At 42.0% G+C, this 115,343-nt stretch carries 103 protein-coding genes and 2 pseudogenes (1 of these 105 only partly in view); 16 read left to right on the top strand and 89 right to left on the bottom strand.

The features are described from left to right. The 4 genes from DH10bf12_RS00270 to DH10bf12_RS00285 all read right to left on the bottom strand — a co-directional run. Positions 1-187, bottom strand: partial view of a polysaccharide biosynthesis protein gene (locus DH10bf12_RS00270; protein WP_471736632.1) — the 5' end (the start) only. It extends 1,655 nt beyond the left edge of the window; 187 of the gene's 1,842 nt are visible here — the first part of the coding sequence; its start codon is at positions 185-187; its stop codon lies off the left edge, out of view. Positions 188-457: 270 nt separating this feature from the next. Next, positions 458-1,231 carry a tyrosine-protein phosphatase gene (locus DH10bf12_RS00275; protein WP_471736633.1) on the bottom strand — a complete coding sequence of 258 codons (774 nt, stop codon included), beginning with the start codon at positions 1,229-1,231 and terminating at the stop codon, positions 458-460. Positions 1,232-1,247: 16 nt separating this feature from the next. Further along, the gene (locus tag DH10bf12_RS00280; protein ID WP_471736634.1) at positions 1,248-1,946 is read right to left on the bottom strand and encodes a CpsD/CapB family tyrosine-protein kinase; all 699 of its coding nucleotides are present in this window, start codon (positions 1,944-1,946) and stop codon (positions 1,248-1,250) included. After that, positions 1,936-2,688 (bottom strand): YveK family protein, encoded by a 753-nt coding sequence (locus tag DH10bf12_RS00285; RefSeq protein ID WP_471736635.1) that lies wholly within the window; start codon positions 2,686-2,688, stop codon positions 1,936-1,938. Before DH10bf12_RS00285 ends, DH10bf12_RS00280 begins: the two co-directional genes overlap by 11 nt. 180 nt (positions 2,689-2,868) lie before the next feature. Here DH10bf12_RS00285 and DH10bf12_RS00290 point away from each other — a divergent pair, with 180 nt between their 5' ends. After that, complete coding sequence (locus DH10bf12_RS00290) at positions 2,869-3,663, top strand: hypothetical protein (RefSeq protein WP_471736636.1); 795 nt, start codon at positions 2,869-2,871, stop codon at positions 3,661-3,663. A gap of 22 nt (positions 3,664-3,685) precedes the next feature. Next, positions 3,686-4,624 carry an LCP family glycopolymer transferase gene (locus DH10bf12_RS00295; RefSeq protein ID WP_471736637.1) on the top strand — a complete coding sequence of 313 codons (939 nt, stop codon included), beginning with the start codon at positions 3,686-3,688 and terminating at the stop codon, positions 4,622-4,624. Positions 4,625-4,892: 268 nt separating this feature from the next. On the opposite strand, the pseudogene DH10bf12_RS00300 reads toward DH10bf12_RS00295, so the two are convergent. The 10 genes and pseudogenes from DH10bf12_RS00300 to DH10bf12_RS00345 form a co-directional block, all read right to left on the bottom strand. Next, positions 4,893-6,460: pseudogene (locus tag DH10bf12_RS00300) on the bottom strand (IS3 family transposase). Between the two features lie 97 nt (positions 6,461-6,557). Then, entirely contained in the window at positions 6,558-7,601 is a 1,044-nt protein-coding gene (locus DH10bf12_RS00305; protein ID WP_471736638.1) for a glycosyltransferase family 4 protein, read from the bottom strand. 229 nt (positions 7,602-7,830) lie between these two features. After that, positions 7,831-9,720 (bottom strand): LTA synthase family protein, encoded by a 1,890-nt coding sequence (locus DH10bf12_RS00310; protein ID WP_471736639.1) that lies wholly within the window; start codon positions 9,718-9,720, stop codon positions 7,831-7,833. Positions 9,721-9,793: 73 nt separating this feature from the next. Then, positions 9,794-11,704: an FAD-dependent oxidoreductase gene (locus tag DH10bf12_RS00315; RefSeq protein WP_471736640.1), complete on the bottom strand. Its 1,911-nt coding sequence runs from the start codon at positions 11,702-11,704 to the stop codon at positions 9,794-9,796. A gap of 210 nt (positions 11,705-11,914) precedes the next feature. Further along, a complete protein-coding gene (csaB, locus tag DH10bf12_RS00320) occupies positions 11,915-13,000 on the bottom strand; it encodes a polysaccharide pyruvyl transferase CsaB (RefSeq protein ID WP_471736641.1) in 1,086 nt (361 codons plus the stop codon). Beyond that, positions 12,997-14,874 (bottom strand): DUF5693 family protein, encoded by a 1,878-nt coding sequence (locus DH10bf12_RS00325; protein ID WP_471736642.1) that lies wholly within the window; start codon positions 14,872-14,874, stop codon positions 12,997-12,999. The genes csaB and DH10bf12_RS00325 overlap by 4 nt, the downstream gene beginning before the upstream one ends. 42 nt (positions 14,875-14,916) lie before the next feature. Continuing rightward, positions 14,917-16,473 carry a putative polysaccharide biosynthesis protein gene (locus DH10bf12_RS00330; protein ID WP_471736643.1) on the bottom strand — a complete coding sequence of 519 codons (1,557 nt, stop codon included), beginning with the start codon at positions 16,471-16,473 and terminating at the stop codon, positions 14,917-14,919. Next, on the bottom strand, positions 16,463-17,206 hold the full coding sequence (locus DH10bf12_RS00335) for a WecB/TagA/CpsF family glycosyltransferase (RefSeq protein WP_471736644.1): 744 nt from the start codon (positions 17,204-17,206) through the stop codon (positions 16,463-16,465). The genes DH10bf12_RS00330 and DH10bf12_RS00335 overlap by 11 nt, the downstream gene beginning before the upstream one ends. A gap of 123 nt (positions 17,207-17,329) precedes the next feature. After that, positions 17,330-19,315, bottom strand: coding sequence for an S-layer homology domain-containing protein (locus DH10bf12_RS00340; RefSeq protein WP_471736645.1), 1,986 nt, complete (start codon positions 19,313-19,315; stop codon positions 17,330-17,332). A 295-nt stretch (positions 19,316-19,610) separates the two neighbouring features. Next, entirely contained in the window at positions 19,611-24,383 is a 4,773-nt protein-coding gene (locus DH10bf12_RS00345; RefSeq protein ID WP_471736646.1) for a S8 family serine peptidase, read from the bottom strand. Positions 24,384-24,716: 333 nt separating this feature from the next. Here DH10bf12_RS00345 and DH10bf12_RS00350 point away from each other — a divergent pair, with 333 nt between their 5' ends. Next, positions 24,717-25,778, top strand: coding sequence for a C40 family peptidase (locus tag DH10bf12_RS00350; RefSeq protein ID WP_471736647.1), 1,062 nt, complete (start codon positions 24,717-24,719; stop codon positions 25,776-25,778). A 122-nt stretch (positions 25,779-25,900) separates the two neighbouring features. Here DH10bf12_RS00350 and DH10bf12_RS00355 read toward each other — a convergent pair whose 3' ends face one another. The 14 genes and pseudogenes from DH10bf12_RS00355 to DH10bf12_RS00420 form a co-directional block, all read right to left on the bottom strand. Beyond that, complete coding sequence (locus DH10bf12_RS00355; RefSeq protein WP_471736648.1) at positions 25,901-27,559, bottom strand: S8 family peptidase; 1,659 nt, start codon at positions 27,557-27,559, stop codon at positions 25,901-25,903. 96 nt (positions 27,560-27,655) lie between these two features. Further along, the gene (locus tag DH10bf12_RS00360; RefSeq protein WP_471736649.1) at positions 27,656-29,038 is read right to left on the bottom strand and encodes an N-acetylmuramoyl-L-alanine amidase; all 1,383 of its coding nucleotides are present in this window, start codon (positions 29,036-29,038) and stop codon (positions 27,656-27,658) included. 226 nt (positions 29,039-29,264) lie between these two features. Beyond that, positions 29,265-29,387 carry a hypothetical protein gene (locus DH10bf12_RS00365; protein ID WP_471736650.1) on the bottom strand — a complete coding sequence of 41 codons (123 nt, stop codon included), beginning with the start codon at positions 29,385-29,387 and terminating at the stop codon, positions 29,265-29,267. Between the two features lie 93 nt (positions 29,388-29,480). Beyond that, a complete protein-coding gene (locus tag DH10bf12_RS00370; protein WP_471736651.1) occupies positions 29,481-29,681 on the bottom strand; it encodes a hypothetical protein in 201 nt (66 codons plus the stop codon). Continuing rightward, positions 29,678-30,426 (bottom strand): annotated as a pseudogene (gene istB, locus DH10bf12_RS00375) (IS21-like element helper ATPase IstB). The gene DH10bf12_RS00370 and the pseudogene istB overlap by 4 nt, the downstream one beginning before the upstream one ends. After that, the gene (istA, locus tag DH10bf12_RS00380) at positions 30,426-31,979 is read right to left on the bottom strand and encodes an IS21 family transposase (protein ID WP_471736652.1); all 1,554 of its coding nucleotides are present in this window, start codon (positions 31,977-31,979) and stop codon (positions 30,426-30,428) included. Before istA ends, istB begins: the two are co-directional and overlap by 1 nt. A 365-nt stretch (positions 31,980-32,344) precedes the next feature. Then, complete coding sequence (tagH, locus tag DH10bf12_RS00385; RefSeq protein ID WP_471736653.1) at positions 32,345-33,151, bottom strand: teichoic acids export ABC transporter ATP-binding subunit TagH; 807 nt, start codon at positions 33,149-33,151, stop codon at positions 32,345-32,347. A 17-nt stretch (positions 33,152-33,168) separates the two neighbouring features. Next, positions 33,169-33,975: an ABC transporter permease gene (locus DH10bf12_RS00390; protein WP_471736654.1), complete on the bottom strand. Its 807-nt coding sequence runs from the start codon at positions 33,973-33,975 to the stop codon at positions 33,169-33,171. Between the two features lie 56 nt (positions 33,976-34,031). Beyond that, positions 34,032-35,198 (bottom strand): CDP-glycerol glycerophosphotransferase family protein, encoded by a 1,167-nt coding sequence (locus DH10bf12_RS00395; protein ID WP_471736655.1) that lies wholly within the window; start codon positions 35,196-35,198, stop codon positions 34,032-34,034. Between the two features lie 428 nt (positions 35,199-35,626). Continuing rightward, the gene (locus DH10bf12_RS00400; RefSeq protein ID WP_471736656.1) at positions 35,627-37,744 is read right to left on the bottom strand and encodes a CDP-glycerol glycerophosphotransferase family protein; all 2,118 of its coding nucleotides are present in this window, start codon (positions 37,742-37,744) and stop codon (positions 35,627-35,629) included. A gap of 165 nt (positions 37,745-37,909) precedes the next feature. Beyond that, positions 37,910-38,308, bottom strand: a complete 399-nt coding sequence (gene tagD / locus DH10bf12_RS00405) for a glycerol-3-phosphate cytidylyltransferase (RefSeq protein ID WP_471736657.1) — start codon at positions 38,306-38,308, stop codon at positions 37,910-37,912. A gap of 193 nt (positions 38,309-38,501) precedes the next feature. Then, on the bottom strand, positions 38,502-40,067 hold the full coding sequence (locus DH10bf12_RS00410; protein WP_471736658.1) for a glycosyltransferase: 1,566 nt from the start codon (positions 40,065-40,067) through the stop codon (positions 38,502-38,504). A gap of 208 nt (positions 40,068-40,275) precedes the next feature. After that, positions 40,276-40,875, bottom strand: a complete 600-nt coding sequence (locus DH10bf12_RS00415) for a hypothetical protein (RefSeq protein ID WP_471736659.1) — start codon at positions 40,873-40,875, stop codon at positions 40,276-40,278. A gap of 56 nt (positions 40,876-40,931) precedes the next feature. After that, positions 40,932-42,206 carry a C40 family peptidase gene (locus tag DH10bf12_RS00420; protein ID WP_471736660.1) on the bottom strand — a complete coding sequence of 425 codons (1,275 nt, stop codon included), beginning with the start codon at positions 42,204-42,206 and terminating at the stop codon, positions 40,932-40,934. Between the two features lie 237 nt (positions 42,207-42,443). On the opposite strand from DH10bf12_RS00420, the gene DH10bf12_RS00425 reads away from it, so the two are divergent. Together DH10bf12_RS00425 and DH10bf12_RS00430 are read left to right on the top strand one after the other, a co-directional pair. Next, complete coding sequence (locus DH10bf12_RS00425) at positions 42,444-43,703, top strand: helix-turn-helix domain-containing protein (protein ID WP_471736661.1); 1,260 nt, start codon at positions 42,444-42,446, stop codon at positions 43,701-43,703. Beyond that, a complete protein-coding gene (locus DH10bf12_RS00430) occupies positions 43,696-43,860 on the top strand; it encodes a hypothetical protein (RefSeq protein WP_471736662.1) in 165 nt (54 codons plus the stop codon). Before DH10bf12_RS00425 ends, DH10bf12_RS00430 begins: the two co-directional genes overlap by 8 nt. Positions 43,861-44,193: 333 nt before the next feature. Here the strand turns inward: DH10bf12_RS00430 and DH10bf12_RS00435 are convergent, their stop codons facing one another. The 4 genes from DH10bf12_RS00435 to serC form a co-directional block, all read right to left on the bottom strand. Further along, positions 44,194-44,652, bottom strand: a complete 459-nt coding sequence (locus DH10bf12_RS00435; RefSeq protein WP_471736663.1) for an IDEAL domain-containing protein — start codon at positions 44,650-44,652, stop codon at positions 44,194-44,196. A gap of 167 nt (positions 44,653-44,819) precedes the next feature. Next, positions 44,820-45,707 (bottom strand): hypothetical protein, encoded by an 888-nt coding sequence (locus DH10bf12_RS00440; RefSeq protein WP_471736664.1) that lies wholly within the window; start codon positions 45,705-45,707, stop codon positions 44,820-44,822. Positions 45,708-45,943: 236 nt separating this feature from the next. Beyond that, entirely contained in the window at positions 45,944-47,128 is a 1,185-nt protein-coding gene (locus DH10bf12_RS00445) for a phosphoglycerate dehydrogenase (RefSeq protein WP_471736665.1), read from the bottom strand. Positions 47,129-47,393: 265 nt separating this feature from the next. Then, positions 47,394-48,473, bottom strand: coding sequence for a 3-phosphoserine/phosphohydroxythreonine transaminase (serC, locus tag DH10bf12_RS00450; RefSeq protein WP_471736666.1), 1,080 nt, complete (start codon positions 48,471-48,473; stop codon positions 47,394-47,396). A 211-nt stretch (positions 48,474-48,684) separates the two neighbouring features. Here serC and DH10bf12_RS00455 point away from each other — a divergent pair, with 211 nt between their 5' ends. Then, on the top strand, positions 48,685-49,482 hold the full coding sequence (locus tag DH10bf12_RS00455) for a 3D domain-containing protein (RefSeq protein ID WP_471736667.1): 798 nt from the start codon (positions 48,685-48,687) through the stop codon (positions 49,480-49,482). Positions 49,483-49,533: 51 nt separating this feature from the next. Here the strand turns inward: DH10bf12_RS00455 and DH10bf12_RS00460 are convergent, their stop codons facing one another. The 3 genes from DH10bf12_RS00460 to DH10bf12_RS00470 form a co-directional block, all read right to left on the bottom strand. Continuing rightward, on the bottom strand, positions 49,534-50,763 hold the full coding sequence (locus DH10bf12_RS00460; RefSeq protein ID WP_471736668.1) for an S-layer homology domain-containing protein: 1,230 nt from the start codon (positions 50,761-50,763) through the stop codon (positions 49,534-49,536). Positions 50,764-50,986: 223 nt separating this feature from the next. Next, the gene (locus DH10bf12_RS00465) at positions 50,987-52,039 is read right to left on the bottom strand and encodes an S-layer homology domain-containing protein (protein WP_471736669.1); all 1,053 of its coding nucleotides are present in this window, start codon (positions 52,037-52,039) and stop codon (positions 50,987-50,989) included. 179 nt (positions 52,040-52,218) lie between these two features. Continuing rightward, on the bottom strand, positions 52,219-53,073 hold the full coding sequence (locus DH10bf12_RS00470; protein WP_471736670.1) for an STAS domain-containing protein: 855 nt from the start codon (positions 53,071-53,073) through the stop codon (positions 52,219-52,221). Positions 53,074-53,322: 249 nt separating this feature from the next. On the opposite strand from DH10bf12_RS00470, the gene DH10bf12_RS00475 reads away from it, so the two are divergent. Both DH10bf12_RS00475 and DH10bf12_RS00480 read left to right on the top strand, forming a co-directional pair. Continuing rightward, positions 53,323-53,478, top strand: coding sequence for a hypothetical protein (locus DH10bf12_RS00475; RefSeq protein ID WP_471736671.1), 156 nt, complete (start codon positions 53,323-53,325; stop codon positions 53,476-53,478). Between the two features lie 38 nt (positions 53,479-53,516). Further along, entirely contained in the window at positions 53,517-53,708 is a 192-nt protein-coding gene (locus DH10bf12_RS00480; protein ID WP_471736672.1) for a hypothetical protein, read from the top strand. A 43-nt stretch (positions 53,709-53,751) separates the two neighbouring features. Here the strand turns inward: DH10bf12_RS00480 and DH10bf12_RS00485 are convergent, their stop codons facing one another. Further along, positions 53,752-54,264 (bottom strand): hypothetical protein, encoded by a 513-nt coding sequence (locus DH10bf12_RS00485; protein WP_471736673.1) that lies wholly within the window; start codon positions 54,262-54,264, stop codon positions 53,752-53,754. Between the two features lie 227 nt (positions 54,265-54,491). Here DH10bf12_RS00485 and DH10bf12_RS00490 point away from each other — a divergent pair, with 227 nt between their 5' ends. Continuing rightward, the gene (locus DH10bf12_RS00490) at positions 54,492-55,370 is read left to right on the top strand and encodes a hypothetical protein (protein WP_471736674.1); all 879 of its coding nucleotides are present in this window, start codon (positions 54,492-54,494) and stop codon (positions 55,368-55,370) included. 135 nt (positions 55,371-55,505) lie between these two features. On the opposite strand, the gene DH10bf12_RS00495 is transcribed toward DH10bf12_RS00490, so the two are convergent. From DH10bf12_RS00495 to DH10bf12_RS00505, 3 genes are all read right to left on the bottom strand, one after another. Beyond that, complete coding sequence (locus DH10bf12_RS00495) at positions 55,506-55,646, bottom strand: hypothetical protein (protein ID WP_471736675.1); 141 nt, start codon at positions 55,644-55,646, stop codon at positions 55,506-55,508. Between the two features lie 32 nt (positions 55,647-55,678). Continuing rightward, positions 55,679-56,128 carry a hypothetical protein gene (locus DH10bf12_RS00500; RefSeq protein WP_471736676.1) on the bottom strand — a complete coding sequence of 150 codons (450 nt, stop codon included), beginning with the start codon at positions 56,126-56,128 and terminating at the stop codon, positions 55,679-55,681. An 89-nt stretch (positions 56,129-56,217) separates the two neighbouring features. Further along, positions 56,218-56,355, bottom strand: a complete 138-nt coding sequence (locus tag DH10bf12_RS00505; protein WP_471736677.1) for a hypothetical protein — start codon at positions 56,353-56,355, stop codon at positions 56,218-56,220. 176 nt (positions 56,356-56,531) lie between these two features. On the opposite strand from DH10bf12_RS00505, the gene DH10bf12_RS00510 reads away from it, so the two are divergent. The 3 genes from DH10bf12_RS00510 to DH10bf12_RS00520 all read left to right on the top strand — a co-directional run bounded on the left by DH10bf12_RS00510 (position 56,532) and on the right by DH10bf12_RS00520 (position 59,068). After that, positions 56,532-56,951: a helix-turn-helix domain-containing protein gene (locus tag DH10bf12_RS00510; protein WP_471736678.1), complete on the top strand. Its 420-nt coding sequence runs from the start codon at positions 56,532-56,534 to the stop codon at positions 56,949-56,951. A gap of 158 nt (positions 56,952-57,109) precedes the next feature. Then, a complete protein-coding gene (locus DH10bf12_RS00515) occupies positions 57,110-57,775 on the top strand; it encodes a hypothetical protein (RefSeq protein ID WP_471736679.1) in 666 nt (221 codons plus the stop codon). A gap of 15 nt (positions 57,776-57,790) precedes the next feature. Continuing rightward, positions 57,791-59,068, top strand: a complete 1,278-nt coding sequence (locus DH10bf12_RS00520) for a permuted SH3 domain-containing protein (RefSeq protein WP_471736680.1) — start codon at positions 57,791-57,793, stop codon at positions 59,066-59,068. Positions 59,069-59,385: 317 nt separating this feature from the next. Here the strand turns inward: DH10bf12_RS00520 and DH10bf12_RS00525 are convergent, their stop codons facing one another. Then, entirely contained in the window at positions 59,386-60,369 is a 984-nt protein-coding gene (locus DH10bf12_RS00525) for a nuclease-related domain-containing protein (protein ID WP_471736681.1), read from the bottom strand. A 362-nt stretch (positions 60,370-60,731) separates the two neighbouring features. Between DH10bf12_RS00525 and DH10bf12_RS00530 the strand changes: the two genes are divergently transcribed. Then, positions 60,732-62,267, top strand: coding sequence for an SWIM zinc finger family protein (locus tag DH10bf12_RS00530; RefSeq protein ID WP_471736682.1), 1,536 nt, complete (start codon positions 60,732-60,734; stop codon positions 62,265-62,267). Continuing rightward, positions 62,254-65,049, top strand: coding sequence for a DEAD/DEAH box helicase (locus DH10bf12_RS00535; RefSeq protein WP_471736683.1), 2,796 nt, complete (start codon positions 62,254-62,256; stop codon positions 65,047-65,049). Before DH10bf12_RS00530 ends, DH10bf12_RS00535 begins: the two co-directional genes overlap by 14 nt. 290 nt (positions 65,050-65,339) lie before the next feature. On the opposite strand, the gene DH10bf12_RS00540 is transcribed toward DH10bf12_RS00535, so the two are convergent. Both DH10bf12_RS00540 and DH10bf12_RS00545 read right to left on the bottom strand, forming a co-directional pair. Next, positions 65,340-66,584: an IS256 family transposase gene (locus DH10bf12_RS00540; RefSeq protein ID WP_471736684.1), complete on the bottom strand. Its 1,245-nt coding sequence runs from the start codon at positions 66,582-66,584 to the stop codon at positions 65,340-65,342. Between the two features lie 39 nt (positions 66,585-66,623). Further along, a complete protein-coding gene (locus DH10bf12_RS00545) occupies positions 66,624-67,025 on the bottom strand; it encodes a single-stranded DNA-binding protein (protein ID WP_471736685.1) in 402 nt (133 codons plus the stop codon). A 242-nt stretch (positions 67,026-67,267) separates the two neighbouring features. Between DH10bf12_RS00545 and DH10bf12_RS00550 the strand changes: the two genes are divergently transcribed. Then, positions 67,268-67,693 (top strand): YwpF family protein, encoded by a 426-nt coding sequence (locus tag DH10bf12_RS00550; RefSeq protein WP_471736686.1) that lies wholly within the window; start codon positions 67,268-67,270, stop codon positions 67,691-67,693. 81 nt (positions 67,694-67,774) lie between these two features. Here DH10bf12_RS00550 and DH10bf12_RS00555 read toward each other — a convergent pair whose 3' ends face one another. The 8 genes from DH10bf12_RS00555 to DH10bf12_RS00590 all read right to left on the bottom strand — a co-directional run bounded on the left by DH10bf12_RS00555 (position 67,775) and on the right by DH10bf12_RS00590 (position 73,593). Then, positions 67,775-68,065 (bottom strand): hypothetical protein, encoded by a 291-nt coding sequence (locus DH10bf12_RS00555; protein ID WP_471736687.1) that lies wholly within the window; start codon positions 68,063-68,065, stop codon positions 67,775-67,777. Between the two features lie 655 nt (positions 68,066-68,720). Further along, on the bottom strand, positions 68,721-69,143 hold the full coding sequence (fabZ, locus tag DH10bf12_RS00560) for a 3-hydroxyacyl-ACP dehydratase FabZ (RefSeq protein ID WP_471736689.1): 423 nt from the start codon (positions 69,141-69,143) through the stop codon (positions 68,721-68,723). A 14-nt stretch (positions 69,144-69,157) separates the two neighbouring features. Next, positions 69,158-69,412 (bottom strand): DNA-directed RNA polymerase subunit beta, encoded by a 255-nt coding sequence (locus tag DH10bf12_RS00565; RefSeq protein ID WP_471736690.1) that lies wholly within the window; start codon positions 69,410-69,412, stop codon positions 69,158-69,160. A gap of 15 nt (positions 69,413-69,427) precedes the next feature. After that, a complete protein-coding gene (locus DH10bf12_RS00570; RefSeq protein WP_471736691.1) occupies positions 69,428-70,264 on the bottom strand; it encodes a flagellar hook-basal body protein in 837 nt (278 codons plus the stop codon). 12 nt (positions 70,265-70,276) lie between these two features. Beyond that, a complete protein-coding gene (locus DH10bf12_RS00575) occupies positions 70,277-71,116 on the bottom strand; it encodes a flagellar hook-basal body protein (RefSeq protein WP_471736692.1) in 840 nt (279 codons plus the stop codon). Positions 71,117-71,234: 118 nt separating this feature from the next. Then, the gene (gene mreB / locus DH10bf12_RS00580; protein WP_471736693.1) at positions 71,235-72,236 is read right to left on the bottom strand and encodes a rod shape-determining protein MreB; all 1,002 of its coding nucleotides are present in this window, start codon (positions 72,234-72,236) and stop codon (positions 71,235-71,237) included. A gap of 343 nt (positions 72,237-72,579) precedes the next feature. After that, positions 72,580-72,843 (bottom strand): sporulation transcriptional regulator SpoIIID, encoded by a 264-nt coding sequence (gene spoIIID, locus DH10bf12_RS00585; protein ID WP_404405327.1) that lies wholly within the window; start codon positions 72,841-72,843, stop codon positions 72,580-72,582. A gap of 63 nt (positions 72,844-72,906) precedes the next feature. Next, on the bottom strand, positions 72,907-73,593 hold the full coding sequence (locus DH10bf12_RS00590) for a peptidoglycan DD-metalloendopeptidase family protein (RefSeq protein WP_471736694.1): 687 nt from the start codon (positions 73,591-73,593) through the stop codon (positions 72,907-72,909). Positions 73,594-73,717: 124 nt separating this feature from the next. Here DH10bf12_RS00590 and DH10bf12_RS00595 point away from each other — a divergent pair, with 124 nt between their 5' ends. After that, positions 73,718-74,152, top strand: coding sequence for a VanZ family protein (locus tag DH10bf12_RS00595; protein WP_471736695.1), 435 nt, complete (start codon positions 73,718-73,720; stop codon positions 74,150-74,152). Between the two features lie 206 nt (positions 74,153-74,358). On the opposite strand, the gene spoIID is transcribed toward DH10bf12_RS00595, so the two are convergent. From spoIID to DH10bf12_RS00790, 39 genes are all read right to left on the bottom strand, one after another. Continuing rightward, positions 74,359-75,351 (bottom strand): stage II sporulation protein D, encoded by a 993-nt coding sequence (spoIID, locus tag DH10bf12_RS00600; protein ID WP_471736696.1) that lies wholly within the window; start codon positions 75,349-75,351, stop codon positions 74,359-74,361. A gap of 424 nt (positions 75,352-75,775) precedes the next feature. Further along, positions 75,776-77,086 carry a UDP-N-acetylglucosamine 1-carboxyvinyltransferase gene (gene murA, locus DH10bf12_RS00605; RefSeq protein ID WP_471736697.1) on the bottom strand — a complete coding sequence of 437 codons (1,311 nt, stop codon included), beginning with the start codon at positions 77,084-77,086 and terminating at the stop codon, positions 75,776-75,778. A gap of 452 nt (positions 77,087-77,538) precedes the next feature. Beyond that, the gene (locus DH10bf12_RS00610; protein ID WP_471736698.1) at positions 77,539-77,769 is read right to left on the bottom strand and encodes a DUF1146 family protein; all 231 of its coding nucleotides are present in this window, start codon (positions 77,767-77,769) and stop codon (positions 77,539-77,541) included. Between the two features lie 270 nt (positions 77,770-78,039). After that, a complete protein-coding gene (locus DH10bf12_RS00615; protein ID WP_471736699.1) occupies positions 78,040-78,444 on the bottom strand; it encodes a F0F1 ATP synthase subunit epsilon in 405 nt (134 codons plus the stop codon). A 22-nt stretch (positions 78,445-78,466) separates the two neighbouring features. Beyond that, positions 78,467-79,876: a F0F1 ATP synthase subunit beta gene (gene atpD, locus DH10bf12_RS00620; RefSeq protein WP_404405340.1), complete on the bottom strand. Its 1,410-nt coding sequence runs from the start codon at positions 79,874-79,876 to the stop codon at positions 78,467-78,469. 265 nt (positions 79,877-80,141) lie between these two features. Further along, positions 80,142-81,005: a F0F1 ATP synthase subunit gamma gene (locus DH10bf12_RS00625; RefSeq protein WP_471736700.1), complete on the bottom strand. Its 864-nt coding sequence runs from the start codon at positions 81,003-81,005 to the stop codon at positions 80,142-80,144. A 39-nt stretch (positions 81,006-81,044) separates the two neighbouring features. Next, a complete protein-coding gene (gene atpA / locus DH10bf12_RS00630) occupies positions 81,045-82,553 on the bottom strand; it encodes a F0F1 ATP synthase subunit alpha (protein WP_471736701.1) in 1,509 nt (502 codons plus the stop codon). 26 nt (positions 82,554-82,579) lie between these two features. Then, on the bottom strand, positions 82,580-83,116 hold the full coding sequence (locus DH10bf12_RS00635) for a F0F1 ATP synthase subunit delta (RefSeq protein WP_471736702.1): 537 nt from the start codon (positions 83,114-83,116) through the stop codon (positions 82,580-82,582). Continuing rightward, the gene (gene atpF / locus DH10bf12_RS00640) at positions 83,113-83,631 is read right to left on the bottom strand and encodes a F0F1 ATP synthase subunit B (RefSeq protein WP_471736703.1); all 519 of its coding nucleotides are present in this window, start codon (positions 83,629-83,631) and stop codon (positions 83,113-83,115) included. Before atpF ends, DH10bf12_RS00635 begins: the two co-directional genes overlap by 4 nt. A gap of 181 nt (positions 83,632-83,812) precedes the next feature. Then, entirely contained in the window at positions 83,813-84,025 is a 213-nt protein-coding gene (atpE, locus tag DH10bf12_RS00645) for a F0F1 ATP synthase subunit C (protein ID WP_039813889.1), read from the bottom strand. A 90-nt stretch (positions 84,026-84,115) separates the two neighbouring features. Next, a complete protein-coding gene (gene atpB / locus DH10bf12_RS00650) occupies positions 84,116-84,826 on the bottom strand; it encodes a F0F1 ATP synthase subunit A (RefSeq protein WP_134379076.1) in 711 nt (236 codons plus the stop codon). 5 nt (positions 84,827-84,831) lie between these two features. Continuing rightward, on the bottom strand, positions 84,832-85,218 hold the full coding sequence (locus tag DH10bf12_RS00655; protein WP_039811530.1) for an ATP synthase subunit I: 387 nt from the start codon (positions 85,216-85,218) through the stop codon (positions 84,832-84,834). Between the two features lie 4 nt (positions 85,219-85,222). After that, on the bottom strand, positions 85,223-85,441 hold the full coding sequence (locus DH10bf12_RS00660; protein ID WP_471736704.1) for an AtpZ/AtpI family protein: 219 nt from the start codon (positions 85,439-85,441) through the stop codon (positions 85,223-85,225). 574 nt (positions 85,442-86,015) lie between these two features. Then, the gene (gene wecB, locus DH10bf12_RS00665; RefSeq protein WP_471736705.1) at positions 86,016-87,161 is read right to left on the bottom strand and encodes a non-hydrolyzing UDP-N-acetylglucosamine 2-epimerase; all 1,146 of its coding nucleotides are present in this window, start codon (positions 87,159-87,161) and stop codon (positions 86,016-86,018) included. 24 nt (positions 87,162-87,185) lie between these two features. Continuing rightward, positions 87,186-87,815, bottom strand: coding sequence for a uracil phosphoribosyltransferase (gene upp, locus DH10bf12_RS00670; protein WP_039811537.1), 630 nt, complete (start codon positions 87,813-87,815; stop codon positions 87,186-87,188). Positions 87,816-88,090: 275 nt separating this feature from the next. Continuing rightward, the gene (locus tag DH10bf12_RS00675; RefSeq protein ID WP_471736706.1) at positions 88,091-88,303 is read right to left on the bottom strand and encodes a hypothetical protein; all 213 of its coding nucleotides are present in this window, start codon (positions 88,301-88,303) and stop codon (positions 88,091-88,093) included. Positions 88,304-88,379: 76 nt separating this feature from the next. Next, on the bottom strand, positions 88,380-89,615 hold the full coding sequence (gene glyA / locus DH10bf12_RS00680; protein WP_471736707.1) for a serine hydroxymethyltransferase: 1,236 nt from the start codon (positions 89,613-89,615) through the stop codon (positions 88,380-88,382). A gap of 452 nt (positions 89,616-90,067) precedes the next feature. After that, a complete protein-coding gene (locus DH10bf12_RS00685) occupies positions 90,068-90,601 on the bottom strand; it encodes a TIGR01440 family protein (protein WP_471736708.1) in 534 nt (177 codons plus the stop codon). 204 nt (positions 90,602-90,805) lie between these two features. Further along, positions 90,806-91,246, bottom strand: coding sequence for a ribose 5-phosphate isomerase B (gene rpiB / locus DH10bf12_RS00690; RefSeq protein WP_471736709.1), 441 nt, complete (start codon positions 91,244-91,246; stop codon positions 90,806-90,808). Position 91,247: 1 nt separating this feature from the next. Beyond that, positions 91,248-91,700, bottom strand: coding sequence for a low molecular weight protein arginine phosphatase (locus tag DH10bf12_RS00695; protein ID WP_471736710.1), 453 nt, complete (start codon positions 91,698-91,700; stop codon positions 91,248-91,250). Between the two features lie 216 nt (positions 91,701-91,916). Beyond that, complete coding sequence (locus DH10bf12_RS00700; RefSeq protein ID WP_471736711.1) at positions 91,917-92,921, bottom strand: LacI family DNA-binding transcriptional regulator; 1,005 nt, start codon at positions 92,919-92,921, stop codon at positions 91,917-91,919. Between the two features lie 19 nt (positions 92,922-92,940). Next, a complete protein-coding gene (locus DH10bf12_RS00705) occupies positions 92,941-94,890 on the bottom strand; it encodes a beta-galactosidase (protein WP_471736712.1) in 1,950 nt (649 codons plus the stop codon). A 14-nt stretch (positions 94,891-94,904) separates the two neighbouring features. Beyond that, entirely contained in the window at positions 94,905-96,089 is a 1,185-nt protein-coding gene (locus tag DH10bf12_RS00710) for a galactokinase (RefSeq protein ID WP_471738272.1), read from the bottom strand. A 5-nt stretch (positions 96,090-96,094) separates the two neighbouring features. Further along, the gene (locus DH10bf12_RS00715) at positions 96,095-98,341 is read right to left on the bottom strand and encodes an alpha-galactosidase (RefSeq protein WP_471736713.1); all 2,247 of its coding nucleotides are present in this window, start codon (positions 98,339-98,341) and stop codon (positions 96,095-96,097) included. A 12-nt stretch (positions 98,342-98,353) separates the two neighbouring features. Then, positions 98,354-99,178, bottom strand: a complete 825-nt coding sequence (locus DH10bf12_RS00720) for a carbohydrate ABC transporter permease (RefSeq protein ID WP_471736714.1) — start codon at positions 99,176-99,178, stop codon at positions 98,354-98,356. Then, positions 99,175-100,029 (bottom strand): carbohydrate ABC transporter permease, encoded by an 855-nt coding sequence (locus tag DH10bf12_RS00725; RefSeq protein ID WP_471736715.1) that lies wholly within the window; start codon positions 100,027-100,029, stop codon positions 99,175-99,177. The genes DH10bf12_RS00720 and DH10bf12_RS00725 overlap by 4 nt, the downstream gene beginning before the upstream one ends. 272 nt (positions 100,030-100,301) lie before the next feature. Then, the gene (locus DH10bf12_RS00730; protein WP_471736716.1) at positions 100,302-101,597 is read right to left on the bottom strand and encodes an ABC transporter substrate-binding protein; all 1,296 of its coding nucleotides are present in this window, start codon (positions 101,595-101,597) and stop codon (positions 100,302-100,304) included. 586 nt (positions 101,598-102,183) lie between these two features. After that, positions 102,184-103,188 (bottom strand): LacI family DNA-binding transcriptional regulator, encoded by a 1,005-nt coding sequence (locus tag DH10bf12_RS00735; RefSeq protein ID WP_471736717.1) that lies wholly within the window; start codon positions 103,186-103,188, stop codon positions 102,184-102,186. Positions 103,189-103,229: 41 nt separating this feature from the next. Next, complete coding sequence (gene galT / locus DH10bf12_RS00740; protein WP_471736718.1) at positions 103,230-104,729, bottom strand: UDP-glucose--hexose-1-phosphate uridylyltransferase; 1,500 nt, start codon at positions 104,727-104,729, stop codon at positions 103,230-103,232. 6 nt (positions 104,730-104,735) lie between these two features. Further along, the gene (gene galE, locus DH10bf12_RS00745; protein ID WP_471736719.1) at positions 104,736-105,743 is read right to left on the bottom strand and encodes a UDP-glucose 4-epimerase GalE; all 1,008 of its coding nucleotides are present in this window, start codon (positions 105,741-105,743) and stop codon (positions 104,736-104,738) included. 295 nt (positions 105,744-106,038) lie between these two features. Next, positions 106,039-107,058, bottom strand: a complete 1,020-nt coding sequence (locus DH10bf12_RS00750) for an aldose epimerase family protein (protein WP_471736720.1) — start codon at positions 107,056-107,058, stop codon at positions 106,039-106,041. Positions 107,059-107,063: 5 nt separating this feature from the next. Next, on the bottom strand, positions 107,064-108,245 hold the full coding sequence (locus DH10bf12_RS00755; RefSeq protein WP_471736721.1) for a galactokinase: 1,182 nt from the start codon (positions 108,243-108,245) through the stop codon (positions 107,064-107,066). Positions 108,246-108,378: 133 nt separating this feature from the next. Beyond that, positions 108,379-109,317 carry an aldose epimerase family protein gene (locus DH10bf12_RS00760; protein WP_471736722.1) on the bottom strand — a complete coding sequence of 313 codons (939 nt, stop codon included), beginning with the start codon at positions 109,315-109,317 and terminating at the stop codon, positions 108,379-108,381. Between the two features lie 69 nt (positions 109,318-109,386). Then, complete coding sequence (locus tag DH10bf12_RS00765; RefSeq protein WP_471736723.1) at positions 109,387-109,899, bottom strand: manganese efflux pump MntP; 513 nt, start codon at positions 109,897-109,899, stop codon at positions 109,387-109,389. 365 nt (positions 109,900-110,264) lie between these two features. Further along, the gene (locus DH10bf12_RS00770) at positions 110,265-111,317 is read right to left on the bottom strand and encodes an L-threonylcarbamoyladenylate synthase (RefSeq protein ID WP_471736724.1); all 1,053 of its coding nucleotides are present in this window, start codon (positions 111,315-111,317) and stop codon (positions 110,265-110,267) included. Between the two features lie 183 nt (positions 111,318-111,500). Further along, positions 111,501-112,061 carry a stage II sporulation protein R gene (locus DH10bf12_RS00775; protein WP_471736725.1) on the bottom strand — a complete coding sequence of 187 codons (561 nt, stop codon included), beginning with the start codon at positions 112,059-112,061 and terminating at the stop codon, positions 111,501-111,503. A 377-nt stretch (positions 112,062-112,438) separates the two neighbouring features. Next, a complete protein-coding gene (gene prmC, locus DH10bf12_RS00780; RefSeq protein WP_471736726.1) occupies positions 112,439-113,311 on the bottom strand; it encodes a peptide chain release factor N(5)-glutamine methyltransferase in 873 nt (290 codons plus the stop codon). Further along, positions 113,298-114,377: a peptide chain release factor 1 gene (prfA, locus tag DH10bf12_RS00785; protein ID WP_471736727.1), complete on the bottom strand. Its 1,080-nt coding sequence runs from the start codon at positions 114,375-114,377 to the stop codon at positions 113,298-113,300. Before prfA ends, prmC begins: the two co-directional genes overlap by 14 nt. Positions 114,378-114,588: 211 nt before the next feature. Then, positions 114,589-115,191, bottom strand: a complete 603-nt coding sequence (locus tag DH10bf12_RS00790) for a thymidine kinase (protein WP_471736728.1) — start codon at positions 115,189-115,191, stop codon at positions 114,589-114,591. Positions 115,192-115,343 lie beyond the last annotated feature (152 nt).

Consider the following 115,343-nt stretch of genomic DNA (forward strand, 5'->3'; position numbering starts at 1 on the left):
GAGCGAAGATATGATGAGTCACAAGCAATAGCATTGAACTGATTACCAGCACATTCATATTCTGGTCATTACTCATCTCGTATAAATCGCCAAAAGGAAGGAAGAAATAATAGCTGATAAAGATCGACAAAATTACAATAGATGAATCAATTGACATTAACCCTGCAAGTCTCTTCTGATAGCTCATTGTCTGCACCTCCGTAAAAGATCTGTTACATGACTGCAACAGATCAGGAATTTTCCCAACTCAAATCATTCTATTTTCCTGTTTTATTTTAATGAATTGTGACATTTTCAATCTTTTTTCGTGTTTTTAATTTCGAATCTTGTAACATAATATCACAATCTATGGAAGTTGAATAGACAATTCGAAGAGAATTATGTATTTTTTGGTTTATATTTATGTAAATATGGGAAAATAGCAAGATAAAAACGCATGGACTCTTGTCTCATGCGTTCAAATGGTCAGTAATTTCTTTATAAAGCTTTTCTTTTTAATTTCAGATGGGGGGTGTACGCTGACCATTCCCCCCTTTAGCACTGCTTCAGCATTTAATTTAAATACATCAGTCGCTCCGAGTGACTTATCTGCGATTTCATAAGCCTTCTGCATCGCAAAGCCTCTCTCAGCCGTATTATGCGCATCAGACGCAATAAAATGCGCAAGATTCGCCTCAATCAGTTCAAAAGAGAACTTTTGCACCTTTTTATTGAATGCCCCTGCCACACTTGTTGCTGTCAGCTGGCTGAGCGCGCCCTGATTAATCAGCTGATAAAGCTTATCAGGATTTTCAATGATGGCACTGTTTCGCTCCGGATGGGCAATGATTGGCCGGTACCCTGCGACAAGCAGATCGTAAATCGTTCGTTCAGCGAACACGGGCACCTGGCTGGATGGAAATTCGATCAGTACATAGGGATTTGTTTTTGATTGAAGCGGTAGATTCAGCCCTTCCTTAAAATCCTGTATGATCTCACCGTACAACCTGATCTCCTGACCTGGATGGATCTTCAACTTCCGCCCATGACTCTGCAGATATTCATTCAATTCACTGACTGCACGCTCCACCTGTGACGCCTCGTTATAAAACCTTCTCGTCTGGTGATGGGGGGTTGCGATGATATCTGTGATCCCGTTCCCGATTGCCTGATCAGCCATCTTCAGTGCATCTTCATATTCCTGCGCGCCATCATCCACACCGGGCAGGATATGGCAGTGTATATCAATCATACTCTGACCTCACTTCTTAGTTACCGTAGTAATAATAGTAGTCGTCCCCTGTATCCATTTTCTTATCGTTTAACACCGCACCGAGAATTCTTGCATTCGCAGATTGCAGCAGTTCTTTTGCTTTAAGTGCCTTCTCTTTATCCGCAACCTGAGACCTGATGACAAGGATTGCTCCGTCACATCGGTTGGCAAGAATCTGTGCATCTGTTACAGCCAGTACCGGCGGCGTATCAAAAATCACAATGTCATATTCTTCTTTAACACTTTCAAGAAAAGCGTCCATCCCTCTTGAGCCGAGCAGCTCAGATGGATTCGGCGGAACCGGACCTGATGTGAGAATGTCCAGCTTATTGACATCTGTTCCCTGGATCGCTTCATCCAGTGAGTTCTGCTTTGTCAGAAGATTCGTCAGACCATGTGTATTTAACACATTAAACGTATAGTGCGCTGTCGGCTTTCTCATATCTGCATCAACGAGCAGTGTGCGCTTACCGGATTGCGCGAATACAATCGCCATATTAGAAGCGGTTGTTGACTTCCCTTCCCCTGGTCCGCTTGAAGTGACAATCATCGTCTGGATCGCACTGTCAACTGCTGAGAATTGAATATTCGTTCTGATCGTGCGGTACTGCTCTGATGACACAGACTTTGGATTCAGCTTGGTGATCAGGTTTCTGCTGTGACTGTTCGTCTGATTCTTTTTCTTAGCTGCCATATCGCTCACTCCTTGCTCTTGTCTGCGGCTGCTGTGCATTTGTATTGATCGCTTTCACCATTTCTTTATTATCCATTGAACCGATCACACCAAGTAAAGGAAGTTCAAGCTGCTGTTCGATATCCTGTTCACTTTTGATCGTGTTATCAAGATATTCAAGTAAAAAGGCAATGCCGACACCAACCATTAAACCGACAACAAGTGCAATGGCCATATTCAGAAATGGCTGCGGGCTGACCGGAGACTGGTTATCAGATACAACTGCAGGTGAAAGAATATTCACGTTATTGACATTCATCAGGTCAACAATTTCCGCCTGGAACACTTCAGCAGTTACATTGGCAATCTCTGCTGCAAGATAAGGATCCGCATCCTCAACTGTCAGATTCACAAGCTGTGAATTCTGCTCATTGCCTACTGTGATTTTACTGTTCAGCTGAGAAGCTGTCAGGTCGTTATCTAACTGAGAAGATACTTGTTCTAAAATAGCCGGACTTTTGATAATGCCGCTATATGTATTAATTAACTGCAGATTCGCCTGGATATCAGATACCTGCACATTCGCAGCCTCTGTCTGTTCCTGGTTCACAAGCAGCTGTGTCGTGGATTGGTACATTGGGGTAATCACAAAGAAAGAGAGTATACCTGCTGCAACTACAGCAAGCAGGGCAATTGAAATGATCATCATTAAACGTTTTTTAAGCGTGTTAAATAATTCTTTCAGACTAATGGTTTCTTCCATTTCTTTTGGTGCCTCCTATCAGATAGTAAAAATAACTACTCGATTATAGCATATGTTTCTCATAAATCGGTAAAGTGTGACAATTTTTTTGCAATTATTTCAATGAATAGTGTTTTTCATGTCATTTCTTTTATATAATAGGCAATAAGTGTGATAAAAGCCGCTAAAGGAGTTTTTGATGTGCAGAAGATTTTATTTATCGTTTCGATTATTTTAACAGCAGCATTTTTATTCCTCGGTTACCAGAGCTGGCAGGGAAAGCTTGAGGAAGTTCATGAAGTCAGACCGGCTGCTGTAGCCGATGTAACTGAAGAAGAGCCGGCTGAAGAAACAGATCTTGAAATGGTTGAAGAAGATTCAGCTTTACCAGCCGCTAACCTGCCGGAAGATACGCAGGAGATGCTGAACAGCCACCTCGCGTCCGGTAAACCGGTCAAGGTTGTACTTGCTGCAACTGAATCAGCAGCCATTGCTGAACCTAACTGGGCAACAGCGCTTGAAGCCGCCATGACAGAACAATACGCTCCGTTGACTTTAGAGTTTGAAACCTTCAGCTATAATGAAACGTCAGATTACTGGGCAGATAACCTTTCAGAGGATGATAGATTCACAGATGCTGATCTGATCGTATTTGAAGCTTCGACAATCTATGACAACGGCCTGTGGTCAATTGATGATCAATTATTCTTTTTAAATCAGATGGTAGATGCTTTTAATACGTCATATCCTGAAGCAGATGTTTTTGTTCTTCCATCACAGCCACTTGCCGATGCAGCCATTTACACTGAACAGGCTGAAGCAGTGAAAGCAGCCATCGAAGGATCAGAGATTGAATATATTGATCACTGGAGTGAATGGCCGGCCGGCGCTGAACTCTCAGCACTGCTTGATGAGGAAAATGATCCGACTGAAGAAGGCCGCACGTTATGGGGAGAACAGATCGTCAATTACTTTGTCAGCTCAGACCAACAATAATGAATGAAAAGAGGAAGTTTTAATGGAACGCAGAAAACGTAAGAAAAAGAAAAAACGCGTATTGAAGTGGTCACTTGGCATTCTGGGATTTGTGATTTTAGCAGCAGGAGCTTACGTCTTTTTTGTGTACCAGTCACTGACGAGTGCGACGAATGAAATGCATGAACCGATTGAACGTGAAGTATCTGAAAAACGGATGGAGGAAGTCAGATTTGATGAACGCGATCCTTTTTCTGTCCTGCTGCTTGGTGTAGATGAACGCGAAGGAGATTCCGGACGATCGGACACAATGATTGTGATGACAGTTAACCCGCAGACTGAAGAAACAAAGCTGCTCAGTATTCCACGTGATACTTACACAAACATTGAAGGGCGCGGTATGGACAAGATCAATCATGCATATGCCTTTGGCGGCACTGAGCTTGCAATGGATACAGTTGAGAATATGCTCGATATTCCAATTGATTATTTTGTCCGTGTGAATATGGAAGGCTTTAAGGATATTGTTGATGCAGTAGATGGTGTAACTGTGAATAATGGACTTGAATTCAGTCAGAATGGATATAGTTATCCGCTTGGTGAAATTACATTGGATGGTGATCAGGCACTGGCTTATGCAAGAATGCGCTATGAAGATCCAAACGGAGACTTTGGCCGTCAGGAACGACAGCGCCAGGTGATTCAGGGCATTATCCGTGAAGGCGCAAGTGTGAATTCACTGGTGAACTTCAGAGATATTTTTAACGCATTAGGCTCTAACGTAAAGACGAATCTTTCTTTTGATCAGCTGATGGATATCCAGTCGAAGTACCGCTCTGCTGCAGGAAGCGTCCAGCAGACGACACTTGATGGCGGCAGCGGTCAGTACATTAACGATATTTATTATTATGTTGTACCGGATGAGAAGATTAATGAAGTGCAGGATCAGCTGAAACAGGAACTGGCACTGACGACTTCTTGATTCTGTTCCTAAGCTCCATCTAACAGAGCAATGTTATAGTTGTATACGAAAAAATTGAGGTAAGCGCAGCGTAAGGCGGCGACTCCAGCGGCGGAAAAGGGACAGGTGAGACCCTGTAATGCGAAGCATGTAAGGGGCTCACTGCCCGGCCGCGGAAAGCGTCCGCCTGTAGCGTAGCGAACCGGTTATCCAAACAAAAAAGCTGGAGCCATTACACATCATGAACTGCGCCCTGTCAAGTAGACAGTAAAAAAGAAAAAGGTTAGCACTACGCTGCGGCCTGGTACCGATACTCCATTGGTGCCAGGTTGTTTAATTTCTCTTGATAACGTCCCTCGTTGTAAAACCGCATATATTGATCAATGTCGTTGACCAATTCTTCATAACTCTTGTACTGTTTCAATTCATACCTTTCACATTTGAAGTGCCCGAAGAAGCTCTCTATCGGCGCGTTGTCGATGCACTTCCCAACGCGAGACATACTGCGCGTGATCCCTGCTTCTGTCGTGATGTAGCGGTATTCCTTCGAGGTATACTGTGACCCACGGTCGCTATGGAGTAGGGGAGTCGCGTCTGGGTTCGCTTCGATGGCTGCCTTCAGGGTGTCCATTACCAAGGCGTTGTTGTTGAAGTGACCGATCTGATAGGCTACGACGGACCCGTCGTACAGGTCCTGATCACACTCAAATAAGCCTTATTCCCAAGACCATAATGGAGGTGCGTGATGTCCGTCACCCATTTCTGGTTGGGCTGACTCGCTGTGAACGCGCGATTCAAGATGTTATCTTCGATATTGACATAGCTGGTCTTCGTACAGTAGCCGTTTGACTGGCGAATGAAAGACTTCAGTCTGAGCTTGATCATCAGGCGACGGATCCGTTTGCGATTGTACTGCTTTTTGAACTGGCGGTTGATGAACATTGTGATCCGCCGGTAGCCCAGAATCCCCTGATGCTTGTTGAATATCTTTTTGATTTCTCCGAGTAGCCATTCATTTTCTTCCTCTTGGTCAGTCGGCGTATGGTTCAGCCATTTGTAGTAACCGGATCGCGAGACACCGACCAGTTGGCAGAGTAGTTGGATCGGCGCCTTCGTTTCCTCATGGTACTCATGGATCGCCTGGAACCGATGTAGATGACTGCCTATTCGCGCATTCTGTCCCTCCTTTCGATCTCCTTCAGCTTTTTAAGAGGCCGTTTTCCGTTTCAAGATATTGATTACGATGGTCCAGTTCTTTGATGCGGAGCTTCAGTTTCTCTACTTCTGTCAGGTCCGGCTTAGACTCCAGGGATTTCCCGCGGCGATCGTGAAGTGCCGTCTCTCCGTCAGCCTGATATTTCCGTACCCATCCATAGACCTGTTGATACGAGACCTGATATTTCTCTGCAGCCCTGTGATAGTCAAGGTCGTGGGCGATTGCGAATTGGACGATCTCTATCCGTTCCTGTAGTGTTGTCTTACGTCCTGTACTCATCTTTTATTCCCCTCACTAGTGGATTTCAAGTCTCTCCCACTAGTGTAACGCTTTATCCACCTTCGTAAGACAGAGGAGGTTGAGATGTTGAAACGAGCACAGGTCTCACTGAGGCTCCCTTGACCCGCCAGATAATAGTCCACTGCCTGTCGTTTCAATTCTTGGGAGTACGCTTTCCAGGTCTTCGATTCCTTCAATCCGTCGATGCCATCTGATTGATATTTACGAATCCAATCTCTGAAGGTCTTTTCAGTGATCTGATAATCTCTTGAGACCACACCCACCGACTTCTTCTCCTCTAAGATAGATAACACTGCTTTTAATTTTTCATCTAATGTATGACCAGTCGTCCTTTTAGACACAAAAATGCCCCCTTCAAAGTAGTAGAGAATTTTTATTATTTCTCTGTCTACTTCGAAGGGAGCATATCATCAAGTGTAATGGCTCCAGCTTTTTATTTTATTTACTAATACTCCTCACAAACCTCAAAATCGGCTTATAATCCTTACCAAGCAATCCAATACTCTCTACAACAAACTCAATAAAGAGCAGTGTCAGCATAATGACGATAATCGCACCCCACAGCGTTGACTGTGAGAACACAAATGCTGATAAGCTGAACATAATCGCAATGCCGTAAATGATCAGGACCGTTTCTTTATGAGAAAACCCTGAGTTCAGCAGACAGTGGTGTAAATGCGACTTATCAGGCGCTGAGATCGGCTGCTTGTTCAGTAAGCGCCTTACGATTGCAAAGAATGTATCTGAGATCGGTACACCAAGAATTAAGATTGGAATAACCAGCGAAATCACTGTTACGTTCTTGAATCCTAAGAGCGCAAAAACTGAAATCATAAAGCCGAGAAAGAGCGATCCAGTATCTCCCATGAATATTTTTGCCGGATGGAAATTATAATAAAGAAAACCAATTGCACTTGCTGCAAGAATTGACGCCATTAGCGTGACATATAAATCACCCATAATTGCGGCCATTCCGGCGATTGTTAATAATGCGATAGTTGATACACCCGCTGCAAGACCATCTAGTCCATCAATCAGGTTAACAGCGTTTGTAATACCGATAATCCAGAGTACAGTCAGCGGAATCGCAAAGATACCAAATTCGATTGTACCGCCAAATGGAAGGTTAATGTAGTTAACCTGAATATCTCCTGCAATGATGACTGCAAGTGCAGCTGCAAATTGACCGAGAAGCTTAAGCTTTGGTGAGATCTGAAACAGATCATCCACCATACCTGTAATAATAATAATCGTCCCACCAAGGAAAATCGCCCAGTCATACACGCCTTCAGGGCGGATGATCAAAACACTGATTACAAATCCGAGATATATGGCGAGTCCGCCAAGACGCGGCATGATTTTAGTATGAACTTTCCTGTAGTCAGGCTTGTCTGTGGCTCCGATTGCGATTGCAAATTTCTTTACAAATGGTGTCAACACAAACGAGGCTACAAACGCAATCAATAATCCTAAAAAAGCCATTGAAACAAACCTCCTTCACTTCTAATAAAATTTGCTCTATATATTGATAACACAGCTTCAAGATTGTGGCAATGTATTTTTTCAACTTGTCCTCAAAATAGACGATTAATGATCATTAAAAGTTTCGCTTTAGTGAAACATTCTTTTTGCTTTCCATTAGTATAGCCTGTCTGACTGACAAAGCACATGGTAATCTATACCCATATAGGCGTTAATTGAATCTTAAGTCTTACTCTTCATCTGCTAAAAAATCATGGGTGATAATGTCATCTGAAAATCTGAGCTGTTCTCTGGTCTGAGCCGCTCCTTCCCTGCACTGTTCAAGGTCTAACTCTTTTTGACCTGAGATATCATAACAGGATCCATTCTCAAATACACCATCGAGTGATGCCTGATAGTACATATCACCTTTTTTAAAGGAGCCATATCTGAACGGTACAAGTTGATCTTCCATCGTAAAAACAGGTGTACCGAGATGATTCGTATCATCTTCAATCCCCAGCAGATGGAGAATCGTCGGCGCAACGTCAATCATTCCTGTACTGTGTGTGAACGTCTCACCTTCATCTGTACCAGGTACTCTGATCACCAGAGGCACCTGATCTTTCATCGCCATTCTTGAGATTTCATCAGACTCAACACCAAGTGCAGCTGCCTGTTCCTCAGTGAACTCCAGTCCACTGTCGTGGTCCCCATAAAGGATCAATACCGTATTGTCCCATAAACCTTCAGTTTTCAATTTATCTATCATCTGCCCTACAGCATAATCTACATAATGAGTGGAATGCAGATAATTCCCAAATATTGTCCCCTCAAACGACCCGACATCTAACGTACGATGTTCAGATGGCAGCATCGTATATGGATGATGACTTGTCAGGGCGACAGCGAATTTGTAAAACGGCTGCTGATCTTTATTGTCCTCGATCATTTGGAGGAATAATTCCTCATCTCCAAGAGAATCAAAAGGACCTGCTTTCTGTCCTTCTTCAAAATCCCCCTGACCCATGAATGTATCGAACCCATAGTTGTCATAAACCAGAGAACGATTCCAGAAATTTTTATCATATGAATGATAGACCCCTGTATAATAATTATGGTTGTTTAAAATCCCGGGAATTGAATCAAAGGAATTTGTTGGATTTCTTACATACACCGAGCCGGTTGGTAACGGGTATAATGAATTATTTGTCAGGAACTCTGCATCAGATGTTCTGCCCTGTGCAACCTGATGATAAAAGTTGGAAAAATAATAGGATTCATCAATCAATGCATTTAAGTGAGGTGTAATCTCCTGCCCGTTCACCTCATTTTGAATGACATAGTTTTGATAAGATTCCAGCTGAATCATCATTACATTCATTCCTTCAGCTGCACCAAAGAATTCCGTATCAATCAGATGCGGTGATTGATGTTCCTCAAGAAATCTTTCGAGTTCATCATCCCTGCCTTCAGCCAGAACCGGTTTATTGATCACCTGTTCACGGATATACTTTTGCGTTTCGAACAGATGAAATCCTAAGTGACCAGTCACGTTATAGACCGATACATTCGACCACGTATTAATAAAAATATTTGTTCCGTATTTATCAATATAGTCCTGAATTGGAGTAGCAACCAGATACGTACCAACTGCAGCAGCTACAACAAATAATGCAAACCGTTCTTTCCAGGCGATCCGCTGCTCAGCCTTTTTGAATTTCAGCACTACTGCAATGATGAGCAGCAGGATCACATCAAGAAAATATAGAATATCTATTGGATTCATTAATTCTGTAATACTGCTTGTAATTCCGCCAACCTGATTAGACTGACTGAGAACCGGCGTGGTAATAAAATCCCCGAAATACCTGAAATAAATCAGATCAGCATACACAACAAAAGATCCGATTAAACTGATGACACCAATAGCGACCAGTCTGTTTATTCTCTTAAATAACAGGCTGATACAATATAATAGAATAATTGAACCGACTGACAACATCAGCATCTTTTGGGAAAGAAAATGAATGCCGACTTCCTTTGCAAAATAAAACATTTTAAATAGAAGAAAAGAAGTCAAAATGGGCAGTTCAATGTGTCTGAATAGAAAGCGGAAGATGCCCTTAACAAAATTCATGTGAAACTCCTTTCAAGTCATGCCTCATTTAAGCGAAAGTGATTTGCTGACGGACCAGCAAATCGCTTTTGAGTTATTCTTGTATTTGGGTTCTAATCAGATAAGAACTCCAGTAATATCCTTCAGCTCTCGACAGTGTTTCTTTATCCCCAAGCTTTTCTAAGAGTACTTCATCAATCAAACCGCGCTGCTGAACTGCCTCAAAGCTTGCCTCTTCCGATACTTCCTCACCGGCAAATGCCAACACAATGTATTTAGCGGCTTTATCTTTTGATAGCACTTCTTCAGCATCATAGTCTTCAAGCGATTGTACTTTTGTCAGGAGATCGAGCGTTGTCTGATCGACACCGTCTCCTGCTCTTTCAGCCCCATTGGAAAGCAGTCTGATAAAATGCTGAGCCGATAAGTCATCATCCACCTTCAGGTCATTATCATATCCGCCAGCTACAATCGCATAATCAATCAGGTGCTGAACTGCTTCATCAAACCATTCACCTTCATAAGGATAGGATAAATCAAATGAATCAACTAGTGCCCCCTGAGACTGCAGTGTTTCTCTTAATTGCGAGATCTGCTCCTGATTTCCAGACAGCTCTCTAAAGGTCATATCATTATCAATTGACTGGATCGCTGCTGCACCACCGGCTTCCCCGACAGCCATGCCTGTTGGAATAATACGGGCACTGCCTGCTGCGATAGAAGAATACCCTGCTGAACGGCTCACGACAAGCATGTTTTCAATATCTAATGGAACTGTCGAACGGAATGGGATCGCAAATTGATCCGGACTCGATACAACTGTGCCATAATCGTTCAGTGAAGTTGCCTGAATATCGACAGGGTAGCCGCCCATACCTATGCCGTCCCAATGATCACGATTCGTCCAGATATCAGACATTGGCAGTATATATTCTGTTTTAACATGTCTTGTCTCTCTTACGTATAACTCTTCCGGATAACTTGCTACCTTTGCGTTTTCAAACCCTGGAAGTTCTTTTCGCAGATATTCTACAATGTGATCCGTTTCACGCTTTCCTTTTTCAATCGCGTCTTCCAGCTCCTGATCATTCAGGCCGTCAACACCGAAGAGCTGAAGTGCATTAATATAGAATTCTTCTCGTTCTTCTCCTATTACCCTCGCAAGGTTTAATCCTCTTAGACGTGTATTTTCTTCTTTCGTTTCATATTCATAGTGAAGTTCACTAAACCCCCAGGCTACTGAGTCAGTCATCGCTGCATAGCCGAATGTTTCTTCTTCTACAGCCTGCCGCACTCCTGCCCAGTCGACATCATACAGGTGGATCATTAATGTGACAGCCATGAGTCTGTCTTTCAGATTAATATCCTCTCCGCCTGTATAATAGGGAGCCCCTGCCATAACCGCAATGTCCGCATCCTGAGTAGCATCAATTAACCGCTTCCCTGACACTTTCTGAGATGATTCGTGATCTGTCACTTCAAGACCTGTCACTGTCTGATTGTCCAGCATGACATCCTCGACAGTTGTATTCGTCATTAAAGTTAGGTTTTCTTCGTCCTGGACAAGCTTTAAAAAAGCAGCTTTCGCCAGTTCGACATCAAAAGCACTATCCCCGCCTACAAGCTCGTGCCACTCTTTAAAAATCCCTTCTACCGCACTGTTACCATCAGGCCCCTGAACCATATCAATGAAATTGAGCATCCCAAAAGTCATCAGACCCCCAAGACCTTCTCTTTCTTCTATTAATAAAGTCTTTGCACCGTTTCTGGCGGCAGATACTGCAGCTGCAACACCTTCAGGCTCACCACCTACGACAACTACATCATACCCATCAGGATCCAGTTCAGGATTCTTTTCAGGTACCTGATAATTCTTAATTACATCATTTGTGTCTGTTTTATTCTCTGCCGTTGAATCCTCTGAGACAAGATTGGTGATGACGATGATTGACACAGGCAGTAAAATCGCAACAGCCAAGATTGCTGCAATAAATTTTTTACTCAAAATAAAATCCTCCTTAATACAATCGTAACAATATTTACATTTAGTTTAATTTTAACAGAGTGCGTAATAGGAAAATAGTTTTTATTCTATTAATTGATTGAGGAAATCATAGAGGATGGAAATAAAAAAGAGCCTGAGACATTGAGTGTCTTAGACTCTTAAAACCGTTTCTCCGGGATTTAAAAAGTGCTCTGATTGATTGTTGAAATTCTATTTATAAGGCGCTGCTAAATAATCGATCACCTTTAACGCTGTATTTTTAGCCGTTTTCTTTAAAGGAATCACTTTCTCATTCAGCGCTGTTACCTCTGTCTGGTGATTGGTTTGAAGTGTTTCTACAGATTGTACAATGTCTTCAGCAGTCCAGTTCTGCTCATTGACATTTCCAACAACTTTCTGGTCAACGATTGCTGCGAATGAATCTACTTTCGGATCGTAGGATAATGCGACAAAAGGTGTCGAGGTTATGCTCGCAAAAATTAATGCATGCAGCCTCATCCCAATCAGTATACTTGAAGATTTTATAATTGCGATTTTCTCCTGAATCGAACTGTCAGCATCTGATATCAGTACAGGCTGTTTCATGATCGATTCAACCTTTTTTGATGTCTTATAGTCATGTTCACCATGCATCGGGACCAGGACGATGCGATACCCTTTTAATGAAAGTTCATCTAAAGCCTCTGCTACTTTATTCAGGTAGTTTAAATCATCTGACCACTTTCTGATTGATACAGATAGGATTGGATCATTTAATTCCATCAGCGCTTTCCAATTACTTTGAAAAGCAGATGTATCAATTCCAATCACAGGATCAGGCACAATGTCGATTGTACGCGTGATACCAATCGATTGAAGCAATTCTTTTGACTGTATGTCTCTTACAGTCAGTAAAGTGACTGACTGTAGAGTATGTCTGACAAGCCAGCGGTTCAATTTATTTTTGAAAGGACCCATCCCCTGTGCGTATACAAATACAGGCTTCTTCAGAAATGTCGCAATCTTTATGACCCCGGCATAATATGGGATACTTTTCGAGCTTGTCTCATCCTGAAGCAGACTGCCTCCTCCGCTAATTAATCCGTCTGACTGTTTTAAAGCGTCATAGACTTCTTTTAGTTTCCAGCGATTGACCGCTTCTACCCCATAATCAACTGAAGTCTGCTGAGGGTTATTGGATAATACCGTAATAATAATTTGAGGATGATACTCTTTTAATGCATGGATAATGGCATAGAGAATAGCTTCATCTCCTACATTATCAAATCCATAATATCCGGATAATACTATTCTCAACCCTGCCACCTCGCTTTTAATATCGAAAATACTCTCTTACCAATCCACTTGTACAGATAAATCAGCACAAGCCCAAAGAAGAATCCTAAAACCAGACTGTAGGTTGTTCTGAGAAGCGAAATTGATAATGGAATGTGTAAATGGGTGAAAGTGTTCACCATTGATAAAAACCCGATTACAGATGGCACCAGCAGGAAGTAGCCTATCTTTCCGTAAGATCTGATAATATACAAGGCAAAGATGAAGAAAGGAAATCCTAGTAAAAATTCCTTTGTTCTCGGGCGGACGTAAAGCATCTGCTCAAGTAACACTCTTGCCTGTAATTCGAGTTCAGATACTGTACCACTGTTTCCTGTACGCATAATATAGTAAAATGCAATCGCTCCCGCCAGTCCAATCAGAAGCAGATGCCAATACTTCACTGCGGAAGTTAAAATTCCACGTCTATTTTCCCAGTATACATATACTATAACGATTGCAATTGGTACTGAATAAACAAGTGTCACGCCTCTGAAAGCATCTATCCCTAATATAAATTGACTTCCATTTAACAGTACCACGATAAGCCAGGTCCCGGTTAAGGTGACAATAACTGCTTTTAGATAATCCTTTATCAGATACCATTTAGACGCTGTTTCTTTATTCATAAGGACGGCTAATACAGGTGCTGTAATGGCCAGTGCCAGCGCGAACACTTTCAGAATCAGGCTGATTTCAAGAAACAGGTAGGTTGCTGCCATAAGAGATGCAGCGGCTGTTCCGATAAATGTAAAGCGGCGGCTTTTAAATAGTACCTCTGCAGCATAAGCCAGAAATGCTATGGCACCGATGAGTGCTGAAGCTAACTGCCATTTAGCAGCTTCAAATTTTTCGAACTGTGTCTGATCACCAGGAGAAAACTGTGATAAGCCTTCAGCTGATGCTGTCAGAACGGCTTCTAATTCATCAATAACTACAGATGGTTCTTCATTCAGATCTACATTGCTCATATTGATAAAGATGGCTCTCATGTTTCGTTCTTTAATCGCTCTTGTAATCCGCTCGCTGATAATGGATGGCTCAGCTTCTGTTAAGCCGACGCTATGTAATCTTGTCACATCCAGATCCATTGTGTATGCAGCCTGCAAAAAGCCTTGCTGTGCCGCAAATTCGATATTGAAAATTGAATACCCCGCATCATGTAGCTGCGTCATATATTCTTTTAGTTGAGGAATATCAGGATAACCTGGAATCTGCTGACCTGAAAATAATACCTGGTCCGTGTTTTCATTATGAAGACTGTCCAGCTGATCAATCAACTTATCTAATTCATTTTCTGACGATATATTAGATACTCTAGGAACCACATTTAACCCTGCATTCAAAATGTCTTCAATATTTTCTTCATTATAGCCGGTAGAAGTGGAAAGTGTAGTCTCTTCCGCACCTGGTACAAACACATAGTCAACTTCGTTAATCGTTGTAGACCTGGTTTCTTCAAATAATTCTCCAGCAATCTGTTCAAAATTAATGTCTCCTGAACGATGGATAAACAGGCCCTGACGATCAAAAAAGTCATCCAGTGGCTCCAGCTGATTCACTAAGAGATGCTCCCGTAACCGGTTTGTGCTGATAACAGAGATCTCTCCCTTGTTCTCAAGCGTACGGATCGTATCAGGTTCAATACTGATGGATCTCACTCCTGCTGCAGCCAGCTCCTCGAGTAATGTTTCCTGATCCACCGAAGGATTTTTCTCTATCCACTGTGAAACAATATTATAAGGAATAATAACTTCATATTCTTTTGCAGCCTCTTCTATCTGTACTCTTTGAAAGACAGAAGGGATGGTTAACAAAATCGAGAGAACGATGACTCCGATGAAAACTTTTTTCAACTACTACACACCCTTAACACTTCTCATCCGGCAGGATCGAGATTATCTTTTATTTAAACGATTCACTAAAGGAATTTTGCTCAAATGATTTTTATTCACTACTTTACTCATGAATAATAAAACAACATATATTATTGCACCTGCCACAATCGCAGCTGCAACATAGATCAAAGCAGTCAGACGTGTCCAGTCTGAGACACTATATAATAAAGATGGTACACCAATTACAATACCCATTGTAACAGCTGAAGCAATCATGAACACATTTTTAACAGAAATGAAATCTAATGAAACATACTTTTTAATAAAATAAGTATTTACAATAAATAATACAAAATAAACAATTGCAGTTGATACAGCTGCACCTGCCAGACCATAGACATTAACCAGAAGGAAATTCAGCACGATCTTCAGTCCTGCTCCACCTAAAATAATATAAGCAGCAAGCTTTGACTGGTTCATCCCCTGCAGTATGCCCGTTCCGAGGACAGTCAGCGCAGTAAAAACAGAGCTGAGGGAAATCACTGCAAGAACACCGCTTCCCTCTATATTCGTAAATAGGGCGAGGTTAATCGGGTACGTTAATGCCACAAGCCCGATTGCAGAAGGCCAGGCAATGAGATGTGTCATAAAATAAGTATGATGCACCATTCTCTCTGCTCCTGCATGATCCTTCTTCGAAAGATAGCCTGAAATTGACGGAATAAGCGGAAGTACGATTGACGTTGCAAAGACTGTCACAATCTGTACGAGTGCAAGTCCACGCCCATAAATGCCATATAAATAATTGATTTCCCCCTGCTCACTTCCATAAATTCGAAGAGCTGTTGGAATGGTAACGGAGTCAACCAGGTTTAATAATGCCATTGTAATCGCACCCACACAGATAGGAATCGAGATCCTCAGTATGAGTTTACTTGTCCGCTTAAATTTTTGTAAATTGTAAGTATAGTTCTTTCCCGTTCTGAATGAAGATCTGTTGTAAAGCATACGCAAATAAATAAGTGATGCGGCAGCTCCCATGAACGACCCCACCATGATACCACCAGCAATTTCTTCATCATTGTAAAGTTGACTTACCATATAATAAGCTGCTGCAAGAATAATCCCCACTCTGATCAACTGTTCTATTACCTGGGAAATAGCAGTTGGTGTCATATTCTCATGCCCCTGAAAGAACCCCCGGTATACAGCCATATAAGGAGCGATTAACAATGTCGTAGAAACAATAATCAAAGCAAATTTAGTCGAAGGCCCGCCAAGTACAGCAGCAAGCTGGTCAGAAGTAAGGTAGATGATTAAAAAGCTTAACACACCGAATAAGCTGGCCAGGATACCCGAAGTTACAAAAATACTCCGGATCTGCTCATGATCCTGTTCAGCCCTCGCCTCAGCAATCAGTTTTGAAATGGCGATTGGAATCCCCGCAACAGATAGTGTTAGAGCAACCATATAAACAGGATAGACAAGTGTAAAAATTCCGAGCACTTCATCTCCTGCAATGTTCTGAAGAGGGATCCTGAAAATACTGCCGAGTACTTTCGACAGTAAGGCAGCGACAGATAAAATAATCGTACTCTTAATAAAGTTACTTTTCATTTTTTCTGAAGACCTTATTAAAAATGACAACAAGCGCGAATTTCGGCAGCACGAGCATTCTTTTGAATCTTGATGGCTGCTTCAACAGCCGGTAAAGCCACTCAATATTCAGCTTCACCCAAAAGTCAGGTGCCCTTCTGACATTACCTGAAAATACATCAAAGCTACCGCCAACCCCGATAAAGACACCTTTATCAAATTGATCAATATTGGCACTGATCCACTGCTCCTGTCTCGGAAATCCGAGTGCAACAAGTACCAGATCCGGATCACCCTGTTTAATCTGGTCAGCTAAAGCAGGATCGCTCCAATCAAAAAAACCATTGCGGCTGCCCGCAATTTGTATACCCGGATATGTTGACTGAACCCTTGCTACCGTTTCTGTCAATACATTTTCAGCAGCGCCGAGAAAGAACACTTTAAAGTTTTCTTTATCTGCAATGTCTAGAAGTTCAAGCATGATATCAAAACCGCTTACCCGTTCAAGTAAAGGCTGTCCGGTTATCCCTGAGGCTTTCACCACACCAATTCCATCAGCCGTAATATAATCCGCTTTATCCAGACACTTTTTGTATGCAGCATCTTCTCTGGCATGCATGACAATCTCAGGATTTGCTGTAACGACAAATTTCTTTTCATTGTTGATCATATGTCTATGTAACGTATCTACAAACTTTTTTCTTGTTGTATTTATAAATGGCACACCTAAAACAGGTATAAAATTCGATTTCATTGTTACGCTCCTCATTGCATGAAAGGTAAAATATCTTTTCATAATATAACATAAAAAAAGGATACTGTGTGATGAGCCCCGAGCTCTTCTACAGTATCCTTCTTAGTGACTAGTTAATGCATATTATTTTGCTACAGGGAGAAGTCGGGTATACTCTTCGTATTTGCCCAATAATTGGCCTTTTCCGAAAACAAATGCTTCCTGATATTGTTTGTCCTCGGATTGAACTTTGTACCATGTGGCGCCTGATACATTACTTTCTCCTTTTATCACAACTGAGATCTTGTCAGGAATCAATCGGTATAATAACTTATTATTTGTACCGGCGCCTGATCGAAATGCCAGATTTTCAGTTGTTGTCATTCCTAACGTTTCTTTCCCAAAATCTTTTTTATCAAGATGAAGGTCAGCACGGTACATATGACCGGCAATCTTTTCACCCCAGTAAGGATCTGAAGCATATCTTACATTCATTCCACGTGATTTGTTACCAAGGAATGAACCGTTGTAAGCAAAGCCTGTAAGCGTATGATAATTTGTATTTACTCTTTTTGCTGCATCTTCAATCGATTCTCTAAATGATGGATAAGTATATGCCCCTCTGTAAGGATCTGAATCAACTGCTCCATACCCGAAAAGGTTAAATTTATCCTGTGCAATCTTACTTGTTCCCCATGCACTTTCGTGAATCGCATGTGCCATCAGATAAAGTGCATTAATTTTATACTTTTGTTCCATTTCCTTGTAGAACTTCCCGCTTCCGACAAGAGGACTGTTAATCCATTTTTTACCATATGCAGTTTGTCCATAGTATGGAAACTTATCTGCAAGGTATTTATCCAGCTCTTCAGCAGTATAGTTAGACACTGTGTGAAGAGGAAGTTTGTTAAAATACTGATGCGATTCAGTTACAGTTTTGCCTGAAGCATCTGTAAAAGTTGATCCGTCCCAGCTATAATATTTCGCCCCAGCTGCAAATTCTGCAGGTGCTTTACCAATTACGCCAGTAGATGTATATGACTCGTTGAAATGATTAAAGATTCTGTGGACAAGCTGACCATTCGATACTTCATAGTAAGATTGACCTTTTTTAAACTGGTGCGGAATCAGTGTCATAACATTTGCGTCTACAAAGCCGACTTCTCCTGCTAATTCCACTTTTACATATTTATCAGTTGAGTCCAGATACTTCATCTCAGTATTCAGCGTTACATAAGGTCTGAACTGATCACGTGTAATACCTGAATAAGTAAGGCTGTCTGACGGATAAACAGTAGCGAATGCATTAGAAACCGCAATCCCGTTCTCCATCCAAAGGACACGATTAGTACTTTCCACTAATGTTGCGCCAGCGTCAGCTTTAGCAAAAGTCTTAGCTTCTGCAAATGTTTTAAACTTTTTTATCACATTCGTCTTTCCATCTTTTATTGAAGAAGCATCAAAAGTTACTTCTTCAACAGGAGGAAAGACCTGATCTCTTGCTCTTAGCATGACAAGTGCAACCATCCATCTTTTAGAATTGTCTTTCGGTGAAAACACTTGATAAGAACCTTCCAGTATTTTCAAATGAGAGAGAATACGGACATCATTGAAGTGAACAGCCATAATTGAGCTATTGTCTTTGTAGTTTATTTTAGCAGTTTCTTCAACTTTGATATTAACTCCTTTAGCTTGCAATGCTCTTGCAACCATAGAAGCCATTTGTTCACGTGTAATTTTCATATTCGGCGCGAACATATCGTTACCTACTCCGTTTACAATTCCTAATTCTACTGCAAGTGAGACTACTTCATAGAACCAATCATCACTTGATACATCCTTAAAAGTAATATTATTAAGTGCAGCACTATGAACTTCCGCACCTTCGACCGTTACATCAAGTTCAAGAGATTTAATGACCATCTTTGCAAATTCTGCACGTGTAACTTCATTTTCGGGTCTGATTGTGCCATCTTCATATCCAGTCAGCACACCAAGAGCCATTAATTCTCTGATTTCCGCCTCATACATATGACCCTTAATATCACTTGCTGCTCCGGCGGTCAGACCTGGAAAGAACATTGATGCAACTAACATAAACATTGTGAAACTTAAAATGATTTTCTTCATTATGTAAAAATTCCTCCTTTTTATGTAACTGAAGTAAAATCTTATAATACTAGTGTATATGATATATATCGGTTATAAAATGTTTTTTTAATAGATAGATAGTCCGATAGTTGAAAATGTCTTTTCATACCAGTGTTTATGACCAAAAAATTTTACATTTTTTTATAAAATACAACTCCAATAGTCAATTTTAAAAAAGAGGCATTGTAAAAATTGCGCTTGATTTCCGATGACAATGTGAAAATAGAAAAAAGCTCACGAAAAATCCGTGAGCTTTTTTCTATTTTGTTACGGCTTAAAAATTCTCCAGATATCTGTAAAGTACAACTGCTGATTCTGCACGCGTAGAATTTTTCTTCGGTGCAAATGATCCGTCAGGCATACCGTTCAGAATCTCAAGCTCTACTGCCTGGAAGATTGACTCTTTGGCATAAGCTGAGATCTTACCTTCATCTTTAAACACGTCTTCGTAATCTGATACATCAAGTGATGCGACCAGTTCAGGATCCACATAAGTGATCGCACGCATAATCATCGTTGCCATCTGCTCACGTGTAATCGGCGCATTCGGTTCAAACTTGCCCCCCGGCATACCATTAACAATATTTGCACGTGCAGCAGCTTCTACGCCCTGTGTGCTCCAATGAGAAGTGGAAAGGTCACTGAATGTTCCTTCGACTTCTTTCGTTGGCAGCTGGAGCGTTCTCGATAACAGTACAGCAAATTCTGCTCTTGTCAGCTGACCGTCCGGTACAAACGTAGTACCTGTCCGGCCATCTGTAATGAGTAATGAAGCAAGTACTTCAACCTCATCCTTTGCCCAATGCTTAGAAATATCGTTGAACGTTTTATTCCCTTCTACAACAGCTACAGTAGAGAATGCTTGTGCAGTAAACTCATATACACCTTCAGATGCAGAGCCCCCTGCATACGCCCACTTACCTGTCTCTTTATTAAGGGAAGTAGCTGTTACTTTTCTTTCATCTTTCACTTTAGACTCATCAACAGGCAGCATAAATGTAAGTGGTGAATCAGTTAGTACAACCTCTTCTCCATCTGCTGTAACCTTAAAGTCCATTACATTTGATAGTAATGTCAGACCTTTTGTATTACTTGCAAATGCAGACATTTCAGTAATATTAAATACTACATCTCCATTTAAATTCTCTGCTAGTACAGATGCAGGAATATACACGCCTTTATCACCTGATCCGATCCATAGCCCTAATTCAAGTTCAACAAGCTCCTGGATTGCTTCAGCATCGATACTTACTGATGCATTCAGCTGGTTATCGTTGTTTGAAGGAATTTCAAGATATACAGTATCTGAATCAGATTCTGCAATCAGCTGTGAAATATCTTCCTTAGAATAAGAGACTTCAATTTCACCAGCTGACTCGCCTTCTTTGTTTTTGTAGATTGAAAGTACTTCTTCACCAGTATTACCGGCAAGGTCCGTCACTTCAAGTACAATTGTATTCAGGCCTTCTTCAAGCTGAAGTTCAACATCTTCAACTGTTGTTTCAAGATTGCGCATCTCAAATGGCTCTTCAAATGCGTTTGCATACACTTCATTTCCATTCACACGCAGTCTGATTTCGTCAAAGTTATCTGATACTTTAACATCTACAAGTGGATTATCTTCACTCACACCTACAATATTAGGCACATCAGATAATACCTCAACAACAGGTGATGTTGTATCTACAATGACTTTTCTTGCAATTTCAAGTGATTTGCCGTTTTCAGCGGTTGCTTTGATCTGAATGTCATGAACGCCATCTTCTTCAAATGTAATCTCTGTGTAGAAGTACGCACCTTCTTCATCCACTTCAAATTCTACTGCTTTTCCATCAATTTCAATTGATTTAATTGGAGACTGTCCGCCTGCGTAGCCTTCAACAGCCACGACAGACTCGTTTGTTACTTCAAGCGGTTCAGGTGTGAATACATCAAGAGTTGGAACTGCAGTAGATTCACCTTCCTGAACTGCTACAACTTCTTCATTCCCTGCGAAGTCAGTTGCTACAACCTCAACCAACTGCTCTTCAGTTACTTTCTTCGTAAAGTTGAAAGTATCGCTTTCAGGTGACAGATATTCAGTTGTAACACTTGTACCATCAACTAATACGTCAAGGTATTGCATACCTGATTCAGCATCATTTGCTGCGTATGAAATTGATTGTGTTTTTTCATTAAACTCAGCTGTTAAAGTCGGTGCCGTCACATCGACATTGATTGGCAATTTAACTGACTGCCACTCAGCACCCTCATAATCAACTTTCGCGAGCAGCTCAATATAATATTGACCTTCTGCCACTAGTTTATTATTCACTTTACCATCCCATGTAATAGCAGGGTTTAGAGTAAATGGATCTGTCGCACCACTATCAAAATAGTTTTTACGCTGGTTTTTGGCATTATAAAGTGTTCTAAGAACTTTTTCGTCCTGATCAAGTACATTCACTTTGAACTCTTTCGCATTTCTCAGGAAAGAAATGAGTGGCATGATGTTGTCGATATTTCCATCCCCATTTGGAGAGAATGCCACTTTTTCCGGGTCCACTACTAATGCGTCTACAAATGGATCTGCACCCAGGAATCCAAATTCATCAGATAATAGGCTTGTGTATCCGTAGAAAGAACCTTCCTCATAGATCGGTGCATCAATGACAGGCGCCTGAGTCCAGTCACCTTTGAAACCTGCAAATGGTACGTTTAAAGGAACTTCTGTATCAGTTGGATCTGTAAATGAAACAAAACCTTCTACATAATATCCATTTACAAACAATTCTTCAGGGTCTCCATTAGACACGAATGCATCTGTAAGGTCTGCTTCTACTATTACCTCAACTGATTCTCCAGCAGGTACAGTGATTGTTGTCTCTTCAGATCCGTTCACCAGGATTTCAGCCCCCTGAATCGGATCTCCACCCCAACCATTAGGGTAAACAATTTCACCATCAGTGTAATCTGTTTGTAAATTCACATTTACATCGTATTCTACATCTTCATCGGAATAGTTTGTCGCTACAAGTGAGAAGTCGAATACAGATTCACTAATTTCTTTTAATGCTACTTTTGCTTCGTCTGTTTCTTTTTCAGTTACAACGACCGGCGTGCTAAGTGCTGCATGCAGCTGCATCAGTCCCGCACCCTGACGTCTTGGAGAAACAGGTACATCGTACTCGTCTATCACAATCTTAGACGTGTTCATCATCATATTTTTCGCAAGGTTAACTCTTTCTTCATTCGCTGCGTCAAATTCTTCATCCACTCTCTGGAATACAAGTGCTGAACCACCTGCTACATGTGGTGCTGCCATAGATGTTCCACTCATAATGCCATAATCATCATTATTAAGTGTAGAAAGGATGTTTCCACCCGGCGCAGTAATTTCCGGCTTGAAATCAAGGTTAGGCGTTAGCCCCCATGATGTAAAAGCACTCATTTTGCCTGCTTCAGGGTTCATAATTTGTGAAGTTTCTCCATTAAAAGAAACAGTCACTGTCTTTCCATCTGAGATCGCAGCCGCTAATTTCTCGCCATCAGCTTTCAAAAAGCCAAGCTGAGGAATTTGAATCTCAGGATCAGTCGCCATATTTAATACGCCATCCGCATTATTATAGATAATAACGCCTTCAGCCCCTGCAAACTGTGCATTTAGAGTTTTTTCTACAAATGCAATTGCTCCTCGCTGAATTAATGCATATTTTCCTGTGAAGTCTTTGCCAATGAAGTCTTCGATCATTCCAAGACCAGCATTTTCAAGACCAAACTCATTTTTCACATAATCATTAGGATGCTCTGAACTTGCCGACATAAAGACAGCCTGATCAGAAACGCCGTCAATTTCATAAGTCAGTGCATCCGATTCGATATACATATTTTCAATCGAAGCAACCTGCATAGAATCATATGAAACGCCCGGTGATCCACTCACACCGTAATCAGGATTTGATGCAAATGAAGGCATGAATTCCCCTTCATCGTTATAAAATCCATCACCAAGGTGAGAAGAATTCCCGGCAGAAATTGAAACCATGATTCCATTGTCCACGGCACGTGCAACTGCTTCCTGTTCAGGATCATCAGCTGATACAAATCCAGCTGTTGCACCAAGACTTAAGTTCAGGACATCTGCATCCATTTTGATTGAATCATCAATCGCTTTAATGATGATATCACTGAAAGTAGATGGCATTGCAGGGTCGTTACCAAATACTTTTAAAGCAAGCAGCTGAGCTTCAGGAGCCACACCCTTCAGGCCTCCATTTTCCTCATCTCCATTTGCCCCAACCGTCCCGGCTACGTGCATGCCGTGTTCCGAAGCGCCTGGTCCTACATCAATAACCTCAGTTGTGTTATCCATATAGTTATAGCCATATGGAATCTTTTCTGTAAAGAACGCACCTTTAAGGCTTTGCTCAGATACTTTAGTGTTTACAGCATCTTCAGTAAGCTTTTGCTCCGTACCTTCGTTTAAGACCATATCCTTATGTGTGTAGTCGATCCCGGAGTCAATGACCCCAATGACCATCCCTTCACCTTCAAACCCATAATCGTTCCAGACCTGCTGAGCTTCAATCAGCTCCTTAGAAAACTTCATTTCAGGTTTGATTTCAGGACGCTCATATTCATTTGCAATATGTACTTCTTTAACGCCTTTCACCTTTGAAATTTTCTCAACGTCTTTAGCTTTCACATCAGCACTGAATCCATTTACTACAGTCGTAAATTGATTATGTAACTGTACGTCACGTGTAATTTTCATGATTTCCTGCTGAACGCTGGTCTGTTTCTTCAGCAAATCATTTTCAAGTGACTTTTGTTCTGCATCTGATAATTCTTCAAAGCGGATTCCTTTTTGAATCGCCTTGTTGATTGCCGGAGCATCAGTTAATTCCACAATCACCCTGACTTCTTTCTCAGGATCTTCTGTTACCTCAATGACCGGCCTTTCTTTTGGTTCAGCCTGAGGCAAATCAGGACGTGCACCGAATGCGGCACTGCTTAATGAAAGAAGCAGGACCATGGTAATAATGAGACTTTTCTTAAAAAGCTTCAATGAATCATTCCTCCTTAAAATTAGTTAAATTTGAAAAAGTCTGACAATACCAGATTACAATAACCTTACAACTATTAACATGGTTCTATTTTACTATAAACCTCTATTAATCCTTAATAATAGGTTTCCTTTATCATTATTTAATTTTTAAAAAACATATATATACATGATAAAAGTCACTCTTGTTCATGCTCGTATGATATAAAACACATCTTTGTAACTTATGAAATATAATTGTAAAGGAATTATGGGTTTAAACTATGATAATATGAATCTCGTATTAAAATAACGTACATTGCAGCACTCACTAATCATATTCAGGAGGAACGACTATTGCATAAGTTAAAGGTCACGTCTAAAGTTTTTGTTATGACACTTGTATTCTTGTTGACAATTTCCACGGTAATGACACCCAATACTTCGGCAGCCGCTTCACAAGGTGATCAGGCAGTCAGTATTGCAAAACAGCAACTCGGCACTCCATATAGATGGGGAGGTACTACAACCAGCGGTTTTGACTGCTCCGGTCTTGTTACCTATGTATATGGTAAACTTGGTGTATCAGTAGAAAGAACTGCGGCTCAACAGTATAATCAGGGTACAGCAGTTTCTAAAGCTAACCTTAAAAATGGTGACCTCGTATTCTTTAAAGGAACTACAGGCAGAGCCGGTATCACCCACGTTGGTATATACATAGGCAACAACAAATTTATTTCAGCAGCTAATAACGGTGTTGAGATTGACAGTATTAACGACCCTTATTATTGGGGTAACAAATATGCAGGCGCCAAACGAATTCTTAAGGAACCTGCACCGGTTCAGGTTTCAACTCCAAAGCCGGCACCTAAGCCTGAACCAAGGCCTGATCTTCCTAAAGGTGAGTACTACGATGTTTCAAACGGTCACTGGGCAAGTAATGCAATCACTGATTTAAGTATGATGGATATTATTACTGGCTATGATCACAGCGAATTTAAACCTGAAAACTCCGTGACAAGAGCAGAAGCAGCAACAATGATTACAAAAGCATTAAACCTTAAACCTGTCAGCGGAACAGTATTTAACGATGTTTCAGGTTCACATTGGGCGAGCGGATATATCAATGCAGTAGCTAAAGCAGATATTGTTAATGGCCGTGGCAGCGGAAATTACGCACCTAATGAAAAAATTACACGTGCAGAAATCAGTGCATTATTAACAAGAGCATTTGCACTTAAAGCATCAAGCGGATCAGCTTCTTTCCACGATATAAATGGTCACTGGGCTGAATCATCAGTGATCCAAATCGCATCCAGTGAATTAGCTACCGGTTATGCAGATGGCACGTTCAAGCCGGATGCAAATGCAACAAGAGCAGAATTTGCAGTATTTATCCACAGAGCAATTAACCATTAATAGGCAGAGAAGAGCACAGAATGACTGTGCTCTTCTTTTTTCATTTATACACATGAACTTACGGATATAAAAAAGCTGACGTACCACACAATTGTGTGTATACTCCAGCCTTATCGTTATAGTTAATTTGATTCCAGCGCTTTAGCAAGCATTTGGGCAAACTCTGCTCTCGTAATCGAAGACTCAGGCATGAACAACCCATCTCCATACCCTTCTACGATCCCGTTTTCATAAGCTGCCTGAATAGCGTCAGCGTAATAGTCTGTAGATTTAATATCATGAAAAATGTTTTCCTGAGTGTGCGTATAGTTAAACACTCTTTGAATAATTAAAGCCATATCCCCTCTTTTAATAGGAGCTTCCGGGTAGAACTTTCCATCAGGAAGCCCTTGAACAAATCCAAGTTCGCTGGCTTTATTAATATATCCATATGCATATAAACTCTTAGAAACGTCTTTAAAATGACCTCCAGCTGATTGGGTTTCCAAATTCAAAGCCCTACCGACCATTGTTACTGCTTCAGCACGGGAAATCTGACTGCCGGGGCGATAAGTTCCATCAGGAAATCCATTCACGATGCCTCTGTCAAAGATGTTTTGAATTGAATTTGAATACCAATAATTATTTTTCAGGTCAGGAAATAACGCAGCTTTCGCAGTAAGAGATTGAACAAGTCCATATCCGAATTTTGCATCCCTTCCTTTACTCCCTAAATCGAGGGACTGCCTTCTGATTGTTTCTCTTATCTGATTGGCTGAAAGATGAGGATATGCTTCCATATAAAGTGCAATGGTACCTGAGACAAACGGTGTAGCTACGGATGTTCCTTTGGAAATGCTGTAATCTTCCTGAGTTTCTGTATAAGTATTCACAAAAGCGCTCTTAATGTTCTCGCCTGGTGCTGTTAATTCTAACGAAGGTCCCTGATAAGAAAAATCTGATTTTTGATTGTTTTGATTCACTGAGCCTACAGCAATCACTGAAGAAAATCTCGCAGGATACAACACATCATTTGTCTTTTGTACTGTTTCAGCATTACCTGCCGCTGCCACAATCATGATCCCTTCATCGTGCGCTTTTTGTAAGATTTCTTTAAGTGATGAAGCAGCTGTATCTGTCGTTAAACTTAAATTGATAATATCCATTTCATTTTGAATCGCCCATTCTATTCCGGAGACAACCCCTGCAAGTGTACCAATACCCTGCCCTGATAGCACTTTAACAGAATAAAGTTTTGCATCAGGCGCAACGCCAATGGTACCGATCGAATTATCCTGAGCGCCGATCACACCAGCTACATGAGTTCCATGACCTTTTGCATCGTTATATGTGGAGACACCCTCTATAAATGAAACGCCTCCTGCAATCTTAAGATCCGGATGATTACGATTGATACCTGAATCGACTACAGCAATTTTGATGCCTTTTCCGGTGTAGGCATTTTGCTTTGCCAGCGGAGTTTTAATATGTTTATATCCCCACGTAGTTTCCTGTGTAGTTGATGCTGCCCTGACAATTTCGTTTTCTTCAATATATTCGATAGAAGTGTCGCCTGCTGCTCTGACAATATTTGAATCTGGTAATGTAGCAATGACTGCTGAAATAGAAGGAAGTTCATTATGTACTTCTGCACCTAATTCCTCCAACAACTGATAGTTAATCTCCTCTTCAAATGAAATGATCACCTTTTCCATGTCCGGTTCAGCTGCATTAACCTGTCCCGGTCCGGCTATAACCAGTAAACTCATGAATGCGCCCAATAATAGTAAGTTTCGTTTCAATGTATGTCCCCCTGCCGATTTATCAATTACCTATAGTATACATGAATTCAAAAAAACGGACTGAGAAAAAGTCCGTTTTTTTGCATTCATAATGGCTTATTTCAATTTCCAGTTATAATACTCTACAATGCCATCAGCAATCGCTTTAGCAGCTCGATCTTTGTAATAATTTGTCTTTAATTTGTCAGCGTCTGATTTATTAGTCAAAAAACCCAGTTCAACTAATGCAGCTGGCAATGGATTTGAGCCAATTACTCTGAAATCAGCATCTTTCACACCACGATTGTTATGGTCCATCGCTACATATAATCTCTTTTGAATAAAAGTAGCAAGCTGCTTGCTATCAAGTGCTCTTTGGTCAAGTGATGCAGAATAAAAAGTCTCTGATCCACTCACTCCTGATGACGCAGCATTTGCATGAATACTTACAAATGTATCGGCACCTTTTGTTACACCAAATACAGCGCGCTGATCAAGTGTGAGGAAATTATCAGTTGTACGGGTCATAAGTACCGTAATACCTTTTGCTTTTAGCAGCGCTTCAACTCTCTTAGCAACATCTAGGTTTACATCTTTTTCACGCAACCCATTCGCAACTGCACCTGGATCCTTTCCGCCATGCCCAGCATCGATGACAATCACCTTATTAACATCTACAACCTTTGAGAGATAACTCATGCTGATATAACCTGTAAGGTTCCCGGCTTTTCCATATACCCAACTACCATGAAAAGCATATACTTCAACTTTTTGACCAGTATGCACCTTACCAACTATAGAATAGCTCGTATCAGGTCCCTTGCGAACATTCAAATTATTTGTTGTGACAATCATCTCGCTCACTGTCGCATTTTCAAATATTACACGGTAATCCGGATTAATCGCTCTAGCAAGAAAAATGGCAAAGTCTCTTCTTGTCAAATCACTTTGAGGAGAAAACTTTCCATCTCCTGTGCCATTTGAGATTCCAAAGGTCGCAATCTTATTGACTGCATCATACAGACTCTGATTTGAACTAGCATGAACATCACTGAAAAACACTGAACTCGTTTTCGTTAAATTAAATGCTCGGCTTAATAGATAAGCCATTTCTCCGCGAGTCATCGTTTGCGATGGCTTGAAAGTACCATCTGGATAACCTGTAATGATCCCTTTCTCAACAGCAGATTGTATGTATCCTGAGCTATAACGGTTCGCTTTCACGTCTGGAAAAGAAGTTTTCCGCTCTGTTCCATTTAATTTTAAAACACGCCCGATTAAAGTTGCAGCCTGTTCACGCGTGACAGAATCTTTCGGACTATAAGTTGTGGAGCTTGTTCCTTCAATCAGTCCCTGATTCCATAAATAAATGATTTCTTTGTCAGATGAGCTAATGTCCCTGAATGGAACACTTGCACTGGCACTGTTCAAACCTAAGCTAGATAATACTAATGACATAACGATGAGAAACATACTAATCCTGGTTGCAAAACGCTTCATAATGATGACATCTCTCCTTTTTCCTTTGTAAACCTTATATCGACAAATTTATCATTATTTTATACTATTTTTTATGATTTTTTAAAAATAAGATAATAGTCTGGTTATATATAAGCAAAAAAGGGTAAATACATTGGTCCATAAAATAAGGGTATTTCCATATACTTCCTTTGTGAATTATAAACAACATAACGAAATCATTATATTAGGTTATTAAATCAAAAAACTAAATTTCACTTTCAACGATAAAAAACCTTTTGATCGCTTTATTGACTACAGCCAAGGGATAGATCCAGTGTTGCCATCTTTTTGACCCACCAATGACATCCATTTGATCCACCGTTGCCATACGAGATCCACATAAAGATAAAAAAAATAGAGTACAAGCAGATTTAATAGAAAACAGCCATGGAAACACAATGGCTGTTTTGTTTATATTAATCTATTTTAGCTTCATTCCCTGCAACCTGTCTCTAAGTATAACTACAGCCTCAAACACAAGGAAATCGATATCAATATCTTCTTCATCCGTGTAAAGACAGTGGCAAAGAAGGTATTCTTCAATATCTACCATTAGCTCTTCAGGCATAAAGTTATGAAAGAAATACCTCGCAATACGATTTTCTACTTCTTCAGGAATCATCGTGAACCCTCCAGTCCATGGCGCTCCCGCATAGAAACATCCCCATCTAACATCAAGTGATATGAGCCGTGTACAATGCGATCAAGAATGGCATCTGCCAGTGTACCTTCTCCAATCTTTTCATGCCATCCCCGAGGATCAAACTGCGAACAGAAGATGGTGGAGGCTACTTGATACCTTGATTCGATGATCTCCAGAAGGTCTCTCGCCTCAGTTTCTCTCAGCGGGGTTAAGAGCCATTCATCAAGAATCAACAACTCTACTTTTGTATACTTTTTGATGACCTTACGGTAAATACCTTCACCTCTAGCGACTGCGAGCTCATCTAATAAATCAGGCAGACGGATGTATTTCACTTTATAGAACTGACGACAGGCAGCGACGCCAAAAGCACACCCCAGATATGTTTTTCCGTTTCCGGATGCACCTTTGATAATGATATTGTGCTTTTCCTCGATATATCTTCCTGTCGATAATCTCAGGATCTGTGTTTTATCTAATTTACGGTCACCATGGTATTCAATGTCTTCAATACAAGCCTGGCTATCTCTAAATTCTGCACTTCTGATGAGTCGATCCAGTTTGGCATTTTTTCTTCGTCCCCACTCAATGTCTACAAGCATACCGAAGCGATCTTCAAACGATAACTCCTGATATTCAGGATTTTTAATTGGTCCATATATCTTTCTGCCATCGCGGTCATTCTCATCTCATTCAATTTAGTTAGTGTGTTTTCAGTTGTCATTAGTTCTTACCTCCATAGTAGTCTGCGCCTCTTGTAAAACCGTAAGGGTTGGGTTTCATGTCTTTTTTAACGATGTCCTCTTTAAAAGTGTCAGGCAGTTTATCTTGTCCATTCTTTAAGATCGTCTGGATACTTTTCAGCGTAGGTCTGCTTGTATGTTTCAATGCGCGCTCACACGCTTTTTCTAAGCGCTCTACAGAGTATTGATCCGCCAGTTTAATAACGCCCAGACAAGCTTTAATAGCTTGTTTTTCAACCCGATAAGAAGCAAAAATACGATCGATGGTGACTAAAATATTTGCGCCAGCTGTTGCACCCCAGTTACGGACGTATGACTGATCAAAGTCCACATACTGTTTATGTTCTTTAGGCATATGATCAGACAGTGTACTGAACTGTCCAGGCTTGCCCTTTAATTTTTTATGAGAAGCAATTCGCAACCCTTTATAAAACACCTCTACAATGGTTCTGGTCACTCGAATATCTACTTGATATTTGACGTAATCATAGGGAACTGAGTAAAACATTTTATCGACAACTATGTGATAATCGTATTGTACGGTCGCAATTCGCCAAGTTGCGATTTCGTATGTTGAAGCAGGCAACGGTGTTAATGCGAAGTGCTCTTCTTCTTTGAATGCCGTGTGTCTGCTTCCTTGTTTCTTTTGAAACGGTTTGTGATTAAATTCCTTAAGCTTTTCATGAACGACACTATTTAATTCTTGTAAGCTAAAAAACTCCTGGTTTCTTAGTGAAGCGATAATCCATGTAGAAATGTGTCCAACTGTACTTTCAGCGCTTGCCTTATCTTTTGGGTGTCTCACACGCGCTGGAACAATCGTCGTTTGATAGTGTTCGGCCATCTCCTGATAGCCTGTATGGATGATTGGTTCATATCTTGAAGCCTTTACCACACCGGTTTTAAGGTTGTCGGGCACAATGACTCTCGGAACACCGCCATAAAACTGAAATGCATGGATATGAGCTGTGATCCAGGCCTCTGCGTTCATCGAGAGGAAACCTTCTACGTAAGCGTACTGACTGCACGGAAGGGCAGAAACAAAGATATAAACAGGTATGTCTTCACCTGTAAGCTGATCTTTCAATGACATGGTTTGACCAGCCCAATCAACTTCCAACAGCTCTCCCGGTTTCCGTTTGATACGCATTGTCGCCTTTGTCTTGCAAGCATAATCATGGTAGACTCTGCAGAATTGACGATAGCTATAGGGGATTTCTTCGCTTGATCGGCAGCTTAAAGAATACTCTTCCCATAGTAACGTTAAATTAACGCCAGGCTTAGCTAACTCTTTATGAATAAGATTACAGTCTGGTTTTCTTCTGAAATCAATTGAAGTATGCTTTTCTGGAAACAATAACGCCTGTAAATCTTGATCCGTCATTCCTTCCTCTAATGGCCACTTTGTCTGACATTCCTCAGCTCTTTTCAATACCTCTCTAATGGTATTCCTGGAATTTGAAGTGCTTGAAGCAATCCCCCTTTGACTTATTCCCTGAGCGTGCAGCCTCAGGATTTCCCGATATTTAACCATAAAAAACCCTCCTGTATAACTGATTTACACCGTAAGGTGCACTTCAATTATAAAGAAGGGTGGATCTCTCTATGGCAGAGGTGGTATAAAAACGTGTCACTAGTGGATCAAAAAGATGGCAAAGGTGGGTCAATCTAATGGCTGTATTCACTTTATTAACAGTAAAGAAAATGTCAATATTGATACCATTGATGGATCTATTTATTCTCTTATTATCCTGATATAGATTCTAACAAGAACTATATTTTTTACAAAATTAACTATATAACATTTGATTTTCTTTTCATGCTACATAATAACATCAATATAAAAGGGCAACAAAAACTGCTAATGCAGTTTTTGTTGCCCTTTTATAAATGTTTATATTAAACGAACTCTGGAGTAAAATCACTTTGCAATTCTGCTCCTTTTTTTCTAAACGCCTTCTGTTCTTTTTTACTCATCGCTTTATAATCTTTGAGAAATGCTTCATACTTCGGCATGACATCTTCAATTAAACCATACTCTTTAATTTCACCGAATTCGAGCCATACGGCTTTCTCACAGAATTCTTTCATCTGTCCAACTGAATGACTTACAAAGAAAATTGTTTTACCCTGGCTTTTGAATTCGTTCATTTTATCAAGACATTTTTGAGCAAATGCTTTATCTCCTACTGATAGCGCTTCGTCAATAATCAATACATCCGGATCTATTGTTACTGAAATAGCAAAACCCAGACGGGATTTCATACCGCTGGAGTAACTCTTCACGGGTTGATCAATAAACTTTCCGAGATCTGCAAAATCAATGATATCCGGTTCTAATTGTTTAATCTGTTCCCGATTAAAACCGAGCATCAGACATTTTAATTCAATATTTTCTCTTCCAGTCAGATTATTATTCAAACCTGATTGGACGGCGATCAGTGCAGACTGCCCCTTTACTTCCACTTTCCCAAAAGTAGGCGGAATAATCCCAGCAATAATATTTGATAAAGTAGACTTTCCGGATCCATTAACACCAATAAATCCTATAACATCTCCCTTATTTGCTTCGAAATTCAACCCGCGCAAAGCATAAAATTCTTCGCCATAACTCTTGGGAAGAATCAAGTCCAATATTTTTTCAGACTGCTTATTATAGAGCTTATAACGCTTTACGACATTCTCTACAGTTACTGATTTTTCCAACATACACACACCCTATATTATAAATAATCGACTAATTGGTTTCTGAATTTCACATGCAAAGCTGAACCGATTAGTAAAAGAATAAATATTAATCCCCAGAAATACAGCGTATACTGCCACTGGTCAACAAAATACCAGCTTTGATAAAAGAAAGCTGCACGATATCCCTCAATCAGGTAGTATAAAGGATTAACCCGCATGATCGCTTGAACAAAATCAGGCAATCCAAATGATACCCATAAGATCGGTGACACATATATCAGCATCCTCAGAACTGCCTGCACGATCATCTGGACATCTCTGATAATCGTTGAAAGCGTCGATGTAATCAGATTGATTGATAATACCAGCATGATTGTTCCGAAAAGAAAATATGGCAATTGCAGATAATACATGCTGATTGGTGAACCGGTAAAATGAAAGACACCAATCGCAATTGCTAATAACGCAAAGTGCGGATAGAGCTTGGACACCATGACATAACTCGGAATGACACTGACCGGAAAGCTCATTTTTGCAATCATTTTTATACGTGTGTAAATTGATTTTGATCCCTGAAGCAGTGCAGGCTGTACAAAAAACCATATTAATAAACCTGCAAACAACCAGTGAAAGAACGGAACGCCTTCAACAGGTTCCCCTCTTCTGATCGCATAACCGAATACAAACCAATAAATCGTTAGCTGAATAGCAGGGTTAATTAATTCCCACGCTAAACCAAGATAGTTATTATTGTTTGTACTCTTTACTTCATATAGGGCCAATCTTTGTATTAAATAAAAGTTATTTATTTGTTCTTTTATCACTGTAATTAGCGATTTCATTGAATCCATCCTATCACTGTCGAAGAAACAACGTTTTTCATATATGTTTAACTCACTTAAAGTTTCTTCAATATATAATTTACAAAATGTTTTGAGGACTGACCGTTTGAATACTTGTTCCATACTTCACAAAATTGTTTGTTCTGGATGGAAACACTCTCAACTTCAGTGTTTTTTATCGCATCTATTAATCCTTCCACGTCATGCACAACTGGACCGGGAACAATATTCTCATATGTTTCCCAGACACCTCTTTCCTTCATGTATTCTTCTAAATCATAGGCATAAAAAATCATTGGTCTATTCAATAGGCAAAATTCGTATGGAATAGAAGAATAATCGGTAATTAATAAGTCTGTTACTTGTAATAATTCATTTACATCATAACCGGAGTGAATAAACAAAAACGATTTCTGAATTGCCTTCGATAATTTTATTTCACTATTGGTAACAGGATGATACTTTATAACGAAAAAGTAATCGTCTCCCAGGTGCTTTTTCAAGGCTTCAAAATCCATATCTGATTTATGATTTTTTTTATCCCGGAAAGTTGGAGCGTATAAAATGATTTTTTTGCCGGCAGCTTGTGGATAAGCATGAAAGAAACTGTTTATAATTTCGTCTTTTTCTTTTGCATTGAAAAACAGATCTGTTCTTGGGATGCCGGTTTTTAAAAAAACGTCTTTTGTTAAACCAAATGCTTTTTTAAAAATCTCGGCCATTTCATCAGAACCAACCAGAATTTTATCGAACCGGTCATATACATTGTGAAATCTCTTAATAGAAACTTTAGTTCTTGTGACTGTATTTTTCGCTTCCAGACCAAAGCTTTTTATTGCACCAGCTGCGTGCCAAATTTGTATACACTCAACATTCCTTTTGAAATTAGTAACAGCTAAAAAAGGAAAATAATTATCTACAATCACTACTTTAGAAGTTGCCAAGTGGTAAACCCTTGTTAAAAACTCATACTTGCTATCAAGAGATATCATCGTAATTCTGTCATCTTTGATTTTACTTAATCTTTTATAAGAAGCTTTGTTACATATTAAAACAATTTTGATGTTATCAGGGCGTCTACTCAATTCTTTAGTAATGTAAAAAGCATTCTGTCTGAATGTCACAAACATCACAAGTTTCTTTTGAATAGGAACCAAATTGAAAAGCGTAAATACGATCTTAAATACCGATAAATAGATCGTTTTAAAAATATCAGTGACCATATATTCTAAATCCATTTAAAAAGTATTGATCTATTCTTATATTCACTCTAATTAAGGTCGCTGCTATAAATGAAATCATCGACCTAATAGTAAACTTACTAAGCATAACAATAGCCCTTCTCATTTTATAATCAGACTTATGATCTTCAAATCGATGAGCATTTCTTTCATACTTACAAATGAGAGCCCTCCCATTTTTATTCAAGTGCATCACCTCTTAAGTAGTGGCTTTCAAATCGAAAAGACATTTAACTTATACCATTCTAACATTTTACTGATACTCAGTAGACGCCCTAACCTAAAATTAGTTACAAATGTTTATACCCTATTTATAAAGTTTTAACTCATTTTCATTCTGAGAAAAAAGTAGCAACTACTTGAAAAAGATGCTTCAAGAAGTTTCTCAAAGCATCCAGAGATAGGAACCATTATTTATTAAAAAATGTTTCAACTACTCTGCGTGAAGAATTACCATTTTCCAAGTAACAATATTCTTTATGAAATTCGGTAAAAGACTCCGGCAAGTTGAAACTATTTTCTTGTAAATCTTTTATCTCGTTAATTAAGCTTTCACTTGTCCGTACTAAAGGTCCTGGAGCATTTTCTTCAAAGTCAATATAAAAACCTCTTAACTTGTCTCTGTAATTTTCTATATCATATACGTAAAATAATATAGGTCTTCTTAAATTTGCATAATCAAAAAATACAGAAGAATAATCAGTAATCAGGAGGTCAGAGACTATATACAGCTCATTAATGTCTTCCTGCTGAGAAAAATCATATGCGAATCCTTTGTAAGGTGTCAAGTCAAGATTTTCAGCTACTAAATAATGCATCCTGAATAAAATTACGTACTCATCTCCAAGTTCCTGTTGAAGCAAATTCAAATCCAGATCTAAATCAAATTTATATTTCCCTTTTCCATAGAATTGATCATCTCTCCATGTTGGAGCATATAAAATCACTTTTTTATCTAATGGAATCTTTAGCCTATTTTTAATTTGATTGATCGAAGTTTCGTTATTTGCATGATATAAATAATCATTTCTAGGATAACCTGATTCAATCATTTGCTTTTTAAAATTAAATGCTCTCTCGAATATTTCAGAGGAATAGGCATTAGGTGAAACAAGAAAATCCCAATTACTCGATTCTTTATGGAAATTCTTTTTATATTTCGCAGTAGTTGTACCAGGCATATGAACTTCATCCATGTCTGCTGCAAGCCGCTTCAAAGGTGTTCCATGCCACGTTTGCAAATATTTTGTGTGTCTTGGCTTGGGAATCCAAAGAGGCATTCTGCTATTAGTCACCCAGTACCCGGCACTTGCCATCAAGAATAGCCAGCGGATAGAGAAACGATTAACATACTTAATGTTTTTCTCTCTGAATTGACGTGAGTATTTCTTATCTACACTCCAGATCATTTTATATTCAGGATGATTTGCCTGCATGTATTCGTATATTGCTCTGGGATTACAGCTGTATTGCTTCCCTAAGAAGCTTTCAAACATGACAAGCTTCTTGTTTGCTGGTAATAAACCAATCAATTTAAATGCTTGTTTATATAATTTCTTTACTTTCTTTGAACGTTTTACTTTAATTAACTTCTTTTTCATTTCCGCCTTACTACTATATACAGGAAAACGAATAGAAAAATAACTTCTGACCTTAGTTGAAGAAAGAGATAATTTCCTCTTGGCTCCACTCTCTCTCAATAAGTAGTTTTTAGTTTTAAACCTTCTGCTCCCTGGTTTAAATTTCAAGCGTGTGCTCTCAATTTCTGTTACTTTGTCACCATCAGTTACAGTTAATTGCACATAAACTCCAAGTGCATTAATATCATTTTTATCTAAGGGAAGATCACTTAGACTGATTTGTGCTTCAAAACCAATCTGTTCGTGTTCACGATCTATAAGCTGACCAAAATCCTTAGCCAAGTCATTTCTATTAATATCTGTTAATGGAATATAACGCTCAAAACCAGCACTTTTATTTCTCAAAATCAGCTTTCTGGATAAAATTTTGTACTCTTTATCCGGAAGAGCAGTATAACCTTTGATCATTATCTTGTATTTTTGCGTAATTTCTGCGCTATCAATCATTGCGAGAACAGTATTATTTTTAACGGTTGTTTTAAATGAGACATTTCCTTCATTTGTAGTATAAGGGTGGAAAATTTCTTCTTCTCCCATATAATATAGAAGTTCAAGGTCTGCAAAATTGCTTTTAATTCTATACTGTTTTTGTTCACTCATTTCTTTATGGTCAATTTGGAGGTATAAATCCAATGTACCAGCTTCCATTAACTTATTTATAATTGTTTCAGCTATAGTTGCCTGTAAAATAATATAATCTTCATCCGCACCTACTTCACTGGCTAAAAAGATATGTGAACGATCGGTGTTTCTTTCTCTGAGTTCGATCCTTCCAATACCTGTGACCTTTTCCCACAGACTTCGTTTTAATAAAACATTAATAAAAAGTGTATGATCTTTATAATAAATTTTTTCAATTGTACGGTTTGCTTTCCTGATACTTTGCATACTTGTCTCCCTTCGGCATTGCGAATGACTCAATCAATTTATATTCAAAAAAATCGACTCAAAGTGTGTATACAAGGTTTTTCAGACAATTAAGTAATTGTTTGAAAACTGTAAACACATAAGAGCCGATAAGAATTTTTCATAATATATTATCAGAACTGCAGGTTACCCTTTTCTTACAGCCAGAAGATCTTCTTTGATTTGTGAAGTAGAAATACCAATCGTTCTAGGGAGATAGACAACTTTACAGTGGTCTTCAAGGAAGTCGAATTTTCCTTTCCAATCATCACCCATTACAAATACATCTACATCATTATTTTTAACATCCTGAACTTTTTGATCCCAAGTATCTTCAGGAATTACTTCATCAACATATTTGATAGATTCTAAAATCATTTTACGATTTTCGAAACTATGATAGGCTTTTTTATTCTTGATTGCATTAAACTCATCAGTAGAAATTGCAACAATCAGATAATCTCCTAAGTCTTTTGCTCTTTTTAAAAGATTAACATGTCCCCAGTGCAACAAATCAAATGTACCGTATGTCAAAACCTTTTTCATTGTTATTCTCCTTTCTAATCTCTAATTTACATAATACCTTATTTTCTTAATGAAAAATTTACAATATGTTTAAATTCTCTTTACTTTTGAAAGTTATAATATTTATAATAGGACTTCTCTGGCCTATCCCAAACACTTTAATCATTATAATACTTTAAAACTCTAATATCAATGTGTTTTTAAATACCCGCTTCTATATTTGTATATTTTTTGAATCACTATTAATTACAAGATTTATGATTTCCATCCACTTTCGATTGTACATATCCTCTCCAAATTTTTCAGAAACATAGTCAAATGCTTTTTCTCCCATTTTGACCATTTCTTCAGGATTGTTAAATGCTTCAATCATAGCATTACTCAATAAGTTAATATCTCCATTTTCAACAATCATTCCGTTCTCGCCGTCTATTATTAAATCTCTGGGTCCATACTTTATATCATAACTGATCACTGGCGTTTGATTCGCCATACTCTCAAGTATTGAAAGTGCAAAACCTTCTTTTTTGGATGTCAAAATAGAAAATAATCCTTTTTCATAAACTTTTGCAGTTTCATTGGTAAATCCTTTCAGGAAAACATTATTCTCTAAATTTAAATCTCTAGTTAGAGCTTTTAACTTTGTCTCCTGGTTACCAAATCCCCAAATTTCTAATTGGGCATCCGGCTTTACTTTAACTACTTTTTCAAACGCTTTAATAGCATCTTCGGTTCTTTTAAGTTCACTGAAGCGACTAACAATTACAGCTGTTTTATAGTCTTTGACTATTTTTCTTTTTACTTTAGCAAGAAAGCTATTACTTAAATTTTCATAATAGTGCGGTACAACATATAAATTATCCTTAACACCAAATGTATCATTAATATCATCTTTCTGCTCTTCAGTTAAAACCAGAGCAGCATCAAAGCAGTCGATATGCTCGAAACCTTTTTTTACAGGTTCAGTAATCGTCAATTGATCGTTATTATCCTCTAAGTGACTGCTGTGCAATCTCCAGATTTTTCTGGCTTTTTCGTATTCCAAATCAACTAAAAGAGGATCTGTTGATCTGGTATCTGAAATTAATATTGGAACCTCGTCTTCTTGAATTAAATTTTTAATCCATTGTTTTTTGTGATGGTCCAGGTCCTCGATTGAAGCTTTTTTCAGTTCGCCATTCTCATTAAAGAAATTGATGCGTTTTACAGTTTGATTTTTCGCTTCTTCCCAAATCGATAAATAAGCTATTCCATTTTCTCTGTAATAAATAGATTGACGGGGTTTATTATATTGATAATCCATATATAATACCCCTCTTAGATTTTCTGAATTGCTATAAAGCTCTCTTTTAGTCCGATATCTATTTTCGTTAAAATAGTCTATAAAGTTAAGTGAGTTATCTTCGTTTAATGAAATATATTTTTCATAAATACCGTTTTTATATACTCTGTAGGCATTATGACCTTTTCTTTTATCTAAGGTAGATCCACTGAGGTTATCGTACAAATCAAATTCCTGAGGAACAGTATCATTAATAACAGGCACAGTGTTACCTTCAAGATATTCGAAAAAATTTAAAATCTTAACATCCTGATGAATTTTGTTCAATTCAAGCAGTTTTTTCCTAATTTCAGGGTACCTTGCATTGTGATTGAAAGTAAGCATATAAGTATCGTAACCCTGATCAGCAAAGAATGAGGCTTGCTTTAATGAGGCTTTTGTCAATCCTCCTCTTATTAAATCTATCGAGTTAATTAAAAAATACATAGTTGGTTTCATATTCTTTCTCCTTAAACATGTAAATATATTAAATTAATTACAGAATCGCTTTACATTCCGTAGAATTAATTTATATAAGATTTACCCACATGTAAGAATCTTAATCAGAAAGTATAAAAAACCGCTCATTTTAACTACCTTTTTACTTTATTTGGAGTTTAATAGATGTTTATTTCTATCAGACTATAGATACTAATTAATTGAACTACTAATTTAGATAGATCAACTCTGAAACTTTCTGAAAACAGGTTTCTTTAATTCGCCTTACCGCCCATCTGACTGGAATATTTTGATCAATCTGTAGCGGATTTTGATAATAAAAATTCAGCACTTCTACAAACCACTCATATGTTAACAACTGTTCTTTAAATTCACGTTCAAGTCCACTAACCCCGTCACCTATAGATAAATACTTTGTATAGAAACCTTCATAGTGCTTGTCGATTAATTGAGGCATATTTTTGTTGATCGCTACTTTAATTTTCTTAACTTCAACAGACAATTCGATTTTATCTGATTGTCTCAGTATTTTTGCTAATAAAGCGCTTAAACTTTTTATCGTCTCTATATAAAAAATTATTTTCTTCAGTAATTCATACTTATATGTATCAGGATCTGGATACTTATATTTTTCAAGCTTCAACTTTTCATCAATTTTCATTAGTAACGATTGCTTATGATATTTTAAAGTCATAAGTTCTACTTGCTCTTCAACAACGAGAGATAAATCATTTTTAACTATGGTAATTTTTTTTTGCAGGATAACGTCCTGAGATTCTTCAATAGATTTATTTTTGAAAAATTTCACTCTGAATTCCTCCTGTCAGATATATAAAAAAGCTGCCTAAGCAGCTTTTAAAAATTTCACTTATAGAATCGTTTAAAACTCTCGAACTTGGATTTCCAATATGAATTACTCAGGCTGGTTACTTGTACCCCGCCGTCATTTGCATGGATAAACTGATTATTCCCTATGTAAATCCCTACATGTGAGATACCTGTTGTATACGTATTTTCGAAAAATACAAGATCTCCAGGTTGCGGGTTACTTACATAATGCGAACGAGCATGCTGACCTGCGGCATTTGTTCGTGCAATGTCATAGCCAGCCTGTTTATATACATAATAGATATAACCACTGCAGTCAAAACCTGAAGGCGATGAGCCACCCCACACGTAAGGTACACCAGTAAATGAATGGGCAATCGATAAAAGCTGGCTGACATTACCACCTGCTGATGAACCACTTCCCGGAGTAACGGTTTGAACAGGCGAAGATGATTCACCCTGTCCTTTTACTTTTAACACCTGACCGATTCTAATTAAATCTGAACTTAAGTTATTAATTTGCTTTAATTCACTTAAAGACATTTTATAAGAAATTGCAATTCTGCCTAATGTGTCTCCACTCTTAACAGAATAAGTGCTATTTCCAGCCGCAGGAGCTGTACTTGTCTGCTGTCCGGAACCGGAAGAACCAGTAGAACTACCGCTAACAGTACCATCGACTTTTAGCTTTTGTCCGGCATATATTAAGTGACCTGACAAATGATTCAGATCCATCAGCTTAGTAACAGTAGTTTTGTGGCTATATGCAATTTTTGATAGGCTGTCACCAGGTTTTACTATGTATGTTCCATTGACAGTACCGGAAGACTCCGTATTTCCTGGTGAAGAATTGCCTGGTGAACTCTCAGTTGGAGTTGAACTCCCACTGCCTTTAGTTTTTAAAGACTGCCCAGGGTAAATTAAATGGCCCTGAATCTTATTTAATGATTTAAGTTCCGATAATGGTGTTCCAGTCTTCAATGCAATCCTGGAAAGTGTATCTCCCGATTTGACTACATAAACAGCAGTTGAGACATTGGTTTGTCCCTGTGATTCATTCGTGTTTGATGGTGGAGCCTCAGCTGCTTCCACATTACCGCTCACTCTGATAACCTGATTTGGATGTATTAATTCTGAAGATAAATGATTCAGTTTCTTTAAATGATTCACAGAAGTATTATATTTGTTAGCAATCTTCCATAATGAATCTCCACTATTCACCTTATGTGTACTTGCGTCTGCTTCAGACTGAAGACCAAAAAATGATGTTATAGCAGCAGATGCAGCAATAGTGTATAATCGTTTCTTCAAAAGACCACTCTCCTACTCTCAATCTGTTATTTTGGCTTCTAATGAATGAACTCAGCCACACTTCTAATTCTTTCTATCATAAGTCAAATGCTCTAAAATAGAATACACTAGGTTGTCTGAATTTTCTAGTATAAAATGCTTTTTTTCAGAATTTTTTAGTTCTTTATAGCTTTTTTAAATAGATACATGACAAAATAACTATATGTCGTACTAATTTCTCAATTAGAGGTGTTGTTAATGAACGTAGGTTCTATTATTAAATATTACCGTACGAAGCGCGGTCTAACGCAAGGAGAACTTGCAGAAGGAATTTGCTCAACTTCTCATTTGAGTAAGATTGAAACGAATATGTATGCCGCAAATGAAGAGACAGTAAATCTGTTACTGAATAAGCTCGACTTGCAGCTTGATGATATAACAGGTGATTTAAAAGAAATTCGTGAAACGCTTGATTCGTTTATGCATGCTATCTTTATGCAGGATCGTGAGTCGATTGAACAATTATATAATGAACTTACCGAAAAAGAAGATTATATCCTGACAAGTGAATATGTGAATATTTATCATTTGTATAAATTGAGGTACCACTTATTCCACTGGAATCATGAAGGCATACAGGAATCTTTAAAGCTAATCCAGAAAATAAAAAACACATTTGATCCTGTCGAAAAGAATATCCTAGTATTTTTCAGAGGCTTTTATTATTCGATGAATGAAAAATACGAAGAAGGATTAAAAACAGTGCACGAGTTTTTAAAGAACCCTCTCCCCATTGGGGGCATGTGGGTAGGAGAAGCAAGTTATATTTTGTCTCACTTGTATACATCCTTGAATCAAAATGAAGCCGCTTTAACTTTCAGTAAAAAAGCATACGATATTTACGTGACTGAATCGAATTTTATACGTCAGGTTCATTCTCAAATGATTTTAAGTATTAGTTATATGCGGTTAAGCCTTTATTCCGAAGCATTGACTGTATATCAATCACTTCTAAGGAATACACGAATGTTTTTTAAAGAATCTCTTTATCCGGGAGTACTTATTAATTATGCGAGATGCTTATACCTGTTAAGAGAATACTCAAAAGCTGAGAGAGCGGCAAATGAAGCCACTGACCTTTTAGAGCCATTCACTTATGAATTTGGAACTTCATTACTCATTTGGCTTGAGAGTAAGGTTAAATTAAAGGATATTGATAAGAAATGGCATTTAAGAATGAGTCTTTTAAAAGAAACGGATACAATTGTTGGAAATAAATACTTTTATCACCATTCAAATTTTCTTGAAAAGTACGAATTTTCCCAATACGAAGGAATTAAATATGCGGTAAAATATTTATATCCCCACCTGCTTAAGTTACAAAGCTTTAGCGATGCACTGGAAGTATTGGAGATGATCATCGACTATTACGAGTCTACAGGCGATGTCGAGAAGCTTAATCATTACTACGGTCAATGGAGAAAATTGATTTCAAGGGAGAGAAAATTACATGACTAAATTTAAAAAAGTATCTATTTCACTATTAGTATCTTTCTCACTAGCTGGTGTTTTAGGCATATCTCATATCGGAAATGATTCAAATACCGTACATTTTGTTGCAAAAGATGAAGTTTTTACCCCCAATGTTGATAGAATTGTAAAACCACCAGCTTAATTACAATTTTTTCTATCTTCATTTTCCCAATAGACTTTTCTCTAAATTTATACTAAAATAAGAATATGAAATGACCCAGCAATACCCTCTCATTTGGCCGTTCTGCTAAGCAGGACGGCACTTTTTTGTACTTTTTTGTATTTTTTTACTACATCCCGGTATTTATTAAAAATAAAATAATATTTTTCTAGTAAAACTTTATCGATATTTGTCACTTATTGAGGAATTTTCCCGAATTCTAATTTCTACCTTATTAGGATTTTTTCACAAAAACAAAAGACCCTTCCGCCATTGTCCGGAAAGGTCAAGAACTCACATTGATTAAAGATGCCATTACTGTGCAGCCTCCTCGACTTTCAACCTGTCAGTCAAAACCATAAACAAGTCGCGATCTCCTTCTGACAAGGCTTTATCTATCAACCTATATAAATTTTGCATTTCAAGCTGATCAATTTCTTTGTTCATATATTGTTCCTCCTCGTCAGCAAGCATTTGTTCAACATAAAACTGAGAAACGGACTTTAAATGATCAACCAGATCTGAGATTTGCAGGAGCTGAAACAATGGAATTCTGAAGATTCTAGTGCCTCTTTGGAATACAAAAATATCTGTAAGGTTTTCAACTTGTTTTGTTTTTAGATTTATTCTGATTTCATTAGATTCAACAGGAATAAAATGATACACTTCCTGATCCTTCATTACTGAAAAATATTGATAGGCAAATACCAGTTTTAATTCATGCCCTTCCTGGAGTGTATAAAAGGGTTTCATCATTTTCACAGTGAGCAGCATATCTCTCCCTCCTATCTATTATTTTTGAATATTCAGTACTTTAACATTATTATCGTATATTTTAATGAAAATAGAAAGTGTTAATGCTTATAATGTATTCAAAAGTGACTAATTATTGAATGAAATCTCTTATAATAATAGTATATAAAAAAGCCAACAAATAAATGTCAGCTTTCGTAAAGTGCTATTTCCTTCTCTACCCAGTGAATACCTTCCTGCTCGATACGGTAATGGATTTTATTATAAAGCTTTGTCTTTTTAGTAAGGGGTCGCGTTCTGCTCAGACCTAGATGAACCGATCGTGGCAATCCGTCATATCCATACATTCTGACAATTAAAAAATACATAAAGTTTGGTCTGATATCTATGGCCAGATCCTTTTCTTTAAGTAAATACATTAGAACAAGAATTCTATCTTCCATTTTTTCGAAGCTTCTCAATAACCGGATTTCTTTTTGTGAAAGACTCTTAAGAAATTGATTTAAAATGATCTCCTGCTCTTCATTTTCAAATCCGACCTGCTTGTCATCTTTACAGTCAGATTTTATCTGCCTTTCAATAAAATCTATTCCCCGATTTGTGACGGTAAAAGCTTTTAATCCTTTTACTTTACCAACTTCTTTCATAAATTCTTTTTTCACGCATTGATTAACAGATAAATGAATATTTTGGGGTTGTCTGATTCCCGCTTTTGCATACGAATCTTTGATCTTTTTGGCGGTAATGATATTCTCATCTTCATTTTTTATCAGATAGAATGCAATACCCAGGCAATAAATCCATTCAATTCGTGTACCAAGCGTTTCAACAAATGTGCGAAGTTCACTATCAATTTTTATTTCAGTGAAGTTTTTATTGAAGACATCCTGTATGTTTTGAGAGGAATTACGATTAATTTTTAAATTTATTTGTAGTAAACGATTTTCCTGGTTTTTTAATTCTTTTAACTGATCCATGATGAAATATAAATGTTCTGCGATTTTTTTCTCGTCCCCATTAATTTCATATTCGATGTCATTATATGACATCATCAATTTACTATCATCTTTACCCACCAAAACACCCCCGACAGATTATATAGTCAAATAGTCTTATTATATTACTTATATAATAGTATATTTTTTCCTAAGGTTCAACTAAAAAGACATTTTTCTATAATATTATACACACTTTAGGAGGTTATTATTTTATTTCATGTATATTTTTTGCGTTTAGATATTTTAAAAGCTTTGTTTTGATTTATTTTCTATCATTTGAAAAGAGGAAACTGAATTCAGTTTCCTCTTTTCATCTAGTGCCATCCATTCGCAATATGTCTTGCGCGGATGACGCCTTCTATTTTCTGCAGCCGTTCCATAATGTCTGCAGCTTCTTCATCGTTCAGCTTGTTATCAATGTCGATCAGCGTATAGGCGAATTCCCCGCGGCTCCGGTTAAGCATGTCTGCAATGTTAAAGTTGCGTTCTGCGAGCAGCTGGGAGAATTGTCCGAGCATGTTCGGGATGTTTCTGTGCATAATCGTCAGGCGGCCTGGTGATGTGAGTGGCAGGCTGACGTTTGGCAGGTTAACAGCGTTTTTGATATTCCCTGTTTCAAGGTAATTTTTCAGCTGTCTTGCTGCCATGACTGCACAGTTTTCTTCAGATTCTGTTGTGGATGCACCGAGGTGCGGTGTTGCGACTACATTGTCCATGCCGAAAATATCATCACTCGGGAAATCAGTGATGTATTTACCGACTGTTCCGTCCTGAAGTGCTGCTTTCAGTGCCGCATGGTCAACGAGTTCACCTCGCGCAAAGTTGATGAAATGGATGCCTTTTTTCATAGATTTAAAGGCTTTTTCATCTATTATGCCTGTTGTTTTCGGACTGAGTGGTACATGGATCGTGATGAAGTCACACTGTGACAGCAGTTCTTCCAGCTGGTGCACACGCTGGACGCTTCTTGAAATCACCCAGGCTACGTCTACTGATACGAAAGGATCGTATGCCATGACTTCCATGTCAAGTGCGAGTGCATCGTTGGCTACGACTGATCCAATGTTACCGAGGCCGATAACACCAAGCTTTTTACCGGCTACTTCATGACCGATAAACGCTTTTTTGTTTGCTTCAACTTTGTCAGAGATTTCAGTTTCCCCTTTTAGAGAATGCGTCCACTGAACGGCACGGAACAGGTTACGTGAGCTAGCGATCAGACAGGATATCACAAGCTCTTTTACCGCATTGGCATTGGCACCTGGCGTGTTAAAGACGACGACACCCTGTTCTGAACACTGTTCGATCGGGATGTTGTTCGTGCCGGCACCTGCTCTGGCGATGGCCTGGACTGAGTTCGGGATCGGCTGCTCGTGAAGCTTGTGGCTTCTGAGTAAAATCGCATCCGGTTCGTTGCTTTCGTTGATTTTATACTGTTCGTCTAACAACTGTAGTCCTGCATCGGCAATTTTGTTATAAGTCTGAATCTGATATGTCAACGTAGAGAACCTCCTGGAATATAAAAAGATTGTAATGGAATGCTGCCGGTCTGCGCTCCAGGCGGAAGCTTTCCGCGGCCGGGCGGTGAGCCCCTCCGGCTTCGCCGTAAGGTCTCATCTGTCCCTTTTCCGCCGCTGGAGTCCCCGCCTTCCGCGCAGCCCGTCAGCTGATGGATTTTAAATACATTGCAGCTTCTTACTATTTATATAGAAGAAAGTCGAATTTAGATAGTGAAAACTTCATTACTTATAGCTTCACAGTATCCTACTTCACATTCTCCTCAAACTCCCGCATCGCACTGCACAGCCGCTCAACATCCTCAATCGGCATCGCATTATACATACTCGCCCGCATACCGCCTACTGAGCGGTGACCTTTTAACTCGACCAGTTGCTTAGAAGCTGCAAATTCAATAAATGCTTGATCCGTTTCTTCACTATCTGTTTTAAAAGGAATGTTCATCAGTGAACGGTCTTCCTTTTTCACCGGCGAATAAAACAAGTTTGATAGATCAATGGCTTCATATAAGAGTGAAGCTTTTTCACGGTTGCGCTTCTCGATTTCTTTTACACCGCCAAGTGAATCAATCCACTCGAGCATCAGACCGATCATATAAATACCAAATGTCGGTGGTGTGTTATAAAGCGAATCTGCCTTTTCATGCGTTTTGTAATCAAGCATGGTCGGCAGGTTGTCAGGTGCGTGTCCGATCAGGTCGTCACGGATAATCACAACGGTGACACCGGATGGTCCCAGGTTTTTCTGGGCACCTGCATAGATCACGCCGTAATCACTGACGTTGATTTCTTCTGAAAGGATCCCGGAAGACCAGTCATTAATGATTGGCGCATCTGTTTTTGGGAGCGTCGTAAATCGTGTTCCTTCTATTGTATTGTTACCTGTGATGTGTACGTAGGATAAGTTTTCTCTATGTGTAATCTGAGAGAAATCCGGAATATTTCTAAACTGGGTCTCTTCGGATGTTGCTGCGACGGTCGTTTGTCCGACCTTTTTAGCCTCTTCCAGTGCTTTTTGGGACCATGAGCCTGTAATAATGTAGGCCGCTTCGTGATCTTTTTGTAACAAATTTAACGGGATCATGCTGAATTGTAACGAAGCACCCCCCTGTAAAAATAAAATTTTATAGTTTTCAGGGATATTCATGACTTTCTTCAAAAGGTGTTTTGTGTTCTCTAAAATGCCTTCGAAGGCTTTCGATCGGTGACTCATCTCCATAACCGACATGCCAGCCTGATTTGTATCGACGAGTTCAGATTGCGCTCGCATCAGTACTTCGAGTGGCATTGCTGAAGGTCCCGCCGAAAAGTTAACGACTCGATCCATCAATATTCTACTCCTCTCTTACACTTTAAATCATTAAACTATCCTTTCCAATAATGTAGTATAGTATAGTCCTCACGTGCACACATGTCAACGCTGTATAGACAAATTAGCATGTAATGTAATTGTTATCTCTCTCTAATGGTTTTGTTATTGCTGTGAAATGTATGCGTGTTATGCTAGGTCCTGTTAGTGAAAAGGAGGTAATTCAATCATGAAAAAACAAATCGTTGCACTAACCGCAATCGCAGCATTGTCTACAGGCGCAGCAGCGTCAGCATCAGCAGCAGATTACTCAGTCAAAAAAGGTGACACTCTTTGGAGCATCTCTCAAAATAATAATGTAACAGTAGAACAGATTCAGAAGTGGAATAATCTTTCTTCTACTTTAATTTTCCCGGAACAAACACTTAAGGTATCTGGTGAAGCAGAAGCTACAACTTCAAACGACACTTATACAGTAGTGAAAGGCGACACACTTTATAAGATCGCAACTGAACACGGAATTTCTGTAGGTGAACTTATGAGCTGGAATGGCCTTTCAAGTGACCTAATTTTCCCTGGACAGGAATTCTCAGTAGTTGGACAGGCAGCGGCACCTGCTCAAGCAGCAGCGCCAGCGCAAGAACAGCCAGCTGAAGAAACAGCTCAGGACTCAGGTCAAACTCAGTCAACTGAAGGTGTAGAAGGAACTGGTGGCGAAGCACCATCATCTGAAGCAGCTCAGGAAATGACAGTTACAGCTACAGCATACACTGCATATTGCACAGGCTGCTCTGGTATCACAGCAACAGGAATTGACCTGCGCTCAAATCCTAACCAGAAAGTAATCGCAGTAGACCCTAACGTTATCCCGCTTGGTTCACGTGTATGGGTTGAAGGTTATGGCGAAGCGATCGCTGGAGACACTGGCGGCGCAATCAAAGGGAGTAAAATCGATCTATTTATCCCTTCTCAACAAGACGCACTTAACTATGGCGTTCAAACAGTAGATATTAAAATCCTAGACTAATAGGTTAACCATATATAAAGCCACTGTTCAGCTGAACAGTGGCTTTATTTTTTATTGCAACAGCCCGAAGCTTTTATCCACTTCTACCTCTAGATACTCCCTATTCGTATTAATTCCAATTTTATAAACATTGGCGTCCTCTTTAATCAATTCAACGTTCGTCACATTGTTAAATGCATTTTTCCGGTAAACAGATTCTACATAATTAAGTGATTCATTTGTTGACAGGTTAAGAATATCAGAATCTTTTTCAAAATATTCTTTGTCGTATTGGTTAACCTTCCATTTGTCATTATCTTTTACAATACCGAGAGTATACTTTGTAATTGGGGTAAGCGGGTTCCCTGGTTCAACATACTCTATCATCACTTTATTGTTAGTATTCTCCAGAACCTTGTAGTTAATCTTATGCCCCAGTGCTGCATCATATACAATACTGTCACAGTTTCTGCAATGTTCATCATAATTCTTTTCAACATCAGGCTCTAAGCCTGATGTTACATGCTTAAGCATTTCTTCTTTAAAGTCTTTAAAAGGAACACGCTCTTCTGAGATATCATTTAACTCTAAATAATAATAAAATGTATTTTGCATTTCTTTGACAACACCTCTGACTAATACAAAAGCTTTTTCATTCTCTATCTCATGATTCTGATAAAACCGATCCGTAAAAGTTGCCATTTGATACCTCGGAACTTTTTGATCAGGAGAAAAAGTTGTATCAGATGTACCATTCGTTATTCCTGTGTTTACTAATGCTTTTACATAGGGGGCAGCCCAATGACCCTCACCTACGTCATCGAATCCTGTTTCATTGTCACTAAGTTCATAAGGAATATCAAATGCAGTTACAATTATTTTTGCTGCCTCTGCTCTTGTTAATACGTTATTCGATTTATACGTCCCACCTGGATAGCCATTCACAATGTTCAGCTCAGATGCCAATGTAATATAGTCATGTCCCCAAAAAGTCTCTTTTACATCTGAATACTTGCTCAGTTCCTGTGTAGCTTCAGGATAGCCAAGTGCTGTAGTAAGCATTTTTGCAGCCTGAGCTCTGCTTACGAAATCAAAGGGTCTGATTTCTACTTTTCCCGTGTCTTCATCCGTTGCATAACCTGAAAAAATGTCCTCATGATATGTACGTTCAAGAATTTCAAAATTAGGATCATTTTCTTTTACATCTTTGAAAGGGTTGCTTGCTTCCGACGTGTACGCAATACCTGTTGATAACACCATAGTTCCTGCAATAGCTACTAATCTTTTACCAAATTTATTCATCAAATTCCCCCTTTTTAAACATTATATCCATATTTTATGAAGATTAGTATAATAATTTAAAAAATTCGTAATCTTTTTGTAATATATATGTATAAAATTAGATTTTTTTAGTTAATCCACTTTATGTTTGAATTGTAATCGAAATAGGATATTTAGGGATTAACATAAAAACCCCTGTTACGGTTTCATAACAGGGGTTTTCCATATTTAATCAAACATATATTTATTCTTTTATTTCGATTAATTCTACTGGGAAGTAACCAGTAGCAGGAGGGACAGATTTAACTAATCCAATTCCAGGAGCAAAATAATCTGTATATCCATTACTTTTTTGAACTTTAACTACATTTGAAAAAGTCCCGGCAGAAGTCCTGACAGTGCTATTTAAATCTGTGATCTCCATTTTAACTGCATTTTCATCAATCCATTTGTGACCCACTTTAATTGGATAACCAAGCGTAAAATTAAAGACCAGTTGCGGTCTTGAAAAAACGACACCGTTTTGTGTTTCTACAAATGACTCTTCTTTGGAGATCATTACTTCTCCTGCATGATTATAAACTGTTTTTAACCATAACTGATCACGAGAATGGGAAAACACAATTTTGTCATCGCCTGATTTGTAAACTAATTGTTTTGTAAGTTCAGGCAAGTAACTGATATTTGAAGCTTTATTTTTAAATTGGTCATCTAACAGGCGTGCCATAAATACTGCGAAGTGTTGCCTCGACAAGGAGTCATTCGGTTTGAATTCACTATCTTCGTGCCCAATCGTAATGTTAGCAGTAGCCAATCTATTTACATAATGATTTGCCCAATGAACCATGTTTACATCAATAAATGAAATACCCTGATTCTCAATTAAATCATAGCCTTCAACCATTATTTTAGCCATTTCTGCCCTGGTAAGTGACCCTGTTGGATTAAAATACAGTGAGCCGTCATACGATTCAATACCATTAATGAAGCCTAGTTCCACAGCTTTAGCCACTTTTTTATAACCATAATCCCCAGGCTTCATATCAGTGAAGCCAGGATCAGGAGCAGAAAAATCGGCAATATTCATTTCACGCAAAATCATTTCTACTGCATGTACGCGCTGAATATGATCTTTCGGCCTAAAAGTCCCATCAGTATGCCCTTGAATAATCTCAAGTTCTGTTAAGTAATTTATTTCTTTTTGAAATAAAGACACATCTTTAAATTCTGCTTCTGCAATTGAGGGAATAGTTAGAAACAAAACAAAAGGAAGAAATGTAAAAATAATTTTTTTCATCAAAGACCTCCAATTTAAGTTCTATAGCAACTCTAACATATTTAACGGTCATTTTTGAGTGAATTAAATATTCTGATGGGATTAAGATTCTTTCCCTATCTTACAGATAAATAAAAAAGCCCCTATATGATGCCTGAAGTTGATTCAGACATCATATATAGGCAGTACAAAATTATAATTTATACGTGGCTATTGATTAATTTCTCAAACCCAATCTCTTTTAAAGCAGATTTCAATGTTGCGTATGATGGAATATCTGAAAAATTAAGACCTAACTGTACAATTGTCTGGGCCATTTCAGGTGAGATGCCTGAAATTTTTGGCTTTACTCCAATTAGTTTTAATGAATCGATCACCTGGAACAGCTTATGCGCAACAAATGTATCAACCATCGCCACACCGGACAGGTCAATCACGAACTCACTCACATTCAGCTCGAGGCACTTAGTCAGTGATTCTTCCATAATCAGCTTCGCACGATGGGTATCAATTGTCCCTACAAGCGGCAATACAGCGACTCCGGCATCAATCGGAACAACAGGTACTGACATTTCAAGCATCTGCTCCTGGGATGCCTGAAGCGACTTTGTCTGGACCTCTACAAATGGCAGGCAGAAATAATATACGACATCATCAACAGTGCGGTCGAGTACCGATAGAACTTCATATAATTCAGACAGTGAATAATCGTATGTAATTGCTGTTTCTTTGATAATATCGCCGATCGCTGCACGGTATTCAGGAACTTCTTTTAACATGGAATCAAGCGAGATACCCATTTCTGCGCATGCCTGTCCGGTTTTTGTTCCCCAGTTTTCAATCCGGCTTTCACGCTCATCTTTTGACAACGATAACGCTTCACCGTATAGCGTAACAAGCTCAATACGGAATTCCAGGAGATTATCTGAAAAGGCTTCAAGTCTTTCGTAGCGTTTATTCTGTTTTTCGGTAATGGATTTTGCCAGATCAATTCTATGATCTAAAATGGTTTCGGTTAAATTGTTTAAGGTTGGTTGAAGATGTGTGTCAGCCATTGCGGACCCCTTTCTGACAGTAAAAATATTCATAAATCAACTTTTAATAGGTTAGCTTAAAAATTATACCCTTTTTTTAAAAAGATAAACATATTTCGGAATGTTTTTTTACTGTAACAGATTCAGCAGGGATTTTGTCGTTTTTTGTCTTTATATATTATTTATGTAACAAGGTGATTAAGAAATGATGATTTTATTGATTGAGGGTATTTGAGGGCGTAAGATGTTGTCAAAGGGAGGCGAAACCTGATGCAAAAAGAAATTCTTTTCGAGTCTGATGAACAGCATTTCTACATACAGTCAATGCAGCCTTCAAATGTTCGAAATGTAAGTATAACAGGCACAGTTCCAGGTTCAAGAATTGGCTTTAGTATTGATGAAAAAAAATGTAAACCACTTCAATAGCTTTTGACATCATAGAGATTTACAGGAGGTGTGATTCGGTGAAGCTCCATAATCTGGCCAGCGCATTAATCGCTATTTTACTTATTTCTTATATCGGGCTGAAGGTTTTCACTGACATGTTCCAGACATCTTTCAACGAATCATTTTTGATTGAATTTGTGATGATTGTTGGGATGATCGGCTTCGCAACCTATTTAAGCTGGAAGTCACAAGAGAAAGAACATTATTAATAGAAGAAACAGAGGCTGCAGTTCAACATGAACTGCAGATTTTTTATGTGGTATGAAGCGGCAGGTCATGCAGCTTCCTCGGTAAAAGAACAATCGGAATTTCCTTTATCTCATCTCCATAAATCCCCGTCATCTGCTCATCCAGTTCACTGAAGAGCTTTTCAAACCATTCCTGCACCTTTTCATCTGCAAATACCTGATCAACAAAAAATTCAATGGATGATGTATTATTTTTTCGCTGAAACAGTTCAATGTCAGAGATCGACTCATACAGACCGAGTGCTTTCAGACGCTTTGTATAAAATTTCAGCACAACGCCATCAATCTGATTTTCCTTCATTTTCTGCGAATCACCCTCGTATTTTACAACGGCGATATCCTTTTCAAATTCAGGATTACCCTCTCTTTCGACCAAATAATCCGGCAACGCAAATACGGCCTCTGTCACATCCTGATCTTTATAAAACTGGTGGTCATCCACCGTCAATTTGTTGTCACGAAGCCTTTTACAGATTTCCATAAATAGGACTTTTCCCATTGGGTCGAGCAACATCATAACCTCTCCCCTTTCATTAAATGTTTCTTGTACTATGACCGCTTTTACTATTTTCTAAACACTGTATAGAGAAATGGTATTTTGAGCATGCTTTTAAAGGGGTGTTTTCACTAAAAAGTGCAGCATTTAAAAATATATTCTCAATAAAGAACAAAAGTGTTGTTTTAATCCGATAAAAGAACTATAATTATCATACAAAGAGAGATAAAACTTTAGGAGGCGGTAAAATGGGTCAGGAAACATATCAGTTGAGTGTTCGTTATAAAGATTTTGAATACGCAGTATCAGGTGACCGGTCATTTGTGGATGAGCATGAAAAAGTGGTGCAGTCCTACCTCTCAAAAATGATGAAAGAGGATTTAAAGCCAGCCGCAGGAAGACGGGGGAAGATTTCTAACACATTTGAAGTTGAGAAGAGCACTCCTGAAGCGCCTAAACCTCTGTCTCCGTCTAATGCTGGCGAAAAACCGGATATTCAAAAGTTTCTTGAAAAGCTCCCCCTCAATTCAGAGTGGCAATTTACTCTCGCCATGGCCTACTACCTGTCAAACTTTAAACAGCAGCCCTCCTTCACTGCAAAAATGGTGCGTAAACAATTCCGTGAAGCGCGCCATAGTGTCCCTAACAACATTCACCTTAGCGTGCATACTTGTGTAAAGAAAGGTTATCTGCAGGAAGCAGGACAGCAGGATCTTCAGAAAATATACGAAGTTACTGAATCAGGTTTTGCTTATCTCGATACTTTACTCTCAAGTACATCAGGTGAATCGCCCCCAATTGATACTCAACCTGATGAAATAGAGCTGGGTGAATTCAACTTTGAGAACAATCCTGACCCGCGCATGCTCGAGCGTGTAGAAGATCAGGCACTAAGTATTCTTTACATTTATATGAAGGAATTTGATCAGGCACATATGTCTGCAAAAGAAGTGTATGATGTGCTGAAAAAGTATTTTGCTACTGAATATTCGTCTAAAGCAATCCAGATCGCACTCAGCCGCTCACGACCACTCGTCGAAAAAATCAAACATGAAGGTCAGATGCATTATCAACTGACTGGTAAAGGGATTGATCATATGGAGACTCTGCTTGGGAATCAGGTTTAGGCATGTGTTGATATAACAGTAAAGTTGCTACTACGCATTAGTCAGGGTTGATTGAACGCAACACACTTACGATTGTGAACCCTGATAATCTAAGGCATCAAAACGTAAAAAGAGCTCCACTCAGGGAAGCTCTTTTTACGTTGCATCAGATGTATTTAATTGTGAAGCAAGCCACTGCACCATTTGTTCTGCTGTCAGCTCTTCTTTTTCACCTTTTGTGTGTGCTTCTTTTAGAATAGTTGATAGATGATTGCTTGTTAATTGTTCCATTGCCATAATAATCGCTCCGATATGTGTTTTTTTGTATATTACCTTCTTTCTCTCCACACTAAACCTGACCAGATGATTCGTTCTTCATTCGGCAGGTAGGGTTGATTTTGTTGAACAGACGGCCGGGAGTAGTTAAATGCATAGCTCAAGACGCTGCTTAATGAGCGCTGACAATAGGCTTCGTCGTGTGGGAAGGTAAAAATGATTGTACGGGTTTTAATATTGCATGAGATGTTAATGTTAAAGGACGATTTTCCGCGAAGTGTGATCGTGAAGTTGGTTAGATGTGGTGCAGATTGTTGCTCGTAAAACTCACATGATTCAATAAAGACTTTTCGTTCGCTGTAAAACAGTTGATACAGCTGTCTGAAAAAGTTGTAATGCGGAAGCCGCTCGAAATCCTGTACGGTTTCATATACATAGAAATCGTTTAAAATTTTGTTCAGGTTTTTCGGCAGCTTTTCAAATCGAAATGTGTAATTGTTCATAAAATCCTCCAAAATTCATGATGGCAGCTTCTACAAAGGCACTCCGACGCTATGCGGGAGCTGAGATTTTATGAAATGACCGTTTCTCTCTATACTTGCTTTTCTGTTATTAAAAATTGTTCTTCTACCCATTTTAAAAAGTCAATTTCCTCCGGCTTCAATGCTCTGGACAGTTTTTCCTCAAATTCAATACTCGTTTCACGCACCCAATTATGAAAAGAATCCATTCCCATATCCTCCATTTATCAGAAAATTACTAATTTATTGTATTTTATAATTTCTTATTATACTAGATAATACACGATATGTTAATCAAAATTAATTAACATATCGTGTATTATTATTTTTAAACCTTCAGAGACCGATATTGTAAAAGTATTCGGAAATGAAGAAGGTGAATACAATGTCAGTTGCACATATGCTGAAGTACTATCGTGAAGAGATTGTAGAGATTAGTCAAAAAGATGCTGCCTATCAATTAAATATCCTTCCCTCCACACTATCTAATTATGAAAACGGTATTCGTCAGCTTCCGATCGATATTCTCCGTAAAATGAAAGACATATACAAAATCGATAATGATACTTTTATGGCACTTGTATTATATGAAACAACTGATAAAGAAGTAATAAAAGAAGCAAAATATGAAATTACCCAAAAAGTATTGAAAGCTGAGGATCAGCAGTTAGTAGACTTTTTAAGGGAAAATCCTTTATTGCTTAATGAAATACGTACGCTGTCCCAAATGCCCGTTAACAGGCAAAAAAATAGTGTCGATTTATTTATCAGCCTGATGAAGGTCGCAAAAACGCATATCAAGTAAACTGTTGTCATGTAAGTGGCAGCAGTTTTTTTATCGAAGGCAGTTCATCGATGTAAAATTTAACAAGGAACAATTAATTTCAAATAACTTCAAGCAGTGACAAGATCAGTGTTTTTCTTTACAATAGAGAAAGCGATGACTTTTCGGGAGGTTTAAGGATGCGGTTTGGTTTACGCGAGGGACTAAAAGCCCCCGTCAGAATGATAGATTTTGTATCAGATAGCTCCACTGATCTACATATTAAACGTTATATTACCGCTGCTTTTATTGCAGGATTATTTTTATACGGCTTTGGCGCCCTAATTGGGATGGGCACTCAGGAGTGGGCCGGGAATTTTGTCACTTTTTACGGACTAGAATATGATTTGCAAAGATTTTATTTCCTCTTGGGCAGTCTGGCTCAGGGATTTTTGTATGTATTGATCATTTTACTGTTACCAGCGGTCTTTAACTGGTTAATCGCAAAACAGGTTACATTCAAACAAGCGCTCGCCTTATCTTTTTTCCCAGTGGTGATTCTTTTACTTGAACGGTTAAGCTTTATTGCTTTAATCGTATGGCAGGGCATCGACTGGTATTCTTCACCATTCGCCTGGGGTGTAATTGGACAATTATTTATTGATCACGCATGGATTATCTATTTTCTGGGAACCATTTCACTTTTTAAATTCTGGGTCATTTACTGGCAGTTCATGACACTGCGTAAATTGACGAATTTGAGAAGATGGGCTGCTTTTCTCATTATCTTAATTTTCAACATTTTGTTCTGGAGCGCAACAGCTACACTCGAGTGGCTTCCGTTCTATCAATATTTATTTTTATAAGGGAGGCTGGCAATTGTGAGTAATGGGAGTAAATGGCTGATCAGCGTTCTCGCAGTAATTTTTGTCGGCGTGAACCTTTTCTTCATTAAACATGACTTACTGCTCGTGGACAGAACGTCAATTGTACACGACCAGAAAACGACTCAAAATGAAACGGTAGAAGAAATAATGGTTAAAAATGGTGTTGTGCAAACTGCACTTGAAGAAAAAGTGTATTTTTCCGAGCAGCTTGGCATGTTCACACAGTTTTTAGTTGAAGAAGGCGATCAGGTTTCTCCCGGGACACCACTGTATGAGTATACAGTGACAGACCTTGAAGAACAGCGCCTTGTATTCGAATCAGAAATACAACAGCTTGATGGGGAGATTGATGCAGTAGAATCATACATAACAGAACTGGAGTCCATTGAACGCCAAATCGCTTCATCTACTTCGTCATCATCAGCAAGCGCAAGTCCATCAAGCTCTATAAATGATGAACAACTGCTCATTACTGTGGAACTTGAAGTTGGTATTGACGTATCAGATGCGACCGTTGCTCAGACACGTTCACTGATCAACCAGCAGATTGGTGAGCAGGAAGCAGACATTGAGCGCCTCGAAGCTGAGCGTGAAAAGTATGTAAGTCTTGCTGACGGATTACTGAATAGCCCTGTTGTTACAGTGGCGAGTGAATATGAAGGGCAGATTGCAAGTCTTGCTGAAGACATCAGTCACCCGCTGATGACCATCTACACTGATACACTGGCTTCTCACGCTAAGCTGACTGATGAAGAGGCAAAGCTGGTACTTGAAGGTATGCAGACACGCGTCACCTCACCTGTTGCAGCATCAATTGGTGATGGAACTGTGTCATCTAACCCTCTTATTCCTGAACAGGAGCCTCAGCTCAATGACAAAAGTCAGTATCCCGTTGATATTGATTTACTTACAGCTGCTGAAGACTGGTTTGTCGGACAGCATGTTGTAAATGAAATCATACTGGATACAGCAGCAAATGCTGTGACAATGCCCGTAATCGGACTGAACAACTCGACAGTTTATGTAATGAATGAGCTTGGACTCGTTGAACCGCGAATGGTTGAACTCGGTATACTGGACGGCGACCGTCAGCAGATTATAAGTGAACTGGAAGCCGGCGAATGGGTAGTCGTTGATCCGGAACAGGTTGAACGAAACAACATGCCTTATATTACCCCAATGAAATTTAACCGCCTGACATTTGATAACTTAGGTTATACAGATGAACGGAACAATTGGAAATATGTGCTGTTAGGTGCATTGCCGAATTGATTTTGTGGAAGCCTCGCTGATGCGGGGCTTTTTTTGGTGGTTGGTGGCGGGGGGCCAGGGCGACGGGTCAAGGCGGGGTGGGCGAGGCGTTGGGGGTGGTGACGCGTCCGGGCGAGGCTTAATTAAGTCACCTTTTGGGATTTATCTATCACCTTTGCGCTTAATTCGCATAACCTTTTTGCTTTTTCAACCTTGATGGTTGCAGGAGCTGATTATTTGGATCACCTTTATCATTTTATCTATCACCTTTTCTCTGTTTTCGATCACTTTTTACTTTTTTCCACCCAGCCCCTCTTCATGTCCCTGGGAAATCATCGTCACTCTGCTTCTGGCGTTTCTTTACTATCCAGCCTTTTCCGGTAATATCTTGTTCCTTTAGTCAATCCGGTTTTGTGTAAATCCGCTTTTCTTGCCACTCTATTCATGGCCTGTGTGGATAGGTCTCCAAGGAATTTTCTTAACTCTTTATTTCTGATCCCCTCACCCATTAACAAAAACGCTTCTTCAAGTGCAGATTCAACTATTTGAAATCCGCTGAACGAACAATTTGTACAGGTCCATTTCATACTTCGTTGGACGATTGCAAACTGCTCGCAAGATGGGCAGCACATCCCTGTGAGTAAAGTCTTTATACTGAAGCCAAAACGTCCGAACCAATCGACTGCAAGTTCTTCATGGGCAGCAGCCATCAGCTCGGCAATGACCCTGATTTGTTTAGAAGCGTATTTTTTCGAAGATAAATGATCTAATTCCTGATAGACTGCATAAGGGATCGAAGATGATGGATGAACATTTTCAAGCAACTCCGGTGATTCTGCTTTCAGGATTGATCGCGGGTTGCTCATGATAATCAGCGGGACAATTGGCATTTTCAAATTAAAATTCCGCCTGATCCATTTTTCAAGATGATCTTTTTGCAGTTTAACCTGAGTATGAAAGCTTTTCTGAGCAGAGGTTTGATCATTGATTGTTTTTAATACCTGATCATACGATGATCTGATTTCAATTGTTCCAGCTAAATTTTTTACTTCGAGAATAAAGATTGCTTTACTAAATATCAGCATCGTATCAATCTGAAAATAGAAATCCCCATTTTTCAAACGGATGTTGTAAAGCACCAGTGGCGCAGGATCCAGGTGCGGAATGTAATAATCAGAACTTTTTTCACCCTGAAAGCCTGCGATCTGCTTGTACAATTCCTCCTCAACCAGCTGCTTTTTCGGATGGAAATCGGGCATTCTGCGCGCTATGCATTGTAAAGTTTTAATATAAAGAGGCATTTCTCGTTTTTTAATGATCATGGTTTCAGCTCTTTTCTTTTGGTTTTTGTTGGAATGCCGGGAGCGGAATGTGCCTTGCCGTTGTGCTGGTTAATTCGATCACCTTTTGTCGTATATCGATCACCTCCCACGTTTATTACGACACCTTTTTGTTTTTTCTCCTTCTGGAGCCCGAGCACACGGTTTTTAAGGCAGCTCCGGCGATATATCTATCACCTTTTCGCTTTTTTCCATCACCTTTTCTTTTTTTCGCAGCCAGCACCCAGCACCCACGCACCCGCTTCTTCACCCCACCAAACCCTTTTCACCCTCCCCCTTCGTTTTTTAGCAAAAGTACGGTATAATAAAAGATACGTTTTTTTTCGAAAAGGTGGAGATGGTGAATGCAAACGCAATTGCTTGCAGATGGAATGGAGCGGCTTGAGCAGCGGATGTTCAGGCAGTTTTCGCCTGCTGATCAGGCTGATGAACGTCTTGTGCAGAAAGGATTGTTTTTATATAGGCAGGGCACGGTGTATGAGATGGGGTTTGATGCGAATAATCAGATGCTGAGGGCGAAAGTCCGTGATGTGCATGGTGTGAGCGTGCGTATTTCACTGAATCCGGATAAGGGAAGCAGCTGCAGCTGTCCTGAAGAGCCGTGGTGCCGCCACCGGATGGCTGCGTTTTTTAAGTTTTATCAGCAGAATGCGAGTGTGAGTCAGTGGATTCAGACGTGGCGTAATCAGAAGCAGGATGCCTCTGTCCGGGCACAAAAATCTCCTGAAGCATGGCGCAGAATGGCTGAGACGACTGCTGCTTTAATGCCGCTTGAGAAGATTCAGGAAGATTCTTATTTGATGGAGCATTATATTCAAGCGGGCTATCGTAAGTTTCAGGAGCATGCACCGGTTGAGAAGGAATGGGCTCCTTTATATATGCTGTATGTTTCGTTTTATTATTATCATTATCTGGCTGATAAAGTGGATCAGGATTCTGCGGATATTACGCGTGGGCTTGAGACGGTCATGGAGGCGATGCAGAAGGCTTTGTATGATCTGACTGTGTATGCGCATCCGTTTTCGTTTGATCCGTTTTTCAAGGAGCTTAAGGCCGATACGTCGGTACTGCTTGAGAGAAAGGATCCGCTCAGCTTTTCAGTATACGGCATGATGTGGTTTCAGCTGTTTACAAAGCGCCGCGACCGTGAGCTTGAGGCTGAACGTTTAGCTAAAATAGACCAGTCGGATGAAACGCAGCTGGCTCAGACGATTTTTGCGCTGCTCAGACAGGATGATGATTTTGAGGAGCAGTTTGCGGCATCTTCAGAGCTTGCCGTACCTCATGCAGTGCAGTGGCTTGAGTGGCTGCTGCGTGAGGATGAGATTGACCGCTCAGTCAGGGTTTTAAAAGCGATGCAGAAAAAGCTGGATCTTTATTTAGCACGCATGGAGAATCATTCGGATAGACGGTCTTTTGCGCTGTGGCTGATTCATAAAATTGAGGGTGAGCAGCTGAGACTGCATGTGCCTGATGTGACAATTAAATTGTATGAGAAGCTGCTGCCATACAGCGCGCGGCACTTGGGTGCTGTGATGCTTGATGCGGGGAAATATAAAGAATGGGTAGAGCTGGTTCACTGGATTGACTTTACGCCTGAGGAGCTTGAAGCTGCAGGTTTGAAAAAGCTGATGGAGCGTAAGCCTGAGTTTGCTGCCCCCCTTTTACATCAATGGGTGGAGAGTCTGATTCAGAAAAGGCAGCGTGAGACGTATAAAAAAGCTGTCCGCTATTTGAAAAAGCTGAAGAAAATTTACCAGGGCTTAAATGAAGAGCCGCGTTTCGAATTATATCTGGAGCAGCTGATCGACCGTTACAGACGGCTGCGTGCGTTTAGAGAAGAGTGTGAGAGGGGGAAATTGATTCATGGAAAAGATTGATGTGCTGCCGCTTTCTGACGGTTATTTCTCGATCAGGGTTATAAATGAAGACGGTGAAATGATTGACCCTGTACGCTGGCAGTACAACCTGCTTTTATGGCATAAGGAATCATTTCATGGCACTTCCCTTCCAAACCTTAGCGGCATTCCGGCTGACAGCATTGCGCTTGACAGCTGGGCAGTGCTGACATTGTTTGCGCAGCCTGAGTTCCATGGCCGTGTGAGCTATGAATTGTCTGAGCAGGGTGATTTTATGTATGATGCCGCTCCCCTTTTATACGAATGGATTACTGAAGGAAAGTGGCTTGCTGAGTGGAATCATGAGGCTGAAGGTGAGACATTTGAAATGAAGCTTGGGAATGAATTCTGGAGCGAGTGGGCGGATATGTCCTACAGCGGAGAGGCGGCGGATGCGGATCAGAAAAAGTTTTTGAATGAGTGGTATGAGCATGCAATTACGTCATTTTTTGATCACCATCCGAGAAGCTCTAACCTTGCAGAGCGTCTTTTTAACAAAGGGCACGTGCTGACGGCTGAGGATCTGGCTGCTTATTTTGATGAAAAGAAGTGGCAGATGTGGGTTGAGCAGAAGGACCTTGAGCTGCCTTACCGCTTTGGACTGCGCCTTGAAGAGCCGGAATCTGAAGAACAACCATGGCGGATGCAGCCGTTTCTGCGTGACAGCAGGCGTGCTGACTGGACGTATGACCTGGATTTATCAAAGCCGTTATCCACTTCCCTTCCTAAAAGGTGGCTGGATGAAGAGGCTGCGATTTCCCAGGAGCTTGATCGCTGGGTGAAGCTGCTTCCCTATTTAAAAGAAGACGATAAGTGGCAGCTTGAAATGGCTGAAGAGCGCGCTTGGCTCTTTTTAACAGAGGGCAGTGAAAAGCTTCTTGCACTTGATGTAGAGATCCTGCTTCCTGCATGGTGGCGTTCGATTCAGAAGTCGAATGTGGCGCTGAAAGCTTCTGTTAAAGGTGATCACAGCTATCGTCCGTCGTTTGTCGGCCTTGATTCACTGGTTGATTATGACTGGAAAATTTCCGTTAACGGACAGGAGCTGTCAGATGATGAATTTCAGTCGCTTGTAGAGGAAAAACGCCGTTTTGTTCAGTTAAATGGTGAATGGGTAGCGCTTGATCCTGCGATGATCGCGCGGATTCAGCAGGCGATGCAGGCTGCGAAAAAGAATGGCATCAGTATGCAGGATCTGCTTGATGATCATTTAAATGAAGAAGAGGATGACAGTGCGGATGATCTGCGGATTCAGTTTGAGCTGAACCGCTCGATGAAGTCGATGATGGAAAAGCTTAATGACACAGGAAAAATCCCGCTCCTCCCTACCCCTGATACGCTTCAGGGTGAACTGAGACCGTATCAGCAGCAGGGATATAGCTGGATGAGTTTTCTGCGTGCCAACCGTTTTGGCGCATGTCTGGCAGATGATATGGGACTTGGCAAAACAATTCAGCTGATCAGTTACATGCAGCATGTCAAACAGACTGAATCACCTGAGCAGCCATTCCTGATTATTAGTCCAACCTCTGTTCTTGGGAACTGGCAGCGTGAAATTGAACGCTTCGCACCGGAGCTTGAAGTGCAGCTTCATTACGGACCGGTGCGTGCAAAGGGTGAGGATTTCGCGGCATCTATCGCCAAAGCGGACGTCGTGCTCACCTCTTACGGCCTCTGCCACGCTGATCAGGAGGAACTGTCAGCTGTACAATGGGCGGCAGTTGCGCTGGATGAGGCACAGAATATTAAAAACCCGTTCACAAAACAGTCGAGGGCGATCCGCAGCCTGAATGGGCAGCACCATCTTGCCCTGACCGGTACGCCAATGGAAAACAGACTGTCTGAGCTATGGGCGATATTTGATTTTATTAATCACGGCTACCTTGGCTCACTTGGTGCATTTAGAAAAGACTTCATTGCACCGATTGAACGTGATGGATCACAGGAGCTCACATTGAAGCTGCAGAAACGGATTCGTCCATTCCTGCTGCGCCGGACAAAGGTGGACCCTGCAGTTGGACTGAACCTCCCTTCTAAAATTGAACAGAAGGAATTCTGTCCGTTAACATCTGAGCAGGCGTCTCTTTATGAGCAGCTCGTTCAGGATACGCTTGAAAAGATCCCGCAGCTCTCAGGCATTGAGCGTAAAGGGATGGTCCTTCAAATGCTGAACAAGCTGAAGCAGCTATGTGACCACCCTGCCCTTTATCTGCAGGAAGAGTCACCTGCTGACATTGTCGCACGCTCTGAAAAGATGGATAAGCTGATGGATCTTGTGGAGCAAATATTAGAAGCCCGTGAAGGCACGATTATTTTTACGCAGTATATTTCAATGGGCCGCATGATTCAGGATGTGCTGCAGAAACAATACGGCTTTAAAGTGCCTTTCCTGAATGGTTCAACACCAAAGGCAACGCGCGATCAGCTGGTTGAGCAATTTCAGGCAGGCGAATTCCCTGTATTCATTTTAAGTCTGAAAGCAGGCGGTACAGGTCTGACGCTGACTGCAGCCAATCACGTCATTCACTATGACCGCTGGTGGAACCCTGCCGTTGAAAATCAGGCGACTGATCGTGCTTACCGGATCGGCCAGACAAGGTTTGTCCATGTGCATAAATTTATATCTTCAGGAACGATTGAAGAGAAAATTGATAAGATGCTCGAGAAAAAGCAGTCACTGAACGAAGATATTATTCGTGGCGATCAGTGGATTACTGAGCTTTCAAATGAAGAGCTTGAGGATCTGCTTGTTTTAAATACGTGAAGAAAACCGTCTGACTTATAGTAGTCAGGCGGTTTTTTATGCTTCTATGTAAGCATATGAAATCGGGGAAGGTCTCGAGGATGTGTGCAGAAGCTTTTGAATGCTGCAGCCCCGGCAATGGGGAAGGTTTGGCGGGCACTGCAGCATTCAGCTGCCTGTTGGAGCGGAGCCTTGGCTTGATTAGCTGTTTACCTGATGGTTTCTAAATGGATATCCGGGGACGGAGCGGCGTTTTGCGGAATGGGTTGTTCGAATGGACCGGGGCTTGTCAAATAAACTGTGTAAGTTTCTTACTCCAGGTACTTGGCAGCCCTCGCCTGTAGGCTTTCATTGATCAATAGCTGATTTAATACTTGGGCCCAGTTAGGAACGAATCCAGTTGACCATTTCACTTCTAATTCTCTAATTCGTAAAAAGAGTAGTTTTAATAAAGCATTCTCATGGGGGAATGCTCCTTTTTTAGTGACTTTTCTAAAGCTGGAGTGAACACTTTCGACCGCGTTGGTGGTGTACATGATTCTTCGAATCGCACTTCCATAATCAAAGAGCTGTTCAACATGTAGAATGTTTCTTCTCCAGACATCAATGGCACCAGGATATTGTGTCCACTGCTTTTCAAATTCCTCAAAGGCTTTACGGGAAGCTTTCAAATTCGGAGCACCATACACTGTTTTAAGAGACTTGGTAAAAGCCCGGTAATCTTTATAGGGCACATAACGCACAGAGTTGCGTATTAAATGAACAATACATCGCTGAACCACGACCTCTGGGAATATAGCTCTTGCGCCTTCTTCTAATCCACTGACACCATCCATCGAAATGAAAAAGATGTCTTCAACGCCTCGGGACTTAATCTCATCAAAGATCTGCATCCATTTGTGTTTACTTTCTGTCTCGTTTAACCACAAACCCAAGATCTCTTTTTTACCTTCGATTGTATAACCGAGAATCGTATAAACGGCATACTTTCTCGTCTCGTGGTGGTTACGAATGGTGGTATACATACAGTCTACAAATAAAAATGAATAACAGCTTTGAAGTGGGCGAAATTGCCACTCTTCAAGATCTGGCATAACACTGTCTGTGATGTCTGAGACCATCTCGTGAGAGATAGAAAAGCCGTAGATCTCCTCAATTGTAGATGAGATATCACGTTGTGACATACCTCGTGCATACATCGAGATCACCTTATCCTCCATCTCAGAGAGATTCTTTTTACGCTTTGGGACTAGTAGAGGTTCAAATGATCCATCTCGATCACGTGGCACTTGAATATCCAGTTCACCAGAACTCGTTTGAAGCGTCTTTTTCCCATAACCATTTCTTCTGTTGAGTGATTCTTTCTCTTCTTTACTGTTGGACTGGTAACCTAGATGGTGATTCATCTCGCCTTTTAGCATAGATTCAAACATTGGACCAAAGATGTCTTTAAGAGCTTCCTGCATATCTTGTACGGATTCAGGTTCATACGTCTCTAGTATCTGTTTGGCCAACTCACTCGCTTTAGCATTTCGATCCTTTTTCACCATACCCATCCTCCTCCAACCATATGAAATTATCTTAGCAATAAAAAACTAAACTGCGAAGTAAAAGTCGTACGCACTCTTACTTACACAGTTTAGTTTACAAGGCCATGGACCGGGGTCATCTGATCTCCTTTTGCGGTCCATAAATCTGACAGTGTCCACATAAACTTCTGTCGTATATTGCCTGATACCGTCTTCTCTTTCATAAGACCGTGACTGAATGCTGCCGACTATACCTACTAGTGAACCTTTTTCACAATAGGCTGAGGTGTTTTGTGCGTTCCGATTCCAGATCGTGCATCTGATGAAATCCGCTTCAAACTCTCCTGCCTGATTTTTAAAAGGCCGGTTGACTGCGAGTGTGATATTCAGGACCTGTCTGTTTCCTGCAATTTCTTTCAGCTCAGGATCCTTCGTCAGCCTGCCTACCAATGTGACCTGGTTGATCATGTTTATCCTCCTTTCCTATGGGATGAATCCATCATATCCGGTGTCTAAATTGTTGTAAAACATGGAAATATTCATTTTGCTGTCGATTTTAAAGGGGAAAAGTTCATTTTCTTCTAAGGGTAAATTTCACTTTTAGATGACATTATTCCCCGGGAAATGAACTAATGTATTATTTTCTGATTTTTTTGTAAAAATATCTGTTGTGCTATAATGAGCATAAAAGTAACAGGGGGATGGATTGTATGAAGACATTTAAACTGATGAAAATTCAGATCGTTGAAGATGAAGCAATCCGTAATTTCAAGCTTCACGACGGTTTGATCATTAATAAAGAAGATGAGCATCAGACATGGATATTAGAAGCTTTTTTAGACGGATCTGAAACGGAGTATTTCCAGCGCCTTCAGCAGAGCGATCAGGATATCGAGGTGCTTGCAGTCATTTCCAATGAAAAAAATGATCCTGCCGGACTATTTGCAACGGTGCATGAAGTGAAACCGATTGGGGATAAGGTCAGTGTCCTGTTCTCAGCGCATATGAGAAATCAGCGAAATGAATATGCTGAGGACTTGCTTTCTTACATATTGTCCCAGAAGGATATTTCGGGTGATGAGCTGCTGGCTGAGTTTAAGCAGCAGATGCTTGAGAAGCCGCGGATTAAAAAGTAGGGGTCCCAATTACAATACATTGACTTTAATAAAAACTGTTCACTCCCACAGCTTTGGCTGAGGGAGTGAACAGTTTTTTCATTACTCGTCGCGTTTATCGCGGTCTTCACGGTCGACCTCATCTTCAATGATATCTTCCCGGTTAGTGTTGTCACCGTTCATATCATTGTTGTTACGGTCGCCGTCCATGCCCCAGTCGTCGTCAACGCGATTGTTGTTGTTATCCATTGTATTGTTATCACGATTGTCGTTCATCGGGTTTTCCAGCGCACCGTTGTTATTGTCGCCCGACATCCCGTCGTCCATGTTACAGCCTACCATGAGTGCTGCTGCAAGTAATGAACCTGTAGCCATTTTGATGTATTTGTTCATAATAATTCCTCTCCTTTTTTTGGGGTGACCAATCAAGGTCTGTCGATAGTTTCCCCGGAGAGAGGTGAAATATGTACGCGTACGCAAAATGAGGATGAGACAACTTTTGTCTCATCCTCATAACCGTTTCGCTGCGCTCCAGGCGCCTAGCCCTTCGGGTCATAAGCCACACTGAGAAAATGGGAAAGGTCACCCATTTCTCTCAGTGCGTCTTATGCTTGTCAGGTCTGAGCAAGGCGCTTACGCTTTCCTATTTTGTCCAGCTTCAGGCGCTAGCTCCTCGGGTCATAAGCCACGCATCGGTAAACGGGAAAAGCGCCCGTTTTCCGCTACGCGTCTTATGCCTGTCAGAGCTGAACGAGCGCCTTACGCTTTTTTATGCTGTCCAGCTTCAGCAGGCAGGGGCTAGCACGTTTCCCTCGGGCTCTGTCCGATAAGTCAACATCGGCTCACTTCGTTCACCGTGTTTCCTTTATCTCCGACGCCTCAGTCCAACGTGTACGCCCCTAAACGCCTGCTTACGCTTTTCTAAACTGTCCAGCTTCAGCGCCTAGACCCTCGAGTCATAAGCCACACTGAGAAAATGGGAAAGGTCACCCATTTCTCTCAGTGCGTCTTATGCTTGTCGGGTCTGAGCAAGGCGCTTACGCTTTTCCTATTTAATCGCAAACATAATCTCCGTCTCACACGCGACTTCGCCATCTACAGTAGCTTTCGCTTTTCCTTTGCCGATTGGTCCTTTGATGCGGACGATTTCGACTTCGAGACGGAGCTGGTCGCCCGGCTTTACCTGGCGCTTAAAACGGCAGTTATCGATGCCTGTGAAGAAAGCAAGCTTTCCTCTGTAGTCTTCCTGCTTCAGCATCGCGACTGCACCTGTTTGTGCGAGTGCTTCTACGATCAGAACGCCTGGCATAACCGGATAATCCGGAAAGTGTCCATTAAAGAATTCTTCGTTGGCAGTGACATTTTTGATGGCAACTGCACGTTTGCCTTCTTCGATTTCCACCACTTTATCGATTAATAAAAATGGATAGCGGTGGGGAATAATTTCTTTAATCTGCTGAATGTCTAACATGAAAAAACCTCCTGCTATTCTGTATCCTGGGTGACCAGGTCTAGTATATGTGTCCATGTTTCAGGCTTAAGTGCATCTGCCGGTGAACCGTCTCCGATGACGCCATAGCCGACCATGAGGCCTACGACCAGGCTGAGACCTGCAAGCAGGATGATTAATAAAACTCTGATCAGAATAGGAAACAGACGGACCTGCACCCATTTCGGGGTTTTAGATTCCTTTTCCTCAGCTGCTGGTTTTTGCTTTTTTTCTGAACTTGTTTCAGACATATCGTGATAACTCCTTTAACGCAATCCGTTTACAAGACCGGACATCTGATCAGAGATTGAAACGGCTCTTGAATGAAATTGGTAATTTCTCTGAACTTCAATGAGCTCAGTAAATGCTTTTGATAAATCGACATTTGACTGCTCAAGGGCACCCTGTTCGAGCCCGATTGTCTGTCTGAGCCCGCCTTCCATCTGAACCATCAGTTCACCTGCTTCAACGCCGAGTTCTGCAAGGTTATCAGGCATGCCAAGGTAGACGCTTGAGACGCGGTCCATGAGCTGGGGACGCTGGATATCAACGATGCCAAGCTCTACATTCTGCTGGACGCCTCCTGACTCTACAAGAAGCGTGCCGTTATCCTGAAGCTGAATATTGTCTACCGGTCCATCAAGCATAATCAGCTCATCGTTTTGATTTAAAATGCCGTTCCCCTGCCCGTCTACGAGCATGACTTCATTGTCATTCACCGGTGTCAGGTATAGTTCACCTGATCGCGTAAAGTTCTGTTCTGACGTACCATCAGGAGATTGAACCAATACTTTGAAATACTGATTCTCTGATGTAAATGCAAAATCAAGTTCTCTGTCTGTCCGCTGCAGGGACCCTTGTGCACCGACCATTTGCGACTGTGAGATTCTTGCGCCGTTTCCAAGTCTCAGGCCGTCGGGTGTCATGCGCGGTGCCTGATCCTCCCGCTGGTTTTGTATCTGCTGATGAAGCAGTGAATTAAAGTTAGCGGTTGTCTGCTTGTAGCCTGTTGTTGCTGAGTTGGCGATATTATTTGAGATCAGATCAAGCTGCTGCTGCAGCTGATTCATTGTATTTGTTGCAGTTACCATATTGCGGATCATGATTTAGCCCCCTTAATTCAGCCTGCCGACTTCATTCACTGCTTTTTCCATACTGCGGTCATATGCCTGAAGTACTTTCTGATTTGCTTCAAAAGAACGGTATGACGTCATCAGGTCAGTCATCGTTCTCGCACTGTCTACGTTTGAACGTTCCAGTGAGCCCTGGTTCATTGAAAAGCCTGCGTCTGCTACATTGTAGGCATTTTCAAAAACAGTTCCTTCAGGTGCTCTGTATAGTTCATCGCCTTCTTTTACAAGGGCACGCGGATCATCTGAATAGGCAACGCCGATTCTGCCGATATTTACACCATTTTGAACGATCTGTCCGCCATCGGTTACTTCAAAACGGTCATTATCAAGCTCGATTCTCGCGCCATTTTCATCCAATACGTAATAACCACCCGGTGTTGTTAAAAAGCCTTCAGCATCCAGGGCAAAGTTTCCGTTTCGTGTATAGCGGTCTGTACCGTCTTCGTTTTCAAGGGTAAAAAATAGTGCGCCTGGAATGCCTGTTTCCTCGTTTACAGGGAGGTCTCCCTGCAAAATCGCCAGGTCTGTGGAAAGCCCTGTTTCACGCAGGTCTCCCTGTGTAAATAACGGGACTGCTTCCTGCATGTATACACCTGTGTTCAAGCCGCCGACTGGTGTCATTCTTGTGGACGACATTCCGTTTTGTGTCGGAACTTTGGAGCCTCCAAGACTTGAAAGCAGCATCTCAGGAAATGCTCTCATCGAAGCCTGATCCGCCTTGAAGCCAGGTGTATTTACGTTGGACATATTATTTGTCAGCATTTCGGTTTTTCTCTGCTGCGTGAGCATACCGGTAGCAACTGTGTAAAAGCCTCTGAACATTGTTTTCACCTCGTCATTTTTTACCCGTGACTTATTATAACAAGTTTCAGCAAAGTACGGATGGAATTTCTGGAGATTCCTCCTTTTGACATTGTCAGAAGGAACCTCCTAAAGTCCATTATCCCAGTTTTCGCTGAGGGATCTTATCAATATTTTCAAGCATGACGCCTGTACCGACTGCTACACAATCCATCGGGTTTTCGGCTACAAATACAGGAACTTTCAGCTCTTCTGCAAGCAGCATATCAATACCGTGCAGCAGCGCACCGCCACCTGTTAAGATCACGCCTCGGTCAATAATATCCGCTGAAAGCTCAGGCGGCGTCTTTTCAAGCACGTTTTTCGCTGCCTGGACAATAACTGATACCGATTCACGAAGTGCTTTTTCCACTTCTGCCGATTTAATCGTAATGGTACGTGGCAGGCCGCTGACCATATCACGTCCTCGGATTTCCATTTCTTCATCGCGTGAATCAGGAAATACAGTTGCAATTGTCAGCTTGATGGCTTCTGCAGTACGTTCACCGATCAACAGCTTGTATTCTTTTTTCACGTAATTTAAAATGTCTGAGTCAAACTGGTCACCGGCCATTTTGATCGACTGCGAAGTAACGATATCACCCATAGACAGAACTGCTACATCAGTCGTACCACCACCGATATCCACCACCATGTTACCGCTCGGCTGGAAGATATCCATTCCTGCGCCAATTGCAGCGACTTTCGGTTCCTCTTCAAGAAAAATGCGTTTACCACCGCTCTTTTCAGCTGCTTCACGAATTGCTTTTTGCTCAACGCTTGTGATATTTGTCGGGCAGCAGATCAGAATGCGCGGCTTAGACATTAAGCCTTTCAGATTCAGTTTATTAATAAAATGCTTCAGCATCGCTTCTGTCACGTCAAAATCAGCGATTACGCCATCTTTTAACGGTCGGATCGCTACAATGTTACCAGGCGTTCTGCCAACCATGTTGCGCGCTTCCTCACCTACTGCAAGGACACGGTTTGTATTTTTATCAATGGCAACGACAGACGGCTCATTCAGGACAATTCCTTTACCTTTTACATGGATCAGCAGATTTGCTGTTCCGAGGTCAATTCCAATATCTTTCGAAAACATTTTCTGGTTAGACTCCCTTCAGTCACTGGTTATAGTTTAGGACGGGTTGTGAGTGAAGACCGGGGGCAGACCCCTGCCTTCGTGAAGGTCAGGGTCTGACCCCATAGCCTTCACTGCACGCCGCCAAATATGTATGGAATCCGCCTTGTGTTTGTATACGCATATTATATCGGTCATTTTTACTAACTTTATAGATAATCTATGGTATAAAGTCATGATGGTGCTGAAGGCTGGGGTCTGACCCCCTACTTCAAAAAAAGCATAGTCCAATAAGTATATATTACCACAACTAAAAGGGGAGGTCATGAACCAAACAAACGTTTGATTCATGGCCTCCCCTTTTTCAGTTGGATTGTTGCTGCTGCTTTTCGTATTTGGCTTTAGTGGCTTCTCCGCCCCTTAAATGTCTGATCGCTTTATGATAATGAAGTATTGTTTTTACTTCGTCCGCGAGCGCAGGATCAAGTTTTGGCAGGCGCTCGGTTAAGTCTTTGTGCACTGTGCTTTTAGATACCCCAAAAATTTTTGCGATTGAGCGGACCGTTTCTTCTGTCTCTACGATGTGCCTGCCAGCCGAGATTGTTCTCTCTCTGATATACTCATGCACGGTGCCGGCCTCCTGTGGGTCCGTTTGTGCATTATATGCCGGCAGGCGGTTAAGATATACCTATTATTGCGTAATTGACATCGGGTCGATTGCCTGACCGTCTTTTAATACTTCAAAGTGTACGTGAAGGCCTGCTTCAGGGTTCAGTTCGCTGACACCGGACTGTGCAATGACCTGGCCCTGTCTGACTTCCTCACCCTCAGAAACCGTGATATCCTCGATGGCCTGATAGCGCGTGACATACCCGTCATGCTCGATTTCCACTGCGTTACCGATAAACGGATCCTCTTCCACCTGTGTAACCGTTCCGCTCATTGCAGCTGTGACTTCAAACGGCTCGCCATTTTGCACAAGGTCTACGCCAAGGTTAGGATAGTAAGTCTGGTTTACAACAATTAATGATTCCTGCTGTTCACTTGCGTCTGCTGTCTGATCATAAAATGCTTTATGAACAGATACTGCATCCGGGTCAGTGACTGGCAGGCTCATTGTTTCAGCGGGCTGATTGACTTCTGCTGTTTCCGGTGGACCGTAAGTATAATCGTTGGCTTCTTCCTGATAAACGTACTGACTTTCTGTTGACTCCTGTGCGACTTCTGAATCTTTTTGTCCCTGTACGAAAAATACAGTTCCAACCGCGAGCGCTGCACACCCAAGGTAAATGGCAGGTACCGCCCAGCGTTTTTTGAAAAACTTTTTAAAGCTGTCTGACAGGGTAGATTGATTTTTGTCTCCCTTAATCATTTTCATCACCTCAGCACTCATTTTGAACGCTTAGAGGAAATTCTATACATTGTCACAATTTTTTTCTTCAAACCTGTGTGCTGCATGATACAATCCCAAATAGTACACGACTGGGAAAGGATTCTGTTACATGATCAAATGGCTTAAACTGTTTATCACCACTCTGCCTTTTATATACATGATCCTGATCTGGGTCTTATCAAGCTTACCTCACGATGCAGTCATCAATCTGCCATACGGGTCATTTGACCGTTTTCTAAAAGAGTCTCTCCATCTAATTGAATTTGGCATTCTCCACTTCTTATTTATCGCGGCACTGCTTGTCCACGGAAAGCTGGGCGTCGCTACTCATACCCTTGCAGCTGTGTTTGCAGCGTTCTACGGCTTTATAGATGAAATACATCAGGCCTTCGTTCCATACCGCTCAGCGACGATGATAGACGCTGTAAAAGATGTGATCGGTGTACTGGCCGTCTATCTTCTGATTCAGCGCTTTTATTTCGTTAAAAAAAATAGCAGACTGAGAAAATGGTTTGCGCGTGTGGAGGAATATTTTCAAGTGTAGGGTGGATGCAGTGATACTGACGGTGGTGTTTTAGCGGACGAACGTCGTCTGTTTCCTGCTGAAGTAGGTGATGCGGCTGCCCAGTGCGCGACACACCCGGGTTGAGTGCTGTATATACACAATTGACTGCAGCTTGTACAAAACTGAATGCTGCACCTGACATCTCTCTAAAAAAGCAGCATTCCGCTACCGGAATGCTGCTTTCTTTACCTTTTCACCAGCAGCGCAGGAACCGCATCTCCGATAGAGGTGATCTCCACCCCGCTGAAATAATGCTGCACAATTTCTTTATAGCTGCTGCCTGCAAGCGCCATTCCATTTGCACCGTATTGACTCATCCCCACACCATGACCAAAGCCTTTGGTTTTTATCACAACCTCATCACCCTGCAGCACCCACTCAAAGTCGGTCGAGCGCAGATCAAGCGACTCACGGATCTCTCTGCCGCTATATGTTTTACCAGCAATTTCAACCGTCTTGATCCGATTACCAGGCGTCCGTTCCAGAATATTGCCCTGTTCCCCTGCTGTCAGAGTGATCCCAAGCTTCTCTTCGAATTCGTGTACCGGTATCTTTTTTTCATAGTAAAAACCAGGAGCCGCCTTCTCATCCCATTTACTTTCCACTGAAGCTAAATAAGGAACATCCTCTTCCCAATAATCCTTCGCGTTTTCAGTCCAGCCATTACTCGTTGAAAAAAAAGCAGCAGTAATCGGCTGTCCATCATAGGTGAGGATTTCACCTTTTGTTTCATTTACCGCATCATCAATCGCTTTTTTCTTCCACGCAAATTCGTCTTTCCAAATGTCTTTTAGTTCATCTTCATTTTTATATACCTGGTGCGTCGTGGTATCAGTGATCGGTTCATCACCGCTATGTGAGAGAAATTTCGTCACATACGTCCTTGCTGCGAGTGCCTGCGCTTTTAATGCTTCCTTCTCAAAAGAAGCCGGCATCTCACTTGCCACCACGCCCGATACATACGTTTCAAGGTCCACCGTCTCAACCTCACCACTCGCCTGTCTCATAACAGGGACAGCTAAATTAGCTTCAGTCTCCTCAACCTGTTCAGCCGGTTTCTCTTCTTCGGGCAAAGGGGTTCTCTGCTCTTCTTTCGGTGAAATAATGAACGCCGGAATTGCGAGTAATAGTATAAAGTATCCTGCAAATAACAAAAACAACTTAAGCCGCTGGTACATCCTCACCCCTCCAGACATAGGTTATGAGGGAGTATATGCAGCGAAGGCCGGGGTCAGACCCCGACCTTCAGGATTTCACTGGTGGAGGCGGGCGATGGGGGATGAAAAATTTAATTGATGATGGAATTAGTTTGAAAGGTGGTAGAATGATTGGTAATGCTGATAGATAAAACTAGTTATATTCGGCCTCAAGTAGAATGGACTGGAATGATGACGTAATACACTCTAAAGGTGATAGATAAATCGCAAAAGATGAGCGAATCCATCCACCTCTTTCTTACAACTTCAGCCACAACCCCTGTCTTAAATCTTTAAAACAAAAAAAGCAGTATACCCACGCCCCGGCGTGTGTATACTGCTTATAAACGCATAATTAGTTAGAAGTTCGTGATGTATAAGAATAAGAAGTATGAGTTCAGTAAAATTATACGCGAACTGCTGTTGCAGCAGCTTCTGCTCTTGCTTCTGTCTCTTCTTTAACACGTTCTACGTTTGCACCAAGTGCGACTAGCTTTTCGTGGAAATTAACATATCCACGGTCAAGGTGTTTTAGTTCCGTTACTTGTGTATAGCCTTCTGCTACGAGTCCTGCGAGAATGAGTGCTGCACCTGCTCTAAGGTCAGTTGCGGCTACTTCTGCGCCCTGCAGATTGCTTGGTCCGTTCATAATTGTTGAACGTCCTTCAATTTTAACGTTTGCATTCATGCGGCGGAATTCTTCAACGTGCATAAAGCGGTTTTCGAATACCGTTTCAGTGATTACGCCTGTGCCGTTTGCTGTTAGCATAAGTGCCATCATCTGTGATTGCATATCAGTTGGGAATCCTGGATGCGGCATTGTCTTGATGTCTACTGACTTCAGGTTGCCGTTTCCGATGACGCGTACGCCTTCGTTTTCCTCAATGACTGTTACGCCCATTTCCTTCAGCTTAGCGATTACTGAAGCTGAGTGTTCTGGTACTGCATTTTCGATTAAAACGTCACCTTCAGTGATTGCTGCTGCGATCATGAATGTGCCGGCTTCAATGCGGTCAGGAATAATTGTGTGTTCTGCACCGTGCAGTTCTTCCACACCTTCGATACGGATTGTATCTGTTCCTGCACCTTTGATTTTGGCGCCCATTTTATTCATATAGTTCGCCATATCTACGATTTCAGGTTCTTTTGCACAGTTCTCAATGACTGTTGTGCCTTCTGCAAGTGTTGCAGCTGCCATGATGTTTTCAGTAGCACCTACACTTGGGAAGTCCAGATAGATTTTAGCGCCTTTTAAGCGGCCATCTGTTTTTGCTTCGATAAAGCCATTTCCTACAGTTACATCTGCACCCATCGCTTCAAACCCTTTAAGGTGAAGATCAATTGGTCGTGAACCGATTGCACAGCCACCAGGCAGTGCAACTCTTGCGTGACCATTTCTTGCTAAAAGTGGTCCCATGACCTGAACGGATGCACGCATTTTACGTACATATTCAAAAGGTGCTTCAGGAGCAAGATCTTTGCTTGCATCCACTACTAATTTATTTTCTTCTCTTGTGTACTCTACTTCTGCATTTAAATGTGTAAGTACCTGATTGATTGTTTTTACGTCTGATAGTGCAGGTACTTCTAATAATGTACTCTTCCCTTTTCCAGCTAATAGTGCTGCTGCTAAAATTGGAAGAACTGCATTTTTAGCACCTTCTACTTTGACTGAACCTTGCAGCTTGTTACCGCCGCGTACGATGATTTTTTCCAAGTGAGTTCCCCTCCGCGTCTTCATTCTCATAATACTATTCATATTCAATATAAGTGACTGAAGTGATATCGTCTGCTTCAATCGCGCAATAGGCTAATCCAATAATTGTCTCATATACAAGTAAACTTTTAAAAAACTAAAACATTACAAATCTTATCATTCTAGAACTCTTTTATACAAGAGAAGAAAGTCATGATTCATGGCATTTTGACAAATTTTTCTCATGCCATGTCGGTAATATTGACAGTTTTTTCCTGCCTGTATATACTCAGTTCTCTTATATATGAAGAGTTCAAGATAGCCCCTACCGGTTTAGCAGCACATGCTAGACTATTCCACATCATACTAAAGTTAAACCATTTCTTCCTGATTTGGTAGTTACAAAAATCATATTTTTTTAAAAAGCAATGATAATCCCGCATGAAAACCTTTACATTGTGACAGAATTGTGCCTAAAAAAGTAAGGGCAGCTGCTGAGACCAGGTCGCATAAGATAAGAAAAAGTTTGCCACGGTAGAGCCTATTGCAATGCTCACCAGTATAAATAAAACTCTTGCCTGAAAAACTCTGTTTGGCCGGATCGCTTTGTCGAATCTGAGCGCCTGCATCGACCAGAATGTTAATGCAATAAACGTTAAATGGATAAGCATGCTGAAGAGTGCCTGCTGTCCGAACTCTGCCATAAACTGACTCCTTTCTGCCAACTTTGTCATTCTAACAAAGAATTCTTAGAATTCAATGAGAATGTGTGGGTAGATTCTAAAAATGCTCATAAAGTATGATGTCAGTCCTCTTAAAAGAAGGTGGATTGTAACCGCTGAACATACTCTTCATCATATTTTACTGCAATTAATGCGCTACAGGTTACATTTTTTAATTAAAAATTAAATAAAAACCGGCCCCTTACCGGCCTGGCATGGTTGCCATTCCGGGGAGGGTGCCGGTTAAATCAGTTACATTTTGTTTTCGTATACATCAATGCGGTTCATTGCACGACGAAGTGCAAGTTCTGCGCGTTTGAAGTCAACGTTGTCCTGTTTGGCCTGCAGAAGGCTCTCTGCCCGCTGCTTGGCTTCTTTTGCACGGTCGATATCAATGTTAGGCGCCGGCTCTGCCGCCTGCGCTAAGATTGTTACCTGCTCCGGGCGGACTTCAAGGAAGCCTCCGGTTACTGCTACAAATTCAGTGCGTCCTTCTTTTTTCAGACGGACAGCACCGATCTCAAGCGGTGCAACCATCGGGATATGCCCAGGCAGAATGCCGAGCTCCCCGCTCTGAGCTTTTGTGCTCACCATTTCTACAGCAGACTCGTACACAGGGCCATCGGGAGTAACGATATTGACGTTAACGGTCTTCATTTTTTTCCCTCCTGGTCCCTAATTATACTTCTACGCCCATTTTCTTAGCAGATTCGAGCACTTCTTCGATGCGTCCTACAAGACGAAATGCATCTTCCGGAAGATGATCGTATTTACCTGCAAGAATGTCTTTGAATCCTGCGATTGTTTCTTTAACAGGAACATAAGAACCTTTCTGGCCTGTAAACTGCTCTGCTACGTGGAAGTTTTGAGATAGGAAGAACTGGATACGGCGTGCGCGTCCTACGATCATCTTATCTTCTTCCTGAAGCTCATCCATACCAAGGATGGCAATGATATCCTGAAGCTCTTTGTAACGCTGAAGCGTCTGCTGAACTTCACGTGCTACTGCGTAATGCTCTTCTCCAACGATCTCTGGAGAAAGTGCGCGTGATGTTGAAGCAAGCGGGTCAACGGCTGGGTAGATACCCATTTCAGAAAGCTTACGCTCAAGGTTTGTTGTTGCATCAAGGTGGGCGAATGTTGTCGCCGGTGCAGGGTCAGTGTAGTCATCGGCAGGTACGTAGATCGCCTGGATCGATGTTACTGAACCAACATTTGTCGACGTGATACGCTCTTGAAGCTGACCCATTTCAGTTGCAAGTGTCGGCTGGTAACCAACGGCTGATGGCATACGGCCTAGAAGGGCTGATACCTCAGAACCTGCCTGCGTGAAACGGAAAATGTTATCGATGAACAGAAGTACATCCTGTCCCTGCTCATCACGGAAGAATTCTGCCATTGTAAGACCTGACAGGGCAACACGCATACGCGCACCCGGCGGCTCGTTCATCTGACCGAATACCATCGCTGTTTTCTTGATTACGCCTGAATCAGTCATCTCGTGGAAAAGGTCATTTCCTTCACGAGTACGCTCTCCAACACCAGCGAATACTGAGATACCGCCGTGCTCTTGTGCGATGTTGTTGATTAGTTCCTGAATCAGAACGGTTTTACCAACACCGGCTCCTCCGAAGAGACCGATTTTACCACCCTTGATGTATGGAGCAAGCAGGTCTACTACTTTGATTCCAGTCTCAAGGATTTCTGTGTCAGTTGAAAGTTGTTCAAAAGTTGGTGCTAAACGGTGGATCGGGTCACGCTGAACGCTTGCATCTACATCTCCTGCAAGGTCGATCGCTTCTCCAAGTACGTTAAATACGCGTCCAAGTGTCGCATCTCCAACAGGAACAGTAATTGGCGAACCAAGGTCCGTTACTTCTGCTCCACGCTGGATGCCGTCAGTGGAGGACATCGCAATGGTACGAACAGCATCATCACCAAGGTGAAGTGCTACTTCTAACGTTAGTACATCTGCTTCTGCTGAGCCTGATGCTACTGTTAGAGCGTTATAAATGTCAGGCAGCTGGCCATTGTCAAACTTAATGTCAACAACTGGACCCATGACCTGTAAAACGCGTCCTTTATTCATCATTTTCCCTCCTAGCTTGCTTATGGAAGCCGAGCGGGAAAGCCCGGCTGATATGGTTTTCTGTAACGAGAGATTGATCTGCGCTTCGGGCGGACGCTTTCCGGGCGGTGGTCGCTGAGCCTCCTCAGGCAAGCCTTGCGGGGTCTCAGCTATCCCACTAATCGCCCCGGAGTCGCCGCCCTACGCTCCGATCAACTCTCTGGGCAAATCTTTATACGTTTCAGATAAGGCTGGTAAAACAAATTACTAACCTACCTGAACTTAATTAGTCTTCTAACGCCGCGGCGCCGCCGACGATTTCGGTGATTTCCTGAGTGATCGCGGCCTGGCGGGCACGGTTGTATGATAATGATAGTGAATCGATAAGCTCTTTGGCGTTGTCCGTTGCACTCTTCATTGCTGTCATACGGGCAGCGTGTTCACTGGCTTTACCGTCAAGCAGTGCGCCGTAGATCAGGCTTTCTGCGTATTGTGGTAAAAGCACTTCAAGGATTGCTTCAGGTGATGGTTCAAACTCATATGATGTCATGCCGCCTGTTTCAGCTGCTACATCTGTCAGAGGGAGAACCTTCTTCTCTGTTACTTCCTGTGAAATTGCGCTGACGAAGTGGTTGTAGTACATGTAAAGCTCGTCAAAAGCTTCATCTGCATACATGCCCACTGCTTTCCCCGTAATTTCTTTAATATCAGCAAAGCTTGGCTGGTCGGGTAACCCAATGATGCTATCGATGATATTCATGCCTTTTTTAGCAAAGAAGTCACGTCCTACACGTCCGACTGCAAGGATCACATACTCATCTTTGCTTGAGTGACGGGTGTTAATCGCATTCATTGCTGAACGGATTACGTTGGAGTTATAAGCTCCTGCAAGTCCTCTATCAGAAGTGATGACGAGATAAGCAGTCTTTTTCACCGGGCGAGTGCTGAGCATCGGGTGTGATGCATCTTTTGCGCCTGTTGCAATTGAAGCAACCACTTCCTGAATTTTATTCATGTAAGGGTTGAATGATTTCGCGTTATCCTCTGCACGGGACAGCTTGGATGCGGATACCATTTCCATTGCTTTAGTGATTTGACTTGTCTTTTTCGTCGACGTGATTCTGTTTTTAATATCGCGTAACGATGCCACTGGTTCTCACCACCCTTTAAAGTTGAAATGCTGGTTTAATTACTCGCTTTTAGCAAAAGTCTTCTTGAATCCGTTGATTGCTGCTTCCATATCACTGTCTTCAGGCAGACCTTGCGTTGTGCGGATGTGATCCAGCAGTTCTTTGTGGTTTTGATCCATCCAGCTTAGGAATTCGTTTTCGAAACGGCGAATGTCTTCTACTGGGATATCATCAAGGTGTCCTTTAGTTAATGAATAAAGGATCATTACCTGCTTTTCTACTTTAAGCGGTTTGTTCAGGTCCTGCTTTAGTACTTCAACAGTACGTGCACCACGGTTCAGTTTTGCCTGAGTTGCTTTATCAAGGTCAGAACCGAACTGCGCGAATGCTTCAAGCTCACGGTATGCTGCAAGGTCAAGACGCAGTGTACCGGATACCTTCTTCATCGCTTTGATCTGTGCAGATCCACCAACACGGGATACTGAAAGACCGGCGTTGATCGCAGGACGTACACCCGAGAAGAATAGATCTGACTGAAGGAAGATCTGTCCATCAGTAATTGAGATTACGTTCGTTGGAATGTAAGCTGAGATATCCCCTGCCTGTGTTTCAACGAATGGTAGTGCTGTGATTGAACCTGAGCCCAATGTTTCATTCAGCTTCGCTGCACGCTCAAGAAGGCGGCTGTGAAGGTAGAATACGTCACCAGGATATGCTTCACGACCTGGAGGACGGCGAAGTAGTAGTGATAGTTCACGGTATGCAGATGCCTGTTTTGTTAAGTCATCATATACAACAAGCACGTGCTTGCCATTTAACATGAATTCTTCACCCATTGTTACGCCTGTGTAAGGTGCTAGGAATAATAATGGTGCAGGCTGTGATGCTGATGCCGTTACGACGATTGAGTAATCAAGTGCGCCGTGCTTACGAAGCGTTTCAACTGTACCACGTACTGTTGATTCTTTTTGTCCGATTGCAACGTAGATACAGATCATGTCCTGGTCTTTCTGGTTCAGTATTGTATCGATTGCTACAGATGTTTTACCAGTCTGACGGTCACCGATGATTAGCTCACGCTGACCGCGGCCGATTGGAACAAGTGCATCGATTGCTTTGATACCAGTCTGAAGCGGCTCGTGTACTGACTTACGTGCCATTACGCCTGGTGCCGGGCTTTCGATTGGACGTGATTTAGAGGTGTTGATCGGACCTAGACCATCAACTGGCTGTCCAAGCGGGTTTACTACGCGGCCGATCATTTCTTCTCCAACTGGAACTTCCATGATACGGCCTGTACGGCGAACTTCGTCGCCTTCTTTAATGTCTCGGTATGGTCCAAGAATAATGATACCGACATTGTTCTGCTCAAGGTTTTGCGCCATACCCATAACGCCGTTAGAGAATTCTACAAGCTCTCCAGCCATAACGTTATCAAGGCCATGAGCACGTGCGATACCGTCACCAATTTCGATAACCGTACCAACCTCCGTTACTTCAATATCCGATTGATAGTTTTCAATCTGCTGTTTAATCAGCGCACTGATTTCCTCAGCTTTGATGCTCATGAATGTCACCCCTCATTTCGTGGATCTTATCGTTTCAGTTCACGTTCAAGGCGATTTAGCTTATTGCGAAGGGTGCCGTCAAAAATACGGTTCCCAATGCGGATGCGAATGCCGCCAAGAAGTGCTGAGTCTACGTGATTATGAATGTCAAGACGCTGCTTACCGACTTTCGGAGCAAATGAAGCAGAGATTGCTTCTTTATCTGCGTCTGATAATTTTGTTGCTGATGATACGTGTGCAACGGCTGTACCGCGTGCATGTAGTGCGCGGTTGATATACTCATCTGCAAGCCCAACCATCTCATTGTTACGGCGGCGGTCAATTAGAATGTACATCGTGTTCAGCACGTGCTGTGAAATGCCGCTGAATGATTTCTCGATCAGCTGCTTCTTTTGATCTTTTGACCATTTAGGAGACTGAAGAAGCTGAGACAGTTCAGGCGTCTGTGTAAATACCTGGCGTACTGTGCGAAGATCTTCTTCGATCTGGTCTGTCTGGCCGTGCTTTACTGCAAGCTCAAAAAGTGCCTGTGCGTAACGCGCTGCTGCAGTTGATTTGCTCATCGCAGATCCCCTGCCTTTGCAATTGTTTCGTTGATCAGCTGCTGTTGCTCTTCAACTGTCAGTTCTTTTTCAATTACTTTAGAAGCAACCAGTACTGATAATGTAGCAACCTGCTCGCGTAGTGCTGCAACTGCCTGGTCTTTTTCTGTTTCGATCTCGCGAAGTGTCGCTTCTTTCATACGCTCTGATTCTGCACGCGCTGCAAGAACAATTTCTTCACGCTGTGCATCACCCTGTTTGCGGGCGTTTTCAATCAGTTCCTGCGCATCCTGACGAGCTTCTTTCAAAAGCTGGCGCTGCTCTTCAAGCTGCTGCTTCGCTTCTGTACGACTTAATTCAGCCGCTTCGATTTCGCCTGCGATGTGGTCTTCACGCTGTTTCATGATGCCCATTAACGGACCCCATGCGAATTTCTTTAGTAATGCTAGTAAAAGGATGAACATCGCTAATTGGAAAAGGATGTCTCCCTCACTGAAGCCACTGGCTCCAAGTACAAATGCATCAAGTGTGAACACGCTCGTTTCACTCCCTTCAGAAGTCAGTCAAATACGGAAAGTTGGTATTGAATCGTAAGACGATGACTGATTAACATCAACCAGTCTTTATAATAGGTAGAAATACATTTTTAAAATCAGATATTCTGTAAAAAATGGCGAAGCATGTCACGATGTGATCTTCGCCATTTTATGTGAAATATTATTGACCTTGTACGATGAACGCGATAACTACTGCGATGATCGGAACGGCCTCAACTAGTGCTACCCCGATGAACATTGTTGTTTGAAGCATTCCACGTGCTTCTGGCTGACGTGCGATACCTTCTACTGTTTTAGATACGATCATACCGTTACCGATACCTGCACCTAGTGCTGCTAAACCTACTGCTAGTGCTGCTGCTAAAAGACCAATTGAACCTGTCATTTGGATATATCCTCCTTAGTGTGGGTAAATAATTTTTTGTTTGAAAATGTTTGTTCAGTAATTGAACAGGTAAATATATTAATGGTCAGAGCTCACTTTGTGCGCCATATAAACCATCGTTAACATTACGAAAATGAATGCCTGGATACCACCGATGAACACGGAGAAACCAAGCCATGCAAGCGTTGGAATAACCGCTGCAATGTGACCAAAGAAACCTGTTGCCAGACTTCCTGCAAGAAGACCAAGTAAGATCTCACCTGCATAGATGTTACCGTAAAGACGCAAACCAAGCGTTAGCGTGTTTGCAAATTCTTCAATAATCTTAAGCGGGAATAAGAAACCCATTGGACGGAAAAAGTCTTTACCGTATTCTCTGAAGCCTTTCATGCGTATGCCATAGTAATGCGTAAGCGCAATTACCATAACAGCAAGAGTCATTGTAACGATTGGATCTGCTGTCGGTGATTTCCACCAGAGATAGTGATCATATGTAATCGCAAACGGTAATCCTAAAAAGTTCGAAATCGCAACGTACATAATGAGTGTAATCCCTAAAATGTGAAAGCTTCCTCCGGTTTTCCAATCCATGTTACTCTTGATGATATTCCGCACAAAATCCATGATCCACTCCATAAAGTTCTGCATCCCGGTCGGTTTCATTGCCAGGGCGCGTGTGGATAGGACTGCAATCAAAAATACAATTGCGGATGCGACAGTAATCATTAAGACATTGGAGAGATTAAAGGTCAGCCCCAGAAATTCTGCTAATGGCGCTTCATGATTCATTTATTTCACCTCTCTTCCCGCTTCTTGTGTAGGACTTGCTGCAATAAATAATCTATCATAATGACGAAATAAACCATCATTAATCCAAATACAGTGGAAATCAAATGAATGAAATCCGGAAATTCCAGTGCAATGAGCACTGCTACTCCTGCTGAGGCCATACGTGATAGTGTTCCAAGCGAACGCACTTTTCTGCCTTCGTCCATCGCACGATCAAACTTTTCCATTCTGTTCTTCATCAGCCAAAGATTGAGCAGACTGAAAGAAGTTCCCAGTATCAGACCGAGAAAAACATCCGGGAAAGGTGTGAACCCGAAGCCGAGGACAAAAATCGATAACAAGTAAAATATGTACTTGGTGTACCGTAAAAAATGCTTTCTGATGTCAGGCATTTAGCTACTCTCCTGAGTCGAATTGTTTCACTGTGCGAAGCATCGCATAGATTCCTGCTGATAAACCCAGAAGTAATCCGATGATCATAAACAGCGGTTCTGATTCCAGATGACGATCAAGCCATCTCCCACCAAAAATCCCGATGAGTACGGAGCCAGTTAATTGTGACAGAATGGCCGAATAAAGGACCATCGCATGGAACGGACGTCTTGACTGACGCATGAGTGCATCCTCACAATCTGAGAATGAAATTGAGGGCGGATATTACAAGGTTTTACGTGTATTTTTATGTCTATGAAAACCTTATCATTATACCCTTTAAAAGCATACAATAGGCACTAAATGATGTCAACGCGATCTCGACAAAAAGTTCAATTGATCACATATAGATGTTTGTGTGTTCACATTTTTGACAAACCGGATTTTCGGATGGTGCTTGAGAGTTGTTTTTTGGTGTGAGGTGTGTCCTGCGCTGGTGTGACTAAGTAATTTTGCGGGCACTTTTCGACAGCGTGTCGGGCGGATGAACGTGTTGTTTATGGGGCCTGGTTGGGAGGGATTGGGGGGGTGCTAATTCTTTCACCTTTGTTGGTTATTCGATCACCTTTTTGATTATATCTATGCGCTTTTATGTAATTCGGCTTTTGCGCGGGTATGGCCGGATTATTCTATAGGCTTTCGAAAAATATCTATCACCTTTTGCAGTTATTCATTCACCTTTCAATTTTATCTCCCCTCCCCCTTACCCCAATTAGCTAGACAAAATCCCGCCCCTAACCCAGGAGCGGGATTTCTTTTACACACGGAATGTATCCGGGCGCTGATCTGTTTCTTTGAAATAGTAGCGGATCGCTTCTGCAATGCGGGCAGATGCTTTTCCGTCACCGTATGGGTTGGATGCTTTAGACATGGCCAGGTAAGCCGCATCATCTGTCAGCAATTCCGTTGCCATATTGTAAATCTGTTCTTCTTCGATTCCGGCAAGCTTCAGCGTGCCTGCTGCGATACCTTCAGGACGCTCTGTTGTATCCCGCAGTACAAGAACTGGTACACCAAGTGATGGTGCTTCTTCCTGTACGCCACCTGAATCTGTCAGAATCAGATGAGCTTTTGACGCAAAGTTATGGAAATCAATGACGTCAAGCGGATCAATCAAATGAATGCGGTCATCTCCACCAAGAATATCATCAGCAATTTCACGGACTGCCGGGTTCAGGTGAACAGGGTAAACAACCTGTACATCCTTTTGCTCATCCACAACACGCTTGATCGCACGGAACATATTCTTCATCGGTTCACCAAGGTTTTCCCTGCGGTGTGCCGTTACAAGAATGAGACGGTCCCCATTTAATCGATCAAGAATATCACTCTGATAATCTGCATTTACAGTGGTGGATAACGCGTCGATTGCTGTGTTTCCTGTGACGAAGATGTTTTCTTCAGGCTTGTTTTCCTGAATAAGATTATTGGCTGACTGATCGGTTGGTGCGAAATGCAGGTCTGCCATTACACCAGTCAGCTGGCGGTTCATTTCTTCAGGGTACGGGGAATATTTATTCCATGTACGAAGGCCTGCTTCAACGTGTCCGACTGCAATCTGATTGTAAAATGCAGCAAGTCCCGCTACAAAAGTCGTTGTGGTATCACCATGAACAAGTACGATGTCGGGCTTAGTCTCTTTCATAATACGATCAAGACCTTCAAGCGCACGCGTTGTGATACCAGTCAGCGTCTGGCGGTCCTTCATGATATTTAAATCATGATCAGGTGTGATACCGAAAATGTCCATTACCTGGTCAAGCATTTGACGGTGCTGGGCTGTCACTGTCACGATTGGCTCGAAATACTGATCCTGCTTTTTAAGCTCAAGCACAAGTGGAGCCATTTTAATCGCTTCAGGTCTTGTACCGAAGATCGTCATTACTTTTATACGTTTAGACATGAGTTTCTCCTTTAATGGTTTCGCTTATTTTGTACCGAATAATCTGTCGCCTGCGTCTCCAAGACCAGGGACAATGTAACCTTTTTCATTCAGCTTTTCATCAAGGGCTGCAATATAAATGTCTACATCATCATGTTCTTTTTTAATTTCCTCAACGCCTTCCGGTGCTGCTACAAGGCATAGGAACTTGATATTTTTTGCGCCGCGCTTTTTAAGAGAGTTAATCGCTTCAACTGCTGATCCGCCTGTTGCAAGCATTGGATCAACCAGGATAAAGTCACGCTCTTCAACGTCTGAAGGAAGCTTCACGTAATATTCAACCGGTTTTAGTGTTTCAGGATCACGGTATAGTCCAACGTGTCCGACTTTTGCAGCCGGGATCATCTTCAGAATGCCATCCACCATTCCGATACCTGCACGCAGGATTGGAACGATCGCAAGCTTTTTACCTGAAAGAACTTTTCCTTTTGTCTGGCTTACTGGTGTTTTCAGGTCGATTTCTTCCATTGGAAGGTCGCGTGTGATTTCAAACGCCATCAGCGTTGCCACTTCATCTACAAGTTCACGAAAATCCTTTGTTCCAGTCTGTTCATCGCGGATGTGCGTCAGCTTGTGCTGAATCAGCGGATGATCAAATACGTATACTTTTCCCACACCTGTCACTCCTTTTTAAATAAGCTCTGTTAAAGGTGGCTGCTGATTTCCGCTTCAGGCGGACGCTTTCCGCGGGGACGGCGCTGAGCCTCCTCAACGCTTTGCGTTTCCGGGGTCTCAGCTGTCCGTCACCTCCCGCTGGAGTCGCCGCCTTCCACTCCAATCACAGCTGCGCAAATAAAAAATGGACTTTAACAGAACTTTTATGTAAATTCTATTTCATCTTATTTATTATAAAGCAAATCCTTACGAAAGTTATCATACTTGCAGGTTTTTTACAAGAAAGGTCCGTATGATGTATGGGAAGTGTCACGTAATGGTAATTGTACTAAATATTTTGACGGTTGCTGGTTGGAGCCGGGCTGAGGGGCTGAATGTCGATGTTTCTGCTGGAGTTGTAGCAATTGTGCTGCAGGTTGTTGCGATACACCCGGGATCTTGTCGCTTTCCAGTGCCCGGATGTTGCTTTCCAACGTTTTGAATGTCATATCCAACCTCCCGCACGTCTTCTTCATGCCCTTAACAAACCAAAAAGACTGCCCAACTAAGGACAGTCTCAAGAACTTACTCGTATAATGCGAAACGGCTTGTAATCTCTTCGACTTTTACTGCAGCCTCTTTCAGCTTTGCTTCATCTTCGTGATTTTTAAGTGCTTCTGCAATGAGTTCTGCGATTTCTTCCATTTCTTTTTCCTTGAAGCCGCGTGATGTGACAGCTGGTGTTCCGATACGGATACCGCTTGTAACGAACGGGCTTTCAGGGTCGAATGGAATCGTGTTTTTGTTCACAGTGATGCCGATATCATCAAGTACTTTTTCAGCCACTTTACCTGTCAGGTTCAGCGAGCGCAGGTTCACAAGGACAAGGTGGTTATCAGTACCGTCAGAGACGATATCAATCCCATTTTTCTTGAACGCTTCTGCCATTGCCTTCGCGTTTTTAACAACCTGATCGATATAGTCATTAAATTCAGGCTTCAGTGCTTCACCGAATGCAACTGCTTTTGCAGCAATGACGTGCATTAACGGACCGCCCTGAACGCCAGGGAAGATTGACTTATCGATTTTCTTTGCGAATTCTTCTTTACAAAGAATCATGCCTCCGCGTGGTCCGCGAAGTGTTTTGTGTGTAGTCGTTGTAACGAAATGGGCATATGGTATCGGAGACGGGTGTGCACCAGTTGCAACAAGACCTGCGATATGCGCCATATCAACCATTAAATAAGCGTCCACTTCATCAGCAATTTCACGGAATTTAGCGAAATCGATCGTGCGTGAGTAAGCACTCGCACCGGCTACAATCATTTTCGGCTTGTGCTCAAGCGCTTTTTGACGGACATCTTCATAATCGATGAGCTCGTCTTTTTCGCCTACACCGTACTCGATGAAATTATATAGTTCACCACTGAAGTTAACTGGACTTCCGTGCGTTAAGTGACCTCCATGAGACAGGTTCATACCAAGAACCGTATCGCCCGGCTTTAGTACTGAGAAATAGACAGCCATATTAGCCTGGGCACCTGAGTGCGGCTGAACGTTTGCATGCTCAGCGCCGAATATTTCTTTCGCGCGGTCGCGTGCAAGGTTTTCAGCGACATCAACGTGCTCACAGCCGCCATAGTAGCGGCGTCCAGGGTAACCTTCTGCGTATTTGTTCGTCAATACTGATCCTTGCGCTTCCATGACTGCTTCACTTACAAAATTCTCTGATGCGATCAGCTCGATTTTCGTACGCTGGCGCTTCAGTTCATCCTGCATTGCTTCGAATAATGCCTGATCCTGCTGTTGAATCTTATTCATTGTGAATCCTCCCTCATGTCTCGGGTCTGTTCCCGTCTTTGGTCAAAAATCTACTTCATCTTAACATGTTTTTTGAGAATGTGAAAATGCTGATTTTGACAAAAGGGGTGTTGTTATACGCTTACATCGCTTATTTTAATCTAAAAGACGAATATTTCGAGAAAATTTCTTTTTAATTTTTGTATTTTTATTAAATGCAATGAGGTTGAATGACTTTAGATGCTTTTTTCACATGTGTTACGGTGGCTGCCGAAGGTGAATTGATTCATTTGCTCATCCCCCGGCGTTATTGAATCAGCGCCCGGATTACATAAGATAATTGATTCAGCGCTCCGCTATTATGGTTCACCTGCTGCCTTAATTGGCTCACCGCTCATCTTATTTGAACGCACGCTTAAATAACTTTATGATCTAAAAACAACCGGCCTCAAAAAGACCGGTTGCCCATCTATTTATTCAAGCTCGTACACTGCCCGCGCACCGCCGACGAGTTTTGGTCTTGTGCGCGCGAGTGTGATGTGGGCTTCTCCCAGAGATTTCGCTGCTACACGAACCGGAACGGCCACAGGCTTCAGGTGCATGCCAATCAGCGTATCACCGATATCAATGCCGCCGTGCGCCTGTATGCGCTCGACTGCAACCGGATCTTTCATATGACGGTATGCATATGATGCCATCGCACCACCTGCTTTTCGCACAGGCACGACAGTTACTTCTTCAAGCCCGTACCGCTCAGCCGTTTCACGTTCCACGATCAGGGCACGGTTAATGTGCTCACAGCCCTGAAATGCCAGATGAAGACCTGTGTCTGTCGAAAATCGTGCAAAGGCTCTATACAGTGATTCAGCGACTTCATCTGTGCCGGATGTGCCGATTTTACGACCGATGACTTCAGAAGTTGAACAGCCAATGACAAATAGCTGCCCCTCTTTCAGCGAAGCCTGTTCCTGGTATTCCTCAAGGATTGACAGCAATTCCTGATTCATCGCAAGCCCTTCTTTCTATTTGGTTCTGTCAGAACGGGCTGATGGCTTCCGCTCCAGGGGGACGCTTTCCATGGCCGGGCGGTGAGCCAGCAGGCTTCGCCGTTGCCTCACCTGTCCCTTCCTGCCATAGGAGTCGCCCCCTTCCGCTCCATCCATCAGCTGTGCATCTATAAAATTGGTCATTTATAAAAAAAGTTAAAATAATTACTTCGCTTCGTACTCACTCATCTTATTAATACGGTTCTCATGACGGCCGCCTTCGAATTCTCCCTGCAGCCAGATTGATGCGATATCACGTGCAAGTCCCGGTCCAATGACGCGCTCACCCATTGCGAGCATATTGGAATCGTTGTGTCCGCGCGTTGCTTTTGCGCTGAACGTATCATGCACAAGCGCACATCGGATACCTTTCACTTTATTTGCTGCAATGCTCATGCCAATACCTGTCCCGCAGATCAGAATGCCGCGGTCAAACTCGCCAGACGCCACTTTTTCAGCAACCGGCAGCGCATAATCAGGGTAATCAACAGACCCCTCACAGTCACAGCCGAAATCTTCAAATTCAATATTCAATTCCTGTAAAAGATCTGCTATTTCCTTGCGCAGATTCGTGCCACCATGATCAGATGCTAATGCGACTTTCATATTAAAATCCTCCCTGTTCCTGTTTATTAAGGTTTTTCAGCATACTATCCATTAATCTGTTTAACTCGTTAAATGTGGAACGGTACACTTCCACCGAACCCCCATACGGATCCGACACATCGAGTCCGCGTTCAGAAGAAAATTCCTTCAACGTAAAAATACGGTCCGCTGCAAACGGAAATTGTTCCATCAACATTGCTTTATGCGAGCTTGTCATCGCAAATACATAATCAGCCCAGTGCACATCAGACTGTGTGACTGAATGGGAGCGGTGATCTTGCATCAAACCGTTCTCCTCAAGTACCTGCTGTGCGTTGTGTGACGCCATGCCGCCTTCCATCGCAAAAAGTCCGGCAGAACGCACCTCAATATGCGGTTCATCTCTATGATTTAAAATTGCTTCAGCCATCGGACTGCGGCAAGTATTGCCTGTACAAATAAATAAAATCCTCATGAAAACGACCCCTTTTTAGGATTCTCACTTCCCCTTTATCCTATCACATTTTAGACACTTTTTCTTTTCGGGAGTGTTAAGTCATGCAGTAGGCGGCACACCGGGGAGGAGTTGAGTGAATTATTTTTAGAATCATTACAAAAATGGTGCAGTTAACTCCGTGCCCACCACACTAAAAAACCCGGGCCTCTCCCAAACCCGGGTTCAACATCATCACTATTTAATGGGTCCGCTGCTTTCGCGTACCAGCAGGGTGGTTGGCAGGACGACTTTTTTGGCGATTTTACGTTTGGATGAGAGCTGTTCGAGCAGGAGATCGACGGCTGCTTCGCCCATGTATTCTGTGTGTACCTGGATGGTTGTGAGTGACGGCTGCAGGTAGCGGGACATTTCGATGTCGTTGAAGCCGACGACTGATACCTGTTCAGGTACGCGGACGCCTTTTTCATGAAGAGCGCGCATGGCTCCGATTGCCATGGAGTCGCTTCCCATGATAAAGGCAGTTGGTCCGTTCTCAAGCTTCAGCGCTTCTTTCATCAGCGTGTAGCCATCTGCAGCTGTAAACTTTCCGGTCCAGATAAATTCAGGGTGAAATGTCTGGTAGAGAGACAGGTATTCGAAGAAAGTCGTTTCCCGCTCGTCTTTGACCATTTCATTATCCTGGACATATTCATGACCTCCGATGTAGCCGATGCGCTCGTGTCCGAGGTCGATCAGGTGCCTGAGGACATCGATCATAGCAGAGCGGAAATCTACTTCTACTGAGTCCACATTTTTAGATGGCGTAAAGTCAACCAGCACAAGATTTGGCGCCCACTGCTTAAATGTGGTCAGATCTTTTTCACTGAATTTACCGACTGCTATCACGCCGTCCAGTGGCGCATCATTCCGGACACGATACGTTTCTTCGTTCTTATAGAGTTTAACAAGGTTAACGCCGCGATCCACGCAGGCACGCTCTACCCCAAGCCTGACTGACAGGTAGTAGGGATCCTCAAGCTCCTGCTCCTCTGAGTACCAGTAAACGAGGCCGACGCGCAGCGTTTTTGGCTTTTTTGCAGTCTTCCTTTTCACACTCTGATAGTTCAGCTCTTTAGCAATTGAAAGGATTTTTTCTCTCGTTTCAGCGGTTACTGATAATGTCGCATCATCATTAATGACACGCGAAACCGTTGCCAAAGATACCCCTGCTTTTAACGCTATATCTTTTAAAGTCGCCATTTATAACCACCTACCCGTGTCATTTCTGACCATTGTTATCTTTATACTTTATCACTTTTGAACCATAAGCTGCTAATGTTTCCCCGCAGACATTTTGAGTCGAACCCGTGTGATTCATCAGGAATAGATGTCCGTTTCGCATCACAGCTTCAGTGCCTTCCGGCGTCTCTGTGTGCCAGATGCCGTGCTGTTTGATAATGTTCAGCGCGATCGGTTCAAGGACTTCTGCATCAAGTCCTGTAGCAAGATAATAGACGCTGCCTTCACCTGTTTTATTCAGGGTAAGTGCTGCCTGTTCCTCATAAAATTCATCGCTGTACCGCCAGAGCACTTCCGCTCCTTTTGATGTCACAAGATCTCTCCATACTTTACCGCTGCTCTGCTTTCCATCTTTACTTTTAACCGGAACAGACTGATGTGCGGCAAGTGCTTCAGTTTCATAAATTTCAATACCCGCGAGGTCTGCAACCGGACCTGGCAGTGTCTGTTCAAAATGAATGTTGTTGTCTCTGTTTTTCAAGCCGGCGCGGAATGAAAAGATAATCGTACCGCCTGATGCTGCAAATTGTTTCAGTCTGGCAGCCAGTTCATCATCAATGATCTGCATGACCGGCACAAGTAACACTTTATACTTCTCAAAAGTACGGTCAGAAGGGATCACGTCAATTGAGGCATTGTGTCTGTAAAATGGTGCGTACAATCTTAACAGTTCTGCGTTAAAGTCAAAGCTTGCACTCTGTACCTGTGATTTCCACGACCAGATATTATCGTAGTCATAAAGGACAGCGATATCGGATTCAATTTTTTCATTTAACACATTTTCATAAGGCTGAATTTCACTGAATAGCGACTGCACTTCTTTAAATTTACGGCCATAGCGATTATCCTGGTCGACAACACCGAAGCAGAATTGTTCCGCTCCTTTTGTCATCCCTCTCCACCTGAAGTAAAGCATGTTGGTACAGCCATGCGCGAATGCCTGATACGACCACATTTTCGCCTGATTCGGTCTTGGCAGGTAGCCAATCACGTTGTGTCCCTGCGCACCCATAAGTTCTTCGACGATCCAGTAGTTCTGATCCTTCAGCCCTCTGTTAAAATCATGTGTCATTGCAATCGCTGCAGGCGCAATTGGTTCAGTCAGTCCACCCCATACCGGGTAATTATCATAAGAAACGAAGTCCATTACACGGACGTTTTCAGCATGGTCGAATGCTTTATCGAAAAAGCCGCCAGATACATTTGTTGTGATCGGCTGATGCCTGCCTGCATGTTCACGTGTGATGTCTGTCATTTTGTGTGCGAAATGATTCACTGATTCTGATCGGAATCTTGTGTAATCAAGCTTCAGAGAAGGGTTATGTGTTGTGACAGTAGGTACCGGCATCGGGATTTCTGAAAAACTGTTATAAGTCTGCCCCCAGAAAATCGTTCCCCAGCGCTCATTCAGCTGATCAACCGTTTGATATTTCTTTTCAAGGAACTGATGGAACCCGCTGTGGCAATGCTCACAGAAGCACCAGTCACTGCCTTCATGACCAAATTCATTATCAATCTGCCAGACGACAACTGCCGGCTCATCCGCAAAATGCTTTACAACTTCTTCAGTAATTTTGGCAGCGTAGCGGTTATATTCAGGTGAGTTAAAGCAATACTGCCTTCTCCCACCGAATGCGCGGACGTGACCGTATTCATCTTTGGATAAAATGGATGGATGCTTTGCAGCAAGCCAGGCCGGGAAGGTCGCTGTCGGCGTTCCGAACATGACAGATAAATCTCTTTTTTTCGCTTCTTCGATCACTTTATCAAAGAATGAGAAATCAAACTGTCCCTCCTGCGGCTCCATCAGATGCCAGGCAAACTCACCAATTCTGATCATGTTCGCACCAAGCTCTTTAATGCCGTCCAGGTCTTTTTCAAGCATGCTCTCCGGCCAGTGCTCCGGGTAATAATCCACACCTACATACACAACAATTCCTCCTGTCAGATCTGAAGCGCTAAGGCTTCTGATTTTGTTAGTTCTCTTGTACCCTCTCCAACTTTTACTGTATAAAAATCAGCCTCAAGTGAAGTAAGGCTTCTGTATTCTTCAGCCACATTCTTTTTGAAAGTATCAATATTCTGATCTTCCACAATATTCACGGTACACCCGCCAAAGCCTGCGCCTGTCATACGTGCACCGATTGTTCCTTTTTGGTTCAGCGCGGCATCCACAAGTACGTCGAGTTCTCTGCATGACACTTCATAATCGCTTTTAAGAGAGTCATGTGACTGCTTCATCAGTTCCCCCAGTGCATACAGATCGCCTTCACCGAGCACTTCAACTGCACGGAGTGTACGTTCATTCTCAGTGACCACGTGTCTGACACGTTTATGTTCAGTATCAGTCAGTATCTCCTCAGCTTTCGCTAAATCCTCTGAAGTTAACTGACAAATTTCATTGATCTGATAAACGGATTTTAATTTTCCCAATGCGCTTTCACAAGTCTGTCTGCGTTCGTTATAAGCAGAGTCTGCAAGTCCGCGCCTTTTATTGGTATTGGCAATGACGATTGAATGATTGCCAAGGTCCAGCGGCACATAATGGTATTCAAGCGTCTCACAATGCAGCAGCACAGCCTGATCCTTTTCGCCAAAACCGACGGCAAACTGATCCATGATGCCACAGTTGACACCGATAAACTGGTTCTCAACATGCTGGCTCAGCTTCACCATTTCAATATTGGAGAGACCCAGCTGATGCAGTTCATTCAGCGCACTGACTGTAACGAGTTCAATTGAAGCTGATGACGACAGGCCTGCGCCATTTGGAATATTGCCGTAAAAGTACATTTCGTAGCCTGTATCAGGTAGCTGACCATGTAAATGGTGAATGACACCTTTAGCATAGTTGGTCCACTGGTCCTGTGGGTGATTGATCAGATGATGACGCGCAACTTCAATTTGTCCTGCTTCAGAAAAGTTCTCAGAATAAAAAAGGATTCGCCCGTCCTGTCTCTGCCTGATTGCGAGGTAGGTACCGATTTCAAGCGCACATGGCAGTACATGTCCACCATTATAATCAATGTGCTCTCCAATCAGATTCACCCGGCCCGGCGCAAAAAATACGCGAACGTCCTCTTCTGTACCGGCAAATTGATTCAGAAATGCAGCGACAATTGAACTCATCTTGCTCACCCTTTCTTCATCTCCTTAAACTTCCATACTGCAGACTGAAAATCACCATAAAAATGCGTGTGATCTGTTTGTACTGTACCGGTAAAAAACGGCGGGATCTGCCAGCCGATATGCATCAGTTCATCACCGCCATACTCACGATGGATGACACTGCTGCCTTCCTGCCATTCAACTTCATATATCTTATCAGGATCAAGTCCGCTCAGGCGGATTCGTTTCATCCCTGCATTCGGCTGTGAACATACACGGTAAAACGCAACAAGTGCTTCTGACTGATCATGTGATACGGTCATCCAGGCTGTATCGTTTCCTTCAAACGGACTGCAGAGCCTGTAAAAGTTTCCAAACTGAAGGAGCTTTCTTTCCTTTTTAAATAGCGATATCTGCTTACTGACCTTATCGCGGGTTGTGGCATCCATTACTTCCGGATCAAGCTCATAGCCAAATGCTCCGAACATGGCTGCGTGGAACCTGAATTCAACTGATGTTATGCGTCCTGTCTGATGATTGGGTGATGCTGATACGTGCGCGCCCATTGAGGAAACGGGATAAACAAGCGAGGTGCCATACTGGATCTTTAATCGTTCTACAGCATCTGTGTTATCGCTCGTCCATGTTTGAGGCATATAATAAAGCATGCCCGGGTCGAACCGGTTGCCACCGCTTGCACATGATTCAAACAGCACCTCGGGAAAGGCTGATGTGATCTCCTCAAGCACCCGGTACAGCCCCAATATGTAGCGGTGCATGACTTCTCCCTGGCGGCTTGCAGGCAGCTCATCAGAAAACACCTCTGTCACTGTACGATTCATATCCCATTTCACATAGGACGCTTTTGAATCTTTCAGTACGTGTCCAATAGCTTCTATTAAATAGTCCTGCACTACTTTCTTTCCGAGATTCAACACCATTTGATTTCTGCCCGGCGTGTGCGGCCGGTGCGGCGCTCTTAGTACCCAGTCCGGATGCTGCTCGTACAGTCTGCTTTTTTGTGAGATCATTTCAGGCTCTACCCAGATTCCGAATTGAATTTGCCGCTCTCTCACTTCATCTGCCAGCCCCTCAAGTCCTTTAGGCAGCTTCTTTTTATCTGCCGTCCAGTCACCGAGTGAGGTTGTGTCATTATTTCTGCCTTCAAACCAGCCGTCGTCAAGCACAAACAATTCCACACCCAGCTCACTTGCAGACGCTGCGATGGAGGTGATTTTATCATGGTCAAAATCGAAATAAGTCGCTTCCCAGTTATTTAGCAGAACCGGGCGTTCCTTATGCTGCCAGGACCCTTTGATTAGATGATCGTTATATAACGAATGAAAGCTCTGGCTCATTTTATTTAATCCCTGATCACTGTAAACAAGAACTGCTTCAGGTGTTGAGAAGTTGTCTCCAGGTCCAAGCATCCATTTAAAATCAAACGGGTTCAGACCGATCATGAGTCGCGTCGTATCATAGGTGTCGACTTCCACACTGGCACGGTAGTTACCACTGTAGATCAGATTCAGACCGATGACTTCCCCTTCATGCTCCGTTGCATGTGGTCTTGCGAGGGCAATGAACGGATTATGCCATGAGCTGCTGACACCTTTTTTACTATCGATCACGTGCATCCCCGGCTTCAGTCCCGACCGGTGCAGATGGCGCTCGCGGATCCAGGCCCCATCAAGCTGAATAGACTCATAAGTATGATCCGGCAAATCAATTGAAGCACTCATCAGACGGTTAACTGAAAAAGAATCTGCTCCGTTATTTGCAATCTCACTGCGCCTTAAAATGACATTCCGCTTATGGAAAACGGTGTAAAATAAATGCAATTCAGCTTCAAGCGTGTGATCCTTTAATGTAATTTGCAGCGTCTCACATTGATCCTCATTTCCATACACACCGGGCATTCCTTTAAGCGAAGGCTTCCCTTTCGTTATGCGATGAGCATGATAGATAAAGTGCGATAGCTTTGAACCCTGCTTTTCTTCAATTTCTATAGCAGGTTCTCTAAAGTCGGATGTCCCGTAAGAAGGGTATTCCTGCCTTGCCCACTCTAATGTGAATCCGCTCTCTTTTAGCGGAAAGTTTGCGTTGCCGAGCGGCTCATTAGGAAATGGCGCCAGCCCTGAAAAGCTGGCGCGATCCGTTACTTTTTTACCGAAATAGGTATGTTCGAGCTGTCCATTTTCAAGGACACGGATGATATAGCTGACATCCTGGCCCTGTAGATGAAATTGTCTGTCATGCGTATAGATCGGCATGGTCAAAACTCCTTATTTCACTGCACTTCCAAGCATCCCTGAGATAAACTGGCGCTGTAGAAGCAGGAAGAAAATAATAATTGGGATTGTCGCAATTGTTACACCCGCCATTACCTGACCATAGTCAATACGTGACAGACCGAATAATGTTGAAAGTGCAACAGGGAATGTGTACATGTCTGTTGTTGATAGTGCAATTAACGGCCACAGGAAGCTGTTCCACTGATACAGGAACAGGAAGATCGCTGTTGCTGCAAGTGCCGGCTTCATTGATGGCAATACAATACGGAAGAAAATCTTCCACTCACCCGCTCCATCAATTCTCGCCGCTTCAATCAGCGACGTTGGGAATGCCAGCAGGTTCTGTCTCATCAAAAAGATCGCAAATGGGTATGCAAGGTTTGGCAGAATTACTGCCTGATACGTATTTAACCAGTTCAGCGCTGCCATCATTTTAAATAAAGGAATGATTGTTGCATGGTACGGTACCATCATTGAAAGGAGGAAAATCGTGAAAATCACATTTCTTCCTTTGAAATCAAACTTGGCAAACGCATAAGCGGCCATGGTACAAATAAAGAGCGCTAATACTGTATACGTTACCGCGATAAATAATGAGTTGAACATCACGCGACCGATACCGATTGATTCATCCAGGTTGCGGATATTTTCCATCAGCATGCTGCCGGGAAGCAGTGTAGGCGGCTGCGAGAACATGCTGCCACTTGTATTCGTTGCTCCGATTGCAGCCCAGTAGAACGGGAACAGAGAAACGAGTGCACCAATGACTAAAGCTATATATAATAGGATTCTTTTCGTCGTCTTGTTTTTCTTCATTCCTGATCACCCGTCACTTTAAATTGAATAAATGTCATAACCGCAATCAAAATTACAATTACGTATGCAATTGTTGAAGCGTATCCGAAATCAAAGAACCGGAAGCCTGTCTGGTAAAGGTACATCCCGATTGTCAGCGTTGCATCACTCGGTCCACCATTTGTCAGTACGAACGGCTCATCGAATAATTGCAGCGTCCCGATTGTAGAAAGGATTGTTGTAAATAAAATAACCGGCTTAAGATTCGGTATTGTAATAGAGAAAAACTGTCTGATTTTACTTGCGCCATCCATACTAGCCGCTTCATATAATTCTTCCGGAATATTTTGAAGCCCGGCAAGGAAAATGACCATATTATAACCCACCCATCTCCATGTCATTGCGATGACAAGAGATGCTTTTGCCCAGAAAGGATCTGAAAGCCATGGGATTCTGTCGAGTCCAATTGCAGCAATCACCTGATTGACTACACCATCGTTCATCAGCATGATTGAAAAGATAATAGAGTACGCTACGAGCGATGTAACGGCAGGGAGGAAAAAGGATACCCTGAATACGCCTTTAAATTTCAATAATGCAGAGTTTAGTAAGTTCGCTATAATCAGTGCCAGAAAAATCATGATCGGCACCTGGACGATTAATAGAATAAATGTGTTTTGTAAGGCAGTGATGAAAATATCATCACTCAGCAGCCTGGTGAAATTATCAAATCCGGTAAATTCAAGGTTGCTTCCCTGACCTGACTGGAAGCTGAGGATTAATGAATAAATAATTGGATATGCCATAAAAATAGAAAATAAGATGACTGCCGGTCCGACAAACATATAAGGTACTAACGTTTTTTGTTTCATGCTCTACCTTCTTTCATTCTTTCATTTAGGATGTGCCGCAAACGGCTTTGATTTTGTTTATGTAACGCCTGCAGCTACCTTTTCAGTTGAAAGTTCTGCATAACCGCTGCTGGTTTTCGTGGGGGACTTTCCCGCCCCCGGGCGGTGAGCCTCCGTCGCCCACTAAAACCATCAGCTCAGTTCAGAATAGAAAACATTTTCTTATCCTTCTTTGATGCTTTAAAAGAAGAAGAGATTTAGCAATGCTAAACCTCTTTTCTTGTCAGACGTCGTTAGTTATTGATTTCCCGTTCAGTTCTTTCAGCAAGTCTTTCTGCTGCTGCCTGAAGCGCTTCAGCTGGTGGTGTTCCGTTAAAGGAATCCGCCTGAGCTTTGATTGCTTCATCAAGACCAATTGCATAGTCTTCAGTGTAGTATGGTGTTTCTACGTCAGCCATTTCATCAGCAAACAGCTCCCAGATCTTCTGGCCGCCGAAGAACTCATCTTCGCTTGTAAAGATTTCTTCTTCATAAGCTGAGTTCAGTGATGGGAATAGACCGTAGTCTTCCATTGCAATGACCTGTGCTTCAGGGCTTGTAGAGAAGAACTCAAGGAAATCATAAGCTGCTTCTTCATTATCGCCGCCTGAAGGAATCATCCAGCTTGAACCACCAAGGTTAGATGCGCGGTTGCCGCCTTCTTCAAATGCAGGAAGAAGGAATACCCCCCAGTCACCGGAAGTATCCTGTGCCTGGTCAATAATTGTTCCGTAGTACCATGCACCAAACGGAATCGTTGCTACTGAACCGTCGATTGTTGCAGAAACCGTTCCGTTCCATCCATCAACCTCTTTAATCAGTCCAGCTTCTTCAAACTCCATCTGCTTTTCCATTGCCATAATTGCTTCTGGACTTGTCAGATCAATGTTCCCATTTTCATCAAAGTAATAAGTACCAAGCTGATTTAACATCATACGGAATGTAGGATCATCATTGAACTTATCAAGCGGCATTGCATCAACACCAGTTGCTTCTTTGATCTGCTTACCAGCTTCTAAGAAGTCATCCCATGTTTCAATGTCTTCAGCATTTACACCGGCTTCTTCAAAAATGCTTCTGCGGTAGAACATTCCACCTGGACCTGCATCAAAAGGCATTGCATAGAATGAGTCATTGACAGTTGCAAGATCCTGTTTGAAAGATGGAAACTCATCAGCATAATCCTCAAACCCCATATCTGATAAGTTTACAAATCCATCCGGGAATGCCTGTGCGTATCCGCCAATCCGGTCATCCTCAACGAGTACGATGTCAGGTAATCCAACGCCGCCTGCTGCAAGACCAGTTGAAAGCTTGTCATACACGTCCAGTCGTCCAATATCTTCTACTTCAATCTTCACGTTCGGGTTTTCTTCCTGATATAAAGCCATTGCGTCTTCAAGTGCACCTACGTTTACGTTCCATGCCCATGCAGTCAGTGTTGTTTCGCCGTCTTCACCTGAACCGCTGCCACCATCTGACCCCGAGCATCCTGCAAGCATCATTGCACCTGCAGCCACTAAACCTGTTGCTGTCCACCATTTCTTCATTTTCTTTCCCCCTTATATAAAATGAATAATTGATGCGAGCGATCTTTTTCACCCTGAAGTCCATACCAGTTAAGAAACCGCTTACATTTGATTTGATTTTAGTAAACTTTTTAATTAAAGTCAATAGTATTTTAGTAAATTATCAGATTTTTTTATTTCGTTTTACTAGGAGTTTTGGTAAAAGATGATACAGCGGGGACGGAGGTGTGTGTATCATTGATGCAGGATGTGTGAATGAAGTTTCCCCTTTCGAATCAGTAACTTTCATTAGGTTTTTTGATGGGCTGGATACGGGGTTGAGTACAGTCGATTTTGTGGTTAGTGCACTCAACATGGGCTTTGACAGTACTCAGTACTCAATCCTGAATGCAGCGCACTCAACTCAGCCATAGACTGCACCCAAGCCAGAATGCAGCGCACTCAACTCAGCCATAGACTGCACTCAATCCTGAATGCAGCGCACTCAAACCGGGTATGTCCCACCTCACCAGCCACAATCATCGCTGGCAAAGCCAATACTCACTTAATCCGTTCTTCTTGAACATATAAAAAACCCGGGTCTAGAAAACCCGGGTTAATCGAACATTTATTTTACCGGACCGCTGCTCTCACGGATTAGTAAATTAGTAGGTAAAACAATTTTTTTAGCAATTTTACGTCGTGAGGACAGCTGATCAAGAAACAGATCAACAGCCGCTTCACCCATATACTCGGTATGAACCTGAACGGTTGTCAGTGAGGGTTGAAGATAGCGTGACATCTCGATATCGTTGAAGCCGACAATCGAGATTTGCTCAGGTACACGTATCCCTTTTTCATGTAAAGCGCGCATGGCTCCAATGGCCATTGAATCATTTCCCATGATGAATGCGGTTGGTTTGTTTTCAAGCTTTAGCGCTTCTTTCATCGTTGTATACCCATCTTCAGCGGTGAAAGTTCCGGTCCAGATGAATTCAGGATAGAACGTCTGGTACAGGGATAGATACTCACAAAACGCCTCTTCACGCTCATCCCTGATCATTTTGTTCCCCTGTACGTATTCATGCCCGCCAATATAACCAATACGCTCGTGGCCAAGCTTAATCAAATACTTCAGGACCTCAACCATTGCACTGCGGAAGTCCACAACAACAGCGTCTACATCAGATGCCGGCGTAAAGTCTGCCATGACCAGATTTTCAGTCAGACCTTTGAAGAGGTCAACATCTTTTGAGCTGAACTTTCCGATTGCAATCAGCCCATCCAGCTTTTCTTCATTTGCCGATCTGTTCTGAAGATCATTTTTTACATATTTTTCAATTTCAATCCCACGCTCTGAGCAGGTACGTTCCACACCAAGGCGGATGGATAGATAATAGGGATCTTCCATTTCTTCTTCTTTAGAATACCAGTAGACGAGCCCCATTCTGAGCGTTGTTTTTTTCTTCACAACTCTGCGCTTTCCTGAATGATAGTTCAGCTCATCAGCAATCATCAGAATCCGCTGTCTGGTATCGTGCGCTACTGACATACTATCATCCTGATTAAGCACTCTTGATACAGTGGCCAGTGATACATCTGCCTTTTGTGCAATATCTTTTAAAGTTGCCATTTTCTCACCTATTCTTTAACGGGACATTTTTTCGGTTTTACTTATTCATTCACCGCATCTAAAAACTTTTTAAATGCTTCCTGTCCCTGTTCATTCTGTTTAAATACACCTGCATGTGAAAGAACTTTTCCGAAGACAATGCCTGTTTCTTCTTTTAGAATATCCGTTGCATTTCCAGCTGAAACTGAACGCTCTCTGATTATGCCTTCCACCCATTCTGCATGCTTAGCTGTCCGTTCATCCTGCTTTAAACCATCAATATTGTGATGCGTTAGATATTCAGCCGTCAGCTGCAGTTCTTCTTTCAGACGGCCTGGCAGTACAGCAAGACCCATGACTTCAATCAAACCAATATTTTCCTTTTTGATGTGATGAAGTTCTTCGTGCGGGTGAAAAAGTCCGCCCGGATGTTCTTCAGTCGTCCGGTTATTACGCAGGACCAGGTCGATTTCGAATTTGCCGTCACGCGTTCTGGCGATTGGTGTGATGGTGTTGTGCGGTTCTTCATTTGTGAATGCCAGCACGTCTACAAGCGGATCCTCATAGCGTTTCCATTTGTCGAGCACTTTACCGGCAAGCGCTGAAAGTTCATAACGGTCTGCTCCTCTTAATCTCAGGACAGACATCGGCCACTTCACAATCCCGCCTTCAACGTTTTCATATTCTTTAAACGTAAAAGTCTCTGTTACAGGCGCTGTTGCCATCGGGAATTCGTAATGTCCCGCCTGGAAATGATCGTGGCTTAGAATAGATCCACCGACGATCGGCAGGTCTGCGTTTGACCCGACAAAGTAATGCGGGAACTGCTCTGTAAAAGCAAGCAGACGGTCAAAGCTTGCTTTGGATACTTTCATCGGCTTATGCTCTTCACTCAGGACAATGGCGTGCTCATTGTAGTACACGTACGGCGAATACTGAAAATACCACTGTTCCTGCTCAAGCGTAACTGGAATAATCCGATGATTTTGCCTTGCAGGGTGATTGGCTCTGCCGTCATATCCGACGTTTTCTTTACATAAGAGGCATGATGGATACGCGACGCTTTTCGCCTTTTTTTCAGCTGCAATCGCTGCAGGATCTTTTTCAGGCTTTGAAAGATTGATTGTCATTTCAAGTTCTCCATAAGGCGTCTGTGCGATCCAGCTTTCATTTTTAGCAATACGGTCTGTCCGGATATAGTTTGCGTTCTGTGATAACGCATAAAAATGCTGCGTCGCTTTTTCAGGATTGTCCTGATAAAGAGCGTTAAATGTCTGATTCAGTTCAGATGGTCTTGGCATCAGGCAGTTCATGATCGCTGCATCGAGCTGATCTTTTTCAGTGATGCTTGCTATATTCAGTTCTGCTTCAGCCCAGCTGAGGATTTCATTCAGTACCGGCACCGGCGTGTCAAGCCTCTCATCCGGTGCAGCTGTGTCTTCAGGTGCATCCAGCTTCAGCAGTGAAAGGATTCTGTTTCTGGCGTAATCAATGTCTGCCGTTTCGATCATTTGCTTTTGAACAGCAAATTGCAGCAGGCGTTCAATTTGTAGTGAAATCATGTAAGATCAGTCTCCTTTCCGGGCCTCCTGGTTGTACCCGTGAGGATGTGCTTCGTGCCAGTTCCATGCGCTTTCGATGATATCGTGAAGGTTTGTGTAAACCGGGTTCCATTTTAAGACGCTTCTTGCTTTTTCAGCAGATGCAACCAGCTTTGCAGGGTCTCCCGCTCTGCGTGCTTCTTCTTTTGCCGGGATGTCGTGACCTGTCACTTTTCGTGCAGTATCAATCACTTCCTTTACGCTGAAGCCCTGACCGTTCCCTAAGTTAAATACAGTCGTCTCAGGATCTGATGCCAGCTTTTCAAGCGCAAGGAGGTGTGCGTCTACAAGGTCACTCACATGAATGTAGTCGCGGATACACGTGCCATCAGGTGTGGCATAATCTGTACCGAAAATGCTGATATGATCGCGTTGTCCGAGTGCCACCTGCAGGATAATCGGAATCAGGTGAGTTTCTGGATCGTGGTCTTCCCCTCTTAAGCCCTCAGGATCTGCACCGGCAACGTTGAAATATCTGAGTGCGATCGAATGAATGCCATATGCTTCACTCGCCCATTTCAGCATTTTTTCAACGGCAAGCTTTGTTTCACCGTAAGGATTTGTTGGTGACACTGTATCGTTTTCCGTTAATAGGTCTGTCTCAGGCTCGCCGTACGTTGCGGCTGTTGAAGAGAAGACGAGCTTTTTGACGCGGTGTCGTTCCATCGCCTGCAGCAGTGAGATTGCACCACCTACGTTGTTTTCATAGTACTTCAAAGGATTCTGCACACTTTCCCCTACAAGTGAGCTCGCGGCAAAATGAATGACTGCATCTATTTCATGGTTCATAAATACTTCATCAAGAAACTTTCCGTCATGCAGTGAACCTTTATAAAATTGGTCATCACTGCTGACTGCGCCGCTGTGACCGGTCTGAAGATTATCTACAATGACGGTGTCAAACCCTTTTCTTTTTAATGCTAATACTGCATGACTTCCTATGTAGCCTGCTCCACCTGTGACAAGTACTGCCATTTGTAACACTCCTTATCGACTTTGTTTGATCATGTAAATGGAATAAAACTTATTAATTTAAATCGTTCCGCTGCGCTTCAGGCGGACGCTTTTCTGGATGAGCCGTTTTGTGGCTCCATCAGAACTCCTCAGGCTTCGCCTTGCGGGGTCTCAGCTTCCAACTAATCGTCCCAGAGTCGCCGCCTTACGCTTCGCTGCACTTATATCTTATTCCAATCATATTAAGTAAAAGATAAGCTTTCCTGCCATTTCATACTATATCATTTCTCCAGCATAAACCCGGGAAAACTTAGTATTAATAAGTAGTGATTTTATAAACCGTTTCTGAGCTGTACGTCTCTCCTGGCACAAGTTCACATGACGGGAAAGATGGCTCGTTCACTGCGTTAGGGAACCCTTGCGTTTCAAGGCATAAGCCGGAGTGGTGCTGGATTTTCTCGCCACGCATTTCACCTTCAGCACCAAGATGGTTCCCCGCATAAAAGACAACAGCAGGCTGATCTGTGTGAACGGATAATCTTCTTCTGCTTGCCGGTTCACTTAACTGGATCGTTCCTTCTTTTAAAACAAAAGGATGATCATAGCCATTTCCGACGATTTTAATCTGTTCATCCTGAAGGTCCAGGGCATCTGACAGCTTTTTCGGCTCACGGAAATCAAATGGCGTATTCTCTACCCTTCTTTTTTCCCCTGTCGGAATCAGGTTTTCAGTCAAAGGCAGGTAGGTATCCGCCGGGATCTGAAGCTCATGGTCAAGCACGGATTCAAGTGTACCTGTCAGGTTGAAGTAACTGTGATTTGTCAGATTTAATACGGTTTTCTGATCCGTTATGGCTTCATAGGCTACTTTAAGTTCATTCTCGTCTGTGAGCGTATAGCGCACCTGAACTTTCACCTCTCCCGGAAACCCTTCTTCTAAATGAGGACTTGTCAGGTTGAATTGTAATATGTTCCCCTGCTCAGTGACTGACCATATCTTTTTATCAAACCCTTCTTCCCCTCCGTGCAATGAGTGTTCCCCATCATTTTTCGCAAGTGTACAGGTTTCATTATCTAAAGAGAATGAGGCGTTTTCGATTCTGCCCGCAAACCGGCCGACGATCGCCCCAAAGTAAGGAGAATCCGTTAAATATCTTGAGAAATCATCGTAGCCGAGCACGATATTATCCAACTGACCATCTTTATCGGGCGCGATCCACTCAGTGATGATACAGCCATAATTCAGTGCTGACAGTCGCACACCATTTTTATTTTCGATTGTGTATTTGATCACCGGTTCTCCATTATGTGTGGCAATTGCCTGTTGTGAGATCATCTCGTCTATTCAGCTCCTCTAACCGTAATTTCCTTTGCACCGTCTCCAACTGACGCGACATAAAATTCCGGTCCGTACCCAATCCGGTCCTGATAATGTCTGCGCGTATGTTTAATTAAATTGTCCACTTCACCTTTTTTGACAATGGCAATCGCACATCCGCCAAAGCCGGCACCAGTCATTCTTGCGCCGATCACACCAGGCTGCGTCTGTGCAAATTCTGCCAGCGCATCAAGCTCCGCTCCGGTTACTTCATAATCTTCTTTCAAAGATTGATGAGATGCATTCATGAGCTGTCCGACGTGCTCGAGGTCTCCTGCTTTCAGCGAAACATAAGCCTGTTTTGTGCGCTCATTTTCTGTGACAACATGCTTAACACGCTTAAATAAAAGCGGGTCATTCAGCCAGCCTTCTACCTCAGTAAGCTGATCAACCGCAAGCTCTCCAAGACTGGAGACAAAAACATGCTTTTGAATGATTTTTAAAGCCTGCTCACATTCTGCACGCCGCTCGTTATATTTAGAAGATGCAAGCTCTCTTCTCTTATTTGTATTCATAATGACGATTTTTTCATGTTCAAGCTCGATCGGCGCATACTCAAATTCCAACGTGTCGCAATCCAGCCAGAGCGCCTGCCCCTGCTTACCCATTCCAATTGCAAACTGATCCATAATCCCGCTGTTCACGCCGATAAATTCATTTTCCACACGCTGACATAATTTAATCAGTTCCACCTGTGAGATTGATAGATCCGCTATTCCTCTCGCCATCACACCTGCTGCCATTTCAATAGAAGCGGATGATGAAAGCCCGGCACCATTTGGGATATTGCCTTCAAATAGCACATCAAATCCCTCTTCAATCCTGTAGCCGCTTTCTTTCAGGAAGCGGATCACACCAAGTGGATAGTTTACCCATTCGGTTTCAGTATTTTTTTCAATGTGATCGAGTGACGCTGTCATCACACCTGTCTGCGGAAAGTTTTTAGAGGCTAATCTGATCTTTCTGTCATTTCGTTTTTTCACATAGGCATAAGTGCCATATGTAATCGCAAGCGGAAATACTTTTCCACCATTATAATCCGTGTGCTCACCAATTAAATTAATTCTCCCCGGCGCGAAAAATAAACGCTCAGGCACTTCATTAAAGATCGAAATAAAAGACTTTTTTAAGTCGTAAACGTTCATCTGACACCCTCCTTCTCATATTGTCCAGATTGAAAGTGAATATATGTATTACTATAAATTATTTTTAGTAAAAGTCAATTATATTTACATTAGTTTTACTAAAAAATAAGTAAAAAGTGAAGGCGCGGCGCCTTCACTCAATGTCTTCAACCGTTATCCTGAATATCCACAACTCCTCACTCTCAGGCGGAATCTTCGCCACCCGGTCAATTTTATTCGCTACATACACATCATCATACATGCCTGTTGAAGGCTGAAGGGAGAAGTTGTAGTCCCCGAGCCAGCCGCCATGGTTTTTGAAGACGGATAAAAACGGGATTTTATCCGGATCAAATGAATAGTAAAGTGCTTTATTCATATCTTTTTGTACCGCTCTGCACCAGCCGCTGTCCAGTCTTGTAGCGAAATAAAATTTTTCAACATTCTGTGCTTCTTTCGGTGCCATTTTTGAAAGATCAATTTTTTCTTTTGTATCCTTTGACTGCGTAATCGGAAATGGGTGATGCGACCCCCATGGACCAAGGTGCTCATTGTCAGGTTCAATACTGATAATTTCCTCGCATTCTTCCGGCACTTCGATCTGCGTATGCTCATTCATATTCAGTAAAATACTCGGCGCCCATATATAAGCAAATGGTGCTTCCCCAGTATTCTTTGCCCGGTATCTGACTTCCAGACCGTCATCAAGCAGTGTGATTGTCTTTTTAAGAATGTACGGAAAAACCGGACTCTTGACCTCAAGCGTGACACCATTATCAAGCTTTTCATCAACCTCCCATACCATCGACCAGACCTCACCATGATCCGGTACTTTTCTGTTGTTCAGCGGGTGTGGCCCTTCATCCACTCCCGGAAACAGATCATCAAAGCCGGACGGCGTATATTCACCGAAAGTAGACCCATAATGAGGCATAGGTAACTCCTCTACCTTCGCCTGATAAAACCACTCATAATCCGCTTTTTTATCGTAAAAGCTTGCTACTTTTCCACCGAAATCCGGCAGAATGACTGCTTTTAAATACTCATTTTCTAAAATAATTGCTTCAAGTCCTTTAAATGTTCCCTTTTTCATCACTGTTCACCTCGGCGCTGACTTCTTTACTAGTAATGTAGCCTCCGTACAGGTTTTCAAACCAGAACGCTACTCAATCATACGAAGCGCGAGTCCGATTAAAATGCTGCCGCCGATTACTTCACTGAATCTGCCTGCTGTGAGTGTGACGATACTGCCAATCGCAAAACCGATCCGGGTCATGAGAAATGCTGCGATTCCGAAAAAAAACAGTGACTGCGAATTTGAGAGGTCTGTAATGCCCAGCGTGATGCCAATTGATAAACTATCCAGACTGACAGCAATCGAAAAAGCCAGCCATTTGAGCGGAGTCAGCACCATTGGCTGATCTTTTTTTGTTTTAAAGCCCGCAAAGATCATTTGAAGGCCGATAAAGATGAGCAGCAGCATGCCAAACCAGTTCATCGCATCAAGCAGCGAAGAACCGATCAGCATGCCAGCTGCCGGTAAAACTGTATGTAAAAGACCAACCATAATGCTGATGATCCATTTCGCTTTGGTGCTGACCGGCTGTGCGCCTGCTGCGATGCTTGCTGACAGTGCATCCATTCCAAGCGCTAATGCTAAAAAAATTGTCCACATACTGCTCCCCCTTTAGTTGATGAGGGATTATATGATTTTTGTGACGGGGATATGATTGGGGTTTGGGAATGCGGGGGTTTGGCTGGGTTACGGCGAATGCTGCATTTCGGCTGTTGAGGTAGGTGGCTAAGAGTTTGAGGTAGCGATACACCCAGGTTGAGTGCAGTAAGTGCGGGAATGAGTGCTGTGAAAGATCAATTGAGTACAGTCATGCTTAAACCGAGGGCTGCAATCATCCTCTTGATGCCCCTTAAGAAACTAAAGGCCTGTTTTTTAAAGTCATCTAGCGCTGGAGCCCGTCGATGTTCCATTGAGCCTACAGCCATCCAGCCTCAAGTCCCGGCCCATCAAAAAAAGCCTTCCCCTCAGGAAGAGCTTTCATTGATCCACTTGTGTCCGGCTGCTTTTTCAAGACGGTTCATAATGGCTGCACCGATTCCTTTTTCATCAAAGGCTTCAGCTAAAATGATATCTGCATCTGTATCGTTAAAGGAGCGGATCGCATGATAGAGTCCGCGCGCAATCGTTGCAGGGTCTTCGCGTCTGCCGCAAATCTCTACAATGTCAGCCGTAAGCTGTGCAGTTAATTCCTCAGAGGCGAGCAGGCCAACCGTTTTCCCTTCCTTCTGAAAACGATGGATCGTCTGCTGAATCCATTCGGTTTTACCTTTAATGAGATAAAGAGGTGCAGTTGGTGCATAATGTGTGTATTTCATGCCTGGTGATCTCGGGGCACTCTGTTCCTTTTTTAAAGAAGGATCCACTAGCACCTGACCGATACAGGCTTCAATTTCTTCAGCTGAAATGCCGCCGGGTCTTAAGATCATTGGTGGTGTAACGGTACAGTCAATGACGGTGGATTCAAGGCCAACGCCAGTTTCACCGCCGTCGACGATTCCTTTAATACGTCCTGAAAGATCACGGGCTACGTGTTCTGCTGAAGTAGGGCTTGGCTTACCGCTCGTATTCGCACTTGGGGCAGCGAGCGGTTTCCCGGAACGGCTGATCAATTCAAGTGCAACAGGGTGTGACGGCATACGGATGCCGATTGTATCAAGTCCTGCTGTTACAAGGTCTGAAAACACACCATTCTTTTTGTTAAAAATGATGGTGAGTGGTCCCGGCCAGAATGTCTCAATCAGCTGTTTCGCATCACTGCTGATCGATGACACAAGCTCATGTAACGATTCCGGATTTGAAATGTGGACAATGAGCGGATTATCGGATGGGCGCCCTTTCGCATCAAAAATACCCTGCACTGCAGTATCGCTTGTTGCATCTGCTCCGAGCCCGTAAACGGTTTCAGTAGGAAAGGCGATAACATGTCCGTTGTGCAGATATTCAGCTGCCTCTGCAACCTGTGGATAACTATCTTGTTTTTCCACATTTCTATCCACAGTCCAGCGGATCGTTTCCATGTGAATCACCTCTCAAATTACTTTTTAGATTTATTTTGATTTATTTCGACACGCTGTTTTATCAACATTCAGTCTTGAATAATAGTATACTATTTTTGTTTTCCTGTGCACAAAGGTCAAATTCATCCACAGTTTGTGTATAACTTCATCAAAATTGTGCACAACTTTGTGTATAAACAAAAGTTATCCCCGTTTTTCACTAAAGCGGTTCCATTTATCTGAAATCCAGTTCACAATAAATGATTCTACTTTAATATCAGTTTTCGACACTTTTTTTTCTGGGGATAAGTCGTTCTCACAGTCCTCATTTTTTTCTTCATCCAAAGTCACTGTCCCGCACATTTCAGGAAAGAATGCACACCACCAGTTTTCACCTGCTCCGCTTCCGATTTGAATCACAAGTGTCTGATAAGTGATGCCATCAGGAAACGTGTGTGGTTCGAATGCTGTGGATACCGTTTGGTCCGGCGCTATCTCTCCAGCATGCCGCTCAACGATGATACGAATCTGATAGAGCTTTCCATTAAGTTGATCACTCAGTTCTTCCCTGGTTAAAGGCTGACCGCCTAAGAGCTGTATGATTTCAGGCTGGATAGATTGATAAAGTGCTTCTTTGACTGATTGATCTTGTTCTGTATCGCTATTTGCAATTACGCGCATACGGATGTCGCTTTCTTGTCCGGATGCTGTAAATGGTGTAAGGATTGTGAGTAAGATCATCAGAATCATTGTTTTTTGAATCATCGTCCATTCCTCCCTGCTGTTACTAGGGCATTGTGGACGAGATTTGTGAGTTTTAAACATTAATAGGAATTAAAAGTTTGGCGTTTGATCTACGTTCCGGGCGGACGCTTTCCGGACGGTGGTTGCTAAGCCTCCTCGCCTTCGGCTGCGGGGTCTCAGCTTCCCACTAATCGTCCCGGAGTCGCCGCCCTCCACTCCGATCAACGCTGTGGATATTATTTCGTCATTACATTGAAAAGTTATTAATCATCCATTTTAAAACCTGCACAGCTGAAGATCCCTGCGGCAGGAAGGGACAGATGAGACCTGGCATGTCGAAGTCTGCTGGCTCACTGCCCGTACGTGAAGTCCGCCTGGAGCAGGAACTTTCAGCCTACTTATTCAATACCAGAATCAATTAACTCACAAAATACCATTCTATCTTTCCCATTAATGTCATAGATCACTTCAGTGTGATCCTCAGGAAAGGCTTTTCTTAGTAGGGCTGCGACGGTTTCTCCCTGGCCTGCGCCGACTTCGAAGCCGATGAGGCCTGGTCTATTCATGTGTTCAGGCAGTTGTTCGCTCATTTTTCTATAAAGAATTAAGCCTTCTTCATCTGCGAATAGTGCAGAATGCGGCTCATGTTCTGTGACGATTTCCGACATCTTACTGATATCACTATGTGGAATGTAAGGCGGGTTTGACAGGAACACATCAAACTTTTTCCCTTTAAGTGGCTGAAGGAGATCGCCTTCAGTGAATTCAATATCAGCTTCAAGTGACTTCGCGTTCTTTTTGGCAGTGGCAAGGGCTGCTGTGGATAAATCTGTCGCAGTGACCTGCCAGTCCGGACGTTCAAGCTTCATCGTAACGGCAATCGCGCCGCTTCCTGTACCCACATCAACGGCCAGAACCTTCTTCTTTTTTTTGAAAATACGATCTGCCCGGTCAAACATATAAAAAATTAACTCTTCCGTTTCCGGTCTTGGAATCAGCACGTCTCCATTTACGTGAAAACGTCTGCCGTAGAATTCCTCGTGACCGATAATATGCTGAACAGGTACACCCTGGACATGCTGATCAAGTGCGATGCCAAAGGCTTTCAGGTGTTCTTCTGACAGTTCTTCTCTTAATTCCATGAAAAAAGATGTCCGGTTAAGTCCGGTTATGTGTCTGAGTAATAGTTCGGCTGCAAAGGCTTCGCGATCGTGATCCTCTAAATAAGAAGAAGCCCAATTAAGGGCCTCGTACATTTTAAGCTTCTCCATTATTCATCGCTTCCATTTTAGCTGATTGCTCTTCTAAAATGAGCGCCTCAACAATTTCATCCATTTTACCCTGAAGGATCTGATCAAGCTTCTGGATCGTTAAGCCGATACGGTGATCCGTTACACGGTTTTGCGGGAAGTTGTACGTGCGGATACGCTCTGAGCGGTCACCGGTACCGACTGCAGATTTACGGACAGCATCGTATTCAGCACGCGCTTCCTGTTCAAACTTGTCATAAATACGGGCACGAAGAATCTTCATTGCTTTTTCTTTATTTTTAATCTGTGATTTCTCATCCTGCATTGATACGACAACACCCGTTGGAACGTGTGTCAGACGTACTGCTGACATTGTTGTATTAACAGACTGCCCACCAGGACCACTTGAAGCAAATGTATCGACACGGATATCTTTTTCGTGGATATCGATTTCAACATCTTCTACTTCAGGCAGACATGCAACAGTCGCAGTGGACGTATGAATACGGCCGCCTGATTCTGTTTCAGGAACACGCTGCACGCGGTGTGCACCATTTTCATATTTCATTTTAGAATAAGCGCCTGTGCCGTTAATCATGAATGTGATTTCCTTGTATCCGCCAACGCCTGTTGTGCTGGCATCCATCACTTCGATTTTCCAGCCTTGAGATTCAGCAAAGCGGCTGTACATACGGTAAAGGTCACCGGCAAATAAAGCAGCTTCATCTCCACCAGCTGCCCCGCGCACTTCCATAATTACGTTCTTATCATCATTTGGATCTTTTGGTAAAAGGAGTAAGTGCAGCTTTTCTTCAAGTACTTCAATTTCATCTGAAAGCTCACTGACTTCTTCTTTTACCATGTCACGCATATCAGCATCGAGCTTTTCATTCAGCATTTCTTTCGCATCTTTATGCTGCTCGAATACTTCTTTATAACGGCGGTATGTCTCAACGGTTTCAGACAGGTCTGATTGCTCTTTTGAGTATTCACGCAGTTTTTTTGTATCATTGACAATTTCAGGATCACTGAGTAGTTCATTTAGTTTATCATAGCGGTCTTCTACCGCTTGTAATCGATCAAACATGATATCTTCACCTCTTTAGTTAGTATAGCGGATGGCGGGTTGTCTCACAACTGAAATCAGCTGTTCTACACCCGGTTTGTGGCAGCTTCAGGCAGAAGGCTTCCGCGGCCGCAAACCTTGATTTCTCTTATAAGAACGTTTTTTTAAAAAAAGAACCACTCTCTTCAATAAGAATATGAAGAAAATGATTCTCTATCCAAAACGTTACGAATTAAACTTTTTCAGATGAGACGGTTACGCCTTTTGGTACTTCGTGGTGGTGGCGGCAGCGTGGTTCATAAGCTTCTGATGCTCCGACTAAAATAACCGGATCATCGTAGCCTGCCGGACGTCCTTCGATCAGACGCTGCGTGCGGCTTGCAGGTGATCCGCATACTGCGCATACGGCCTGAAGCTTTGTTACCTGTTCTGCAAGTGACATGAGGTGTGGAACCGGACCAAACGGCTCTCCCCGGAAATCCTGATCAAGACCTGCTGTGATGACTCTGAAGCCCTGGTCAGCAAGCTTTGTAATGACCTCCACGATTTCTTCATCAAAGAACTGAACTTCGTCAATTGCGATCAGATCAGCTTTTTCAGTTACCTGCTCAAGAATTTCTGAGGAATGCTCAACTGGTACAGCGATCACAGATGCTCCGTTATGAGAAACGATGGCTTCTTCACTGTAGCGATCGTCGAGTTTCGGTTTAAATACTAAAATATGCTGTCTGGCAAATTGTGCCCGTCTTACGCGTCTGATGAGTTCTTCTGATTTCCCGGAAAACATACTTCCGCAAATCACTTCCACCCAGCCCGTCTGTTTCATTACATACACGTTTCCTTCAGCTCCTTATGTCTGTGGTACCGCTGCTGATATATGTTACAGACGGACGCTTTCCGCAGGGTCGGCGTCTACCACTGTTATCGCAGCTAAATCTATCTTCAAGTCGAAAAGGTTAAAGTTTAAATACACAATTAATTATGTAA

The organism is Jeotgalibacillus sp. 10bf12 (genome assembly GCF_055597105.1).

Excerpts from the sequence above, each read along its gene's own strand:
- DH10bf12_RS00275 (WP_471736633.1), bottom strand. The coding sequence starts at position 1,231 with ATGATTGATATACACTGCCATATCCTGCCCGGTGTGGATGATGGCGCG.
- DH10bf12_RS00280 (WP_471736634.1), bottom strand. The coding sequence starts at position 1,946 with ATGGCAGCTAAGAAAAAGAATCAGACGAACAGTCACAGCAGAAACCTG.
- DH10bf12_RS00285 (WP_471736635.1), bottom strand. The coding sequence starts at position 2,688 with ATGGAAGAAACCATTAGTCTGAAAGAATTATTTAACACGCTTAAAAAA.
- DH10bf12_RS00295 (WP_471736637.1), top strand. The coding sequence starts at position 3,686 with ATGGAACGCAGAAAACGTAAGAAAAAGAAAAAACGCGTATTGAAGTGG.
- DH10bf12_RS00305 (WP_471736638.1), bottom strand. The coding sequence starts at position 7,601 with ATGGCTTTTTTAGGATTATTGATTGCGTTTGTAGCCTCGTTTGTGTTG.
- DH10bf12_RS00310 (WP_471736639.1), bottom strand. The coding sequence starts at position 9,720 with ATGAATTTTGTTAAGGGCATCTTCCGCTTTCTATTCAGACACATTGAA.
- DH10bf12_RS00330 (WP_471736643.1), bottom strand. The coding sequence starts at position 16,473 with ATGAAAAGTAACTTTATTAAGAGTACGATTATTTTATCTGTCGCTGCC.
- DH10bf12_RS00335 (WP_471736644.1), bottom strand. The coding sequence starts at position 17,206 with ATGAAATCGAATTTTATACCTGTTTTAGGTGTGCCATTTATAAATACA.
- DH10bf12_RS00340 (WP_471736645.1), bottom strand. The coding sequence starts at position 19,315 with ATGAAGAAAATCATTTTAAGTTTCACAATGTTTATGTTAGTTGCATCA.
- DH10bf12_RS00360 (WP_471736649.1), bottom strand. The coding sequence starts at position 29,038 with ATGAAGCGTTTTGCAACCAGGATTAGTATGTTTCTCATCGTTATGTCA.
- DH10bf12_RS00365 (WP_471736650.1), bottom strand. The coding sequence starts at position 29,387 with ATGGCAACGGTGGATCAAATGGATGTCATTGGTGGGTCAAAAAGATGG.
- DH10bf12_RS00370 (WP_471736651.1), bottom strand. The coding sequence starts at position 29,681 with ATGATTCCTGAAGAAGTAGAAAATCGTATTGCGAGGTATTTCTTTCAT.
- istA (WP_471736652.1), bottom strand. The coding sequence starts at position 31,979 with ATGGTTAAATATCGGGAAATCCTGAGGCTGCACGCTCAGGGAATAAGT.
- DH10bf12_RS00390 (WP_471736654.1), bottom strand. The coding sequence starts at position 33,975 with ATGAAATCGCTAATTACAGTGATAAAAGAACAAATAAATAACTTTTAT.
- DH10bf12_RS00395 (WP_471736655.1), bottom strand. The coding sequence starts at position 35,198 with ATGGTCACTGATATTTTTAAAACGATCTATTTATCGGTATTTAAGATC.
- DH10bf12_RS00400 (WP_471736656.1), bottom strand. The coding sequence starts at position 37,744 with ATGCAAAGTATCAGGAAAGCAAACCGTACAATTGAAAAAATTTATTAT.
- tagD (WP_471736657.1), bottom strand. The coding sequence starts at position 38,308 with ATGAAAAAGGTTTTGACATACGGTACATTTGATTTGTTGCACTGGGGA.
- DH10bf12_RS00410 (WP_471736658.1), bottom strand. The coding sequence starts at position 40,067 with ATGAAACCAACTATGTATTTTTTAATTAACTCGATAGATTTAATAAGA.
- DH10bf12_RS00425 (WP_471736661.1), top strand. The coding sequence starts at position 42,444 with ATGAACGTAGGTTCTATTATTAAATATTACCGTACGAAGCGCGGTCTA.
- DH10bf12_RS00430 (WP_471736662.1), top strand. The coding sequence starts at position 43,696 with ATGACTAAATTTAAAAAAGTATCTATTTCACTATTAGTATCTTTCTCA.
- DH10bf12_RS00435 (WP_471736663.1), bottom strand. The coding sequence starts at position 44,652 with ATGCTGCTCACTGTGAAAATGATGAAACCCTTTTATACACTCCAGGAA.
- serC (WP_471736666.1), bottom strand. The coding sequence starts at position 48,473 with ATGGATCGAGTCGTTAACTTTTCGGCGGGACCTTCAGCAATGCCACTC.
- DH10bf12_RS00455 (WP_471736667.1), top strand. The coding sequence starts at position 48,685 with ATGAAAAAACAAATCGTTGCACTAACCGCAATCGCAGCATTGTCTACA.
- DH10bf12_RS00460 (WP_471736668.1), bottom strand. The coding sequence starts at position 50,763 with ATGAATAAATTTGGTAAAAGATTAGTAGCTATTGCAGGAACTATGGTG.
- DH10bf12_RS00465 (WP_471736669.1), bottom strand. The coding sequence starts at position 52,039 with ATGAAAAAAATTATTTTTACATTTCTTCCTTTTGTTTTGTTTCTAACT.
- DH10bf12_RS00470 (WP_471736670.1), bottom strand. The coding sequence starts at position 53,073 with ATGGCTGACACACATCTTCAACCAACCTTAAACAATTTAACCGAAACC.
- DH10bf12_RS00475 (WP_471736671.1), top strand. The coding sequence starts at position 53,323 with ATGCAAAAAGAAATTCTTTTCGAGTCTGATGAACAGCATTTCTACATA.
- DH10bf12_RS00485 (WP_471736673.1), bottom strand. The coding sequence starts at position 54,264 with ATGATGTTGCTCGACCCAATGGGAAAAGTCCTATTTATGGAAATCTGT.
- DH10bf12_RS00490 (WP_471736674.1), top strand. The coding sequence starts at position 54,492 with ATGGGTCAGGAAACATATCAGTTGAGTGTTCGTTATAAAGATTTTGAA.
- DH10bf12_RS00495 (WP_471736675.1), bottom strand. The coding sequence starts at position 55,646 with ATGGCAATGGAACAATTAACAAGCAATCATCTATCAACTATTCTAAAA.
- DH10bf12_RS00500 (WP_471736676.1), bottom strand. The coding sequence starts at position 56,128 with ATGAACAATTACACATTTCGATTTGAAAAGCTGCCGAAAAACCTGAAC.
- DH10bf12_RS00505 (WP_471736677.1), bottom strand. The coding sequence starts at position 56,355 with ATGGATTCTTTTCATAATTGGGTGCGTGAAACGAGTATTGAATTTGAG.
- DH10bf12_RS00510 (WP_471736678.1), top strand. The coding sequence starts at position 56,532 with ATGTCAGTTGCACATATGCTGAAGTACTATCGTGAAGAGATTGTAGAG.
- DH10bf12_RS00515 (WP_471736679.1), top strand. The coding sequence starts at position 57,110 with ATGCGGTTTGGTTTACGCGAGGGACTAAAAGCCCCCGTCAGAATGATA.
- DH10bf12_RS00525 (WP_471736681.1), bottom strand. The coding sequence starts at position 60,369 with ATGATCATTAAAAAACGAGAAATGCCTCTTTATATTAAAACTTTACAA.
- DH10bf12_RS00530 (WP_471736682.1), top strand. The coding sequence starts at position 60,732 with ATGCAAACGCAATTGCTTGCAGATGGAATGGAGCGGCTTGAGCAGCGG.
- DH10bf12_RS00535 (WP_471736683.1), top strand. The coding sequence starts at position 62,254 with ATGGAAAAGATTGATGTGCTGCCGCTTTCTGACGGTTATTTCTCGATC.
- DH10bf12_RS00540 (WP_471736684.1), bottom strand. The coding sequence starts at position 66,584 with ATGGGTATGGTGAAAAAGGATCGAAATGCTAAAGCGAGTGAGTTGGCC.
- DH10bf12_RS00545 (WP_471736685.1), bottom strand. The coding sequence starts at position 67,025 with ATGATCAACCAGGTCACATTGGTAGGCAGGCTGACGAAGGATCCTGAG.
- DH10bf12_RS00550 (WP_471736686.1), top strand. The coding sequence starts at position 67,268 with ATGAAGACATTTAAACTGATGAAAATTCAGATCGTTGAAGATGAAGCA.
- DH10bf12_RS00555 (WP_471736687.1), bottom strand. The coding sequence starts at position 68,065 with ATGAACAAATACATCAAAATGGCTACAGGTTCATTACTTGCAGCAGCA.
- fabZ (WP_471736689.1), bottom strand. The coding sequence starts at position 69,143 with ATGTTAGACATTCAGCAGATTAAAGAAATTATTCCCCACCGCTATCCA.
- DH10bf12_RS00565 (WP_471736690.1), bottom strand. The coding sequence starts at position 69,412 with ATGTCTGAAACAAGTTCAGAAAAAAAGCAAAAACCAGCAGCTGAGGAA.
- DH10bf12_RS00570 (WP_471736691.1), bottom strand. The coding sequence starts at position 70,264 with ATGATCCGCAATATGGTAACTGCAACAAATACAATGAATCAGCTGCAG.
- DH10bf12_RS00575 (WP_471736692.1), bottom strand. The coding sequence starts at position 71,116 with ATGTTCAGAGGCTTTTACACAGTTGCTACCGGTATGCTCACGCAGCAG.
- mreB (WP_471736693.1), bottom strand. The coding sequence starts at position 72,236 with ATGTTTTCGAAAGATATTGGAATTGACCTCGGAACAGCAAATCTGCTG.
- DH10bf12_RS00590 (WP_471736694.1), bottom strand. The coding sequence starts at position 73,593 with ATGAAAATGATTAAGGGAGACAAAAATCAATCTACCCTGTCAGACAGC.
- DH10bf12_RS00595 (WP_471736695.1), top strand. The coding sequence starts at position 73,718 with ATGATCAAATGGCTTAAACTGTTTATCACCACTCTGCCTTTTATATAC.
- spoIID (WP_471736696.1), bottom strand. The coding sequence starts at position 75,351 with ATGTACCAGCGGCTTAAGTTGTTTTTGTTATTTGCAGGATACTTTATA.
- DH10bf12_RS00610 (WP_471736698.1), bottom strand. The coding sequence starts at position 77,769 with ATGGCAGAGTTCGGACAGCAGGCACTCTTCAGCATGCTTATCCATTTA.
- DH10bf12_RS00615 (WP_471736699.1), bottom strand. The coding sequence starts at position 78,444 with ATGAAGACCGTTAACGTCAATATCGTTACTCCCGATGGCCCTGTGTAC.
- atpD (WP_404405340.1), bottom strand. The coding sequence starts at position 79,876 with ATGAATAAAGGACGCGTTTTACAGGTCATGGGTCCAGTTGTTGACATT.
- atpA (WP_471736701.1), bottom strand. The coding sequence starts at position 82,553 with ATGAGCATCAAAGCTGAGGAAATCAGTGCGCTGATTAAACAGCAGATT.
- DH10bf12_RS00635 (WP_471736702.1), bottom strand. The coding sequence starts at position 83,116 with ATGAGCAAATCAACTGCAGCAGCGCGTTACGCACAGGCACTTTTTGAG.
- atpB (WP_134379076.1), bottom strand. The coding sequence starts at position 84,826 with ATGAATCATGAAGCGCCATTAGCAGAATTTCTGGGGCTGACCTTTAAT.
- DH10bf12_RS00655 (WP_039811530.1), bottom strand. The coding sequence starts at position 85,218 with ATGCCTGACATCAGAAAGCATTTTTTACGGTACACCAAGTACATATTT.
- DH10bf12_RS00660 (WP_471736704.1), bottom strand. The coding sequence starts at position 85,441 with ATGCGTCAGTCAAGACGTCCGTTCCATGCGATGGTCCTTTATTCGGCC.
- wecB (WP_471736705.1), bottom strand. The coding sequence starts at position 87,161 with ATGTCTAAACGTATAAAAGTAATGACGATCTTCGGTACAAGACCTGAA.
- DH10bf12_RS00675 (WP_471736706.1), bottom strand. The coding sequence starts at position 88,303 with ATGACATTCAAAACGTTGGAAAGCAACATCCGGGCACTGGAAAGCGAC.
- glyA (WP_471736707.1), bottom strand. The coding sequence starts at position 89,615 with ATGAATAAGATTCAACAGCAGGATCAGGCATTATTCGAAGCAATGCAG.
- DH10bf12_RS00685 (WP_471736708.1), bottom strand. The coding sequence starts at position 90,601 with ATGAATCAGGAATTGCTGTCAATCCTTGAGGAATACCAGGAACAGGCT.
- rpiB (WP_471736709.1), bottom strand. The coding sequence starts at position 91,246 with ATGAAAGTCGCATTAGCATCTGATCATGGTGGCACGAATCTGCGCAAG.
- DH10bf12_RS00695 (WP_471736710.1), bottom strand. The coding sequence starts at position 91,700 with ATGAGGATTTTATTTATTTGTACAGGCAATACTTGCCGCAGTCCGATG.
- DH10bf12_RS00700 (WP_471736711.1), bottom strand. The coding sequence starts at position 92,921 with ATGGCGACTTTAAAAGATATAGCGTTAAAAGCAGGGGTATCTTTGGCA.
- DH10bf12_RS00710 (WP_471738272.1), bottom strand. The coding sequence starts at position 96,089 with ATGAGTTCAATTGTCGCTGCATTTCTGAATCAATTTGCCGGTACAGAA.
- DH10bf12_RS00715 (WP_471736713.1), bottom strand. The coding sequence starts at position 98,341 with ATGCCGATCTATACGCATGACAGACAATTTCATCTACAGGGCCAGGAT.
- DH10bf12_RS00720 (WP_471736714.1), bottom strand. The coding sequence starts at position 99,178 with ATGAAGAAAAACAAGACGACGAAAAGAATCCTATTATATATAGCTTTA.
- DH10bf12_RS00725 (WP_471736715.1), bottom strand. The coding sequence starts at position 100,029 with ATGAAACAAAAAACGTTAGTACCTTATATGTTTGTCGGACCGGCAGTC.
- DH10bf12_RS00730 (WP_471736716.1), bottom strand. The coding sequence starts at position 101,597 with ATGAAGAAATGGTGGACAGCAACAGGTTTAGTGGCTGCAGGTGCAATG.
- DH10bf12_RS00735 (WP_471736717.1), bottom strand. The coding sequence starts at position 103,188 with ATGGCAACTTTAAAAGATATTGCACAAAAGGCAGATGTATCACTGGCC.
- galT (WP_471736718.1), bottom strand. The coding sequence starts at position 104,729 with ATGATTTCACTACAAATTGAACGCCTGCTGCAATTTGCTGTTCAAAAG.
- galE (WP_471736719.1), bottom strand. The coding sequence starts at position 105,743 with ATGGCAGTACTTGTCACAGGTGGAGCAGGCTACATAGGAAGTCATGCA.
- DH10bf12_RS00750 (WP_471736720.1), bottom strand. The coding sequence starts at position 107,058 with ATGATCTCACAACAGGCAATTGCCACACATAATGGAGAACCGGTGATC.
- DH10bf12_RS00755 (WP_471736721.1), bottom strand. The coding sequence starts at position 108,245 with ATGAACGTTTACGACTTAAAAAAGTCTTTTATTTCGATCTTTAATGAA.
- DH10bf12_RS00760 (WP_471736722.1), bottom strand. The coding sequence starts at position 109,317 with ATGAAAAAGGGAACATTTAAAGGACTTGAAGCAATTATTTTAGAAAAT.
- DH10bf12_RS00765 (WP_471736723.1), bottom strand. The coding sequence starts at position 109,899 with ATGTGGACAATTTTTTTAGCATTAGCGCTTGGAATGGATGCACTGTCA.
- DH10bf12_RS00770 (WP_471736724.1), bottom strand. The coding sequence starts at position 111,317 with ATGGAAACGATCCGCTGGACTGTGGATAGAAATGTGGAAAAACAAGAT.
- DH10bf12_RS00775 (WP_471736725.1), bottom strand. The coding sequence starts at position 112,061 with ATGATTCAAAAAACAATGATTCTGATGATCTTACTCACAATCCTTACA.
- prmC (WP_471736726.1), bottom strand. The coding sequence starts at position 113,311 with ATGGAGAAGCTTAAAATGTACGAGGCCCTTAATTGGGCTTCTTCTTAT.
- prfA (WP_471736727.1), bottom strand. The coding sequence starts at position 114,377 with ATGTTTGATCGATTACAAGCGGTAGAAGACCGCTATGATAAACTAAAT.